The sequence below is a fragment of the Actinoallomurus spadix genome, assembly GCF_024055725.1.
Classification (GTDB): Bacteria; Actinomycetota; Actinomycetes; order Streptosporangiales; family Streptosporangiaceae; genus Actinoallomurus; species Actinoallomurus spadix.
The window spans coordinates 57,672-171,643 of sequence record NZ_JAMXMX010000013.1; the positions used below are offsets into that span (position 1 = coordinate 57,672).

At 71.2% G+C, this 113,972-nt stretch carries 109 protein-coding genes, 1 tRNA gene and 1 pseudogene (2 of these 111 cut by a window edge); 60 read left to right on the forward strand and 51 right to left on the reverse strand.

What is annotated here, in order from left to right:
* Positions 1-622, forward strand: the 3' end of a protein-coding gene (gene guaA / locus NE235_RS20565) for a glutamine-hydrolyzing GMP synthase (RefSeq protein ID WP_252805374.1). It extends 950 nt beyond the left edge of the window; only the last 622 of its 1,572 coding nucleotides appear in the window; the start codon falls outside the window, past its left edge; it ends in the stop codon at positions 620-622.
* Positions 623-664: 42 nt separating this feature from the next.
* On the opposite strand, the gene NE235_RS20570 is transcribed toward guaA, so the two are convergent.
* Positions 665-1,204, reverse strand: a complete 540-nt coding sequence (locus NE235_RS20570) for a carboxymuconolactone decarboxylase family protein (protein ID WP_252805377.1) — start codon at positions 1,202-1,204, stop codon at positions 665-667.
* Between the two features lie 107 nt (positions 1,205-1,311).
* Positions 1,312-1,866, reverse strand: a complete 555-nt coding sequence (locus NE235_RS20575) for a peroxiredoxin (RefSeq protein WP_252805379.1) — start codon at positions 1,864-1,866, stop codon at positions 1,312-1,314.
* A gap of 105 nt (positions 1,867-1,971) precedes the next feature.
* On the opposite strand from NE235_RS20575, the gene NE235_RS20580 reads away from it, so the two are divergent.
* Entirely contained in the window at positions 1,972-2,913 is a 942-nt protein-coding gene (locus tag NE235_RS20580; protein WP_308206125.1) for a LysR substrate-binding domain-containing protein, read from the forward strand.
* Between the two features lie 91 nt (positions 2,914-3,004).
* On the opposite strand, the gene NE235_RS20585 is transcribed toward NE235_RS20580, so the two are convergent.
* From NE235_RS20585 to NE235_RS20600, 4 genes are all read right to left on the reverse strand, one after another.
* The gene (locus NE235_RS20585; RefSeq protein ID WP_252805381.1) at positions 3,005-3,811 is read right to left on the reverse strand and encodes an SRPBCC family protein; all 807 of its coding nucleotides are present in this window, start codon (positions 3,809-3,811) and stop codon (positions 3,005-3,007) included.
* 156 nt (positions 3,812-3,967) lie between these two features.
* The gene (locus NE235_RS20590) at positions 3,968-4,813 is read right to left on the reverse strand and encodes an FAD binding domain-containing protein (protein WP_252805383.1); all 846 of its coding nucleotides are present in this window, start codon (positions 4,811-4,813) and stop codon (positions 3,968-3,970) included.
* The gene (locus NE235_RS20595) at positions 4,810-7,323 is read right to left on the reverse strand and encodes a xanthine dehydrogenase family protein molybdopterin-binding subunit (RefSeq protein ID WP_252805385.1); all 2,514 of its coding nucleotides are present in this window, start codon (positions 7,321-7,323) and stop codon (positions 4,810-4,812) included. Before NE235_RS20595 ends, NE235_RS20590 begins: the two co-directional genes overlap by 4 nt.
* A 64-nt stretch (positions 7,324-7,387) precedes the next feature.
* On the reverse strand, positions 7,388-7,882 hold the full coding sequence (locus tag NE235_RS20600; RefSeq protein ID WP_252805387.1) for a (2Fe-2S)-binding protein: 495 nt from the start codon (positions 7,880-7,882) through the stop codon (positions 7,388-7,390).
* Positions 7,883-8,452: 570 nt separating this feature from the next.
* Here NE235_RS20600 and NE235_RS20605 point away from each other — a divergent pair.
* On the forward strand, positions 8,453-9,895 hold the full coding sequence (locus tag NE235_RS20605; RefSeq protein ID WP_252805389.1) for a hypothetical protein: 1,443 nt from the start codon (positions 8,453-8,455) through the stop codon (positions 9,893-9,895).
* Here the strand turns inward: NE235_RS20605 and NE235_RS20610 are convergent.
* Complete coding sequence (locus NE235_RS20610; RefSeq protein ID WP_252805390.1) at positions 9,846-10,067, reverse strand: hypothetical protein; 222 nt, start codon at positions 10,065-10,067, stop codon at positions 9,846-9,848. The genes NE235_RS20605 and NE235_RS20610 overlap by 50 nt on opposite strands.
* Before the next feature lie 58 nt (positions 10,068-10,125).
* Here NE235_RS20610 and NE235_RS20615 point away from each other — a divergent pair, with 58 nt between their 5' ends.
* Complete coding sequence (locus NE235_RS20615) at positions 10,126-10,398, forward strand: Scr1 family TA system antitoxin-like transcriptional regulator (RefSeq protein WP_252805392.1); 273 nt, start codon at positions 10,126-10,128, stop codon at positions 10,396-10,398.
* The gene (locus NE235_RS20620; protein ID WP_252805394.1) at positions 10,386-10,478 is read left to right on the forward strand and encodes a DUF397 domain-containing protein; all 93 of its coding nucleotides are present in this window, start codon (positions 10,386-10,388) and stop codon (positions 10,476-10,478) included. Before NE235_RS20615 ends, NE235_RS20620 begins: the two co-directional genes overlap by 13 nt.
* 94 nt (positions 10,479-10,572) lie before the next feature.
* On the opposite strand, the gene NE235_RS20625 is transcribed toward NE235_RS20620, so the two are convergent.
* Entirely contained in the window at positions 10,573-11,358 is a 786-nt protein-coding gene (locus tag NE235_RS20625) for a thioesterase family protein (RefSeq protein ID WP_252805396.1), read from the reverse strand.
* 370 nt (positions 11,359-11,728) lie between these two features.
* Here NE235_RS20625 and NE235_RS20630 point away from each other — a divergent pair, with 370 nt between their 5' ends.
* The 4 genes from NE235_RS20630 to NE235_RS20645 all read left to right on the forward strand — a co-directional run bounded on the left by NE235_RS20630 (position 11,729) and on the right by NE235_RS20645 (position 15,414).
* Positions 11,729-12,367 carry a flavin reductase family protein gene (locus NE235_RS20630; protein ID WP_252805398.1) on the forward strand — a complete coding sequence of 213 codons (639 nt, stop codon included), beginning with the start codon at positions 11,729-11,731 and terminating at the stop codon, positions 12,365-12,367.
* A 488-nt stretch (positions 12,368-12,855) separates the two neighbouring features.
* Positions 12,856-13,044 (forward strand): hypothetical protein, encoded by a 189-nt coding sequence (locus NE235_RS20635; RefSeq protein ID WP_252805400.1) that lies wholly within the window; start codon positions 12,856-12,858, stop codon positions 13,042-13,044.
* Between the two features lie 248 nt (positions 13,045-13,292).
* Positions 13,293-13,694 (forward strand): cupin domain-containing protein, encoded by a 402-nt coding sequence (locus tag NE235_RS20640; protein ID WP_252805402.1) that lies wholly within the window; start codon positions 13,293-13,295, stop codon positions 13,692-13,694.
* A gap of 250 nt (positions 13,695-13,944) precedes the next feature.
* Positions 13,945-15,414, forward strand: a complete 1,470-nt coding sequence (locus NE235_RS20645; RefSeq protein ID WP_252805404.1) for a hypothetical protein — start codon at positions 13,945-13,947, stop codon at positions 15,412-15,414.
* Between the two features lie 81 nt (positions 15,415-15,495).
* Here the strand turns inward: NE235_RS20645 and NE235_RS20650 are convergent, their stop codons facing one another.
* From NE235_RS20650 to NE235_RS20670, 5 genes are all read right to left on the reverse strand, one after another.
* On the reverse strand, positions 15,496-17,868 hold the full coding sequence (locus NE235_RS20650; RefSeq protein ID WP_252805405.1) for an FtsX-like permease family protein: 2,373 nt from the start codon (positions 17,866-17,868) through the stop codon (positions 15,496-15,498).
* Positions 17,865-18,560 carry an ABC transporter ATP-binding protein gene (locus NE235_RS20655; RefSeq protein ID WP_252805687.1) on the reverse strand — a complete coding sequence of 232 codons (696 nt, stop codon included), beginning with the start codon at positions 18,558-18,560 and terminating at the stop codon, positions 17,865-17,867. Before NE235_RS20655 ends, NE235_RS20650 begins: the two co-directional genes overlap by 4 nt.
* Before the next feature lie 26 nt (positions 18,561-18,586).
* Positions 18,587-19,111, reverse strand: a complete 525-nt coding sequence (locus NE235_RS20660) for a PadR family transcriptional regulator (RefSeq protein ID WP_252805408.1) — start codon at positions 19,109-19,111, stop codon at positions 18,587-18,589.
* 104 nt (positions 19,112-19,215) lie between these two features.
* Positions 19,216-19,392, reverse strand: coding sequence for a hypothetical protein (locus tag NE235_RS20665; protein ID WP_252805410.1), 177 nt, complete (start codon positions 19,390-19,392; stop codon positions 19,216-19,218).
* A complete protein-coding gene (locus NE235_RS20670; protein WP_252805412.1) occupies positions 19,379-20,617 on the reverse strand; it encodes a PspC domain-containing protein in 1,239 nt (412 codons plus the stop codon). Before NE235_RS20670 ends, NE235_RS20665 begins: the two co-directional genes overlap by 14 nt.
* 129 nt (positions 20,618-20,746) lie before the next feature.
* Here NE235_RS20670 and NE235_RS20675 point away from each other — a divergent pair, with 129 nt between their 5' ends.
* Together NE235_RS20675 and NE235_RS20680 are read left to right on the forward strand one after the other, a co-directional pair.
* A complete protein-coding gene (locus NE235_RS20675; protein ID WP_252805414.1) occupies positions 20,747-21,913 on the forward strand; it encodes an ATP-binding protein in 1,167 nt (388 codons plus the stop codon).
* Positions 21,910-22,581 carry a LuxR C-terminal-related transcriptional regulator gene (locus tag NE235_RS20680; RefSeq protein WP_252805416.1) on the forward strand — a complete coding sequence of 224 codons (672 nt, stop codon included), beginning with the start codon at positions 21,910-21,912 and terminating at the stop codon, positions 22,579-22,581. Before NE235_RS20675 ends, NE235_RS20680 begins: the two co-directional genes overlap by 4 nt.
* Here NE235_RS20680 and NE235_RS20685 read toward each other — a convergent pair.
* A complete protein-coding gene (locus NE235_RS20685; RefSeq protein ID WP_252805418.1) occupies positions 22,578-23,072 on the reverse strand; it encodes a beta-class carbonic anhydrase in 495 nt (164 codons plus the stop codon). The two genes, NE235_RS20680 and NE235_RS20685, sit on opposite strands and share 4 nt — an antisense overlap.
* 155 nt (positions 23,073-23,227) lie before the next feature.
* Here NE235_RS20685 and NE235_RS20690 point away from each other — a divergent pair, with 155 nt between their 5' ends.
* Positions 23,228-23,512 carry a type II toxin-antitoxin system Phd/YefM family antitoxin gene (locus NE235_RS20690; RefSeq protein ID WP_252805420.1) on the forward strand — a complete coding sequence of 95 codons (285 nt, stop codon included), beginning with the start codon at positions 23,228-23,230 and terminating at the stop codon, positions 23,510-23,512.
* The gene (locus tag NE235_RS20695; RefSeq protein WP_252805422.1) at positions 23,509-23,901 is read left to right on the forward strand and encodes a type II toxin-antitoxin system VapC family toxin; all 393 of its coding nucleotides are present in this window, start codon (positions 23,509-23,511) and stop codon (positions 23,899-23,901) included. The genes NE235_RS20690 and NE235_RS20695 overlap by 4 nt, the downstream gene beginning before the upstream one ends.
* Positions 23,902-23,911: 10 nt before the next feature.
* Here the strand turns inward: NE235_RS20695 and NE235_RS20700 are convergent, their stop codons facing one another.
* Genes NE235_RS20700 through NE235_RS20710 form a run of 3 tightly spaced genes read right to left on the reverse strand, consistent with a single transcriptional unit; the run spans position 23,912 to position 26,056 of the window.
* Positions 23,912-24,361 carry a GNAT family N-acetyltransferase gene (locus NE235_RS20700; RefSeq protein WP_252805425.1) on the reverse strand — a complete coding sequence of 150 codons (450 nt, stop codon included), beginning with the start codon at positions 24,359-24,361 and terminating at the stop codon, positions 23,912-23,914.
* Positions 24,358-25,299 carry a nucleoside hydrolase gene (locus NE235_RS20705; protein ID WP_252805427.1) on the reverse strand — a complete coding sequence of 314 codons (942 nt, stop codon included), beginning with the start codon at positions 25,297-25,299 and terminating at the stop codon, positions 24,358-24,360. Before NE235_RS20705 ends, NE235_RS20700 begins: the two co-directional genes overlap by 4 nt.
* 37 nt (positions 25,300-25,336) lie before the next feature.
* Positions 25,337-26,056 (reverse strand): PIG-L deacetylase family protein, encoded by a 720-nt coding sequence (locus tag NE235_RS20710; protein WP_289848980.1) that lies wholly within the window; start codon positions 26,054-26,056, stop codon positions 25,337-25,339.
* 79 nt (positions 26,057-26,135) lie between these two features.
* On the opposite strand from NE235_RS20710, the gene dhaK reads away from it, so the two are divergent.
* The 8 genes from dhaK (at position 26,136) to NE235_RS20750 (ending at position 34,109) form a co-directional block, all read left to right on the forward strand.
* Complete coding sequence (dhaK, locus tag NE235_RS20715) at positions 26,136-27,131, forward strand: dihydroxyacetone kinase subunit DhaK (RefSeq protein WP_252805431.1); 996 nt, start codon at positions 26,136-26,138, stop codon at positions 27,129-27,131.
* Positions 27,131-27,739 (forward strand): dihydroxyacetone kinase subunit DhaL, encoded by a 609-nt coding sequence (dhaL, locus tag NE235_RS20720; RefSeq protein ID WP_252805434.1) that lies wholly within the window; start codon positions 27,131-27,133, stop codon positions 27,737-27,739. Before dhaK ends, dhaL begins: the two co-directional genes overlap by 1 nt.
* A 45-nt stretch (positions 27,740-27,784) precedes the next feature.
* Positions 27,785-28,408 carry a MerR family transcriptional regulator gene (locus NE235_RS20725; RefSeq protein ID WP_252805435.1) on the forward strand — a complete coding sequence of 208 codons (624 nt, stop codon included), beginning with the start codon at positions 27,785-27,787 and terminating at the stop codon, positions 28,406-28,408.
* Positions 28,409-28,454: 46 nt separating this feature from the next.
* Positions 28,455-29,117 (forward strand): MerR family transcriptional regulator, encoded by a 663-nt coding sequence (locus NE235_RS20730; protein ID WP_252805437.1) that lies wholly within the window; start codon positions 28,455-28,457, stop codon positions 29,115-29,117.
* Positions 29,002-29,421, forward strand: a complete 420-nt coding sequence (gene dhaM / locus NE235_RS20735) for a dihydroxyacetone kinase phosphoryl donor subunit DhaM (protein WP_252805439.1) — start codon at positions 29,002-29,004, stop codon at positions 29,419-29,421. The genes NE235_RS20730 and dhaM overlap by 116 nt, the downstream gene beginning before the upstream one ends.
* A gap of 161 nt (positions 29,422-29,582) precedes the next feature.
* The gene (locus tag NE235_RS20740) at positions 29,583-31,985 is read left to right on the forward strand and encodes a UvrD-helicase domain-containing protein (protein WP_252805441.1); all 2,403 of its coding nucleotides are present in this window, start codon (positions 29,583-29,585) and stop codon (positions 31,983-31,985) included.
* Positions 31,986-32,112: 127 nt separating this feature from the next.
* Positions 32,113-33,576, forward strand: a complete 1,464-nt coding sequence (locus NE235_RS20745; RefSeq protein ID WP_252805444.1) for a right-handed parallel beta-helix repeat-containing protein — start codon at positions 32,113-32,115, stop codon at positions 33,574-33,576.
* A 131-nt stretch (positions 33,577-33,707) separates the two neighbouring features.
* Positions 33,708-34,109 (forward strand): cobalamin B12-binding domain-containing protein, encoded by a 402-nt coding sequence (locus NE235_RS20750; RefSeq protein ID WP_252805446.1) that lies wholly within the window; start codon positions 33,708-33,710, stop codon positions 34,107-34,109.
* Positions 34,110-34,142: 33 nt separating this feature from the next.
* Here the strand turns inward: NE235_RS20750 and NE235_RS20755 are convergent, their stop codons facing one another.
* Positions 34,143-35,534: a glycoside hydrolase family 15 protein gene (locus NE235_RS20755; protein WP_252805448.1), complete on the reverse strand. Its 1,392-nt coding sequence runs from the start codon at positions 35,532-35,534 to the stop codon at positions 34,143-34,145.
* 241 nt (positions 35,535-35,775) lie between these two features.
* Between NE235_RS20755 and sucC the strand changes: the two genes are divergently transcribed.
* The 4 genes from sucC (at position 35,776) to NE235_RS20770 (ending at position 39,795) form a co-directional block, all read left to right on the forward strand.
* Positions 35,776-36,966: an ADP-forming succinate--CoA ligase subunit beta gene (gene sucC, locus NE235_RS20760; RefSeq protein WP_252805450.1), complete on the forward strand. Its 1,191-nt coding sequence runs from the start codon at positions 35,776-35,778 to the stop codon at positions 36,964-36,966.
* Position 36,967: 1 nt separating this feature from the next.
* On the forward strand, positions 36,968-37,852 hold the full coding sequence (gene sucD, locus NE235_RS20765) for a succinate--CoA ligase subunit alpha (protein ID WP_252785807.1): 885 nt from the start codon (positions 36,968-36,970) through the stop codon (positions 37,850-37,852).
* Between the two features lie 296 nt (positions 37,853-38,148).
* Positions 38,149-38,244 carry a DUF397 domain-containing protein gene (locus NE235_RS38715; protein ID WP_406567608.1) on the forward strand — a complete coding sequence of 32 codons (96 nt, stop codon included), beginning with the start codon at positions 38,149-38,151 and terminating at the stop codon, positions 38,242-38,244.
* A 171-nt stretch (positions 38,245-38,415) separates the two neighbouring features.
* Positions 38,416-39,795 carry a cell division protein PerM gene (locus NE235_RS20770; protein ID WP_252805452.1) on the forward strand — a complete coding sequence of 460 codons (1,380 nt, stop codon included), beginning with the start codon at positions 38,416-38,418 and terminating at the stop codon, positions 39,793-39,795.
* A 45-nt stretch (positions 39,796-39,840) separates the two neighbouring features.
* Here the strand turns inward: NE235_RS20770 and NE235_RS20775 are convergent, their stop codons facing one another.
* On the reverse strand, positions 39,841-40,308 hold the full coding sequence (locus tag NE235_RS20775) for a DUF4190 domain-containing protein (protein ID WP_252805454.1): 468 nt from the start codon (positions 40,306-40,308) through the stop codon (positions 39,841-39,843).
* Positions 40,309-40,393: 85 nt separating this feature from the next.
* Between NE235_RS20775 and purN the strand changes: the two genes are divergently transcribed.
* From purN to NE235_RS20795, 4 genes are read left to right on the forward strand one after another with little or no spacing between them, the layout of a single operon-like run.
* On the forward strand, positions 40,394-41,002 hold the full coding sequence (gene purN, locus NE235_RS20780) for a phosphoribosylglycinamide formyltransferase (RefSeq protein WP_252805456.1): 609 nt from the start codon (positions 40,394-40,396) through the stop codon (positions 41,000-41,002).
* Positions 40,999-42,549, forward strand: coding sequence for a bifunctional phosphoribosylaminoimidazolecarboxamide formyltransferase/IMP cyclohydrolase (gene purH, locus NE235_RS20785; protein WP_252805458.1), 1,551 nt, complete (start codon positions 40,999-41,001; stop codon positions 42,547-42,549). The genes purN and purH overlap by 4 nt, the downstream gene beginning before the upstream one ends.
* Before the next feature lie 56 nt (positions 42,550-42,605).
* Complete coding sequence (locus NE235_RS20790; protein ID WP_252805460.1) at positions 42,606-42,794, forward strand: hypothetical protein; 189 nt, start codon at positions 42,606-42,608, stop codon at positions 42,792-42,794.
* A gap of 52 nt (positions 42,795-42,846) precedes the next feature.
* The gene (locus tag NE235_RS20795; RefSeq protein WP_252805462.1) at positions 42,847-43,698 is read left to right on the forward strand and encodes a bifunctional methylenetetrahydrofolate dehydrogenase/methenyltetrahydrofolate cyclohydrolase; all 852 of its coding nucleotides are present in this window, start codon (positions 42,847-42,849) and stop codon (positions 43,696-43,698) included.
* A gap of 181 nt (positions 43,699-43,879) precedes the next feature.
* On the opposite strand, the gene NE235_RS20800 is transcribed toward NE235_RS20795, so the two are convergent.
* Entirely contained in the window at positions 43,880-44,596 is a 717-nt protein-coding gene (locus NE235_RS20800) for an FHA domain-containing protein (protein WP_252805464.1), read from the reverse strand.
* A 186-nt stretch (positions 44,597-44,782) separates the two neighbouring features.
* On the opposite strand from NE235_RS20800, the gene NE235_RS20805 reads away from it, so the two are divergent.
* From NE235_RS20805 to NE235_RS20820, 4 genes are all read left to right on the forward strand, one after another.
* Positions 44,783-45,181, forward strand: coding sequence for a DUF3017 domain-containing protein (locus NE235_RS20805; RefSeq protein ID WP_252805466.1), 399 nt, complete (start codon positions 44,783-44,785; stop codon positions 45,179-45,181).
* 335 nt (positions 45,182-45,516) lie between these two features.
* Complete coding sequence (locus NE235_RS20810) at positions 45,517-47,748, forward strand: NADP-dependent isocitrate dehydrogenase (protein ID WP_252805468.1); 2,232 nt, start codon at positions 45,517-45,519, stop codon at positions 47,746-47,748.
* 458 nt (positions 47,749-48,206) lie between these two features.
* The gene (locus NE235_RS20815; protein WP_252805470.1) at positions 48,207-49,196 is read left to right on the forward strand and encodes a malate dehydrogenase; all 990 of its coding nucleotides are present in this window, start codon (positions 48,207-48,209) and stop codon (positions 49,194-49,196) included.
* A gap of 250 nt (positions 49,197-49,446) precedes the next feature.
* Positions 49,447-49,824, forward strand: coding sequence for a hypothetical protein (locus NE235_RS20820; protein WP_252805472.1), 378 nt, complete (start codon positions 49,447-49,449; stop codon positions 49,822-49,824).
* A 129-nt stretch (positions 49,825-49,953) separates the two neighbouring features.
* Here the strand turns inward: NE235_RS20820 and NE235_RS20825 are convergent, their stop codons facing one another.
* The 3 genes from NE235_RS20825 to NE235_RS20835 are packed head-to-tail and all read right to left on the reverse strand — an operon-like array spanning position 49,954 to position 52,640.
* A complete protein-coding gene (locus tag NE235_RS20825) occupies positions 49,954-50,313 on the reverse strand; it encodes a hypothetical protein (RefSeq protein ID WP_252805474.1) in 360 nt (119 codons plus the stop codon).
* Positions 50,314-50,349: 36 nt separating this feature from the next.
* Positions 50,350-51,459, reverse strand: coding sequence for a galactokinase (gene galK, locus NE235_RS20830; RefSeq protein ID WP_252805689.1), 1,110 nt, complete (start codon positions 51,457-51,459; stop codon positions 50,350-50,352).
* Between the two features lie 11 nt (positions 51,460-51,470).
* Positions 51,471-52,640: an ROK family transcriptional regulator gene (locus tag NE235_RS20835; protein WP_252805476.1), complete on the reverse strand. Its 1,170-nt coding sequence runs from the start codon at positions 52,638-52,640 to the stop codon at positions 51,471-51,473.
* Between the two features lie 82 nt (positions 52,641-52,722).
* On the opposite strand from NE235_RS20835, the gene NE235_RS20840 reads away from it, so the two are divergent.
* Both NE235_RS20840 and NE235_RS20845 read left to right on the forward strand, forming a co-directional pair.
* Entirely contained in the window at positions 52,723-53,991 is a 1,269-nt protein-coding gene (locus tag NE235_RS20840; RefSeq protein WP_252805478.1) for a Gfo/Idh/MocA family protein, read from the forward strand.
* A gap of 35 nt (positions 53,992-54,026) precedes the next feature.
* A complete protein-coding gene (locus NE235_RS20845; RefSeq protein WP_252805480.1) occupies positions 54,027-55,289 on the forward strand; it encodes an ABC transporter substrate-binding protein in 1,263 nt (420 codons plus the stop codon).
* A 31-nt stretch (positions 55,290-55,320) separates the two neighbouring features.
* On the opposite strand, the gene galE is transcribed toward NE235_RS20845, so the two are convergent.
* Positions 55,321-56,268, reverse strand: a complete 948-nt coding sequence (galE, locus tag NE235_RS20850) for a UDP-glucose 4-epimerase GalE (protein WP_252805482.1) — start codon at positions 56,266-56,268, stop codon at positions 55,321-55,323.
* 97 nt (positions 56,269-56,365) lie between these two features.
* Between galE and NE235_RS20855 the strand changes: the two genes are divergently transcribed.
* The 4 genes from NE235_RS20855 to NE235_RS20870 are packed head-to-tail and all read left to right on the forward strand — an operon-like array spanning position 56,366 to position 60,243.
* A complete protein-coding gene (locus tag NE235_RS20855; RefSeq protein WP_252805484.1) occupies positions 56,366-57,670 on the forward strand; it encodes a hemolysin family protein in 1,305 nt (434 codons plus the stop codon).
* Positions 57,671-57,682: 12 nt separating this feature from the next.
* Entirely contained in the window at positions 57,683-58,711 is a 1,029-nt protein-coding gene (gene trpS, locus NE235_RS20860) for a tryptophan--tRNA ligase (RefSeq protein WP_252805486.1), read from the forward strand.
* Positions 58,704-59,246, forward strand: a complete 543-nt coding sequence (locus NE235_RS20865) for a 2'-5' RNA ligase family protein (RefSeq protein ID WP_252805488.1) — start codon at positions 58,704-58,706, stop codon at positions 59,244-59,246. The genes trpS and NE235_RS20865 overlap by 8 nt, the downstream gene beginning before the upstream one ends.
* 58 nt (positions 59,247-59,304) lie before the next feature.
* A complete protein-coding gene (locus tag NE235_RS20870) occupies positions 59,305-60,243 on the forward strand; it encodes a YihY/virulence factor BrkB family protein (protein ID WP_252805490.1) in 939 nt (312 codons plus the stop codon).
* Between the two features lie 7 nt (positions 60,244-60,250).
* Here NE235_RS20870 and NE235_RS20875 read toward each other — a convergent pair whose 3' ends face one another.
* Entirely contained in the window at positions 60,251-61,777 is a 1,527-nt protein-coding gene (locus tag NE235_RS20875; protein WP_252805492.1) for a D-alanyl-D-alanine carboxypeptidase family protein, read from the reverse strand.
* Between the two features lie 344 nt (positions 61,778-62,121).
* Here NE235_RS20875 and NE235_RS20880 point away from each other — a divergent pair, with 344 nt between their 5' ends.
* The 4 genes from NE235_RS20880 (at position 62,122) to NE235_RS20895 (ending at position 67,298) form a co-directional block, all read left to right on the forward strand.
* On the forward strand, positions 62,122-63,735 hold the full coding sequence (locus NE235_RS20880) for an acyl-CoA mutase large subunit family protein (protein ID WP_252805494.1): 1,614 nt from the start codon (positions 62,122-62,124) through the stop codon (positions 63,733-63,735).
* Between the two features lie 98 nt (positions 63,736-63,833).
* The gene (locus tag NE235_RS20885) at positions 63,834-64,604 is read left to right on the forward strand and encodes a maleylpyruvate isomerase family mycothiol-dependent enzyme (RefSeq protein WP_252805496.1); all 771 of its coding nucleotides are present in this window, start codon (positions 63,834-63,836) and stop codon (positions 64,602-64,604) included.
* A gap of 272 nt (positions 64,605-64,876) precedes the next feature.
* Positions 64,877-66,043 (forward strand): glutamate--cysteine ligase, encoded by a 1,167-nt coding sequence (locus tag NE235_RS20890; RefSeq protein WP_252805498.1) that lies wholly within the window; start codon positions 64,877-64,879, stop codon positions 66,041-66,043.
* Positions 66,030-67,298, forward strand: coding sequence for an amidohydrolase (locus NE235_RS20895; protein WP_406567610.1), 1,269 nt, complete (start codon positions 66,030-66,032; stop codon positions 67,296-67,298). Before NE235_RS20890 ends, NE235_RS20895 begins: the two co-directional genes overlap by 14 nt.
* 2 nt (positions 67,299-67,300) lie before the next feature.
* Here NE235_RS20895 and NE235_RS20900 read toward each other — a convergent pair whose 3' ends face one another.
* From NE235_RS20900 to NE235_RS20915, 4 genes are all read right to left on the reverse strand, one after another.
* Positions 67,301-68,002, reverse strand: coding sequence for a TauD/TfdA family dioxygenase (locus NE235_RS20900; protein WP_252805502.1), 702 nt, complete (start codon positions 68,000-68,002; stop codon positions 67,301-67,303).
* Positions 68,003-68,084: 82 nt separating this feature from the next.
* Positions 68,085-71,393 (reverse strand): NB-ARC domain-containing protein, encoded by a 3,309-nt coding sequence (locus tag NE235_RS20905; protein WP_252805504.1) that lies wholly within the window; start codon positions 71,391-71,393, stop codon positions 68,085-68,087.
* 92 nt (positions 71,394-71,485) lie between these two features.
* Positions 71,486-72,463 (reverse strand): threonine ammonia-lyase, encoded by a 978-nt coding sequence (locus NE235_RS20910; RefSeq protein WP_252805506.1) that lies wholly within the window; start codon positions 72,461-72,463, stop codon positions 71,486-71,488.
* Between the two features lie 39 nt (positions 72,464-72,502).
* Positions 72,503-72,886 (reverse strand): RidA family protein, encoded by a 384-nt coding sequence (locus NE235_RS20915; protein ID WP_252805508.1) that lies wholly within the window; start codon positions 72,884-72,886, stop codon positions 72,503-72,505.
* A gap of 721 nt (positions 72,887-73,607) precedes the next feature.
* Between NE235_RS20915 and NE235_RS20920 the strand changes: the two genes are divergently transcribed.
* From NE235_RS20920 to NE235_RS20945, 6 genes are all read left to right on the forward strand, one after another.
* Positions 73,608-74,654, forward strand: a complete 1,047-nt coding sequence (locus NE235_RS20920) for a BMP family lipoprotein (protein WP_252805510.1) — start codon at positions 73,608-73,610, stop codon at positions 74,652-74,654.
* Positions 74,655-74,726: 72 nt separating this feature from the next.
* The gene (locus tag NE235_RS20925; RefSeq protein WP_252805513.1) at positions 74,727-76,247 is read left to right on the forward strand and encodes an ABC transporter ATP-binding protein; all 1,521 of its coding nucleotides are present in this window, start codon (positions 74,727-74,729) and stop codon (positions 76,245-76,247) included.
* Positions 76,244-77,338 carry an ABC transporter permease gene (locus NE235_RS20930; RefSeq protein WP_252805515.1) on the forward strand — a complete coding sequence of 365 codons (1,095 nt, stop codon included), beginning with the start codon at positions 76,244-76,246 and terminating at the stop codon, positions 77,336-77,338. The genes NE235_RS20925 and NE235_RS20930 overlap by 4 nt, the downstream gene beginning before the upstream one ends.
* A gap of 52 nt (positions 77,339-77,390) precedes the next feature.
* Positions 77,391-78,650: an ABC transporter permease gene (locus NE235_RS20935; protein ID WP_252805517.1), complete on the forward strand. Its 1,260-nt coding sequence runs from the start codon at positions 77,391-77,393 to the stop codon at positions 78,648-78,650.
* Positions 78,650-79,048, forward strand: coding sequence for a cytidine deaminase (locus NE235_RS20940; protein ID WP_252805519.1), 399 nt, complete (start codon positions 78,650-78,652; stop codon positions 79,046-79,048). Before NE235_RS20935 ends, NE235_RS20940 begins: the two co-directional genes overlap by 1 nt.
* A complete protein-coding gene (locus tag NE235_RS20945) occupies positions 79,045-80,325 on the forward strand; it encodes a thymidine phosphorylase (protein ID WP_252805521.1) in 1,281 nt (426 codons plus the stop codon). The genes NE235_RS20940 and NE235_RS20945 overlap by 4 nt, the downstream gene beginning before the upstream one ends.
* Here NE235_RS20945 and NE235_RS20950 read toward each other — a convergent pair whose 3' ends face one another.
* Positions 80,326-80,616: a DUF4190 domain-containing protein gene (locus NE235_RS20950; protein WP_252805524.1), complete on the reverse strand. Its 291-nt coding sequence runs from the start codon at positions 80,614-80,616 to the stop codon at positions 80,326-80,328.
* 215 nt (positions 80,617-80,831) lie between these two features.
* Between NE235_RS20950 and NE235_RS20955 the strand changes: the two genes are divergently transcribed.
* On the forward strand, positions 80,832-81,917 hold the full coding sequence (locus NE235_RS20955) for an adenosine deaminase (protein WP_252805526.1): 1,086 nt from the start codon (positions 80,832-80,834) through the stop codon (positions 81,915-81,917).
* Entirely contained in the window at positions 81,899-82,531 is a 633-nt protein-coding gene (locus tag NE235_RS20960) for a PH domain-containing protein (protein WP_252805528.1), read from the forward strand. Before NE235_RS20955 ends, NE235_RS20960 begins: the two co-directional genes overlap by 19 nt.
* Positions 82,532-82,549: 18 nt before the next feature.
* Here NE235_RS20960 and NE235_RS20965 read toward each other — a convergent pair whose 3' ends face one another.
* Genes NE235_RS20965 through NE235_RS20975 form a run of 3 tightly spaced genes read right to left on the reverse strand, consistent with a single transcriptional unit; the run spans position 82,550 to position 85,972 of the window.
* Entirely contained in the window at positions 82,550-83,908 is a 1,359-nt protein-coding gene (locus NE235_RS20965; protein WP_252805530.1) for an FtsX-like permease family protein, read from the reverse strand.
* A gap of 2 nt (positions 83,909-83,910) precedes the next feature.
* Positions 83,911-84,696, reverse strand: a complete 786-nt coding sequence (locus tag NE235_RS20970; protein WP_252805532.1) for an ABC transporter ATP-binding protein — start codon at positions 84,694-84,696, stop codon at positions 83,911-83,913.
* A 46-nt stretch (positions 84,697-84,742) separates the two neighbouring features.
* Positions 84,743-85,972, reverse strand: a complete 1,230-nt coding sequence (locus NE235_RS20975; protein ID WP_252805534.1) for an MFS transporter — start codon at positions 85,970-85,972, stop codon at positions 84,743-84,745.
* Between the two features lie 84 nt (positions 85,973-86,056).
* Between NE235_RS20975 and NE235_RS20980 the strand changes: the two genes are divergently transcribed.
* Positions 86,057-86,506 (forward strand): winged helix-turn-helix transcriptional regulator, encoded by a 450-nt coding sequence (locus NE235_RS20980; RefSeq protein WP_252805536.1) that lies wholly within the window; start codon positions 86,057-86,059, stop codon positions 86,504-86,506.
* 112 nt (positions 86,507-86,618) lie between these two features.
* On the opposite strand, the gene NE235_RS20985 is transcribed toward NE235_RS20980, so the two are convergent.
* From NE235_RS20985 to NE235_RS21010, 6 genes are all read right to left on the reverse strand, one after another.
* Positions 86,619-86,691: transfer RNA gene (locus NE235_RS20985), tRNA-Gly, on the reverse strand.
* A gap of 30 nt (positions 86,692-86,721) precedes the next feature.
* The gene (locus tag NE235_RS20990) at positions 86,722-87,363 is read right to left on the reverse strand and encodes a response regulator transcription factor (protein WP_308206122.1); all 642 of its coding nucleotides are present in this window, start codon (positions 87,361-87,363) and stop codon (positions 86,722-86,724) included.
* Between the two features lie 48 nt (positions 87,364-87,411).
* Positions 87,412-88,671: a sensor histidine kinase gene (locus NE235_RS20995; RefSeq protein ID WP_252805538.1), complete on the reverse strand. Its 1,260-nt coding sequence runs from the start codon at positions 88,669-88,671 to the stop codon at positions 87,412-87,414.
* A 229-nt stretch (positions 88,672-88,900) separates the two neighbouring features.
* A complete protein-coding gene (locus NE235_RS21000) occupies positions 88,901-90,550 on the reverse strand; it encodes a phospho-sugar mutase (RefSeq protein ID WP_252805540.1) in 1,650 nt (549 codons plus the stop codon).
* Between the two features lie 19 nt (positions 90,551-90,569).
* Positions 90,570-91,370, reverse strand: coding sequence for a purine-nucleoside phosphorylase (locus NE235_RS21005; RefSeq protein WP_252805542.1), 801 nt, complete (start codon positions 91,368-91,370; stop codon positions 90,570-90,572).
* 33 nt (positions 91,371-91,403) lie between these two features.
* Entirely contained in the window at positions 91,404-91,856 is a 453-nt protein-coding gene (locus tag NE235_RS21010) for a gamma-glutamylcyclotransferase (protein WP_252805544.1), read from the reverse strand.
* Positions 91,857-91,926: 70 nt separating this feature from the next.
* Here NE235_RS21010 and NE235_RS21015 point away from each other — a divergent pair, with 70 nt between their 5' ends.
* The gene (locus NE235_RS21015; protein ID WP_252805546.1) at positions 91,927-93,312 is read left to right on the forward strand and encodes an NAD(P)H-quinone dehydrogenase; all 1,386 of its coding nucleotides are present in this window, start codon (positions 91,927-91,929) and stop codon (positions 93,310-93,312) included.
* A 7-nt stretch (positions 93,313-93,319) separates the two neighbouring features.
* Here NE235_RS21015 and NE235_RS21020 read toward each other — a convergent pair whose 3' ends face one another.
* The 6 genes from NE235_RS21020 to NE235_RS21045 all read right to left on the reverse strand — a co-directional run bounded on the left by NE235_RS21020 (position 93,320) and on the right by NE235_RS21045 (position 99,979).
* On the reverse strand, positions 93,320-94,078 hold the full coding sequence (locus NE235_RS21020) for a GntR family transcriptional regulator (protein ID WP_252805547.1): 759 nt from the start codon (positions 94,076-94,078) through the stop codon (positions 93,320-93,322).
* 35 nt (positions 94,079-94,113) lie between these two features.
* On the reverse strand, positions 94,114-94,917 hold the full coding sequence (gene trpA / locus NE235_RS21025) for a tryptophan synthase subunit alpha (protein WP_252805550.1): 804 nt from the start codon (positions 94,915-94,917) through the stop codon (positions 94,114-94,116).
* A complete protein-coding gene (gene trpB / locus NE235_RS21030) occupies positions 94,914-96,074 on the reverse strand; it encodes a tryptophan synthase subunit beta (RefSeq protein WP_252805693.1) in 1,161 nt (386 codons plus the stop codon). Before trpB ends, trpA begins: the two co-directional genes overlap by 4 nt.
* Positions 96,075-96,299: 225 nt before the next feature.
* Positions 96,300-96,641, reverse strand: coding sequence for a DUF5313 family protein (locus tag NE235_RS21035; protein ID WP_308206126.1), 342 nt, complete (start codon positions 96,639-96,641; stop codon positions 96,300-96,302).
* Positions 96,642-96,653: 12 nt separating this feature from the next.
* Entirely contained in the window at positions 96,654-97,994 is a 1,341-nt protein-coding gene (locus NE235_RS21040) for a hypothetical protein (RefSeq protein ID WP_252805555.1), read from the reverse strand.
* 218 nt (positions 97,995-98,212) lie between these two features.
* Complete coding sequence (locus tag NE235_RS21045) at positions 98,213-99,979, reverse strand: acetyl/propionyl/methylcrotonyl-CoA carboxylase subunit alpha (protein WP_252805695.1); 1,767 nt, start codon at positions 99,977-99,979, stop codon at positions 98,213-98,215.
* Positions 99,980-100,290: 311 nt separating this feature from the next.
* Between NE235_RS21045 and NE235_RS21050 the strand changes: the two genes are divergently transcribed.
* Complete coding sequence (locus tag NE235_RS21050) at positions 100,291-100,560, forward strand: WXG100 family type VII secretion target (RefSeq protein WP_252805557.1); 270 nt, start codon at positions 100,291-100,293, stop codon at positions 100,558-100,560.
* Positions 100,561-100,612: 52 nt separating this feature from the next.
* On the opposite strand, the gene NE235_RS21055 is transcribed toward NE235_RS21050, so the two are convergent.
* Positions 100,613-101,935, reverse strand: coding sequence for an APC family permease (locus tag NE235_RS21055; protein ID WP_308206123.1), 1,323 nt, complete (start codon positions 101,933-101,935; stop codon positions 100,613-100,615).
* A 54-nt stretch (positions 101,936-101,989) separates the two neighbouring features.
* Between NE235_RS21055 and NE235_RS21060 the strand changes: the two genes are divergently transcribed.
* Both NE235_RS21060 and NE235_RS21065 read left to right on the forward strand, forming a co-directional pair.
* On the forward strand, positions 101,990-102,769 hold the full coding sequence (locus NE235_RS21060; RefSeq protein ID WP_252805559.1) for an arsenate reductase/protein-tyrosine-phosphatase family protein: 780 nt from the start codon (positions 101,990-101,992) through the stop codon (positions 102,767-102,769).
* The gene (locus tag NE235_RS21065; protein WP_252805561.1) at positions 102,766-103,152 is read left to right on the forward strand and encodes a VOC family protein; all 387 of its coding nucleotides are present in this window, start codon (positions 102,766-102,768) and stop codon (positions 103,150-103,152) included. The genes NE235_RS21060 and NE235_RS21065 overlap by 4 nt, the downstream gene beginning before the upstream one ends.
* A gap of 43 nt (positions 103,153-103,195) precedes the next feature.
* Here NE235_RS21065 and NE235_RS21070 read toward each other — a convergent pair whose 3' ends face one another.
* Positions 103,196-103,897, reverse strand: coding sequence for a TetR/AcrR family transcriptional regulator (locus NE235_RS21070; protein ID WP_252805563.1), 702 nt, complete (start codon positions 103,895-103,897; stop codon positions 103,196-103,198).
* Positions 103,898-103,982: 85 nt separating this feature from the next.
* Here NE235_RS21070 and NE235_RS21075 point away from each other — a divergent pair, with 85 nt between their 5' ends.
* A complete protein-coding gene (locus tag NE235_RS21075; protein WP_252805565.1) occupies positions 103,983-104,861 on the forward strand; it encodes an aldo/keto reductase in 879 nt (292 codons plus the stop codon).
* Positions 104,862-104,912: 51 nt separating this feature from the next.
* Positions 104,913-105,484 (forward strand): annotated as a pseudogene (locus NE235_RS38720) (IS5 family transposase); the annotation flags it as partial.
* Between the two features lie 217 nt (positions 105,485-105,701).
* Here NE235_RS38720 and NE235_RS21080 read toward each other — a convergent pair.
* Positions 105,702-106,610, reverse strand: coding sequence for a phosphotransferase enzyme family protein (locus NE235_RS21080; RefSeq protein ID WP_252805568.1), 909 nt, complete (start codon positions 106,608-106,610; stop codon positions 105,702-105,704).
* Positions 106,611-107,138: 528 nt separating this feature from the next.
* Positions 107,139-107,429 (reverse strand): hypothetical protein, encoded by a 291-nt coding sequence (locus tag NE235_RS21085; RefSeq protein WP_252805570.1) that lies wholly within the window; start codon positions 107,427-107,429, stop codon positions 107,139-107,141.
* A 224-nt stretch (positions 107,430-107,653) separates the two neighbouring features.
* Between NE235_RS21085 and NE235_RS21090 the strand changes: the two genes are divergently transcribed.
* Both NE235_RS21090 and NE235_RS21095 read left to right on the forward strand, forming a co-directional pair.
* Complete coding sequence (locus tag NE235_RS21090; protein ID WP_252805573.1) at positions 107,654-108,574, forward strand: hypothetical protein; 921 nt, start codon at positions 107,654-107,656, stop codon at positions 108,572-108,574.
* A complete protein-coding gene (locus NE235_RS21095) occupies positions 108,571-109,278 on the forward strand; it encodes an HAD family hydrolase (protein ID WP_252805576.1) in 708 nt (235 codons plus the stop codon). The genes NE235_RS21090 and NE235_RS21095 overlap by 4 nt, the downstream gene beginning before the upstream one ends.
* Before the next feature lie 1,413 nt (positions 109,279-110,691).
* Here NE235_RS21095 and NE235_RS21100 read toward each other — a convergent pair.
* Both NE235_RS21100 and NE235_RS21105 read right to left on the reverse strand, forming a co-directional pair.
* The gene (locus NE235_RS21100; protein ID WP_252805577.1) at positions 110,692-111,765 is read right to left on the reverse strand and encodes a hypothetical protein; all 1,074 of its coding nucleotides are present in this window, start codon (positions 111,763-111,765) and stop codon (positions 110,692-110,694) included.
* 895 nt (positions 111,766-112,660) lie between these two features.
* A protein-coding gene (locus NE235_RS21105) for an FtsK/SpoIIIE domain-containing protein (protein ID WP_252805579.1) crosses the window boundary here: on the reverse strand, positions 112,661-113,972 show its 3' portion. 3,011 nt of this gene lie beyond the right edge of the window; the window shows 1,312 of its 4,323 coding nt (coding positions 3,012-4,323); the start codon falls outside the window, past its right edge — the gene reads right to left on this strand; the stop codon is at positions 112,661-112,663.

A 113,972-nucleotide genomic window follows, 5' to 3' on the forward strand; every position in this document is an offset into this window, starting at 1 on the left:
CCGCGAGATCGTCGAGGAGCACGGCGAGGCCGTCGAGTTCCTCGTTCAGGGCACGCTCTACCCGGACGTCGTCGAGTCCGGCGGCGGCACCGGCGCGGCCAACATCAAGTCCCACCACAATGTCGGCGGGCTGCCGGAGGACCTGCGGTTCTCGCTGGTCGAACCGCTGCGCACGCTGTTCAAGGACGAGGTGCGCCGGCTCGGTGAGGAGCTCGGCCTGCCGTCCGAGATCGTGTGGCGGCAGCCGTTCCCCGGCCCCGGCCTCGGCATCCGGATCATCGGCGCCGTGACGCGGGACCGCCTCGAGCTCCTCCGCGAGGCCGACGCGATCGCCCGTGAGGAGCTCACGCGCGCCGGTCTCGACCGCGACATCTGGCAGTTCCCGGTCGTGCTGCTCGCCGACGTCCGCTCGGTGGGGGTGCAGGGCGACGGCCGTACGTACGGCCACCCCATCGTGCTGCGCCCGGTGACCAGCGAGGACGCCATGACCGCCGACTGGGCGCGGCTGCCGTACGACCTGCTGCAGCGGATCTCCACGCGGATCACGAACGAGGTCGCGGAGGTCAACCGCGTGGTCGTCGACATCACCAGCAAGCCGCCGGGCACCATCGAGTGGGAGTGACGCCCGCCGATCGCCGGCCGCCTCCCGGCGGCCGGCGGCCGGTCACGCCGGGGTGAGCACGCCCTCGGCGTCGAGCGTGGCGGCGACCGCGTTCACGACGGCGGCGACGCGCAGGCCCTCCTGCACCAGCTCCCGCGAGAAGCCCTGCTCGCGCAGCGTCTTCTCGTGAGAGTCCAGGCAGCGGCCGCAGCCGTTGATCGCCGACACCGCGAGGCACCACAGCTCGAAGTCGGCCTTCTCGACGCCGGGGTTCCCGATCACGCTCATCCGCAGCTTCGCCGGCAGCGTCGCGTACGTCTCGTCCTCGATGAGGTGCGTCGAGCGGTAGTAGACGTTGTTCATCGCCATGATGGCCGCGGCGGCCTTGGCCGCCTGGAACGCCTCCGCGGACAGGTGGTCGGCGGCGTCCTCCGACAGCGCCTTGATCACCTGCGCGCTGCGGGTCGCCATCGCGCTCGCCAGCACGGCGCCCCACAGCTGCTGCTCCGACAGCTGCGACGTGGACGTCACCGAGCCGAGGTTCAGCTTGAGGTCCTTGGCGTACGCCGGCAGGGCGTTCTTCAGGGTGTCGACACCACTCATGTCATCCTCCAAAGCTCCGGAAGCGGGTTGACGGGGCTCGCCCCCGCGAGCCCCGTCATGACGACGGCCGGCCGCGGACTTCAGCGGCCGGCCGATCAGCCGGTCGATCAGACGCCCGCCATCAGCTTCTTGGCGTCGAGCGTGGACTCGCCCTTGTTCCAGTTGCAGGGGCAGAGCTCGTCGGACTGCAGGGCGTCGAGGACCCGCAGGACCTCCTTGACGTTGCGGCCGACCGAGCCCGCGGTCACCATTGTGAACTGGATCTCGTTGTTCGGGTCGACGATGAAGGTCGCGCGCTGGGCCACGCCCTCGTCGGTGAGCACGCCGAGCGCCTCGGACAGCTCCCGCTTGACGTCCGACATCATCGGGAACGGCAGCTCACGCAGGTCCGGGTGGTCCTTGCGCCAGGCGTAGTGCACGAACTCCGAGTCGATGGAGACGCCGAGCACCTGTGCGTCCCGGTCCGCGAACTCCTCGTTCAGCCGGCCGAACTCCGCGATCTCCGTCGGGCAGACGAAGGTGAAGTCCTTGGGCCAGAAGAACACGACGCGCCACTTGCCGTCGTAGGACTTGTGGTTGATCCGCTCGAACGCGTTGTCCGGGTCGAGCGAGACGCATGCGGTGAGGTCGTACTCCGGGAACTGGTCACCGACCGTGAGCACTCGTAGGCCTCCTTGCCAGACGGGTGTTGGATACGTTCCAGGGTGCCTTAGGTATCGTTGATCTGCGAAATCGGCCCCCCCGAAGGATTCCGATAGGAGATTACTATCAGCCGCCCGACCGTCGCCCAGCTTCGCGCGTTTCTCGCCCTGGCGGAGCACCTGCACTTCCGTGAGGCCGCGGCGGCGCTCCGGCTGAGCCAGCCCGCGCTGTCCGGCGCCATCGCGGCCCTGGAGGAGACGCTGAACGCCCGCCTGGTCGAGCGTACGACGCGGCGGGTGCTGCTCACCCCCGAGGGCGAGCGTGTCGCCCGCCGCGCCGAGCGGGTCCTGGCCGAGCTCGACGGCCTGATCGAGGAGGTCTCCGCGCCGCGCCGCCCGCTCAGCGGCCCGCTGAACCTCGGGGTGATCCCGACGGTCGCGCCGTACCTCCTGCCGGTCGTGCTGCCGCACCTGGCGCGCGAGTACCCCGACCTGCGGCTCGCCGTACGGGAGCAGCAGACGCGCGCCCTGGTGGAGACGTTGCGGGCCGGCCGGCTCGAGGTCGCGATCCTGGCGCTCCCGGCCGATGAGGGGCTCGCCGAGCTGCCGCTGTACGACGAGGACTTCGTCCTGCTGGCGCCCGAGGCGTACGGGCTCGGTGCCGGGCCGGTGGGCCGGGACGCCGTCCGCGATCTCGACGTGCTGCTGCTGAACGAGGGGCATTGCCTGCGGGACCAGGCGCTGGAGATCTGCCGGGAGGCCGGGGCGAAGCCCGGCGACGCGACGTACGCCACGAGCCTCGCCACGCTCGTGCAACTGGTGTCCGGCGGCCTCGGGGTGACGCTGGTGCCCGAGTCGGCGCTGCCGGTCGAGACCCGGCGCGGAGAGCGCCTGACGGTCACCCGCTTCGAAGATCCCGCTCCGTACCGCCGGATAGGGATCGTCTATCGGCGGACGAGCCCGCGCGCCGACGACTTCGCGTTGCTCGCTGCGGCGATCCAGACGGCCGTCCGCGCGCGCCGCTGGCGGGTCCGGTCGCCCACCGTGACCGTCCCCGGCGACCGTTAGACCACCGTTCCCCGCGGCGGCCATGCCGGCAGGACGAGGGGCGCAGGCCGGTCTCAGCGGCGTCGCCGCCTGAGATGCCGGACCGCCCGGGTCAGCGGCGTCGTCGCTTGAGGCGCCAGACCGCCCAGACCAGTGCCAGACCGGCGGCCACCGGGGCGGCTCGTTTGACGATGGACGGCCCCGCCACCTGGAGCAGGTCGATGGGCTCGGCCTCCCGCCGAGCCGGTGCCGCCTCCCGCCGGACCGGTGGCTCGGACGCGGCAGGGGAGGTGGCCCGGTCGGTGACGGCCTCCTCGGAGGTGGCCGGGCTCGCGGCCTCTTCCTCGATCCTGGCCTCGTCGGCGGGCGCGGTGCTGCCCGCCGCGGGTGTCTCCGCCGATCCGCTTTCGGGAGCGCCCGTCTCCTCGGTCCCCGTCGGCTCGGCGGTCCCCGTCGGCTCGGCGGCCTCCTCCGGCTCGGTGGCCAGTTCGGCGGCGAGGTTGTCGGCGAACCGGCCGATCAGGCGGCCGCCGACCTCGGCCAGGATGCCCCGGCCGAACTGCGCGGGCCGGCCGGTGACGTTCAGCCTGGTGTGCACGGTGACGCGTGTCCGGCCGCCGTCCTCGTGCAGCCGGGCCTGGACGGTGGCGGAGGCGGTGCCCGGTCCCCGCGCCTCCTTGCCGGATGCCTCGATCACCACGGTGCGGGACTCTTCGTCGCGGGAGGCGATGCGGGCGGTGCCCCGGTAGGTCACGGTCATCGCGCCGAGACGCACTTTCAGCCGGCCGGTGAACTCTTCGGCCTCGACCGCGTCCAGCGTCGCCCCGGGCATGCAGGGTGCGATCCGCTCGATGTCGAGCAGCACCTGCCACGCCTGGTCCACCGGCACCGGAACGGTGAACTCGTGATCGAGTTCCATGCGTCGCCTCCTCGTGTTCGGCGGTCTGCGCGTGACATTACGGCCGTGTCCGCCACATACGCCACCTAAAAGGTGCATGAGGTGGCGCCCGTCGCCCGCCCACCCCCGACGCGTCCCGGTGCGTACCCGAGGTGGGCTTGAGCGACACCGAGCGGGTCAGGCGCCCGCCGCCGCGGCGAGGGCGCGGGCCGTCAGCACCTGGGCCAGATGCCGCCGGTACTCCGCCGACCCGTGCAGGTCGCTCGGCGGGCTGGTGCCGTCCGGGGCGTCCTGCGCCGCCGCCTGGAACGCCTGCCGGGACGCCGGCCCGTCGGCGACGGCCGTCTCGACGGCGTACGCCCGGACCGGTGTGGGGCCCATGTTCGTCAGGCCGACGCGCGCCTCGGCGACCTCGCCGTTCGTGCGCCGGACGAGGCACGCGACCCCGACCACGGCCCACGCCTGCGCCGTACGGTGGAACTTCTCGTAGTGAAACCCCCAGCCGGTGTACGCCTTCGGCAGGCGTACGCCCAGGAGGATCTCGTCCGGCTCCAGCGCGGACGTCAGGTAGTCGGTGAAGAAGTCGCGGGCCGGGATCTCCCGCGCCGACGTCACGAACACGCCGTCCATCGCCAGTGCCACGGCCGGCAGGTCACCGGCCGGGTCGGCGTGCGCGAGCGAGCCGCCGATCGTGCCCCGGTGGCGGACGGCCGGGTCGGCGACGGTCGCGGTGGCCGCGGCGAGCAGCGGCGCGTGCGCCTGGATCAGGGGGTCGCGGATGACCTCGTAGTGGGTGGTCATCGCCCCGATGAGCAAGGAGTCCCCGTCGTCGCGCACGCCGCGCAGCTCGGGCAGGCCGGAGACGTCGACGAGGACCTCGGGGTAGGCCAGCCGGAGCCGCAGGAGCGGCAGCAGGCTCTGCCCACCCGCGATGACCTTGCCCTCCTCGTCGGCCTCGCGCAGGGCCGCGACCGCGTCGCTCAGCGAGGACGGCCGCACGTAGTCGAAGATCGCCGGGATCACGCCGCACCTCCCGCCGAGCCGAGGCCACTCCCCGCGCCGGGTCCGGGCGTACCTTCCGTGGAGCCGAGACCGCCGCCCGCGCCGGGTCCGGGCGCGCCGCCGGGCGGCGCCGAGCCGCGGCGGACGGCGGTCAGCGCGCGCCAGACCCGTTCGGGCGTGCACGGCATCGGAACGTCGTCGACCCCGTACGGGCGCAGCGCGTCGACGATCGCGTTCACGACCGCCGGCGTCGAGGCGATCGTGCCCGCCTCGCCGACGCCCTTGACGCCGAGCGGGTTGGTGGTCGCCGGGGTCTCCGTACGGTCGGTGGTGAAGGTGGGCAGGTCCGCCGCCGAGGGCACCAGGTAGTCGGCCATCGTGGTCGTCGTCAGGTTGCCGTCCTCGTCGTACACCGCCTCTTCGTACAGCGCCTGCGCGATGCCCTGCGCGAGGCCGCCGTGCACCTGGCCCTCGACGATCAGCGGGTTGACGACCTTCCCGACGTCGTCGACGGCGACGTACGAGCGGATCCGCACGAAGCCGGTCTCGGTGTCGACCTCGGCGGCGCACAGGTGCGTGCCGTGCGGGAAGGAGAAGTTCTCCGGGTCGTGGGTCGCCTCGGAGTCCAGGGACGGCTCGAACCCCTTGGGCAGGTCGTGCGCGGCGAACGCGGCGAGGGCCACCTCCTGGAGCGTACGGGCCTGGCCCGGCACGCCCTTCACCGCGAACGAGCCGCCGGAGAACTCGATGTCGCCCTCGTCGGCCTCCAGCAGGTGCGCGGCCATCCGGCGGGCCTTGTCGATCACCTTGTCGCAGGCGTTGAACAGCGCGACGCCGCCGACGGCGAGGGAGCGCGAGCCGTACGTGTCCATGCCCTTCGGCGAGATGCCGGTGTCGCCGTGCAGCACCCGGACGTCCTCGAACGGCACGCCCAGCCGGTCCGCGGCGATCTGCGCCCACGCGGTCTCGTGGCCCTGCCCGTGCGCGGACGAACCGGTGACGACCTCGACCTTGCCGGACGGCAGCACCCGTACGGAGGCGTGCTCCCAGCCGCCCGCGCCGTACGACAGGGAGCCCAGGACCCGCGACGGCGCCAGCCCGCACATCTCGGTGAACGTCGAGACGCCGATGCCGAGCTGTACGGGGTCGCCGCGGTCCCGCCGGTCGGCCTGCTCGGCGCGCAGCTTGTCGTACTCGAACAGCCGCAGGGCCTTCTCGGTCGCCGCCTCGTAGTTGCCGGAGTCGTACGTCAGCCCGGCGATCGTGTCGTAGGGGAACTCCTCGTGCCGGATCCAGTTGCGCCGGCGCACGTCGAGGGGGTCCAGGCCCAGCTCGTTCGCGAGTTCGTCCATCAGCCGCTCGATGGCGAAGGTCGCCTCCGGCCGTCCGGCGCCCCGGTACGCGTCGGTCGGTGTCTTGTTCGTGAACACGCCGGTGCAGGTGAAGGAGTAGGCGTCCATCTTGTAGATGCCGTTGAACATGAACGCGCCGAGCAGCGGGATGCCGGGCGTGACGAGCATGAGGTAGGCGCCCATGTCGGCGAGCAGGTCGACCTTCAGCCCGCGGATCCGGCCGTCGCGGTCGGCGGCGAGGGACAGCCGCTGGATCTGGTCGCGGCCGTGGTGCACGGCCATGTTGCCCTCGCTGCGCGACTCGGTCCATTTCACCGGGCGGCCGAGGCGGCGGGCCAGCAGCAGGCAGACGACCTCTTCGCCGTACACCTGCAGCTTCGAGCCGAACCCGCCGCCGACGTCGGGTGCGATCACCCGTAGCCGGTGCTCGGGGATGCCGGTGACCGTGGCGAGCATCAGCCGCAGGATGTGCGGGATCTGCGTGGCCGACCACAGGGTGTACTCGTCGCCGACGGCCGAGCAGACGACCGCGCGGGGCTCCATCGCGGTCGGGATCAGCCGCTGCTGGACGTACCGCCGCTCGATCACGACGGGCGCGTCCCGGAACGCCGCGTCCAGGTCGCCCGCCTCGAACACCCAGGTGTAGCTCTTGTTGGTGCCCTCGCCGGCGTGGACGAGGTCGGCGCCCTCCTCGATCGCGCGTTCCATGTCGACGACGGCGGGCAGCGCCTCGTAGTCGACGTCGACGGCCTCCAGCGCGTCCACCGCGGCGTACCGGTCCCGGGCCACGACGACCGCCACCGGTTCGCCGACGTAGCGCACCTCGTCGACGGCGACCGGCGGGTGGTCGGGCAGCACCATGTCCTCGGTGACCGGCCACGCGCACGGCAGGCTGCCCTGCTCGCCGGCGAGATCGGCGCCGGTGAGGACGGCGATCACCCCGGGCCGGGCGCGGGCGGCGTCCGCGTCGATCCGCGCGATCCGGGCGTGGCTGATCGGGCTGCGCAGGAACGCGACGTGCAGCATGCCGGGTAGCTGGATGTTGTCCGTCCAGTTGGTGCGCCCGGTGATCAGCCGGGCGTCCTCCGTACGCCTGCGGGCCCGGCCGACCTCCGCCGTCGCGTCCGGCGCGCTGGGGGTGACCTGCTCGGCGACGGCCTCGGGGGCGATCTCGCTCATGAGGCCTCCTCCGCCGGAGGAGTGACCGTGCGCGCCGTGTTCCCGGTTCGCTCGCTCCGCTCGCTCACCGGTGTGCCTCCTCGGCCTGGTCGCTCCGGCGCATGTCGTCCGCGGCCCGGCGGACGGCGCGGACGATGTTCTGGTAGCCGGTGCAGCGGCACAGGTTGCCCTCGAGCCCGGCGCGGATCTCCTCGTCGGAGGGGTCGGCGTTCTCCCGGCGCAGGTCGAGCGAAGCCATGATCATCCCTGGGGTGCAGTAGCCGCACTGGAGGGCGTGCTCCTCGTGGAAGGCGCGCTGCATCGGGTGCAGGGTCCGCCCGTCGCCGAGGCCCTCGATGGTGGTGATCTCGTGTCCGTCCGCCTGGACGGCGAGGACGGAGCAGCTCTTGACGCTGAGGCCGTCCATGAGGACGGTGCAGGCGCCGCAGTTCGACGTGTCGCAGCCGATCGGGGTGCCCACCTTGCCCAGCCGGTCGCGAAGATGGTGGGCGAGCAAGAGGCGCGGTTCGACGTCGTCGTCGTATCTCACGCCGTCGACCTCTACCGACACGCGCGGCATACGTTCCTCCCGGATGTGCGTACTCGGATACGGGCAGGCCGTGCCCGGGAGGCCGTACGGGCGTGCCGGAGCGGCGCCTCGCGGGAGCCGCGGCAACGGTCCTGCGGGCGTACCGAGACGGCACCCGGCCGCGTCCGCGAGGCTGCGGACGCCGGCCGCGCGCCGGCTCCCGGTGCACGGTGTGGTGCGCGGGCGTCAGCCCTGGTTGAACTGGTGGTGCGAGTTCACCTTGTGGCTGCGCCGGGCGCCTTCACGGTGCTTGCGCCGCATCTTGGCGGCGGCTCGTCTGGTGCGCTGGTTACGGCTTCGCGACATCGCTTGCTCCAGTGGCAGGAGGCGTTGCGTGTTGTCAACGTAAGCCCGGAATGCCGGGAAGGCCAGAGGTGAGACGAAACCTGGCGGTTGGTTGACCGACCCTCGGCCGTACGGCGGGAACGACGCGGGTGAGCCGGGCTCCCGTGCCGCGCGGGGTGCAAGATTGGCGCTGGCCAGGCTTTCGTCGCAACGTTCCCAGCGGAGTGCCCAAAGTGGTGGCATTGTGGTGGTCCGTCACGTTTGAACGGAGGGGCCGTGACGAGTCTCGAGGAGCGCGTCGCCGATGATCCCGGCCCGGTGGCGGTGGACGGGGAGGCTCCCGGACGCCTGAACCGCGGCCTGGCGTTCGCGGGCCGGCACCGCGTCCTCCTCGCCGTCCTCGCGCCGGCCGTCACGCTCCGCCTGGTCACGACGCTCGGCTACCGGGGCGCGATGTGGTTCCCCGACTCCTACGACTACGTCAGCGGGGCGCTGACCCTTACCCCGAACCTCATCCGGCCCAGCGGATACTCCCTGTTCCTCTGGCTGCTGTCACCGTTCCACAGCCTGACCCTCGTCGTGCTCGTCCAGCACGCCATGGGCGTCACCGTGGGAGTGCTGGTGTACGCGCTGCTGCGGCACCGGTTCGGGCTGCCTGGCTGGGCGGCGTCCGCCGCCGCGGTCCCCGCGCTGTTCGACGCCTTCGGGATTCAGCTCGAACACCTGATCATGTCCGACACGCCGTTCACCTTCCTGCTGACGCTCGCGGTGACCCTCGCGCTATGGGACCCGCGGCCGAGCACCCGGCGGATGGCCCTCGTCTGCCTCCTCGTGGGCCTCGCGGCGGTCACCCGCTCGGTGGGCCTCCCGATCCTCGTCCTCACCCTGGCCTGGCTGGCCGTACGCCGGGCCGGGCGCCGCGCCGTCGTCGCCGGGCTCGTCGCCGGGCTGCTGCCCGTCGTGCTGTACGCCGGGTGGTTCTCCTCCCGTACGCACCGGTTCGCGCTGACGTACAGCACGGGGATCTTCCTCTACAGCAGGACGATGCCGTTCGCCGACTGCCACAAGATCAAGCCGCCGGTCGACGAACTGCCGCTGTGCATCAGCACGCCGCCCGCCGAGCGGGGACGCTCCCAGTTCTACATCTGGGGCCGGATCTCGCCGTTCCACCGGCTCGGCGAGCACAAGTTCACCCCCGACGTCGAGGGCCGGGCGGGCGACTTCGCCCAGCGGGCGATCACCGCGCAGCCCGGTGACTACGCCGAGATCGTGACCTCCGACCTGCTGCGGACGTTCCGGTGGCACCACCCGCCGTTCCCGGACTCCGAGACGTACGACCACTACCTCTTCCGGGTTCACCCGCCACAGCCGCCGCCCACGGCGGCGGCGCGGATGCGCGCGTACGACCCGGGCCACCTCACCACCCACGTCGTCCGGCCGTACGCCTCGATCATGCGCACCTACCAGCGGTTCTTCTTCGTCCGTGGCGCGGTGTTCGGCCTGATCCTCCTGGCGGGCCTGGGCGCGCTGCTGCGCCGGCGCTGGGACGCGCTGCTGCCGTGGTCGGTGGCGGCGGTCGCCATCGTCGTGCCGCCGACCACCGCCGAGTTCGACTACCGCTACGTCATCCCCGCGCTCCCCGTCGCCTGCGTCGCCGCCGCCCTCGCCTTCACCCGCCCTGCCCCCCGTCCAGAACCGGCCCACCCGCGGGTCGACTAGGGTCCCGCCGGTCGTAGAGCTCCAGGCTCTTGCGCGCCGCCTCCGGATACCGCCGTACGAGCCGGTCGAGACGGATCAGCTCGGCGGCCTCGGACACCCCCGGCGCCCCGATCGCGTCGAGGGCCGCGTGGAGCGCGTCGATCGAGCGCATGAGCTCGTCCGGCGAGGTCATGGCCGTGGCGGGAGGGGCACGGAGACGACCTTCGTGATGAGCTCGACGAATGCGACTGGTGGAGCTCGCGCGGCACGATCACATCCTCGTCCAGGTGATCCCGTTCAGTGTCGGAGCGCACGCCGGATTCGCCGGTGGCCCGATCGTGCTCGCGACCGTCGACGGCAGGGAGATCGCCTACGTCGACAACGCGCTCCGCGGGGACGTGATAGAGAAAACGGAGGACGTGGCCGCGATCCGGCGGCTCTGGCAGATGCTGAGCGCCAAGGCGCTGCACGAACAGGCATCGATCGAGCTCATCACGAAGGCAGCGGAAGCATGGGAAACCTGAGCTGGCGCAAGTCGACCCGCAGCACGAACAACGGTGGCGACTGCGTCGAGGTCGCCGTCGTCGAAGAGAGCGGTAAGTGACGTGAACGGCGCCGGATAGGCGTCGTGTCCCCCCGGCGTCCCCCGCCCTTGCTCACCGGAGCCGAGGGCGGGGGATCTCTCATTTCCAGGGAGGTCAGCGCCGGCGGATCAGAAGGGGCTGACTGACGTCCCCGAGCCGGCCGCCCGGGTCGGAGACGGTGGCGTGGGTGGCGCCGAGGCCGTCGTCGGCCAGGTGCGTCCGGCAGTCCAGGTGCACCCATTCGCCCTCGGGATGGCGCAGCAGCGTGGTGGTCATCGTAGGCGGGATGGACAGCCACTCCTTGATGGGCAGCGTCGCCGAGAGCCCGTTGGCGGCGTCGGCGACGATCAGCGTGCGGTCCAGGCCCGTGATCTTCCGGCCCGCGATCAGCGGGATGCGCACACGGGTCCAGACCTCGGCGAAGCCGAGAGGTTCGCGGCCGCCGCGAATGAACCGCCATTCGATGGCCTGCCCATAACCCCAGTCGGGCATACCGAGCAGCGACTCCCACTCGTCCGGAGCCTGCGGGATCGGAGGCGGCGGGACCCGTTCGGTCTCCACAGGAGGAGTCGGACCCGTCGCGATGTGCCAGGCGCGGGCGGTCACCGCCGCCCGCCCGTCGACGACCAGGTGCGCCTCGGTCAGGCGGACCTGCCGGCCGGGCCGCAGCGGGGTGACCTCGACGCGGGCCGGGCGGCGGGGGATGGGGCCGAGGAAGTCCACCGAGACGCGCGCCAGGCGCATGCCGGGCCCGACGGTGGCGTCGATGACGTGGGCCAGCAGCGCGGTCGGGGGCCCGCCGTGCTGCGCGGCACTGTCCCAGGGACTCTCGGTGGCGCGCGTCGGCTCGTACACGTCGTCACCGGCCGGCAGGTAGAAGGCTTCGGGCTGATCACTCATGACCCAATATTCGGACAAGGCGCCCTTCGCGGCCGCACCTGGGCACTGTTCGAGGCCAGGGGCGCGCGGACGGAACGCGCAGCGCTCCCCTTCGCCGCCGTCAGTGACGCACCAGACCCGGCGAATCGGTCACCCTCCGGGCAACGTCGACGGCCACGTGCCCACCTCGACGGCGAAGTCCCCTGGACGCCGAGTCTCGCGGCCACGCCCATGCGGGTCCGGCCAGGCCGCGCGCGCTCCCGCCGATGGGGAGAGGACGCGGTAAGCCCGCTGCGTGTCGGAACCTGATGTCGGATTCCTGCCAGCGCTGACCGCCCGGAAGGGTGCAAGGTCGTCCAGGCGGTGATCGTGATGGCGTTAGGCGGGGAGCATGCACAAGGCGACCGAGGTGAAGGTGCTGTACTTCGGGACCCCGGTGGTCCTGATCGGCTCACGGAACGAGGACGGCTCGCCGAACCTCGCGCCGATGTCGTCCGCCTGGTGGCTCGGTGACTGCGCCATGCTGGGCCTCGGCAACAGCGGCCAGACCACGGCGAATCTCCGGCGTGAGCGCGAGTGCGTGCTGAACCTCGCCTCCTCGGCGATGGTCGACGCGGTCGACCGGCTGGCGATGCTCACCGGGAGGCCTGAGGTGCCGCCGCGCAAACGGGAGCAGGGATACCGCCATGAGCGGGACAAGTTCGGAACGGCCGGGCTCACCGAGCAGCCCGCCGACCTGGTGCGGGCGCCGCGCGTCGCGGAGTGCCCGATCCAGCTCGAGTGCGTGGTCGAGGCGATCCACCCGTTCGAAGGCCCGGAGGTGGCGGCGACGGCCTTCCAGGTGAGGGTCGTCCGCACCCACATCGAGGAAGAGCTGATCATTCCGGGAACGCACTACGTCGACCCGCTCCGCTGGGATCCGCTGATCATGAAGTTCTGCGAGTTCTTCGGCGGCGGCGAGAACATCCACCCCTCACGGCTCGCCGAGGGCTGGAAGATGCCCCACCGCCTCGAACACACGCCCGCCTGACGAATCTCCACCGGATCGCCAGCCACTTCCACGTCACCGGTGACGCGCCAGACCCGGCGAATCGGGCACCGACCGGGCAATATCGACGGCAACGTGACCACGATGGCGACGGAGTCGCACGGCTGCGGAGCACAATTTCGGTAATTCCCGGTGAGCATCGCCGAAAGGGCGTCGTGCCCGGCAGGAATCACTTGCCGCCGGCGATCACACGGGGGTCGGTTTCGTCGCCGCGGTGATCCGATGTCACTGCGACATCGTCCCCGGATCTTGGACGACGATCCCTTCCTGGTGGAACCCTACGGAACCCCGTAGGCCCCGCCCAGAGCGGTGGATGACCCGTCAGGGCGCGTTGGCCCTTGACCGAACTCTTGCCGGGCATGCGGCTCTGGTCGTCGACGCAAGTGTGCTGGTGAACGCGCACAGCGAGCGCGCACTGTACGGTGCGCGCTCGCTGTGCGCGCGTACCGTACGCGCGGCCGCGCCGGTCGATGACGTCGCCGGCGCACGTCCGCGAGGGCGAGGGCGTGCGCGCCGGGCGGGCACGCTGGCCATGGCCGGCCTTTCCCACCCGTACCTTTCATGTTCATCCGGCCCGCTGGAGCCCGCTGGTGTGCGACTTCCGGCACTACTTCGGCCTGGAGCGGCGGCTCGGCCGTACGTTCCGCGCGGAGTACTGACATCCGCCGGTGACGGGGGCCGGAACGCCCATCTCATCCCGGGCGCGACGGTCGGGGCGGTGCGGCGTTTGACGTGGCGTGCCGGTGACCTGCACACTTGGTGTCATGCCAGCGTGCCGGATCCCGACCGCCCCCGTGGCCTCTCGCCACGCGGTCGCCGCGCTGTGTCCTTCGTGTTGTTGTCGCTGACCCCGTTCCAGCCGACCGTCAGCCCGCGGCACGCCGCCGCGCCACCGAAGGACTTCCCGGTGAACCTTTCCGTCATCCCGGATCTGACCATGCAGGGCTCCGACAGCCCGTACGCCACCCGCCCGACCGTCACGGTCGGCCGCCTGGCCGGGCTCGTCCGTGAGCTCGCCGCCCGCCCCGGCGACTGGTGGCACCTCGCCCGCTTCGACGGCGTGCCCGTGCGGCTGCCCGGCGAGTCGGAGATCTTGCTGTACGGGTGGCCGCCCGGGCGCCGCGCCGCTCCCGCCGCCGACGTGCTCGCCGTGCTCGCCGGGGAGCTGTCCGAACGGACGATCACCGATCACGGGGTCGCGGAGCGCGCCGTACGGGCGAACCGGATCCGCGTGTACGGCGCCGGGCATCCGCGTGAACTGGTCAACCCCGGCCCCGCGTACGCGGTCAGCCTGCACGCGACCGTCTGATCCGGCGCGCGCGGTCGGGCCCCCGCGTGCCGTCCGTCCCGTACCGCCCGGTCGGCCCCAATGTGGCGTCCGGCTCCGTACGCCCGGTCGGCCCCGGTGTGCCGTCCGGCTCCGTACGCCCGGTCGGCCCCGGTGTGCCGTCCGCTCCGTACCGCGTGGCCGGCGCGCACGCGACCGGTAGGTGAGCGTTCGATGAACACCGCGTCTCACCTGCTGCAATCCCTATATTCCGGGCTTACGGTCATGTCACATGTCCCGCGTCTTTTCTTGGGTGATGCTGGGGGTGAGCATCGTCGCGATGGGCGCGGCGATGGTGCTCGGGACCTCGGCGGCCGTGCCGTACTTCGGACCGACCTGGCCGTTCCTGACCCTCGGTGGATCCCCGTCCTCGGCGACGGTCACGGCCCTGACGTGGACCGCGGCGCTGACCGCGGGCGCCGGGGTCCTGTCCGGGCTGTACGCCCTGCGCGGGGGCGCGTGGGTGAGCCCACGGCGGTTGCTGATCGCCGGTGCGGTCGTCGCCTGTGTCTACGCGCTGCTGCCGCCCGCCGGTTCCGTCGACATGATGAACTACGCGATCTACGGGCGGATCACCGACCTGGGCCGCGACCCGTACGTCACGACGCCGATGCGGCTGGCGCACACCGGTGACCCGGTCGGCCTGCTCATGCCGAGCGGCTGGCAGCGGGTCCCCACCGTGTACGGGCCGATCATGACGTTCATCCAGTGGCTGGCCGCGCACTTCGGCGGGAACTCGATGGCGCGGATCATCTTCCTGCTCAAGTGGGCCAACGCGGCCGCGTTCGTCGGCACCGGGGTGATCCTGCACCGGATGACCGGTCCCGACCCGGTGCGCCGGCTCCGGGCCTGCCTGCTCTGGACGGCGAACCCGCTGATCCTGTTCTGGATGGTCGGCAGCGGGCACGCCGACGTCTTCGCGGTGTTCTTTTTGGTGGCGGCCCTGTACGCGGCGCGGCGCTCGGCCTTCGCGGGCGGGCTGCTGGGCGGCGCGGCGGTCGCCGTCAAGGCGTCGTTCCTGTTCCCCGCGGCGGGCCTGGTGCTCGCCGCGTGGTTGTCGCCGGCGCGGTTCCGGCGCGCGGGGGCCTCCGCCGCGGGCCTGCTGCTGGTCGCCGGGGGCGGCTACCTGCTCGCCGGGCCGGCCGCGCTGCACTCGCTGAACGCCCGGCTCGGCCGGAAGAAGGACCGGTACCTGCCGGTTCCGGAGTACATCCTGACCCACCACGGCCTCTACGTGGTGTGGATGGCCGCGCTCGCGGTAGCGCTGACGGCGTTCCTGTGGTGGCGGGCCGGCCTGCCGTTCGCGCTGTGGCGGCCGGTGCCCGAGGAGAAGTGGCGCCCGCCGCTCGACGTGCTGCCCGTGGCGGTGCTCGCGTTCGGCACCACCCTGGTCTCGCCGCTGCAATACCCCTGGTACGACGCCATGCTGCTGCCGATCCTGGCGCTGCTGCCGTACCGCCTGGACTGGACGCTGATCGCCCGGGGGGTCATGCTCGGGCTGTGCACGCTCCCCGGCGTGCGCGTGAACGGATACCAGCACTTCTACGTGCGCTGGGCCAACCTCGTGTGGCTGGCCGTCTTCATCGTCGTCGTCTGGTGGGGGACCCGCCGCACCGCCGCCGGACCGCCCGCCGAGTCGCCGGGACCGACGTCACCGTCGTCGGTGGCGCCGCCGCCGTCGTCCTCACCGGCTCCGGCCTGACCGCGTCCCGGCGGGCGGTCCGGCGGCTCACTCGTCGCGCGGGCCCTCCGGGTCCACGAGGCGGCGGGCGGTACGGGCGGCTCACTCCGTGCGCAGGCCCTCGGGGCCCATCAGGCGGCGTACGGTCGGGAGGCTGAGCGCCGTGACCAGGAGCACCACGGCGGCCGCGGTGCCGCAGATGCCCGCGATGGCTCCCCACTGGACGGAGACCGCCTTTTCGGACATCTTGAGCAGCAGCGCGCCGAGACCGGCCCCGGCCGGGACGGCCAGCGACAGGCCCAGCAGCATCGGCAGGGCGGTCTGCCACAGCACCGACCGGTTCAGGACGGAACGCCGGGTGCCGAACGCGACCAGCATCGCCAGCAGGCGGCGCCGCTCCCTCATCTGCTCCAGGACGGTCACCAGCAGGACCGCTCCGATCACGAGGAGGGAGGCGATCGCGCCGATGAGCAGACCACGGCGGACCGCGCCGAACCGGTCGTCCTCCCGCGTGGCGGACGTCACCGTGACATCGGCCATCGGTTCGATGGCCGCCACGGTGTTGCGCATCCGCTCCATGGCGTCCCGGTCGGCCTCGTTCACCCGCACGAGCGTGGCGACGTGGGTCATCCGGAGGATCCGGGCGTCGATGGCGGAGGGGGTGGCGAAGACGCCGTCCTCGGTCTCGCCGAGGAGGTCGGTCCGCTGCCCGGCCGGGCGCGCGGACGTGGGGATCCGCCACGCCGGCCCACGGCCTCCCGCGGTGTCCTCGCCGGAGTCGACCCGGCCGGTCTCGCCCGGCCGTGGAGCGGTGGGCTCCTGCGGACCGGCGAGGAAGACGTCACCGTCGGCGCAGTGGTTCATCCGGATGAGTTCCCGGAGGGCGGGGCAGTCGGCGACGGTCAGCGTCGCCGAGCGCTCGTCCTTCCCCTTGCTCGGGAGTTTCAGGCCCGTCATGGCCTTGACGATCGTCCCGCGGACCCCGGGCGTGGAGCCCAGCCGTGCGCCGATGCCGGCGGCGCGCGTACCGTCGACGGTCCCGTGGAAGGTCACCTGAGCCTGCGCGCGCGAGGTGTCCTGGCCGGTCTGCTCGACGTAGTCGCCGCGCACGCCGGTGAACATCGTCTGCAGCGCGATCGCTCCCGCGGTCGCGACGACGATGCCGCTGACGGCCCGCACGGAGGCCCCGCCGTCCAGCTGCAGCCGGCGTACCGCGAGCTGCCAGGACAGCCCACCGCCGCGCCCGAGGCGGGCGACGACCGCCTCGACGATCCACGGCAGCAGGGCCGCGATGCCGATGAGCAGCAGCGTCACGCCCGCCGCGACCTGGTACTCGTTGAAGCCCTCCGCCCGGTTGACCCCGCCGAGCAGCGGATACAGCAGCCCGAGGCCGATGACGGGGACGATCGCGCGCCACCAGAGCCGGCGCCGGGACCGGGCGGCGTTGCGGACGACACCGAGCGGCTCGATCATCACCTTCCGCAGGGAGAAGAGGGCGACGAGTACGGACGAGACGGGAACGGCCGGCACCATCAGGAGCGTGGGCAGGAGCGCGGGCCGGACGTCGGCGGTGAAGAAGCCGACGCCGAGCACCGTGACCCGCTCGACGAACACCCGTACGACCAGGAACATGAGCGCGCCGGCCAGCAGCCCGGTCACCGACGCCAGCAGCGCCTCCGCCGCGGCGAAGCGCCGTGCCATGTGCTGGTCGACGCCCATCAGGCGCAGCGCGGCGAGCCTCCGGTCGCGGGATTCACCGCCGAAGCGCATGGCCGTGCCGATGAACACCGCGACCGGCAGCAGCAGGACCACGAAGGCGATCACGACGAGCAGCAGCAGGATCGGGCCGAGGCCCTCCCCGGGGGAGCGGTCGCCGAACGAGGTGACGCGCGCGACGGCGCCCGACCGCTCGGTGAGCCGGTCGCTGCCGGCGTAGAAGGCGTACTCCCGCGCGCCTCCGAGGCCGGCGTGGCCGATCGTGCCGACGACGCGGTAGCCGAGGCGCGGCCGCAGCAGCGCGCCCTCGCGTGAGGACAGCAGGTCCGCCAGCACCGGCGACACCACCATCTCGCCCGGCTTGGGGAAGGCGGTCAGGCCGGGCGGGAGCGGTGCCCGCGGCCCTTCGGGGCGGAGGACCCGGCCTCTGATCGACCTGCCGTGGAAGTCGGTGTCCTGCACGCCGATGAGGAGTGAGCGGTCCGAAGGCGCCGGCGCCTCGGCGGCCGGTGTGTTGTCGCGCGCCGAGGTCCGCTCGTGACGTTCCTGGAGCATCGTCGGCATCGAGGCGGCGACCAGGAGCATCATCACGCCGAGCCCGACGCCGACCGCGGTCATCGCGATCCTGGTCCACCCGGAGCGCCCGCCCGCCAACGCGAGCCGGAGACCGAGCGCGAGGTCGCCGGACCAGCGCGCGTACCAGGGGCGCGCCGCCGGTCGCGACGTCACGGACGGCGCGCCGGCGCGTGGACGGCTCACGCGGGCTCGCCTCCCCGCGTCCGGCCGTCGCGGACCACGATCTCGCGGTCCGAGTAGGCGGCGACCCGCGCGTCGTGCGTCACCAGCAGGACGGCGGTGCCCGTCCGCCGGGCGGACATGGTGAGCAGGTCCATCACCCTCTCCCCGTTCAGGGAGTCCAGTGCGCCCGTCGGCTCGTCCGCGAAGATGACGCTGGGGCCGGCCGCCAGCGCCCGGGCCACCGCGACCCGCTGGCCCTGGCCGCCGGAGACCTCCCCGGGCCGTTTGGCGGCGACGTCGGCCACCTCCAGCACCTCCAGCCATTCCGCGGCCTTGGCCTCGGCGGCGCGCTGCCGGGCGCCGCCGAGGCGCAGCGACAACGCGACGTTCTCCAGGCAGGACAGCTCCGGTACGAGCTGCCCGAACTGGAAGACGAACCCGAACTCCGTACGGCGGAGCGCGCTGCGCCTCGCGTCGGACATGGTCGTCAGGTCGTCGTTCCGGTAGAGAACGCGCCCCGAGTCCGGTCGTACGATGCCGGCCAGGCAGTGCATCAGCGTGGACTTCCCGGACCCGGACGGGCCCATGAGCGCCACCACCTCACCGGCCCGGATGTGCAGCGAGGCGCCGTCGAGGGCCCTGCTCGGGCCGAACGCCTTGTGCAGGTCGACGCCGTACAGCAGCGGCGGGGCGTCGGCCCGGCCGCCGGTCATCGGCGCCTCCGAGGAGATCGTGTGGCTCACCGGCGCACCTCCCGCGTGAGCTCGTCGAGTCGCGCGGCGGTCAGTTCCAGCCAGCGCAGGTCCGCTTCGAGGTGGAAGAGCGCGTGGTCGCAGATGAGCTTGTCGGCGAGGTCCCCCTGCTGCTTGCGGCGGGTCAGCTCGCGCATGAGGCGCAGGTGCTCCGCCCGCTGGGTGTCGAGGATCTCGGCGGCGGCGCGGCCGGTCAGCAGGGCCAGCACCACCTTCGTGTACAGGGTGCTCTGGAGGTACGGCTCGGGCTTCTCCGGCTGCGTGAGCCAGTGTTCGACGTCGGTGATCCCGGCGTCGGTGATGGTGTAGCACTTACGCTCCGGCCCGCCGCCCGGCTCGACGCTCTCCACCTCCACGAGCCCGTTCTTCAGCAGCCGGGCCAGAGTGGAGTACACCTGCCCGTAGTGCAGGGGGCGGTCCCGTCCGAATCGTTCGTCGTACGCGCGCTTGAGGTCGTAGCCGTACCTCGGGCCCGACTCTAGGAGGCCGAGCAGGGTCTGTGCGACTGACATGCTCGCGACTATACACTCCACATATACACAGTGTGTATAGCTGGAGCGTCGTCACGGCCCTCCTTTTCCGCTCGACGCGGCGGATCGTCAGACGCGGCGGATCGTCAGGGTTCGCGGCGCCGGGCGCGGAACAGCCCCCGGAGCACGAGCACGACCCCCAGCGCGACGGCGACGCCGGGGACCACCCAGGCGGGAGGGCGCCCGCCGAGGTAGCGCACGGCGACGCCGAGGAACACCACCCCCGCGACCAGCGACGACGGGTCGAACCTATGCCGGAACACGGGTGACCTCCATGTCCCCGACCTTGCCGCGCAGCCGCAGCGCGATGACCGGCGCCCCGTCCGCCGGGGGCGCCTCCGGGGCGAGCACGCGGTTCACCTTCGCCCGCGGGCCGCTGATGATCTGCCGGTCCACGGTGATGTCACCGAGGAACGACTGCGCGTCCAGCTCGACCCGCGCCGTGGCGGGCAGCCTGACCGTGAGCACGCCGAGCGTCACGGTCGCGGTGACGTTCAGCCGCTGCCCCGGGGTGAGCGGCACCGAGGTCAGGTCGACCGTGCCCTCACCGATGAGGACCCTGTGGGACTGTTCGGCGTTCGCCACGCCGGCGGGCCGCCAGGCCATGGCGTGCGTCCTTCGCGCGACGGCCGGATCGCCGGCGATCGAGCTCGATGCGAGTGCCAGAGACATGATCGCTCCAACGAAGATCAGCTTGCGGTCCCGGCCGAACCAGGAGCCGATGAGAAGACCGGCCGCGACCACGACGAGTGCGCCGGCGATGATGATCTGGAGGCGGCCGAGGTCCGGTCGCCGATCGCCGACGGCGTACAGCACGCCCGCCACCAGGACCGCGGTCACCAGAGTGCACGCCGTCAGGTAGGACCGACGCCGTCGTGGAACGACGGGTGCGGGTCTCGGCGGCGAGGGGGGAGGCGGATCCGTCTCGGACGGTCGAGTTCCGAGTGGCTCCGCGCGCGCCAGACGAGCAAGATCGATCATACCGTCGGGCGCCTGGTAGGGGAGGGGCGGGTCGGAGGAGGCCGGGGGAGTCCACACCGACAGCGGACGGCCCTTCACGGTCTCCGGCAGGCCACGCGCCGCCCCGACGAGGTCGACTCCGCGCGAGCGCGCGACCACCAGGGTGAGCGCGAAGACGATGAACGCCGCGAGCGCGTCCAGGGAGCCCCAGTCACCGGCGGCCGCGAACACCGCCGAGGCGCCCAGGGCCGCGCCGAGCAGCGTCAGCGCGCCGTCACCGTCGAACAGCCGGCGGCCCCACCGCTCGATCTTCGAAGGACCGCCGTCGGGCGCGCCCATCAGCAGGAACGCCCCGATGTACAGCAGGACGCCGACCCCGGTCGTGAGGACGAGGAGCGCGAAGCCCACGCGGAACACCACCGGGTCGATCCGCGTGTACCGGCCCAGGCCGGCGCACACGCCCGTGATGAGCCGGCCCTCCTGCGCCCGGGTGAGCCGCCGCAGGGGCGCCCCGCTGTCCTCCGTCATGAGGACATCGTCGCGAACGCCGCCCCCGACCACCATCCGGGACACCCCTGACCCGTCCCTGAGCATCTCGGGGTCGGCCCAGGGACAGCCCCGATGCGATCAGTGGCGGAGACGTGTGACGATCGGCATGTGCCCGAGAACCCCGCTGAGGCCGCAGACGTTCCACCGCGCCTCGAACGACGCGCCGACGGCAGGGTCGCCGCCGGCGTGTGCCGCGGCCTGGCCGACCACCTCGGGATCGACCTCGTCATCGTCCGGGTGGCGTTCGCCGTGATCGTCGGCGCCGGCGTGGGCGTCATCGCGTACGTCGCGCTGTGGCTGCTCGTCCCGCAGCGGGCGGACGTCCGGCCGCGGCGCGACTGGACCCAGCTGTTCGCGTACGGAGTGGTCGTGGGCGTGCTGGAGGCGTTCACGCTGGCCTCGGTCACCGAACGCGGGGCGCTGTGGCCCCTGGTGGCGGGCGGTGTCGGCGTCGGCATCATCTGGCAGCAGGCCGACCCCGAGCACCGGCGGCGCTGGGTCCGCAACACCCGTTCCCTGTGGATCCGCAGCGTCGTCGGCGCGGCCCTCGTCATCGCGGGGCTCGCCGCGTTCCTGCTGCAGAACATCCAGCACGTCGGGCAGGTCCTGCTGGGCTCGGCCATCGTCCTCGCCGGGGTCGCCGTCATCGTGGCGCCCTGGCTGCTGCGCATGTGGCACGACCTGGACGACGAGCGCCGGGAACGGATCCGATCACAAGAGAGGGCCGAAGTGGCCGCACACGTACACGACTCGGTGCTGCACACGCTCACGCTGATCCAGCGGAACGCGCACGACCCGAAGGAGGTCCAGCGGCTGGCGCGCGCCCAGGAACGGGACCTGCGCGCCTGGCTGTACCAGCCGAAGGCCGACGCCGAGCAGGCGCTCGCCCCGGCCGTCCGCAAGATCTCCGCGGAGGTGGAGGACCATCACGGTGTCCCCATCGAGGTCGTCTGCGTCGGCGACTGCCCGCTCGACGAGCGGCTCGGCGCGATGCTGCAGGCCGCCCGCGAGGCCATGGTCAACGCCGCGAAGTACGCCGGCGGGGCGAACGGCGAGACGCCCTCCGTCTCGGTCTACGCCGAGGTGGACGGCGACGAGGTCATGATCTTCGTACGGGATCGGGGCCGGGGATTCGACCTCGACGCCGTACCGGCGGACCGCATGGGCGTCCGGGAGTCCATCATCGGACGCATGGAGCGCAACGGCGGCCGGGCGGAGATCCGTACGGCCCCGGGTGAGGGAACCGAAGTGAGACTGGAGTTGAAGCGCTCGTGACGAGAGTGGTGCTGGTCGACGACCATCAGATGTTCCGCAGCGGCGTGAAGGCCGAGTTGGGCGACGCGGTGGAGATCGTCGGGGAGGCGGGCGACGTCGACGAGGCCGTCGAGGTGATCGCGGCGACGCGGCCCGACGTCGTGCTGCTCGACGTCCACCTGCCCGGCGGTGGCGGCGTCGAGGTGCTGCGCCGGGTGCTCGGCGGGGCGCGGACCGGCCCGGCCGAGGCGGCGGCGGCCGAGCGGGCGGCGCCGACGCGCTTCCTGGCCCTGTCGGTGTCCGACGCCGCCGAGGACGTCATCGGCGTGATCCGCGGCGGCGCCCGCGGCTACGTCACCAAGACGATCTCCGGCCCGGAGCTGACGAGCGCGATCGGCCGGGTCGCCGAGGGCGACGCGGTCTTCTCTCCGCGCCTGGCCGGGTTCGTGCTGGACGCGTTCGCCGCGACCGACGCGCCGTCCATCGACCCCGAGCTGGACCAGCTCACCCAGCGCGAGCGCGAGGTGCTGCGGCTGATCGCCCGCGGCTACGCCTACAAGGAGATCGCCAAGGAGCTGTTCATCTCGGTCAAGACCGTCGAGACGCACGTGTCGTCGGTGCTGCGCAAGCTGCAGCTGTCCAACCGGCACGAGCTGTCCCGCTGGGCCGCCGCCCGCCGCCTCGTCTAGAGGGTGACCTCGCGCAGCTCGCCGGACTTCACGTCGAAGACGAAGCCGCGCACGGAGTCCTTGTGCTGGACGAACGGGTTCGCCATGATCCGCGCGATCGACTGGCGCACGTCCTCGTCGACGTCGGTGAACGACTCGACCGCCCAGTCCGGCTTGAGACCGGTGTCGGCGTGCAGTTGCTCGCGGAACCCGTCGTCGGTGATGCCCTGCATGCCGCAGCCGGTGTGGTGGATCAGGACGACCTCGCGCGTGCCGAGCATCCGCTGGCTGATCGACACCGAGCGGATCACGTCCGGGGTGACGACGCCGCCGGCGTTCCGGATGATGTGCGCGTCGCCGATCTCCAGGCCCAGCAGGCCGAACGTGTCGAGGCGGGCGTCCATGCACGCCACGACCGTCAGGTGCCGCGTCGGCGCCGCCGACATGCCTTCGGCGTCGAAGCCCTCGCGGTAGCGCCGGGCGTTCTCCAGCAGTTCATCGGTGACGGACATGCGTGACGGCTCCCCTCTCCAAGTGGATCGCTACATTCCATCACGAAGCCGGTTTCCGGAATCCTCCACCCCTCGATACCGCCGGACGGCTCACGAACCCGATGTTGGGATGTAGGTACAATGAAGTCGATGTAGGTACACGAGGGGGCGGCGTCATGAGCACGGTCTCGGTGAGAGAGTTCTCGTACAACCCCAGTGCGATCTTCGCTCGTGTCGAACAGGGGGAGACGATCGAGGTCACCCGCCATGGGAACGTCATCGCCCTCCTCCTGCCGGGCAGCGGCACGCTGGGAAGATATTCCGCGCTGGTGGCGAGGGGCGTGCTGAGGCTGAAGTCCACGACCACCAACGACCTTGATCGGCTTCCCCACTACAGCGTTCCCGCGGACGTATCGCCGGTGGAACTGCTCCTGGCGGAGCGAGAGGAAGACGATCGTTGATCTACCTGGACGCTTCCGCGTTGATCACGCTGATCACCGGGCGCTCTCACGCTCAGTCCCTGCGGACCTTCCTGGCGGGCAGGCCTGGGATGCCCATGGGCACCAGCACCATCGGATTCGTGGAGACGGTCCGAACCCTCGATCGCGTCGGAGACTTCCCGAACATCATGGAGGAACTGACGCGGGACTTCGTCGAGATCCTGGTGACCGACGAGGTCCGGGACGCCGCAGCGCTGCTGCCCGTCGGGATCAGAACGCTCGATGCGATCCATGTCGCGAGCGCGCAGATCATCGGTGAGGCGCTGGAGACGCTGATCACCTACGACAAACGCATGCTGGACATCGCGTGCTCCGTCGGGTTGCCGACGGCGGCGCCCGGCCTCGAATGACGATCCGCGGTCAGCGGCGGATCATGGGGACGTGGGGGATGCCGTCCTCGACGTACTCCGGGCCGTCGGCGACGAAGCCGTACTTCCCGTAGAAGCCCGCGACCCGCGTCTGCGCGTCGAGCCGGACCGTACGGTCGCCGGCGACCCGCAGGGCGGCCTCCATGAGCCGCCCCGCCAGCCCGGCGCCGCGCGCGTGCGGTGCTGTCACGACCCGCCCGATCCGCGCGCCCTCCGGATCCTCCAGCACCCGCAGGTACGCCTCGGGAGCGCCCGAGTCGCCCGGCAGCCAGACGTGCCGGGTGCCGGGCTCGGTGTCGCGCCCGTCCAGCTCCGGGTACGGGCAGTCCTGCTCGACGACGAAGACGTCCACGCGGAGCCGCAGCAGCGCGTAGAGCGTGCCGGCGTCCAGCTCCGCGAACGACGCGACCCGCGGTTCGCCGGGGATCACGGATGCGTTCACAGCAGGGCCCTGAGCAGGCGTTCCTGGAAGGCGGCCACGTCGCTGCCGACGGCGACCTTCACGACCGGGCGGTCGCCCTCATCGGCGTACGAGCGGCGGTCCCACAGGGTCGTGCCGCGGGTCCGCTCGCCGCGCAGCTCCACGCGTACAGGGCGCTCGGCGTATTCACCGAGGGACGGGTCGACAGCCAGCATCGCGGCCAGCGCGTCGTGGATCACCGCGCCGCGGGTGCCGAGCGAGGCGGTGTAGGCGGTGGTGTAGAACTCCAGGATCCGCGCGGCGAACCGCGCGATCTCCGAGTCCGCCGCCGCAAGCCGGTCCAGCCAGGCCCCGTCCACCGCGGTCGGGTGGGTGGCGTCGAGGGGCACCAGTGTGACCGGCCAGCCCGCGCTGAACACGAGCTCGGCGGCCTCCGGGTCGTGCCAGATGTTGGCCTCGGCGTGGCTGGTGATGTTCCCCTGGTGGTCGAACGCCCCGCCCATGACCACCACCTCGCGGAACATCGTCGGCAGCGACGGCTCCAGTAGCAGCGCGATGGCGAGGTTGGTCAGGGGGCCGACGGCCAGCAGCGTCAGCTCGCCGGGCCGTTCTCGGCCCAGCCGGATGATCTGCTCCGGCGCGGTCGTCTCGATCGGGCGGCCCGCCGGCGCGGGGAGGTCCGTGTCGCCCAGGCCGTCCTTGCCGTGCCAGTCGGACGCGTACTCCACGGCCTGGGCCATGGGGCGGACGGCGCCCACGGCGACGGGCACGCCGGGCAGACCGGCCCGTTCGAGGACCCGGAGGGTGTTGAGCGCGCCGGCCTCGGGGGCGACGTTGCCGTGCACGGTGCCGACGGCGACCAGCTCCACCTCCCCGGCCTTCGCGAGGTGGGCCAGGTACAGGAGGGTGATCGCGTCGTCGATGCCGGTGTCGCAGTCGAGCAGGATCTTCGGTGCCACGTCGTCCGTTTCTCTTCGTCGATCGGGGGTGCGGGGGCTATTCGGCCGGGACGACCTGGAACACCTCGGCGAGGCGGCCCTCGGGCAGGCCGCCGCGGCGGGCGTTCGCGCCCATCCAGGTGCGCAGCATCTGCTCCAGGTCGTCCCGGTGTGAGACCTGGCTGACGTGCGCGCGCAGGGCCGCGAGCTTGCGGTCGAAGACGTCGGTGACGTCGACGTACTGGTTGAGGGAGGGCCCGCCGGTGATCCAGATCTCCCGGGCGGTCCAGGCCTCCAGGCCCTCGGCACGCAGCTCCGGGAAGGCGTACGGGTTGCGGGCGTCGGGGTAGACGGCGTCGAACGCCGCCGAGCCGACCGCCCGGTGGTCCGGGTGCCCGGCGTAGATGCGCTCGTAGTTGCGCTCGGGGCTGGGGATGACGACCCGGTCGGGGCGGACCTGCCGGATCACGCGGGCGATGTCGCGGCGCAGGTCGAGGGTCGGCTCGACGCGTCCGTCCGCGTAGCCGAGGAAGCGCAGGTCGGTGACGCCGACGCACTTGGCGGCCGCGGTCTGCTCGGCCCGGCGCAGCGGGCCCATCTCCTCGCGGGGGACGTCGTCGTCGAAGCCGCCGGCGTCGCCGTCGGTGACGAGGAGGTAGGAGACCTCGATGCCGGCGTCGACCCAGGCGGCGACCGTGCCGGCGCAGGAGAAGTCGATGTCGTCGGGGTGGGCCATCACTACGAGTGCGCGCTGAACGTCGTCGATCACGGTCGTCATCATAGGAAATGTGCTCCTTTAACCCTGCAATCAGCCATAACTCTGGCGCCAGAGGGGTCGGCAGGGGTATCCCGGACCCATGAAGAAACTGATCGGTGACGTCGACGACGTCGTCCTCGACACCCTGCGCGGCATGGCGGCCGCCCATCCGTCGCTGCGGGTGGATCTGGATCAGCGCATCATCGTCCGGGCCGACGCCCCCCGCACCGGCAAGGTCGGGCTGGTCTCCGGCGGCGGCTCCGGGCACGAGCCGCTGCACGGGGGCTTCGTCGGGTACGGCATGCTCGACGCCGCCTGTCCCGGCGAGGTGTTCACCTCGCCGGTGCCCGACCAGATCCTCGCCGCGACCACCGCGGCGTCCGGCGGGGCCGGGGTCGTCCACATCGTGAAGAACTACACCGGCGATGTCCTGAACTTCCAGATGGCCGCCGAACTGGCCGAGGACGAGGACATCGAGGTCGTGCCGGTCGTGATCGACGACGACGTGGCCGTTCAGGACAGCACGTACACCGCCGGGCGGCGGGGCACCGGCGCGACGCTCTTCGCCGAGAAGGCCGCCGGCGCGCTCGCCGAGGCCGGCGGATCGCTGCAGGACGTCGCCGCCGTCGCCCGCGAGGTCAACGAGCGGACCCGCTCCTTCGGGGTCGCGCTCACCGCCTGCACCGTCCCGGCCGCCGGACGGCCGACGTTCGAGCTGGGCGACGACGAGATCGAGCTCGGCATCGGCATCCACGGCGAGCCCGGCCGCGAGCGTACGAGGCTGCGCCCCGCCCCGGAGATCGTCGACGTGGCGCTGTCGGCGATCCACGAGGACATGTCCCTGTCCGGGTCCGAGGTCCTCGTCCTGGTGAACGGCATGGGCGGCACCCCGCTGATGGAGCTGTACGTCGCGTACGCCGCCGTCGCCGAGTGGCTCGGCGGGCACGGCGTCACGGTGGCGCGCTCGCTCGTCGGCAACTACGTCACGAGCCTGGAGATGGCGGGCGTGATGATCTCGGTCCTGCGCCTCACGCCGCGGCTCACCGAACTATGGGACGCCCCGGTGGAGACGCCCGGCCTGCGCTGGGGGCGCTGATGGACACCCGCCGCTGGATCGAGCGCTTCGCCGAACTGGTCGCGGCCGACGCCGACCGCCTGACCCGGCTCGACGCCGCGATCGGGGACGGCGACCACGGCGCCAACCTGAACCGCGGCCTGAAGGCGGCCGTCGAGGCCCTCGGACCGGACCTGCCGCCCGGGAAGGTGCTGATGACCGCCGGCCGGGCCCTCGTGTCCAAGACGGGCGGCGCGTCCGGCCCGCTGTACGGTGGCGCGCTGCGCCGGGCGGGCAAGGCCCTCGGCGACGCCGCCGACGTGGACGCCGCCGCGCTGGCCGCCGCCCTGCGCGCCGCGCTCGACGCCGTCCAGGAGCTGGGCAAGGCCGTCGAAGGGGACAAGACGATGGTCGACGCCCTCCTGCCGGCGGTCGCGGCCTACGAGACCGCGGCCGGTGACGGACCGGCCACCGCCGCGCGAGCCGCCCTGAACGCGGCGGAGACGGGCGCGGAGGCGACCGTGCCGCTGCAGGCGCGCAAGGGCCGCGCCAGCTACCTCGGGCCGCGCAGCGTCGGCCACCTGGACCCCGGGGCCGCCTCGACCGTCCTGCTGTTCCGCGCCCTCGCCGACGCCGCGGCCGAGGAATGACCGGAGCTTGCGCCTGACGTGACGTCAGGACCTACCGTCCCGGACATGACGCCAGACGCGGACACCGGCCGGACGCTGTCGGTGGGGGAGCTCGCCCGGATCACCGGGCTGACCGTACGGACCCTCCACCACTACGACCGGCTCGGCCTGCTGTCGCCCGCCCGGGACCGGGCCGGACGACGGTGGTACGGCCCGGCCGAGGTCCGCCGCCTGCACCGGATCCTCGCCCTGCGCGGGTTCGGGCTGTCCCTCGCCGAGATCGGGGACGTCCTGGACGGCGCGGGGACCGACCTGCGAGAGCTGCTGCACCGGCAGCTCGAGCAGACCGAGGAACGGATCGCGGCGGCCCAGCGGCTCCGCCGCACGCTCCTGGCCGTCATCGACGCGTCGGCCCGGAACGACGAGGGGGCCGGCCCGTCGGCCGATGAACTCGTCGAACTCATCGAGGTGATGATGACCATGGATCGTAAGCTCACGCGCGAGGAATTCGAGCAGATGAACCGGCGGCGGCAGGAGGCGATGGCCCGGCTGAGCCCGGAGGAGGCCGAGGAGCTGCAGCGGAGGCGCGCCGAGATGGCGTCCCGGCTCGGCCCCGAAGAGCTGGAGGAGATGAGCCGCCGCCGACGGCGTCTCCTCCCCGAGGGCCTCGACGCCGCCGATGAGGCGTGAGCGGGGGCTTGCGCCTGACGCGACGTCAGGATCTACCGTCCCGCACATGACGCCAGACGCGGATGCGAGCCGGACGCTGTCGGTGGGGGAGCTGGCCCGGGCGACCGGGCTGACGGTACGGGCCCTGCACCATTACGACCGGCTCGGTCTGCTGTCGCCCGCCCGGGACGGGGCCGGGCGGCGGTGTTACGGGCCGGCCGAGGTCCGCCGCCTGCATCGCATCCTCGCGCTGCGGGGGTTCGGGCTGTCCCTGGCCGAGATCCAGGAGGTCCTGGACGGCGCGGGGACCGACCTGCGGACGTTGCTGCGCCGGCAGCTGGAGCAGACCGAGGAGCGGATCGCGGCGGCGCAGCGGCTGCGCGGTGCGCTGCTGGCGGTCATCGGCGCGTCGGCCGGCGGCGAGGGGACCGGCGCGTCGGCCGGCGGCGAGGGGGCCGGCCCGTCGGTCGACGAACTCGCCGGCCTCGTGCCGGCCCGGCCGGCCCCCGGCTCCGCAGGGCCCCCCGGCTCCGGAGGGCCCGCCGGCTCCGCCGGTCGCGAGCATGACGCGGTCGGATGCATCAGATGCCCCGGAATGCGGCACCATCTGGTGCATGAGCACCGTGGGAATCGTCCTGATCTCGCACAGCCGTTCCCTCGCCGAGGGAGCCGCCGAACTCGCCGCGCAGATGGGTGTCGGGGAGGTCGCCGTACGGCCCGCCGGAGGTGACGGCGAGGGCGGTCTGGGGACGAGCATCGACCTGGTCGAGCAGGCCGTGCGGGAGGCCGACGGCGGGGCCGGAGTCGTACTGATCGCAGATCTCGGTTCCTCGGTCCTGACCGCCCGGACGTACCTGGAGGAGCTCGAGGACGCCCGCGCCGGCCGCCCCGGCGATCCCGAGACGAACGTCGTCCTGGCCGACGCGCCGTTCGTCGAGGGTGCCGTCGCGGCCGCCTCCGCCTCGGCCGGAGGCGCCGACGTGGCCGCCGTCGTACGGGCCGCGAACGAGGCGTACGGCTTCCGGAAGACCTGAGGAACGACCGGCGCGGGCCGCAGGGGGACCCAGGGAACGAGCGGCGAGGGCCTGCGGAAGGCCGGAGGGCGCGAGCGGGCCGGGCCGGGACGAGCGGTACGGGCCGCCGGAAGACCGGAGAGCGGCGCGCGATGTCGTGAACCTCCAATACTCTTCATTGAGTGTCGACGCTCGTAAGCCACCCTCTCCTCGACGGCCTCAATGACGCCCAGCGCGCGGCGGTCGCCCACCAGGGCGCTCCGCTGCTGATCGTCGCGGGTGCGGGCTCGGGCAAGACCCGCGTCCTCACCCACCGGATCGCCTACCTGCTCGCGGAGCGGGGCGCGCAGCCCGGCGAGATCCTCGCGATCACGTTCACGAACAAGGCTGCCGGCGAGATGAAGGAGCGCGTCGACGCGCTCGTGGGGCCGCGCTCGCGGGCGATGTGGGTGATGACGTTCCACTCCGCGTGCGTGCGCATCCTGCGCCGGGAGGCGAAGCGGCTCGGCTTCCCGTCGAGCTTCTCGATCTACGACCAGGCCGACTCGCAGCGGCTGATGGCGCTCGTCTGCCGGGAGCTCGACCTGGACGCCAAGCGTTACCCGCCGCGCAGCTTCTCCGCGCAGGTCTCCAACCTCAAGAACGAGCTGATCGACTACGAGACCTTCCGCGACCAGGCGTCGACGCACATGGAGAAGACCCTCGCGGAGGCCTACACGACCTACCAGGCGCGGCTGCGGCAGGCCGGCGCGATGGACTTCGACGACCTGATCATGACGACGGTCAACCTGCTGCAGGCGTTCCCCGACGTGGCCGAGCACTACCGGCGCCGGTTCCGGCACATCCTCGTCGACGAGTACCAGGACACCAACCACGCGCAGTACGTCCTGATCCGCGAGCTGGTCGGGCAGGCCGGCGACGACGCCGTCCCGCCCGCCGAACTGTGCGTGGTCGGTGACGCCGACCAGTCGATCTACGCCTTCCGCGGCGCGACGATCCGCAACATCCTGGAGTTCGAGCGCGACTACCCCGACGCGGCCGTCATCCTCCTGGAGCAGAACTACCGCTCCACCCAGACGATCCTGTCGGCGGCCAACGCGGTGATCGAGCGCAACGCCGACCGCAAGCCCAAGCGCCTGTGGTCCGACCAGGGCGAGGGGCCGAAGGTCAGCGGGTACGTCGCCGACAACGAGCACGACGAGGCGGCGTTCGTCGCCCAGGAGATCGACCGGCTCAGCGACGAGGAGGACGTCGCGCCCGGTGACGTGGCGGTCTTCTACCGCACCAACGCCCAGTCGCGGGTGTTCGAAGAGGTCTTCATCCGGGTGGGCCTGCCGTACAAGGTCGTCGGCGGCGTCCGGTTCTACGAGCGCAAGGAGATCCGCGACCTGCTGGCCTACCTCCGGGTGCTCGCCAACCCGGAGGACACCGTCAGCCTGCGCCGCATCCTCAACGTGCCCAAGCGGGGGATCGGCGACCGCGCCGAGGCGTGCGTGGAGGCCCTCGCCGGGCGCGAGCGCATCTCGTTCTGGCAGGCGCTGCGCCGCGCCGAGGAGGCGCCGGGCATCGCCACCCGCTCGCTGAAACAGATCAAGGACTTCGTCGCGCTGCTCGACGAGCTGGGGGAGATGGTCGAGACCGCGACGCCGGCCGAGCTGATCGAGGCGATCCTGACCCGGAGCGGTTACCTCGCGGAGCTGGAGGCGTCCCGCGACCCGCAGGACGAGACCCGCATCGAGAACCTCCGCGAGCTGGAGTCCGTGGCGGCCGAGTTCGAGGAGCGCCTCGCCGCCGGTGTGACCCCGCCCGCGGCCGGTGCGGTCGGCACGGTCGGCACGGGCGACGCGACCGGCACGGCCGATGCGGCCGGTACGACCGACGCGACCGGCCCCGACGACGCGGCCGGTGCGGCCGACGCGGAGGAGGCGCCGGCGCCCGCCGGCGCGGAGGGCCGGCTCGTGGAGTTCCTGGAGCAGGTGGCCCTGGTCGCCGACGCCGACCAGATCCCCGGCGGGGAGGCGGGCGTCGTTCCGCCGAGCGACCGGGGCCACGAAGGCGTCGTCACGCTGATGACCCTGCACACGGCGAAGGGCCTGGAGTTCCCGGTCGTGTTCCTCACCGGCATGGAGGACGGGGTCTTCCCGCACCTGCGCTCGCTCGGCGACGTCAAGCAGCTGGAGGAGGAGCGGCGGCTCGCCTATGTCGGCATCACCCGCGCCCGGCAGCGGCTCTACGTCTCCCGCGCGACGATGCGCAGCTCGTGGGGCGCCCCGTCGTACAACCCGCCGTCGCGGTTCCTCGGGGAGATCCCCGGCACGCTCGTCGAGTGGAAGGGCGGCGGCCAGGGCGCGCAGGCCACCCCGGCGATGGCGTCGCTGTCCCAGCGGCCGGGCGTGCGCTCGCCGGGCAACCGCGCGGTCCCCGCGCTGTCCCCCGGGGACCGGGTCGTCCACGACTCGTTCGGTCTCGGCACGGTCGTCTCGGTCGACGGGGCCGGGGAGAAGGCCGCCGCCACCGTCGACTTCGGCGGCGACTACGGCGTCAAGCGCTTCGTCCTCCGCTACGCCCCGATCGAGAAGCTGTAGCCTCCCGCGCGTACGTGGCGGAGCCGAAAATGGTTGCACGGCCGATATGGCCGGATGCGGGCGTCGACACGAGACGCGCGGACCGTCATGATGCACCTGGGAGCACCTGCGGCCCGTTGGGAGGAAAATGGGGCGGTTCGCGCGGCGTCTCCTCGTCGCGGTCGTGTCCGCGCTGAGCACGACCGTAATCACGTCATCGGCCTTCGCGTCGTCCGCCGCGGCCTCCCCGGGCCGTCCGGTGTCGCCGCCGGCCGGCGCCTACCACATCCCCGCCTATCGCCCGGCACCGGCGGCGCAGCGGCTGGTGGTCTGCGAGCGTGGCGGTCACTACACCGGCCTGGCGCAGCAACTCGCGGCCGAGTGCGCCTACCACGACGTCCAGGCGGCCGTCGATGCCGTCCGGCAGCGCGGCACCACCATCTACGTCCTCCCCGGCACCTACCGTGAGCGGCCGAGCCTCGCCGCCCCGTCCGGGCCCTGCCACGCGCTCGCCGGCAAGGCCACCCTGACGTACGAGCAGGAGCGCGCCTGCCCCCACCTGCGCAACCTGATCAGCGTCTCCGGCCTGGGCGACCTGCAGCTCGAGGGCGTCGGCGACGGGGTCGTCATCGAGGGTGACAAGCCGATCGGCGTCCGCGCCGACCGCGCCGACGGCTTCTACCTGCGCAACGTCACGGTCCGGGGTTTCAAGGAGGACGGCGTGGCCGTCGTCGAGACCGACGGGTTCGTCCTCGACCGCGTCACCGCGCGCGACGACGGCCGGGACGGGCTCGCGGCGTACGGCACCGACCACGGCGTGATCGCCGACTGCGAGGCGGCCGGCAACGGTGACGCGGGCATCGCCACGGCCTCCGCCTCCGACCGGCGCGGCGACCGGCTGTCCGTGGAGATCCGCGGCTGCCGCTCCCACGGGAACCTGGTCGGCTACTCCGGGACGGCCGGGGACTCGGTGTACGTCCACGACAACGAGTTCTCCGGGAACGCCACCGGCGCGGTGCTCGACAGCAGTGTGCAGGCGGTCGGCATGCCGCAGAACCACGCGATGTTCGTGGCGAACCGCGTGTTCGGTAACAACGCCGACCCCTACCGCGACTGCGGGACGCACTGCCCGGCGCGCGCCGTCCCCGTCGGCACCGGCATGCTCCTCGCGGGCGGTGACGAGAACACCTACGCGAGTAATTTCGTCTACGACAACTGGCGCTACGGCATCGCCCAGCACTGGATCCCGGCGAGCCGGCGCGGTGAGACCGACCCCGCCAAGCAGCGCGACACCTCACACGGCAACCGCTACGTCGGCAACCTGATGGGCGTCACGCCGTACGGCGCGGCGGCGCCGAACGGCGTCGACTTCTGGTGGGACGAGCAGGGCGACGGCAACTGCTGGCAGAACAACGCCTCCTCGTGGGGCCGGCCGCGCAGCGACCCGGCGGCGCTGCCCGACTGCGACCACCCGTCCTCCGGCGGCCCGTACGCCCGGCAGGGCAACCCCGCCAAGACCGCGGTCGTCACCGCCTGCGCCGCGTACGCCCCGGGCCGCCCGCGGCCCGCCGGCTGCACCTGGCTCACCGCCCCATCGAAGCCCGCGGCCTGACCGGCCTGGTCCGAGACGGCCCGGCCCGGGACGGTCCGGGTGGTCCGGGACGGTCCGGACCGCTCGGCGGCGTCCGCGCGTGCTACGACTAGGGTGCGAAGCAGCCCACGCATTCCCGGTAGGAGGCAGTAATGGCGGGTCCGATCCGCGTCGTCATCGCCAAGCCCGGTCTCGACGGTCATGATCGCGGCGCGAAGGTCGTCGCCCGCGCGCTGCGCGACGCCGGCATGGAGGTCATCTACACGGGGCTGCACCAGACCCCCGAGCAGATCGTCGATGCGGCGCTGCAGGAGGACGCCGCCGGCATCGGGCTGTCCATCCTGTCCGGCGCGCACATGACGCTCTGCGCCAAGGTCGTGGAGCTGCTGAAGGACCGCGACGCCCTCGACATCACGGTCTTCGTCGGCGGCATCATCCCGGACGCCGACATCCCCGAGCTCGAGAAGCTCGGCGTCGCGCGGATCTTCACGCCCGGGGCGACCACCCAGGAGATCGTCGAGTGGGTCCGCGCCAACGTCGGCGGCGAGGACTGAGTCCCGGCTCCGGGGGAGGCGGGGGAGCCGCGCTCAGCCCGGTGGTACGGGCAGCGGCGCGCGTTCGGCGCTGAGGGCCAGCACCACCAGGGCCGACGTCCAGCCGAGCGGGGCGACCCCGGCCTGACGGCCGTGGTCGTCGACCTTCTCCGGGAACGACCCGAGCGTCGAGCGGTGCGCGATGAGCCAGTCCAGCCAGTCGTGCTCCCCGAACCGGTCGCCGATCGCCGCCGCCTCCAGCGCGAACAGGCCCGTCTCCGGCGTCCACGCGGCGCCGGCGCCGTACCTCTCGCCGGGCACCGCGCCGCCGCCCGGCAGCCGCAGCCGGTCCCGGATCCGGGCGACGGCGGACAGCACGCCGGGCGTGGGCTCCGCGAACGGCGGCGCGAGGAAGGTGACCGAGGCGTCCACGGCACCGCCCGGGATCGGGGAGCGCGGATAGCCGTGAGGTCCGAAGCGCCGCTCGATGGCCGCCGCCAGCCGGTCGGCGGCGTGCTTCCAGCGCTGCGCCGCCCCGGTGTCCCCCCGGTCCGCGGCCAGCGCCGCGGCGGACCGCAGGCCGGCCAGCATGGGCGCGCAGACGCCGAGCGTCGGAACGCGCGGTGCCTGCTCCCGCGCCGGGCTGCGCTCCCAGTAGTCCGGTGACGGCGGTGGCAGGCCGTCGCCGCGCAGGGCGTTCGCGGACCGGTCGGCGGCCCTGCGGATCATCGGCCACAGCGTGTCGAGGTCGGCCGCCCGCGGGTCCTTCGCGCGCAGGAACCAGGCCGCCCACAGCACCCAGCCGAGGCTGTCGAGCTGCACCTCGCGGCCGTCGGCGACGGCGGTGCCGTCGGGGCGGTACCGCGCGGCCCACAGCCCCGTCGGCTCCTGGGCGCGGGCGAGGAAGTACAGCACCCGCTGCGCGTCGCCGCCGTGCCCGGTCGCGGCGAACGCCGCCACGGTGAACGCGGCGTCGCGCGGCCACACGTAGTCCCACGCGCCGTACCAGGACGCGGTCGAGGCGCCGTTCGGCAGGGTCAGCATGCGCAGGTCGAGCAGGGCGCGGCCGGCGGCCTCGCGCTGTTCGGCCGTGGCGCCGGGGATCGTGCCCGCGGCCAGCCACGCCTGGTCGGAGCGGATCGCGTCGGTCACCCGCGGGTCGTCGCGGCTCACGGTCACCGGCTCGGTCCCGCCGAACGGGATGAGCTGCGCCCGGCCGTCGGGGAGCAGCAGGACCGCGCTTCCCGGGGCGTACGACGCGCCGGCCGCCTGCTCCGGGGTGACGGGCACCCGCGCGAACGGCCAGCCGCCGTTGCCGAGCAGCCCGGGACTGCGCCACGGGGTGTCGCCGGACCGCGGCAGGGCGGCGGCACAGGTCGCGCTGAGCGACGCCACGAGGAGGAGCAGGGCGACGCGGCGAATGCTTCGTGCCGTCTTCCGTGTCACCGGCGCACCTCCCGTCCCGTTCCGTGCCCGACCTCGGGTCCCGCCGTCGATGACGTTCCAGTACATCAAATCGCGCAGGCCACTTTGACGACATCGGCTGCTTACCCGGCCGCCGTTCCCGCGACGCGCTCCGGTGCGGACCCACCGGCCCGCGCCGTGTGATGGAAGGACTAGGCTGCCTGGTCGGAGCGGACCGCTGGACGCGGTCGTTAGCTGTCGATCCCGTTAAGGACGGACCCCCGTGGACCTGTTCGAACATCAGGCGAAGGAGCTCTTCGCGGAGTACGGCGTCCCGGTCCCCACCGGCAAGATCGCCACCACGCCGGAGGAGGCCCGCGCGATCGCCGAGGAGTTCGCCGCGGCCGGCACCTCGCGCGTCGTCGTCAAGGCGCAGGTGAAGACCGGCGGCCGTGGCAAGGCCGGTGGCGTGAAGGTGGCCGACTCACCCGCGGACGCCGAGGAGAAGGCACGGCAGATCCTCGGCATGGACATCAAGGGCCACACGGTCCACAAGGTCCTCGTCGAAGAGGCCAGCGCCATCGCCCAGGAGTACTACTTCTCGTTCCTGCTCGACCGCGCCAACCGGACGTTCCTGTCCATCTGCTCGGTCGAGGGCGGCATGGAGATCGAGGAGGTCGCCGCGACCAAGCCGGACGCGGTGGCCAAGGTGCCGATCTCGGCCCTGACCGGCGTCGACCGGGCCAAGGCCCGCGAGATCGCGGCCGCCGGCCGGCTGCCGGCCGAGGCCCTGGACGGCGCGGCCGAGCTCATCGAGCGCCTGTGGGCCGTCTTCGTCGACGAGGACGCCCTTCTCGTCGAGGTCAACCCGCTGATCCTCACGGAGGACGGCCGGGTCGTCGCCCTCGACGGCAAGGTCACCCTCGACGACAACGCGACCTTCCGCCAGGCCGAGCACGAGGCCCTGGAGGACAAGGCCGCGGCCGACCCGCTCGAGGCCAAGGCCAAGGAGAAGGACCTCAACTACGTCAAGCTCGACGGCTCCGTCGGCATCATCGGCAACGGCGCGGGCCTGGTCATGTCGACGCTCGACGTCGTCGCGTACGCCGGTGAGGAGTTCGGCGGCCAGAAGCCGGCCAACTTCCTCGACATCGGCGGCGGCGCCTCGGCCGAGGTCATGGCCAACGGCATGGAGATCGTGCTGGGCGACCCCGACGTCAAGAGCGTCTTCATCAACGTGTTCGGCGGCATCACCTCCGGTGACGCCGTCGCCAACGGCATCGTCCAGGCCGTGAAGCTGCTGGGCGACCGCGGCGAGACCGTCGACCGGCCGATCGTGGTCCGGCTCGACGGTAACAACGCGGAGGAGGGCCGGCGCATCCTCAACGAGGCCGCGATCCCGGTCATTCAGCAGGTAGAGACGATGGACGAAGCGGCCCGCCGTGCCGCCGAGCTGGCCGCGCAGGGGGCATGAGATGGCGATCTGGCTGACCGAGAACAGCAAGGTCATCGTCCAGGGGATGACCGGCGGTGAGGGTTCCAAGCACACCGCCCGTATGCTGCGCGCCGGCACGAACGTCGTCGGCGGCGTCAACGCCCGCAAGGCCGGGCAGACCGTCACGCACGAGGGCCGGGACCTCCCGGTGTTCGGCACCGTCGCCGAGGCGATGGAGCAGACCGGCGCCGACGTGTCGGTGGTATTCGTGCCGCCGAAGTTCACCAAGGACGCCGTCGTCGAGGCCATCGACGCGGAGATCCCGCTGTGCGTCGTGATCACCGAGGGCATCCCGGTGCACGACAGCACCTGGTTCTGGAAGCACGCGGTCGAGAAGGGCGGCAAGACCCGCATCATCGGCCCGAACTGCCCCGGCATCGCCTCGCCGGGCAAGTCCAACGCCGGGATCATCCCGGCCGACATCACCAGCCCCGGCCGCATCGGCCTGGTCAGCAAGTCCGGCACGCTGACCTACCAGATGATGTACGAGCTGCGTGACATCGGCTTCTCCACCTGCGTCGGCATCGGCGGCGACCCGGTCATCGGCACCACGCACATCGACGCCCTCGAGGCGTTCCAGGCCGACCCCGAGACCGACGCGATCGTGATGATCGGTGAGATCGGCGGCGACGCCGAGGAGCGCGCCGCCGCGTACATCGAGCAGCACGTCACCAAGCCGGTCGTCGGCTACGTCGCGGGCTTCACCGCCCCCGAGGGCAAGACGATGGGCCACGCCGGCGCGATCGTCTCCGGCTCCTCCGGCACGGCGCAGGCCAAGAAGGAGGCCCTGGAGAAGGTCGGCGTCCGGGTCGGCAAGACCCCGAGCGAGACCGCCCGCCTCATGCGCGAGATCATGTCCGCCTGATTCCGCGGGGCAGCCGTCGAAGACGCCCGGCCGGGTTCGCCCGGCCGGGCGTCTTCGCGTTCGGGGGCGGGGAACGTTTCGCGCGTCCGGCGGCGTTCGAGCCGCCGGGTGAAGAGTCACCGAACCTCATCACGCAGCGAATAGAGGCTTTGACTGCCTTGTGACAACCGCGACGTCAGAGGGTACTCTGCGATCACTCCCGCCGACCGGGCCCGGTCGCACAGTGCCCGTCGACCCGTCTTCCGCGGGGAGCCGGCGGGATCCTTTATTGCCTCCTAGCACCTTCCGGAGGATCAGTGGCCACCTGGACGAAAAGCAGCTACTCCTCGAACGGGGGCGACTGCGTAGAAGTCGCTGTCGTCCTCGACCGAGGAGTCGAAACCACCCCATAGATCGCGATCCGCCGAAGCCCCGCCGGCCCTCTGGCGGGGCTTCTCGCATCCGCGCCCCGGGCCGGGCGGCGCCCGGTGATGCGGCGACACGCCGGGCGGATGCGCGGAATGGCCCGTTCGGCGCTGCCAGCATGGGGAGGCCCGCAGCGAGTGAGGAGTGGTGAGCGACCGATGACCACGACGGACCACGACGACGCGGAGCTAGAGAAGACCGGCCTGCCGCCCGTGGCCGAGACGGTGACGCGCCCGCTCGCCGTCTCCGGCATCGTGGCGGCGGTCTGGGCGGCGGGCATCGGGCTGACCGTCCTGACGACCATCACGCTGCTCGGCTGGATCGCCGCGCCGCGCGGCGCGCTCGGCACCGGCCTGCCCGGCGTCTTCCGCACGGCGGTCGGGTTCTGGCTGATGGCGCACCACGCCGGGTTCACGGTGCCCCGCGGCCGGGTCGGGCTGCTGCCGCTCGGGCTGATGGTCCTGCCGGGCGCGCTGCTGTTCCGCGCCGGCGGCTGGATCGCGCGGACCGGCCGGGTGCGGGGCCGGTACCGCATCGGGGTCACGCACGCCGCGTTCGCGCTGGCGATCCCGTACGCGGTGCTGTCCGGTCTGCTCGCGCTCGTGGCGAGCTCGTCGGCCATCCGGCCGTCGGCGTGGCAGGCGCTGCTGCTGTGCTTCCTGCTGGCCATGATCGCCGGCGGTCTCGGGGCGGCGCGGACCCTGGTCTCGACGACCAACCGCGCGCCCTGGGTCGCGATGCTGGGGCTGCTGCCCCGGCGGGCCCGTTCCGTGGCCGCCGGGGTCACCGGCGCGACGGCGGTCCTGCTCGGCTTCGGAGTCCTGATCTTCCTGACGTCGCTGCTGTTCCACCTGTCCGAGGCCAAGAACCTCTACGACGTGCTCAAACCGGGCGTGGTCGGCGGCGTCCTGCTGGTGCTGATCGGGCTGGTGTACCTGCCGAACGCCGCGCTCTGGGCCGTCGCGTACGCCGTGGGGCCGGGGTTCGCGGTCGGCGCGGGCACGAGCGTGTCACCGTCCGGGGTGTTCGTCGGCATGATCCCCGCCTTCCCGCCGTTCGCCGCGCTGCCGGAACCTGGCCCGGCGCCGGCCGTGTCGCTGTTCGCGCTGGCGGTGCCGTTCGTCGCCGGAGCCGTCGGCGGTGTCTTCACGATTCGGTACCAGCCGACCGAGGCGACCGAGGCGGCACCGCTGTGGGGGTTCGTGTCCGGCGTGGCGACCGGGGGTGTGATCGCCTTCCTCGCCGCGCTGTCCGGAGGCCCGCTCGGCGGCGGGCGCATGGCGGTGATGGGACCCTCCGCGTGGCAGACGGGGCTGCTGGCCGCGCTGGAGGTGGGGGTGTCGGCGGCGATCGCCGCCTGGATCGCGAACTGGCGGCTGGCGCGGCGTACGCCCCCATCCGGCCAGGCGCCCCTGGACGACGATCAGGACACCGAGGAACTCGAGTTCGAGGAACCGGACCCGGTGCTGGCCACCGTCGACGAGCCGCTGCCCGAGGGCGTCATCCCGCTCAGGAAACGCCCCGCGAGCGACCACTGAGCGGCCCGGGTCCCGCGAGCGACCACTGAGCGGCGCCCAGCCCGGTCAGGGCCAGGAGGGATCCTGCCGCAGGGAGCCCTTCGGCAGGTGGAAGCGGTGCTCGATCCGCGGCAGGTACTCATCCTGGCAGGTCTTCTTGTCGTCGATCGTGAGGGCCGACTCACGGCACGTGACGTAGCCGTTGAGGTCGTCCCACGCGATCGCGTACAGCGTGATCTGGGAGAGGGCCAGAACGAGGCTGATCACGGCCAGGACGATCCCGGCGACCGCGCCGGGCGCCGGGGCGAGGACCCGCCGCGCCCGCTTGCGGGAGCGCACACCCGTCACGAGCGCCGCGATGGACAGCACGAGGCCGGCCGGGAGGAACAGGACCGTCAGGACGAGTCCGGCGATACCGAGAAGCCGTGCCCGGGGGCCGCCGCGCTCGGGCGCGGTCGGCGGCAGGGGCGGACGGGGCGGGTCGGGGAGCTGCGTCTGCGGCCCGGCCTGATCGGGGCCTGGCGCGTCACTCAACTGGTCCTCCTGGTGTCGGCTGAGCCGAGCCGAGCGGCGGCCGATAGGCTGATACGGCCCGCCCACCAGTCATTCCTGGGGAGAAATGGTGTCCGCCCGGCTCGTCGTCCTCGTCTCCGGTGCGGGGACCAACCTACAAGCGCTGCTCGACGCGTGTGTCGATCCAGCTTATGGCGCGCGGGTCAGTGCCGTGGGCGCCGACCGCGACGACATCGAGGGGCTGCGCCGCGCCGAGCGCGCCGGAGTGCCGACCTTCGTCGTCCGCGTGACGGACCATCCCAACCGGGACGCGTGGGACGCGGCGCTGACCGACGCGGTCGCCGCGTACACCCCGGACCTGGTCGTGTCGGCCGGCTTCATGAAGATTCTCGGCAAACGGTTCCTCGACCGCTTCGGCGGCCGGGTGATCAACACCCATCCGGCGCTGCTCCCCGCCTTCCCGGGCACCCATGGGCCGCGCGAGGCGCTGGAGTACGGCGTCAAGGTGACCGGCTGCACGGCGCACTTCGTGGACGCCGGCGTCGACACCGGGCCGATCATCGCCCAGGAGACCGTGCCGGTCCTGGACGACGATGACGAAGACTCGCTGCACGAGCGGATCAAGGCGGTCGAACGCCCGCTGCTCGTGGGCACCGTGGGCCGTCTGGTCCGCGAGGGATGGACCATCGAGAACAGGAGAGTGAGGATCGGGTGACCCGTATCGCGATCAAGCGGGCGCTGATCAGCGTCTACGACAAGACCGGACTCGAAGGGCTCGCCAGGGGCCTGCACGAGGCCGGTGTAGAGATCGTCTCCACCGGGTCGACGGCCGCGCGCATCGCCGAGGCGGGCGTCCCGGTCATGAAGGTCGAGAAGCTCACCGGCTTCCCCGAGTGCCTCGACGGCCGGGTCAAGACCCTGCACCCGAAGGTGCACGCGGGGCTTCTGGCCGACCGCCGGAACCCGGACCACGTCCAGCAGCTGGAGGACCTGCACGTCGAGCCGTTCGACCTGCTGATCTCCAACCTGTACCCCTTCCGGGAGACCGTCGCCTCCGGCGCCGCCCCTGACGAGATCGTCGAGCAGATCGACATCGGCGGCCCGGCGATGGTGCGCGCCGCCGCCAAGAACCACCAGACCGTGGCCGTCGTCGTCGACCCGGCGGCGTACGACCAGGTCCTCGACGCCGTGCGCCGCGGCGGTTTCGAGCTGGCGGAGCGCAAGCGGCTCGCGGCCCAGGCCTACGCTCACACCGCGTCGTACGACGTCGCGGTGGCGTCGTGGTTCGCGAGCGCGTACGCGCCGGACGGCGACACCCGCTGGCCGGACGTCATCGGCGCGGTCCGCACCCGCCAGAGTGTCCTGCGCTACGGGGAGAACCCCCACCAGGAGGCGGCGCTCTACACGGACGGCGAGGGCGGCCTGGCCGGGGCGGAGCAGCTGCACGGCAAGGAGATGTCCTACAACAACTACGTCGACGCCGACGCGGCCCGCCGCGCCGCGTACGACTTCACCGAGCCGTGTGTCGCGATCATCAAGCACGCCAACCCGTGCGGCATCGCGATCGGCGCCGACATCGCCGAGGCGCACCGCAAGGCGCACGCCTGCGACCCGGTGTCGGCGTACGGCGGCGTGATCGCCACCAATAGGCCGGTATCGGCCGAAATGGCGCGCCAGCTCGCCGACATCTTCACCGAGGTGATCGTCGCTCCCGGCTTCGAGGACGAGGCCCTGGAGCTCCTCACGGGCAAGAAGAAGAACCTCCGGCTGCTCGTCTGCCCGGAGGGCCCGGCCGCCCAGGTGGACACCCGGCAGATCGACGGCGGCCTGCTCCTCCAGACGCGGGACCGGATCGACGCCTCCGGCGACGACCCGGCGAACTGGCAGCTCAAGACCGGTGAGCCGGTCGACGAGGCCACCCTCCGCGACCTGGCGTTCGCCTGGCGCGCCTGCCGCTCGGTCAAGTCGAACGCCATCCTGCTCGCCGCCGACGGCGCCACCGTCGGGGTCGGCATGGGCCAGGTCAACCGGGTCGACTCCGCCCGCCTCGCGGTGTCCCGGGCGGGGGACCGCACCACCGGATCGGTGGGTGCCTCGGACGCCTTCTTCCCCTTCCCCGACGGCCTTCAGGTGCTCGCGGACTCCGGAGTGCGGGCTATTGTCGAACCCGGCGGTTCGATTCATGACGACGAGGTGATCGAAGCGGCCGCCAAGGCCGGCGTGACCCTCTACTTCACCGGGGTCCGCCACTTCTTCCACTGACCCCATCGGGTCGCCGGGGCCCTCCGCCCCGGCGACCACACCCCCAGGGAGACCCCGTGGCGAACGGAATCCTCGAGTTCGGCGTGGCAGCGGTCATCCGCAGCGCGGCGCTCACCGACCAGGTCCGCCCCCTGATCGGCCTCATCGCAGCCGTGCTGGCCGCCGTTCTCGCGGGGTCCGCGAGCTGGCACCTGACGGACCGCCTCGTCGCGTGGCGTCAGCGGGCCGACCAGGACGAGCTGTAATCCTCCTCGGGTCGATCGAGCCTCTTCCTTCCCCGCCTGAGAGAATCAAACGGTGACCGCACGAATTCTCGACGGCAAGGCGACCGCGGCGGCGATCCGCGCGGAACTGAAGCAGCGCGTCGACGCGCTGCGCGAGCAGGGCATCGTTCCCGGGCTGGGCACCGTGCTCGTGGGCGACGACCCGGGAAGCCAGGCGTACGTCGCGGGCAAGCACCGCGACTGCGCCGAGGTGGGGATCGCCAGCATCCGGCGCGACCTGCCGGCCACCGCCACCCAGGCGGAGGTCGAGGCCGCCGTGGACGAGCTCAACGCCGACCCCGCCTGCACCGGCTACATCGTCCAGCTGCCGCTGCCCAAGGGCCTGGACGAGCAGCGGGTCCTCGAACGCATCGATCCGACGAAGGACGCCGACGGCCTGCACCCGGTCAACCTCGGGCGCCTGGTGCTGATGCAGCCCGGCGCGCTGCCGTGCACGCCGCGCGGCATCGTCGAACTGCTGCGCCGCCATGACGTGCCGATCCGGGGCGCCGATGTCACCGTCATCGGCCGCGGCATCACCGTGGGCCGGGCGCTCGGCCTGCTGCTCACGCGCCGCTCCGAGAACGCCACCGTCACCACCTGCCACACCGGCACCAAGGACCTCGCGGCGCACACCCGCGGGGCCGACATCGTCGTCGTCGCCGCCGGCGTCCCCGGCCTGCTCACCGCGGACATGGTCAAGCCCGGCGCGGCCGTGCTCGACGTCGGCATCACGCGCACCGACGAGGGCCTCGTCGGCGACGTCCACCCTGGCGTCCGCGACGTCGCCGGCTGGATCGCGCCCATGCCCGGCGGCGTGGGCCCCATGACCCGCGCCATGCTCCTCGCGAACGTCGTCGAGGCCGCGGAGAAGGCCTCGGCCTGAGCCACTGAGCCACTGAGCCACGGACCGGCCGTCCGGCGCCCGCTCCGAAAGGGCCGGCGCCGGCCGGCGGTCTCCCCGCGGAGCGCAGGCCGGCGGCCTTCCGCACGGGAACGCCCCGGCCTCGGTCCGACCGGCCGGGCGTCGTGTCGCCGGGTGCGCCGGGCGCGCCCGGCGCGGGAGGTCAGCTCGCGCGGCGTCCCGGGGCGGTCGGCTGGCCGGGTGTCATCGGCTGGCGCGGCTGCGGCGGCGTGCCCGGCCGGGCGCCGTCGGGGCGGCGCGCCTGCTCCGGCGCGCGGCCGCCCTGGGGCGGCACGTGCACGGGCGGCAGCGGGCGGACCAGCCCGAGCGCGATCACCTCGTTGGCCAGCCGGGTGCGCCGGTTGGCGCCCTCCGGGATGCGGAACTTCTGGTACAGCCGGAGCAGGTGCTGCTTGACCGCCGCCTCGGTCACCACCAGGTCGGTGGCGATCTCCCGGGCCGTCGCGGGGGCGACGAACGCCTCGTCGGACAGGGCGGGACGGCACAGCGACGTCAGCACGTCGATCTCGCGGCGGGTGAGCTCCGGGGCGACGGCGCGGCGCAGTTCGACGTCCGGGTCGACGTCCTCGCGCGGGATGCCGCCCATCCGGCAGCGCGCGGCGCCGAAGCTGACCACGTCACCGTCCTCGAGCACGCGCCGGGCGATCGGGCGGCCGTTCACCCGCGTGCCGTTGCGTGACAGGCCGAGATCCACGACATAGACGTACGGGCCGCGGCGGACCAGTTCGGCGTGCAACCGGGACACGCTGGGATCGTCGAGTCGTATGTCCACGCCCCGGCCTCGTCCGATCGTCGTGACCTCGGAGCGCAGTGGTAGTACCGTGCCGGTTTCTTCGATCCGTATGTACGGGCCCTCCACAGCGGTCCCTCCAGTAGTTAGCGACCCCTGTCTGCCTGGTTACCCGGACCGGCGATGGTCACACCCGCCTACCGGCGGGTAAGGCCGAGTACACCGGAGATTACGGGACATTCGACCCGCCGGGAAGGGCCCCTGTTCGCGCCGGAGGCGGGCGCACCACCCGCGGGCGCTGCCAAGATAGGGGGTATGTCGGAGCAGTACGGGTCACCGGACACCCAGGACACGTCTCTGGGGGACGTTCCCGCCGCGGCGCAACCCGTGCCCGGCCCGAAGACGCCGCCGTCCCCGCGGCGCACGGAGCGCGCGCCGGCCCGCCCGGCGGTGCCACGATGGCTCGGCCAGTTGCCGTACACCTTCGTCCTCTGCGGCGTCGCCGCCGGCCTGGCCGTGGTCGCGACCAACCACTTCCGGCGGGGCGGCATGCTCATCGCCGCCGCCGTGTTCATCGGCGCGCTCGCCCGCCTGGTGCTGCCGGAGAGCCAGACCGGCATGCTCGCCGTACGCCGCCGGTGGATGGACGTCGGTCTCATGACGGTCGCGGCGGTCGGTGTCACGCTCGTCGCGTTCGTGGCGAAGGGGCAGTGACCCGCAAGCCCCACCTCTGCGCTCGCCTCCCGGATGCGCAGTGGGATGATGCAAGCTGCAGGTAACGAGCCCGTAGCCTTACTGGAAAGTGCGCCCCCAGGTCACTCATGCCGATCGGAACGTCCACCCCACCGCGGTCACCACACCTCACCAGGTGTCTCCCCGGACCGGAGTGGATCGCGTGCCGGCCGCGCACCTGGGGCTCCGCGGAACCCGTCTGGTCGACAAGGAACGTGAGGGATCGACTGAGACCTGCCGAGGGCGGCCGACCCCGCCCATCTGTCTCGAGATGAGAGTTGCTGACGAATGTTGTTGAGCGTGAAGCGGAGCACCCGGTGACTGATTCGACCATCATCTACACGCACACGGACGAGGCGCCCGCCCTGGCGACGTATTCGTTCCTGCCTGTGATCCAGGCATACGCCTCGACCGCCGGCGTCACCGTGGAGACCCGTGACATCTCCCTGGCCGGGCGCATCATCGCCGCCTTCCCGGAGTACCTCACGGAGGACCAGCGCATCCCGGACGCGCTCGCTGAGCTCGGCGAGCTGGTCGACACCCCCGGTGCGAACGTCATCAAGCTGCCGAACATCTCGGCCTCGATCCCGCAGCTGAAGGCCGCGATCGCCGAGCTGCGGGAGCAGGGCTACGCGCTGCCGGACTACCCCGACGACCCGAAGACCGACGAGCAGCGCGAGGTCCGGGCGCGGTACGACCGGATCAAGGGCAGCGCGGTGAACCCGGTGCTGCGGCAGGGCAACTCCGACCGCCGGGCACCCGCGTCGGTCAAGAACTACGCCAAGACCCATCCGCACCGCATGGGCGCCTGGACGCCGGAGTCGAAGACCAACGTCGTGCACATGACGGCCGACGACTTCTGCTCCACCGAGAAGTCCGTGGTGATCGCCGAGGCGGGCTCGCTGCGGATCGAACTCGCGGGCGACGACGGCTCCACCACCGTCCTGCGCGAGTCGGTACCCGTCCTGGCGGGCGAGGTCGTCGACGCGTCCGTCATGCGCGTCGCCGCGCTGCGGGAGTTCCTCACCGCGCAGGTCGCGCGGGCCAAGGCCGAGGGTGTGCTGTTCTCCGTGCACCTGAAGGCCACGATGATGAAGGTCTCCGACCCGATCATCTTCGGCCACGTGGTGCGCGCCTTCTTCCCGAACACGTTCGCCAAGTATGGTGAGACCCTCGCGAAGGCCGGTCTGACGCCGAACGACGGCCTCGGCGGGATCCTCCGGGGCCTGGAGTCACTCCCCGAGGGCGCGGAGATCAAGGCGTCCTTCGAGGCCGAGATCGCCGCCGGCCCGGAGCTCGCGATGGTCGACTCCGACCGCGGCATCACCAACCTGCACGTCCCCAGCGACGTCATCGTCGACGCCTCGATGCCGGCGATGATCCGCACTTCCGGTCACATGTGGGGCCCGGACGGCCAGGAGCACGACACGCTCGCCGTCATCCCGGACAGCAGCTACGCCGGCGTGTACCAGGTCGTCATCGACGACTGCCGGGCGAACGGCGCCTTCGACCCCGCCACGATGGGCTCCGTCCCGAACGTCGGCCTGATGGCGCAGCAGGCCGAGGAGTACGGCAGCCACGACAAGACCTTCGAGATCCCGACCACCGGTACGGTCCGGGTCCTCGACGAGGCCGGCGAGGTCGTCCTCGAGCAGACGGTGGGCGCCGGCGACATCTTCCGCATGTGCCAGACCAAGGACGCCGCGATCCGGGACTGGGTCAAGCTCGCCGTCAGCCGCGCCCGCGCGACCGGTGACCCGGCCGTGTTCTGGCTCGACCGGGACCGCGCCCACGACGCCTCCCTGATCGCCAAGGTCGAGCAGTACCTGCCCGAGCACGACACCACGGGCCTGCAGATCGAGATCAAGTCCCCGGTCGAGGCGACGGCCTTCTCCCTGGAGCGGATCCGCCGCGGCGAGAACACCATCTCCGTCACCGGCAACGTGCTGCGGGACTACCTGACCGACCTGTTCCCGATCCTGGAGCTGGGCACCAGCGCCAAGATGCTGTCGGTCGTGCCGCTGATCAACGGCGGCGGCCTGTTCGAGACGGGCGCCGGCGGCTCGGCGCCCAAGCACGTCCAGCAGCTGGTCAAGGAGAACTACCTGCGCTGGGACAGCCTGGGAGAGTTCCTCGCCCTCGCGGTGAGCTTCGAGCAGCTCGCGCAGACGACGGGCAACGCCCGCGCCCAGGTCCTCGCCGACACCCTCGACCGCGCCACGGAGACCTTCCTCAACGAGGACAAGTCCCCGACCCGCCGCCTGGGCGGCATTGACAACCGCGGCAGCCACTTCTACCTGGCGCTGTACTGGGCGCGGGAGCTGGCCGGGCAGACCGACGACGCCGACCTGGCCAAGGCATTCGGCCCGCTCGCCGAGACGCTGACCGCACAGGAGAGCAAGATCGTCGAGGAGCTGCTCGCGGTCCAGGGCTCCCCGGCCGACATCGGCGGCTACTACAACCCCGACCCGGCCAAGGCCACCGCCGTCATGCGCCCGTCGGAGACGTTCAACCAGGCCCTCGCGACGGTCACCGCGCCGTCCGCGTGACGCTCACACCGGCATCGCGTGACCTGACAAAGGCCTGATCTCCCACTCCGCGAGAGCCGCCCGCCGTGCCCGGTGGGCGGCCCTCGCCGTTTCTGACCATGGTGCGCCGGGCGGACAGTGATCTCTTCATTACGCTCGGTGTGGGGTGGCTCTGTCTCGACTGCTGTGGCGAGCCCAGAAAAGGGTCTGCCCCGGGCGCGCACCTTGCGGTGGAAGCGGATCCGGGGCGTACGTCACTGAGTGTAGGTCATCGGAACGATGCCTCGGAGGCGGGCTCGAGGACATGGTCGCGAAGCACAGTCGGGTGCCGGGGCTACTGGCGCGGGGACCGCGATAGGCGGTGCGGGGGCCGGATCGGGCGCGCGGTAGCCTGACGGCTGGAATATCTCGACGACGAGAGACCCGATCGGAGCTTCGCTCGCCGCTCGATAAGGGCCTCGTATCAGCAGGAGACCACGATGACTCGCACTCCCGTGAACGTGACCGTCACCGGCGCGGCCGGCCAGATCGGCTACGCGCTGCTCTTCCGCATCGCCTCGGGGCAGCTGCTCGGCCCGGACGTACCCGTGCACCTGCGCCTGCTGGAGATCCCGCAGGCCGTCAAGGCCGCCGAGGGCACCGCGATGGAGCTCGACGACGCCGCCTTCCCGCTGCTCGCGGGCATCGACGTCACGGACGACCTGAAGAAGGCCTTCGACGGGACGAACGTCGCGCTGCTGGTCGGCGCCCGACCGCGCACGAAGGGCATGGAGCGCGGTGACCTCCTCGAGGCCAACGGCGGCATCTTCAAGCCGCAGGGCGAGGCGATCAACGCCGGCGCCGCCGACGACGTGCGGGTGCTCGTGGTCGGGAACCCGGCGAACACCAACGCGCTGATCGCCAAGTCGCACGCCCCCGACGTCCCGGCCGACCGCTTCACCGCGATGACCCGCCTCGACCACAACCGCGCGATCGCGCAGCTGTCCAAGAAGGTCGAGACGCCGGTCGCGGACATCAAGAAGATCGCCATCTGGGGCAACCACTCCGCGACGCAGTACCCCGACATCTTCCACGCCGAGGTCGCCGGCCGGAACGCCGCCGAGGTCGTGAACGACGAGGGCTGGCTGCGCGACACCTTCATCCCGACGGTCGCCAAGCGCGGCGCCGCCATCATCGAGGCCCGCGGCGCGTCCTCGGCGGCCTCGGCGGCCAGCGCGGCCATCGACCACGTCCACACCTGGGTGAACGGCACCGCCGAGGGTGATTGGACCTCCATGGCGGTCGTCTCCGACGGGTCGTACGGCGTTCCGGAGGGCCTGATCTCGTCGTTCCCGGTGGTGTGCAAGGACGGCAAGTGGGAGATCGTTCAGGGCCTGGAGATCAACGACTTCTCGCGCGAGCGCATCGACGCCTCGGTGCGCGAGCTGGAGGAGGAGCGCGACGCCGTCCGCAACCTCGGCCTGATCTGATCTCACGTCACCACTTCCCTGTGTGATCGAGTTGACGCGGAGGGTGACCTCTGTGACTCTTACTCCCGGAGTCACCGCTTCAAGCGCCATCACCGTGTCGGCCAGCGATGGTCGTGTCCCCGCGTCGAGGCCGTCTGGGTGGGCGTGCAGACGGACGTGAGGAGCTTGAAGAAGACTCACCGCAGCCAGCGGTCGCCCTTCTTCGGTTCAACTCAACCCCCACCGAGGAGGCGGTAACACCATGGGCATCATGGAGACCACGCAGGACCGGGTCAGCGTGCTGGAGAGCCGCATGAACGATCACGACGCCGGTCACGTCCGGATCGAGCAGCGGCTCGACCGGCTGACCGCCGACATGGCAGAGGTCAAGAGCGACGTCGCCGTCCTCAAGACCGATGTCGCCGTCCTCAAGACGGATGTCGCCGTCCTCAAGACGGATGTCGCCGTCCTCAAGACGGATGTCGCCGAGCTCAAGACGGACATGGCTCAGGTCAAGGCCAACACCGCGGACCTCGGCGAGATCCGGGCGCGGGTCGCGGTCATCCCTGAGCTGATGGCCGGGCAGGTCGAGCTGCGGGAGATGGTCGCGAAGCTGCTCGCGCGTGCCGAGGCCGACCACCGCTCCTGACGCGGTTCCCGAGCGAGGGTGAAGGCCGCCGGGTCCCTGAGGGGACCCGGCGGCCTTTCGCGTCCGTGCCTCAGCGCGCCCTGCCGTGCGTTCGGGGAGCCCCGGTCACGGTTCGGCGGGCGGGCCGGTTCAGGCCGTGCGGCGGGCGCGCCAGGTCAGGTAGGCGGCGGTGAGCAGCGGGCCCGCGATGGCGACGATGAGGAGCGGGACGCCCAGCCAGCCGGACAGGGCGGCGCCCGTGCACTGGCCGCCGTGCCGGTGCCCGCTCGCGTCGTCCACGTAGACGCACTCCCGGGTGGGGGCGAACGCGACGAGGCTCGCCGCCACGGCCAGCCCGCCGGGCCAGACCAGCAGGCCGGCCAGCTTGTCGCGCATCGACCAGCGGGAGGAGGCGAGGAGCAGCACCGCTCCGATCAGCCAGCCGACCACCGGGAGCAGCACCCCTCCGACGAGGAGCAGGAACACCGTTATCGCCTCATACCGCCGCATGCCACCAAGGATGGCGGTACGGGCGGTCGCGGGGGGTCAGGACACGCGGTGTGCGCCGGCCGAGGGAACGGCGTCGGTGAAGCGCGGCGCCTCCCAGCCGCGGTCGGCGTACGCCACGGTGACCGCCGCGCGCACCCCCTCCGCGCGGTCCGCCGGGACGAGCGCGATCACCGAGCCGCCGAAGCCCCCGCCGACCATCCGCGCCCCGCGCGCGCCCGCGCGTACGGCCTCCTCGACCGCCACGTCGGCCTCCGGCCAGGAGACCTCGAACTGGTCGCGCAGGGACAGGTGTGAGGCGGTCAGCAGCGCGCCGACCTCGGCGACGGCACCGGCCCGCAGCAGGCCCACGGCCGCCTGGACCCGGTGGTCGTCGGTGACGACGTGCTGGGTACGGCGGCGCAGGACGGGGTCGTCGAGGGCGCGCAGCGCCGCGGCCAGGTCCTCGACGTCGCGCAGCGCGGGGACGCCGAGCAGCCGCGCGGCCTCCTCGCACGCGGCGCGGCGGGCGGCGTACCCGCCGTCGACCAGCTCGTGCTGCGCGCGCGTGTCGATGACCAGGAGGGACAGGCCGGTGAGGTCGAGCGGGACCTGCGCGGACAGCCCGCTGCGGCAGTCGAGCAGCAGCGCGTGACCCTCGGTGCACAGCAGCGAGGCGGACTGGTCCATGATGCCGCACGGCATTCCGACGAAGTCGTTCTCGGCGCGCTGGGCGATGCGGGCCAGCTCGGGCCGTGGCACCTCGATCCCGTACAGGTCGCACAGGGCCAGCGCGACGGCGCACTCGAGTGCCGCCGACGATGACAGGCCGGCTCCCTGCGGCAGGTCGGAGTCGATGAGGATGGACGCCCCGCCGACGTCGTACCCGGCCTTGCGGAGCGCCCAGGCCACGCCGGCGGCGTACGCGGCCCAGCCGGTGACCCGGCCCGGCTCCGGGTCGGTGACGCGCAGGGCGTCCGGCGACTGCAGGGAACGGAGTTCGAGGACGCCGTCGTCGCGGCGGGCCGCCGTGACCGTCACGCCCTGGGCCAGGGCGAACGGCAGGACGAAGCCGTCGTTGTAGTCGGTGTGCTCGCCGATGAGGTTGACGCGGCCCGGGGCGCGCCAAGAACCTTCCGGATCACGCCCGTAACAGTCGCGGAAATCCATGTTCACCGTGCCTATCGTGTGGGCAGCGATCCTATCGGCAGCCCGTCGGGGAAAAGGCCCGCGGTCGCCCGTTCGAGGGCGATGTGGACGGCTCCGGTGGCGACCGCCTCGTCGCCGAGCGTGGACACCCTGACCTCGGGCGGCGGCGGGCACAGCGCGGCGAGCCGATCGCGCAGCCCCTCGGCGATCAGATCGCCCGCGCGCGACAGGCCGCCGCCCACGACGACGGCGGCGGGATCGACGGCGAGGAGCAGGGCGGCGGTGCCGGTGGCGAGGTCGTCGGTGAAGCCGGCGACGGCGGCGGAGGCCCGTGCGTCGCCGGACCGGGCGGCCGCGAAGACGGCGGCGAGGTCGCCGCTGCCGGGGCAGGCGGCCAGCAGGCGGTCGGGCGCGCCCTCCCAGCGCAGGACGGGCAGGAGGCCGAGCTCTCCGGCGCCGCCCCGGTGCCCGCGGTGAAGCCGGCCGCCGATGATGACGCCCGCCGCGACACGGTTGCCGGCGAGGACGCAGACGGCGTCGCGTACGTCCCGGGCCGCCCCGCGCCAGTGCTCGGCGATGGTGGCGAGGTTGGCGTCGTTCTCCACGATCACCGGCAGGCCGGTCCCGTCGACCGGGGGAACGGCGCCGGCCGGGTCGGCGGGGGCGGTCGTCAGCGCGCCCGCGAGGTCCAGGCCGCTCCAGCCGGGCAGCACGGTGCACAGGGTGACGACGCCGTCCTGGACGACGCCGGGGGTGCCGACGCCGATCGCGCGCAGGCGGCCCGGGGGGATCCCGCTCTCGTCGAGGCAGCCGGCCAGGGTCTCCCGGGCGGCCGTGAGGCGCTCGGCGCGGCCGGATCCGGGCTCGACCGTGGTGCGGCGGACCCGCCGGACCTCGCCCTCCAGGTCGGCGAGGACCACCAGGACCTTGTGGACGCCGATGTCGATCCCGGCGACGAAACCGCCGTCGGCGGCGAAGCGGAAGCGCCGGGCGGGCCGCCCCGTGCTGCCGGGCTCCGGCGGCAGTTCGCGGACGATCCGGTCGCGCACGAAGGCCTCGACGACGTCCTCGACCGTCGGCCGGGACAGTCCGGTCTCGGCGCTGATCTCGGTGAGCGTACGGGGCCCCTGGGTGTAGAGGGCCGTGAGCACGTCCGCGGAGTTCAGCCGCCGCAACCGGGACGGGTCGCCGCCTCGTCTCACCTTGACCCCCTTGACATCCGTGCCCGTGCATCCGATCCTACCGTTATTAAATAACCTTTCGTTAATAACCCCGGGAGAGTGCATGCCGGTCACCCTGGCCCTGGTCGGAGCGGGCATGCGCGGCTCGGACTACGGCCGCCGCGCGGTCCGTGACGGCCGCGCCCGCGTCGTGGCGGTGGCCGACCCCGTCGCCGAGCGCCGCGAGCGGGCCACCGCCGAGCACGGGCTCGGGCCGGACCAGGTCTTCACCGACTGGCGGGAACTGGCGGCGCTGCCCCGGCAGGCCGACGGCGTCATCGTTGCGACCCGGGACGGCGAGCACCTCGAACCCGCCGTCGCCTTTGCTGAACGCGGCTACCACCTGCTCCTGGAGAAGCCGATGGCGCCCACCGAGGCGGGGTCGGCGGCGATCGCGGCGGCCGCCGAGCGTGCCGGGGTGATGCTGGCGGTGTGTCACGTCATGCGGTACTCGGCCTACACGCGGGCGCTGAAGGCGCTGATCGACGCGGGCCGGATCGGCGCCGTCGTCAGCGTGCAGCACCTGGAGCCGATCGGCTGGTGGCACTTCGCCCACTCGTACGTGCGCGGCAACTGGCGGCGCGAGGACGAGTCCTCCCCGATGCTGCTGGCCAAGTGCTGCCACGACATCGACTGGCTGGCCCACGTCATCGGCCGGCCCGCCGCGCGGGTGTCCTCGTTCGGCGCGCTCACCCACTTCCGGCCCGAGAACCGCCCCGAGGGGGCCGCCGACCGGTGCCTCGACTGCGCGGTCGAGCCGTCCTGCCCGTACTCCGCGCCGCGCACGTACCTCGGCTTCGTCGGCGACCCCGACCGCGCGCACTGGCCGCTGAGCGCCCTGACCTTCGACACCTCGCCCGAGGGAGTGCGCGCCGCCCTGCGCGACGGGCCGTACGGCAGGTGCGTCTACACCTGCGACAACGACGTCGTGGACCAACAGGTCGTCACGATCGAGTACGAGGGCGGGGTGACGGCGTCCTTCACCGCGACCGCCTTCACCCCGATGGGGTTCCGCAAGACCCGGATCTTCGGCTCGCACGGCTTCATCGAGGGCGACGGCGTACGTCTCACGGTCGAGGACTTCGTGACCGGCGGCCGGGAGGTCGTCGAGACCGACGACGGGGAGGAGGTCTCGCTGGCCGGCGACCACGGCGGGGCGGACCAGGCCCTCGCCGACGCGTTCGTCGCCGCGCTGGCCGCCGGCGACCCGTCGCTGCTCCTCTCCGACGCCCGTACGTCCCTGGCGAGCCACCGGCTCGTGTGGGCCGCCGAGCGCGCCCGGCGCACCGGCACCGTCGTCTCCCTCACCGACGGCGCGACCCCCGCCCCCTGACACCCCCAGCACCCGATCCGACCCGCGGAGTTCCCATGAAGCACCGTTTCCCGCGCCGGAGCGTTCTCGGCGCCGTCCTGGCCCTCGGCCTGTGCGCCTGCGGATCCTCCGCGGGCTCCGACGACTCGGCCGGCGGCGGACCGATCACCTGGGCGAGTTTCAAGGAGCCGACCGGCACGCTCCGCAAGGTCGTCGACGACTGGAACTCCTCGCATCCGGACAAGAAGGTCACCCTGGTCGACCTGCCCGAGGCCGCCGACGCCCAGCGCCAGCAACTTGTGCAGAACGCCCAGATCAAGTCGACCGCGTTCGACGTCGTCACGCTGGACGCCGTCTGGACCGCCGAGTTCGCCGCCAACCGGTGGGTCGAGCCGATGAGCGGCCTGGACACCGGCGGGTTCCTCGCTCCGTCGCTCCGGACCGGCCAGTACCGCGGGAAGCTGTACGCCGCGCCGTGGCTCACCGGCGCCGGGCTGCTGTACTACCGGACCGACCTGCTGAAGAAGGCCGGCATCGCCCGGCCGCCGAAGACGTGGCAGGAGCTCACCGACGACTGCGCCAAGGTGCGCGAGTCGGCCGACATCGGGTGCTACGCCGGTCAGTACGACAAGTACGAGGGCCTCACCGTCAACGTCACCGAGGCGATCGGCAGCGCGGGCGGGCACGTCCTGGACGCCTCCGGACGGCCCGCCCTGAACACCCCGGAGGCCCTCGCCGGCCTGCGGTTCCTGACGGACGGTCTCAAGAACGGCCTGATCCCCGAGGCCGCCCTGACGTACCAGGAGGAGAACGGCCGGCGGGCGTTCGAAGCCGGCGACCTGCTGTTCCACCGCAACTGGGCCTACGTCTACTCCCTCGCCGGCAAGACCGACGGCTCCAGCAAGGTCGCGGGCAGGTTCGCGGTCGCGCCGCTGCCCGGGCGCACCGGCCCGGGCACCTCGACCCTCGGCGGGAACAACGTCGCGATCTCCGCCTTCTCCAAGCACAAGAGGACGGCCCTGGAGTTCGTGCGGTACGTCACCGGCGCCGAGGCCGAGAAGACCTTCGGGCTCGGCAGCGCCTACCCGATGTCCCGCGTCGCGCTCTACTCCGACCCCGCGATGGTCAAGGCGCAGCCGTACCTGCCGACACTGGCCGTCTCCATCCAGAACGCCGCGCCGCGGCCGGAGGCCGTCCACTACGGCGACGTCACGAGCGCGATCCAGGAGGCCGCCTATTCGGCCCTGCGCGGGCGGCAGAGCCCCGAGCAGGCCCTGTCCGGCCTCCAGGCCAAGCTCGGCCCGCTCACCACGGGCTGAGGTCGCTCCGGCCGGGAACCGGCGTCCCGGGCTACCGCCGCGCGAAGGCCCAGGCGTCCGTGACCATCGTCCGCAGGTCGCGTTCGGGCTTCCAGCCGAGCCGCTCGGAGATCTTCGCCGAGGAGGCGATCAGCACGGCGGGGTCCCCGGCCCGCCGGGGGCTCTCCACCTCCGGGATCTCGTGCCCGGTGACCTCGCGGCACACGTCGATCACCTCGCGGACCGAGTAGCCCGAGCCGCTGCCGAGGTTGAAGATCTCGTGTGTGCCCGGCGCGCAGGCGCCGAGGGCCAGCAGGTGCGCCTCGGCCAGGTCGACGACGTGGATGTAGTCGCGGACGCAGGTGCCGTCCGGCGTGGGGTAGTCGGTGCCGAAGACGCCGACGGACTCGCGCTCGCCGAGCGGAACCTTCAGCACGTTGGGAATGATGTGCGTCTCGACCGTGTGGCGCTCGCCGTGGCGCCCGTACGCGCCCGCGACGTTGAAGTAGCGCAGGCTGACCCCGCCGAGGCCGTACATCCGGGCGTACTCGGCGAGCGTCGTGTCGATCGCCAGCTTCGAGGCGCCGTACGGGTTGGTCGGGCGGGTCGGGTCGGTCTCCAGGATCGGCGTCCGCTCGGGTTCACCGTAGGTCGCGGCGGTGGAGGAGAACACGATGCGCGGCGTCCCGTGGGTGCGCATCGCGTCGAGCAGGGCCAGCGACTCACCGAGGTTCTTGTCCCAGTAGAGGCCCGGCTTCTCCACCGACTCGCCCACGAGGGACTTGGCGGCGAAGTGCAGCACGCCGTCGAACCCGGCGGCCAGCGTCTCGTGGGCCGTCTCCCGGAGCGTGCCCCGGACCAGCCGCGCGCCGTCCGGCACCGCGTCGGCGTGCCCGGTGGACAGGTCGTCCAGCACGACGACCTCGTGCCCCGCCTCCAGCAGCCGGGCCGTGACGACGCTGCCGATGTAGCCGGCGCCCCCAGTGACGAGAAGTTTCATCGGACCTCCAACAGGCATGAACGGGTACGCTTTCAGCTCTAGTCTTCCGAACAACCCACCTGGACATGGACGACCCACATAGTCTTAGGCGTTTCTCATGAGAGAAACGCTGGTGAGCGCCGCGATCGTCCTCGCGCTCATTCTTGTCGAGGCCCTCTTCGTGGCCTCCGAGATCGCTCTGGTGTCGCTGCGCGACAGTCAGGTCCGCCGCATGGGTGAGACCGGGCGGCGCGGTCAGGCGGTGGCGAGGCTCGTCAGCGACCCCAACCGCTTCCTCGCCGTGGTGCAGATCGGTGTCACGCTGACCGCGCTGCTGTCCTCCGCCTACGGCGCGATCACACTGTCCGAGACCGCCAAGAAGGCCCTGGTCCGCGAAGGCATGTCGGACGGGCTGGCCGGGTTCATCGGCGTCGTCGGCGTCACCCTGATCATCTCGTACGTCACGCTGGTGGTCGGCGAGCTCGCGCCCAAGCGGCTCGGCCTGCAGCGGGCCGAGGGCACCGCGATGATGGTGGCGCCGTTCCTCGACCGGATGGCGAAGGTCTCGCGGCCGGTCATCTGGCTGCTGTCCAGGTCGACGAACCTGGCGGTGCGCCTGCTCGGCGGCGATCCGGAGACCTCCCGCGAGGCGATCACCGCGGAGGAGATCCGCGCGCTGGTGGCCGGCACGACCGAGATCGACCCGGACGAGCGGAACCTCATCGAGGAGGTCTTCGACGCCGGGGAGCGGCAGTTGCGCGAGGTGCTGGTGCCGCGCACGGAGGTGGAGTTCCTCGACGCGTCGACGCCGCTGGCCAAGGCCGCGCGCACGACCACCGGCAGCCCGCACTCGCGCTACCCGGTCTACCGCGACTCCCACGACGACGTCATCGGGTTCGTGCACGTCCGTGACCTGCTGGATCCGCAGCTCGCGGGCCGGTCCACGCCGGTCGGTGAGCTGGTCCGGCCGGTGCTGTACCTCCCGGCCAGCAAGCGGGTCCTGGCCGCGCTGTCGGAGATGCGGCGCGAGGGGCATCACCTGGCGATCGTCGTCGACGAGTATGGCGGGACGGCGGGGATCGTGACCCTCGAGGACCTGGTCGAGGAGCTCGTGGGGGAGATCCGCGACGAGTACGACGTCGAGGACGCCCACGCCCGCCGGCTGCACGGCGGGGCGCTCGAGGTCGACGGACTGCTCAACCTCGACGCGTTCGCCGACGAGACCGGCCTGGAGCTGCCCGAGGGGCCGTACGAGACCGTGGCGGGTTATCTGATGGCCGTTCTCGGGCACCTGCCCCAGGTGGGGGAGAGCGCCGAGGTGAACGCGTACCGCCTCACCGTCAGCGAGGTGGACGGCCGGCGCGTGTCGCGGGTCCGCCTCACCCCGCCGCCGACCCCACCGGACGACGCCGACGAAGCCTGAGAGAATCCAGCTATGCCCATCGAGCCCAGCCCGTCCGCACCGCGCCCGCGGGTCCTGTCCGGCATCCAGCCGACCGCCGACTCGTTCCACCTCGGCAACTATCTCGGCGCGCTCCGTCAGTGGGTCGCCCTGCAGGACACCCATGACGCGTTCTACTTCATCGCCGACCTGCACGCGATCACGGTGGAGCAGGACCCGGAGGCGCTGCGGCGGCGCACGCGGGTGGCGGCCGCGCAGCTGTTCGCGATCGGGCTGGACCCGGAGCGCAGCACGCTCTTCGTGCAGAGCCAGGTGCCCGAGCACGCGGAGCTGCAGTGGGTGCTGTCCTGCATCACCGGGTTCGGTGAGGCCGGCCGGATGACGCAGTTCAAGGACAAGTCGGCCAAGCAGGGCACCTCGGGCACCTCGGTGGGCCTGTTCACCTACCCGGTCCTGCAGGCCGCCGACATCCTGCTCTACCAGCCGGACCAGGTGCCGGTCGGAGAGGATCAGCGGCAGCATCTGGAGCTGACCCGCACGCTCGCGCAGCGGTTCAACCACCGGTTCGGCGAGACCTTCGTCACCCCCGAGGCGTACATCCTGAAGGCCGCCGCGAAGATCACCGACCTGCAGGAGCCGACGGCGAAGATGAGCAAGTCCTCGTCGTCCCCGCAGGGCATCGTCGACCTGCTCGACGAGCCGGGCCCGCTGCGCAAGAAGATCATGCGGGCGGTCACCGACACCGGCACGGAGGTCAAGGCCGACGAGGAGAACAAGCCGGGCGTCACCAACCTCCTCCGGATCCACTCCGCGCTGTCCGGCACCTCCATCGAGGACCTCGAGCGCCACTTCGAGGGCCAGGGGTACGGCGCGCTCAAGAAGGAGCTCGCCCAGATCCTCCTGGACACGTTCGAGCCGATCCGGGAGCGCACCGGCAAGCTGCTGGCCGACGAGGCGCAGCTGGACCGGATGCTCGCCGTCGGCGCCGATCGCGCCCGTGAGGTGGCCCGCGAGACGATGGAGACGGTTCGCGGCCGGGTGGGGTTCCTGGGCCGTGCCTGACGCCGAGGAGCGAACGATCGGGGTGGCCGTCGCCGTCCCCGATCCGTACGGTCCCGAGCTGCAGAGCCGCCGCGCCTCGTTCGGCGATCCGCTCGCCGCGGCGATCCCGGCCCACATCACGCTCGTCCCGCCGACGCGGGTGCCGGTCCTGATGCTCGACGACATCGACCGGCACCTGCGCGGCGTGGCGCTGGACGAACGCCCGTTCCGCATCCACCTGCGGGGGACCGGGACGTTCCGGCCGGTCTCGCCGGTGGTGTTCGTCGCGCTCGCCGAGGGCATCGGCGACTGCGAGCGCCTCGAGTACAAGGTCCGCCGCGGTCCGCTCGCCGCGCCGCGGCTCTTCCCGTACCACCCGCACGTGACCGTCGCCCACCATCTCCCGGACGAGGTCCTCGACCAGGCGTTCAAGGAGCTCGCGGCGTACGAGGCGGAGTTCCCGGTGGACGGCCTGTCGCTGTACGAGCACGGGGTGGACGGCGTGTGGCGGCCCCGTTGGCACTTCCCGTTCGGCGGCCGCGCATACCGTTCATGATTGCTCACTCCGGGTGAATCTTCTCGCCGGGCCGGGGTAGTGCCCCACCATGGCGCCGGTGATCAGCGGGGTGCAGCGGGGGGTCTCCTCCGCCGAGGAGCATTTCAAGGCGTTCCTGCGCGGGCTGCGGGCCCGATGGAGATGGTTCGACCACCTCGGCCGCGCCTACGACCGCTATCAGCGGTACCGCGGCGACCGGATGGCCGCCGCCCTGACCTTCTACGGCTTCCTGTCCTTCTTCCCGCTGGTCGCCCTGGCGTTCGCCGTGATGGGGTACGCCGTGGCGGTCAGCCCCGGCGCCCGCGACTACGTCACCAAGGCGATCTTCCAGCTCCTGCCCGGCCTCGCCGACAAGCTCCCGGTCCAGCAGATCGCCGACGCCAAGGCCGGGGCCGGGGTGTTCGCGCTGCTCGGCCTGTCCTGGAGCGGCCTGGGCTGGGTCGGCGTCTGGCGCGAGTCCCTGCGCACCATGTGGAAGGGTGACCCGGACTACGACGCCAACCTCGTGATCAAGAAGCTCTCGGACCTGGCCGTCCTGGTCGTCCTGGGGATGACTCTGCTCGCGTCCGTCGCGCTGTCCAGCCTGGCCACCTCGGCCACCCACACCGTCCTCCAGCGGACCGGCCTGGTCGACGTCCCGGGTGCCGGCACCGCCCTGCGGCTGGTGGCGATCGGCGTCGCCATCGCGGCGAACGTCCTGATCTTCCTGGTGCTCTTCGCCCGCCTCTCGGGCACCCGCGCGCCCTGGCGGCGGCTGCTGCGGGGCTGCCTGTTCGGCGCGGTGGGCTTCGAGGCGCTGAAGCTGCTCGGCACGTACCTCATCGGGCACGTGATGCGCAATCCGCTGTACGCGTCGTTCGCCGTGATCGTCGGGCTGCTCATCTGGATCAACGCGGTGTCGCGGTTCATCCTGTTCGCCGCGGCCTGGACGGCCACGCGCCGGGTGGTGCTGAACGTGGACGAGGAACCACCGACCCAGACGGAGAAGAAGTCCTGAGCCGAACTCAGTCGGTCAGCGGTTCGTCCGCTCCTCGCTCATCCTCGGTCTGGCGGCCGGTGCGGCGGGCGTCCTCCTCACCGGCACCGTCACCGGTGTCGTGCCCGGCACCGTCACCACCGTCGCGCCCGGCGTCCTCGCCGTTCCGGCCACGTCGTACCGGGTTCGGCGCGGTCTCCCGGGCGGACGGGGCCGCCGCGCCGAAGGACAGCGGGGCGCCCGCGACCTTGACGTCCCCCGGGTGCCGCAGCTTGAAGGACGGCTCGGTGTCCCCGGATCCGTCCGGCCCGTCCGGGGTCTCCGAGGTGGCGCCGGACGGCGGTCGTTCCGGGCCGAAGGCGTGGACGTGACCATCGACGGCCGATGGCGCGGCCACCGCCCCGGCGAGCGTCGCGCGCCGCCGTCGGCGCAGGCCGATGAACAGTCCGGTGACGATCGCCAGCACGGCCAGGCCGCCCCCGCCCGCCACGCCCAGTTTCGTCCAGTCGGGGCCGTCCGCCGGAGAGAGGCGGACCGTGGTGGGTCGCCTCGTCCCCGCCGGCGCCGGGGGCCTCTTCGGCTGCGGCGGCGGGATCGGGTCGACGAGCGTCCCGACCGCGCCTGCCTTCGCGCGCTCGGCGAATCCCCAGTCGAGCAGGGCGCGGGCGTCGTCCCAGAAGTCGGACTGGGCGTGCATCAGCGAGATGATGATCGTGTGGCCGTTGCGGGTGGCCGCGCCGACGAAGCTGCCGAGCGCGTGGCTGGTCCAGCCGTTCTTCCCGCCGATCATTCCCTTGTAGGGCCTGCCGACCAGCAGGTGGTCGTGCGTGCCGATCTCGTAGCCGCCGGTCTTCTTGCCCTTCTCGCGCTCCTTCTTGTCCGGCGGGGCCGGCCACTGGTACAGCGTCGCGCCGACGTACTTGCGGAAGTCGGGCAGCTTCAGGCCCTGCTTCATGATCAGCGCCAGGTCGTAGGCGGAGCTGTGCTGCTGGGCGAGCGTGAGAGGCGGGTCGTCGTCGAGGCCGTTGGGCGTACGGGCGACCGTGTCCAGGGCCTGGATGCGGTGGGCCTCGGCGTTCATCTGGTCGATGGACGGCTTGAGCCCGCCGTTCGCCTCGCACAGGGCGATGGCGGCGTCGTTGCCCGACTGCATCAGCAGGCCGTGGAACAGGTCGCGCACCGTGTAGTTCCACTTGGTGTCCATGCCGACCGCCGACCCGGACGCGTTCACCGCGTTCTGCGACGGCTTCATCTTCTTGGCCGGGTCCAGGCGCGGGATGAGCGTGATCGCCGTGAGCGTCTTCAGCGTGCTGGCCGGCCGGTACTCGCCGTGCGGGTTCTTCGCCGCGAGGATCCGCCCGGTCTCCAGGTCGGCGACGACGTACGAGGACGCCTGGATGTGCGGCGGTTCGGACACCCCGGACGAGTGGTCCCAGATGTAGCCGTGTTTGCTGAGCTCGGGCCCGCCGACGACCGCGTCGGCCCGTGCCGGCACGGCGTACAGCGCCGGCGCGACGGCACCGGAAAGAGTGATGAAGGCGATCAACGTTCGCATGGCGGTCCAACTGGAGACAGAGGTACGTGAGCGACACAGCGGGTGTACCCCCAATAATGAGGCGTGACGAGGCCCAATCGGTGTCTTGAGCCGTCTTGCCGCATTTGAAAGTTTCGAGTGGCTCATACTGGCCAAGAATTGGGCCGGTCATCCCGCCCGATCTACCGCGTTCCCTGCCACTTCCCAGGACCGGCCAGGGTGTGAACCAGGCCACCTTGTGGCCGCTCGATATCGGGGAGACGATCGGTCGTACGATCGCACCAGAGGGTGGGTGGGACTCGCAGGCCGCGCCGCCGAGATCGTCTTCGCACGCCGGTGGCCTCGATGGGAAGGTGATGGACGGTATGCGTTCGGAGTCGGGGCTGCCGATCGAACCCGTCTACGGGCCCGGCGCGCTCGAGGGGTTCGACGCCGCCGAGCGGTTGGGCGAGCCGGGCGCGTTCCCGTTCACGCGCGGGGTCTACCCCACGATGTACACGCAGCGCCCGTGGACGATGCGGCAGTACGCCGGGTTCGGCACCGCCGCCGAGTCCAACCGCCGCTACCACCAGCTGATCGAGGCCGGCACCGCGGGCCTGTCGGTGGCGTTCGACCTGCCCACCCAGATGGGGTACGACTCCGACGCGGAGATGGCCCGCGGTGAGGTCGGCAAGGTCGGCGTCGCGATCGACTCGATCGAGGACATGCGGGTGCTGTTCGACGGCATCCCGCTGGGCGAGGTCTCGACGTCGATGACGATCAACGCGCCGGCGGCCGTGCTCCTGCTGCTCTACCAGCTCGTCGCCGAGGAACAGGGCGTCCCGGCCGGCCGCCTGACCGGGACGATCCAGAACGACATCCTCAAGGAGTACATCGCGCGGGGCACCTACATCTTCCCGCCGAAGCCCAGCCTGCGGCTCGTCGCCGACACGTTCCAGTACTGCAGGACCGAGATCCCCAAGTGGAACACGATCTCGATCTCCGGCTACCACATGGCCGAGGCCGGGGCCACGCCCGTACAGGAGATCGCGTTCACCCTCGCCAACGCCAAGGAGTACGTCCGGGCGGCCGTCGAGTCGGGGCTGGACGTCGACGCGTTCGCCCCGCGCCTGTCGTTCTTCTTCGTCGCCCGCACCACGCTGCTGGAGGAGGTCGCGAAGTTCCGCGCGGCCCGGCGGATCTGGGCGCACATCATGCGCGACGAGTTCGGCGCGAAGAACCCCAAGTCCCAGATGCTGCGGTTCCACACCCAGACCGCGGGCGTCCAGCTCACCGCCCAGCAGCCCGAGGTCAACCTCGTCCGCGTCGCGATCCAGGCGCTCGGCGCGGTCATGGGCGGCACGCAGTCGCTGCACACCAACTCCTACGACGAGGCGATCGCGCTGCCCACCGAGAAGGCCGCGCGTCTCGCGCTGCGCACCCAGCAGGTGATCGCGCACGAGTCCGACCTGACCCGCACGGTGGACCCGTTCGCCGGGTCGTACGCCGTCGAGTCGATGACCGACGAGATCGAGGAGGCCGCCCGCGCCCTCATCGACCAGGTCGAGGAGATGGGCGGCGCGGTCAGCGCCATCGAGAAGGGTTTCCAGAAGGCCGAGATCGAGCGGTCGGCCTACCGTACGGCGCTGGAGATCGACGGCGGCGACCGGGTCGTGGTCGGCGTCAACCGGTTCCGTACCGAGGACGAGGAGCCGTACGAGCCCCTGCGCGTCGACCCGGCCATCGGCGAGGCCCAGGCCGAGCGCCTCGCGCGGCTGCGCGCCGAGCGCGACAACGACGAGGTCCGCCGGCGCCTCGACGACCTGCGTCACCTCGCGGAGAAGGAGGGCGCGCAGGCGTCCGCCGGTGACGTCTCGGCGGGTGACGGCAACCTGCTGTACCCGCTGAAGGAGGCGCTGCGGGCCCGCGCCACGGTCGGCGAGGTCTGCGACGCGCTCCGGGACGTCTGGGGCGTCTACGTCCCCGCCGACGCCTACTGAGCCGGAGGCGACCAGCAGACACTGGCCGGAGGCGACTCGAGCACTGAGCCGGAGGCGACCAGAAGGCGCTTCCACCCCCGGGAGCGAGGAGGCAGGCGATGAGTGGCGAGTGGCGGGCGAACATCGACGCGCTGGAACAGACGGCCCGTTCGATGAGCGCGCTGGGCGAGGAACTGGACACGGCCGACTGGGCTCGGCCGACCGAGTGTCCCGGCTGGTCGGTCCAGGACCAGTACGCGCATATCCTGGGGATCGAGCGCTGGCTGCTCGGCGAGGCCTCGGACGGCGAGCCGCGGACGGTGGCCAACACCGCCCTCGACGTGGAGGCCTTCCGCTCCTGGCCGCCGGAGAAGGTCCTCGACGAGCTGCGCGGAGTGATGGAGCGGCGGATCGCCTCGCTGCGGTCCGGCGCCGTCGACCTGGCCGAGGTCATCACGACGCCCTTCGGCCGGGACATGCCGTACGGCGATTTCATGGCGCATCGGGCGTTCGACGTGTGGATGCACGAGCAGGACGTACGCCGCGCGACGGGGCGTCCGGGCAATCTCGACGGCCCCGCCGCCGAGGTGAGCGCGCGGATCCTCGGCGGCCTGCTGCCGCTCGTCGTCGGCAGGCGGGCACGGCCCGAGCCGGGCCAGTCGGTGGTGATCGAGACGCCGGTGCGCCGCTGGTGCGTCGAGGTGGGCGCCGACCGCCGTGGCCGCTTCGCGGAGGAGCCGCCGGAGCCGACCGTACGGCTCCGCATGGACTGGGAGACGTTCTTCCGGCTCGGCGGTGGGCGGGTGGACCCGTCCGGCGCCGACGTACAGGTCACCGGAGACGGTGAGCTGGCCGGCCGGGTGCTCGCGGGCATGGCCGTAACGCCCTGAACGGACGTCCGAGCCGGTGACCGGTGATCACACTGGTCATTAGTGAGGATCGCGCATAGCCGAATCGGATGGCGCCGGTCGCCCGGCGGGTGCTCCAGAAGAGTCAACCGTGCATCGTGGGGCAAAGACCTCCCGAGACGGCACGCGGTCGGCGGCATGATGGGCATCGGATCGGGGCGGTTTCGGTGCTCACCCTCGGCACCCGACGTGCTGGCCGAATTCAGCCACGCGGGCGACATTAACCTGCAAGGATTGAGGGACGGAGGTTGGCCGTGGCCATCACGTTCAACGCCTCACGGGGTGCCACGCTCGGCATCGAGTGGGAACTTCAGCTCGTCGACGACCAGACGCGGCGCCTCCGCCAGGACGCCGGACAGGTGCTGGGGGCGCTGCCCGGGCTCAGCGAGGCCGAGCGCAACCCCAAGATCCGCCACGAACTCATGGAGTCGACCGTGGAGATCGTCACAGACGTGTGCCACACGGTCTCCGAGGCGCGCGCCGATCTGGCCGCCACCATCGCCGAGCTCCGTTCCGTCGCCGAGCCGCGAGGCATCGGGCTGGCCTGCACCGGCACTCATCCGATCAGCGACTGGCGCGACGCGGAGATGGCGCCCATCCAGCGCTACGCCGAGCTCGTCGAGCACTACCAGTGGCTCGCCCGGCGCATCCAGACGTACGGCGTGCACGTCCACGTCGGCATCCGCTCCGTGGACAAGGCCATTCCGATCGTCAACGCCCTGTCCGCCTATCTGCCGCACTTCCTCGCGCTGACCGCGTCGAGCCCCTACTGGTGCGGCCACGACACGGGGCTGGCCTCCAGCCGGGCGATCGTGTTCGGGGCGCTGCCCACCGCCGGCCCGCCGCATCGGCTCGCGGACTGGGCGGAGTTCGAGGCGTACATGGACACGCTGCTGCGCGCCCAGGCGATTCAGAGCATCAAAGAGGTCTGGTGGGACATCCGGCCGCACCCGGATTTCGGAACCATCGAAATTCGGATGTTCGATGGCATTCCGACCCTTCGTGAGGTCGGAATGGCCGCGGCACTCTGTCAATCACTCGTCGAACTCTTCGATCACCAGCTTGATCGCGGCTACACTTTGCCCAGCCCAGCCGCTTGGGTCGTACGCGACAACAAATGGCGCGCGACCCGCTACGGCCTGGACGCCATCGTGATCACCGACGATCAGGGCACCACCGCTCCACTCCGCGACGAGCTTTACGAACTGGTCCGGGAGCTGGAGCCGATAGCGGACCGGCTCGGCTGCGCCGAAGATCTGAAAGTGCTCTCCGACGTCCTCGACCAGGGCGCTTCGTATGAGCGGCAGCGCGCCATCGTCGCCGATGGCGGCAGCCTCGAGGACGTCGTCACCGCGGCTCTCACGGAATGCCGGGAGGACCGGTTCGTCAATTCACGGGAGGTTGAACATGCGGGGGATTGAACTCCCCGGTAAGGAGCCGGTGGGAGAAGGGCTCAGGCCGGCGCTCGACGCCTTTCTCGCGGAGAACGAGAAAGCTCTGATCGCTTTCCGCCGGGACCTTCACATGCACCCGGAGCTGGGCTTCGCCGAGCATCGCACGACGGCGCGTCTCATGGACGGGCTGACCGCGGTCGGGCTGCGGCCGGTGCGGCTGCCCAAGGGCACCGGCATCATCTGCGAGGTCGGCGCGGGCCCCGGGCCGGTGGTGGCGCTGCGCGCCGACATCGACGCGCTTCCCCTGGCGGATGAGAAGGACGTCGCCTACCGCTCGACGGTGCCGGGTGTCGCCCACGCGTGCGGCCACGACGTGCACACGACGGTGCTGCTGGGAGTGGCCGGGTTCTTCGCACGGCAGGCGGCGGCCGGGCTCCTGCCCGGCCGGGTGCGCCTGATCTTCCAGCCGGCCGAGGAGACGCCCGGGGGCGCCCTCGACGTCCTGGCGGCCGGTGGGATCACCGGCGTCGACCGCATCTTCGCGCTCCACTGCGATCCGCGCGTGGAGGTCGGCCAGGTCGGTCTCCGGGTCGGCCCGATCACCGCGGCGTGCGACAAGGTCAACGTCCACGTGGCCGGACCGGGCGGCCACACCGCCCGCCCCCACCTCACCGCCGACCTGGTGTACGCCCTGGCGAAGATCGTCACGGAGCTGCCGGCCGCCCTGTCGCGGCGCGTCGACCCGCGGTCCAGCCTCAGTCTGGTGTGGGGGCGCGTGTCGGCCGGATCGGTGGCCAACGCGATTCCGGACGACGGTATCGCCCAGGGCACGGTGCGCTGCTTCGACGAGGAGGCATGGCACTCGGCGCCCGAGCTCATGAAGACGCTCCTGAACTCGGTCGCCAGCGCGTACGACGTCAAGGCCGAACTGGAGTACGTCCGTGGCGTCCCCCCGACCGTGAACGAGAAGAGCAGCGTCGAGCTGCTCGGTGAGGCCGCGGCGCTGGTGCTCGGCGAGGACGCGGTGGTCCCCACGCCGCAGAGTCTCGCCGGCGAGGACTTCGCCTGGTATCTCGAATCGATCCCTGGAGCGCTCGCCCGTCTCGGCGTGGCCCCGCCCGCGATGGTCGGCGCCTACGACCTGCACCGCGGCACCTTCGACGTGGACGAGCGCTGCATCGCCAGCGGAATCCGGATGATGTCCGCGGTCACGATGCTCGCGCTCCGCGCCGGACCCCGGCAGCTCGATCCGGGGGTGATCGACGACGTCGCCATCGCCTGATCTCAGGCGTCCCGCGCCCGGATGAGGACACGGCGAAGGTGCCGCCGGCGGTCGGTGAACCCGTTCCGTGAGTGCATCATGCGCCAGTTGTCCCAAACCAGCATCGCGTTGCGTTGGATCTTGATCGCGACGTGGTTGGCCTGAAAGAACTTCAGCCCCGCCGTGACGTAATGACGCGCGAGATCGCTCCCGTTCTCGGCCTGCAGGTCCAGAGTGCTGAACCGCATGACCAGCGTGCCCGAATGGTGGCTCAGGATCCGGTGCCGGGAGTGCTGGTCCACTCCTTCTCTCGCCAAGAGTGTGCGTGCCGAGCGCCAATTCTGTTCCTCGGTCAAGAGGCGATGGCGCTCTTCGGGAGTCAATTCGTCGAGGAAGGAATAGCCGTCCGCGAGGGTGGTCTCGCCGCCGGGGCCCTCGCCTTCGGTGACGCACCACAGGGCGACATAGCGCGGTGGCAGGTCCGGGAATTCGTACCATTCCGTGTGCGGGGGCAGGGCGGCGGTGCTGTAGGCGCCCGTGTCGGCGTCCGTATCGGGCCGAACGTCGCGGACGAGCTCGCCGCCGTACTGCGGCATCGGCGGCCCGAGTCGGCGTAACCAGGAAAGGTGGTCGAAGCCTTCGGGAATGGCGGCGACGTAGGAGAATCCGCGGCTTGACAAATCGGCCATGACCTGCCTGGCGTCGAGGTCTCCGTCTTCGCGCATTTTGTCAACCCCTTCGTCCGGCGCAGTATAACCCAGCGTCAGTGCCTCCAGCGTGGCCGGCCCGGCGGGCGCCGCGAACGGTCTAAGACCTGACCGGTGGGGTGAAGGTGAACTGATAGATGCCGCCGACGACTCCGAGGCACAGCGTTCTGCCGCTCGCGAACCAGCACACGTCGTTGGGTCGTCCATTCGTGCGCATCGCCGCGGCCGCACACCAGGTCCTCGCCTCCCAGATTCGCAGGGTGATGTCGGCGCCGGTGGTGGCGAGCCAGGCGCCGTCGGGGGAGAAGGCGCAGGCGGTGACCGTGTCGGTATGGCCGTCCAGGATGACGTGTTCGGTCCAGGTGGCGGTGTTCCAGACGCGGATGGTGTGGTCGGCGCCGGTGGTGGCGAGCCAGGCGCCGTCGGGGGAGAAGGCGCAGGCGGTGACCGTGTCGGTATGGCCGTCCAGGATGACGTGTTCGGTCCAGGTGGCGGTGTTCCAGACGCGGATCGTACGGTCCGCGCCGGTGGTGGCGAGCAGCCGCCCATCCGGGCTGACGGCGCAACCGGTCACGTCGCCGGTGTGACCCCTCAACCGGCGCTCTTCCGTCCACGTGGCGGTGGCCCACACGCGAATCTCGCGGTCGGCGCCGCACGTGGCGAACCATGACCCGTCGGGGGCGATGACGCAGTCCAGGATCGCCTCCGTGTGCCCCAGCAGCGTGGCGTACTCCGCGGGCGGGGCATCGGCACCCCATACGGCCACGAGGTGGTCGTTGCCGACCGCGATCAGCCACGTCGAGTCCGGTGCGATGGCGCAGCTGGTGACCGACCGGTTCTGCTTGTGCGCCGCACCCCGTCGATGTTCGGTGGACATGTCCCAGATCCGGACGTTGTGATCGGCACTGCCGGTGGCGAGCCACTCCCCGGAGGGAGCGAACGCGCAGACCATCACGGCGTCGGTATGGCCGCGCATCAGGGCCTCCTCACTCCAGCCGCTCGCGTTCCAGATGCGAACGGTGCGATCGAAGGAGACGGAGGCGAGCCGTCTGCCGTCCGGCGAGAAGGCGCAGCGCCCGATGATCTCGGTGTGGCCGGTCAGGGTGGCGTGCACCGTCCATGAGGCGGTGTCCCAGATCTTGACGGCGCGGTCGGCGCCGACGGTGGCGAGCCATTCGCCGGTCGGTGAGAAGTCGCATCCGGTGACGACGTCGGTGTGCCCGAGCAGGATCGCGTGCTCCTCCTCCGCGGCGATGTCCCAGACGCGGACGGTCTGATCGGTGCCGGTGGTGGCGAGCCACCTGCCGTCGGGAGAGAACGCGCAGTCCCTGATCATGTCGGCGTGCCCGCGGATGACGGTGCGTTCCTTCCACGTGCTCGTATCCCAGACGCGGATGCTGCTGTCCGCGCCGACGGTGGCGAGCGAGCCGCCGTCGGGGGAGAAGTCGCATCCGGTGACGACGTCGGTGTGCCCCCGCATCGTGGCGTGTTCGACCCAGAGGGTGGTGTCCCACACGCGGATGGCGTGGTCGGCGCCGACGGTGACGAGCCAGGCGCCGTCGGGGGAGAACGCGCAGATCGCCATCGGATCGTGCCGGTCGTCGAGGACGGCATGCGCGGTCCAGGTGGTGGTGTTCCAGATGCAGACGGTCGCGTCGGTGCCGGCGGTGGCGAGCAACGTGCCGTCCGGGGACACCGCGCAGCCGGTCACCGTGCCCTCGTGAACAGGGAACACCCGTACGAGCGCGGGGTCCACCGGAGGGATGGGCCAGCGGTTGGTGAGCCTGGCGACGTTCGAGGACAGTGTCGCCTCAAAGGCGTCCACCAGCTCGCGGAGCTCCGGGATCTCGTACAGCCGGCTGACGAGAAGGTCGGCATGTGAGTGCGGCGGATCGATGGGGCCCAGGAGATGGCTCTTGCGGGCCAGGGCGCGACGCAGGATGCCGATCGTCATGTCGTCGACCCGGACCAGATCGGACTCGTACGAGGCCAGGCCGAATATGCGGATCCGCTCCTCTCCCCACCGCAGGTCCGACACCAGCTCCTTCAGGGCCTCATGCCGTCCGGCCTCGGCGAGGTGGTAGGTCAGCTGGCGCCACAGGTAGATCTCGGTCGGCGGCAGCAGCCACCAGCGGTCGTCGTTTCCCGGGAGCAGCGTGCGGGCCGCGTCGAGGAACGCGGCGTTCACCGCGGTCATGCGCGTGCCCAGCTGGTGGCGGAGATGGTCGCGGATGACGTCGTGGAGCTGGAGGGAGGACGAGCCGCGACGGTAGGCCTTCACGAGGGACAGATCCGCCAGCTCCTCGCATAGCCGGCGGGTCTCCGTCAGCGTCAGCCCCCAGAGCAGGCTGAGCATGGAGAGCGGGATGTCGGTGTCCTCGGCGAAGATCCCCAGGCGGTAGTACCGGTCGCGGTCCACCTCGGACAGCGGCTGCAGGCTCAGCGACACCGTGAGTCCGACGGCGTGGTCGCGTCTCGACTGGAAGCGGAGGTCGAGGTAGGCCGGTCCCTCGACCGTGAGCTGGTCCGCGACCAGCCGTGCCGCCTCTTCGGCGGTGACGCCGTCCCTGATGTGCCGGTGGATGACCGCGTTGACCATGGCCATGAGCAGGGGCCAGTGCCCGGTGAGGTTCAGCAGTTCGGCCACCATCTTGGCCGGCAGGCTGGGCAGTTCCCGGCAGATGAGGGCGCGGGACTCGTCGCCTTCCATCTCGTCGACGTGGACGGCCTTGGCCGTGTCGGGGAGGACCGCGGGGGTTCGGGTCGTGACGAGTAATGTCGTTCTCGCGCCGAACAGGAATGGTTGCAGCTGGTCGGCCGACCAGACGTCGTCCAGCACCAGGAGGGTCGGCGGACGGTCGGAGAGAAGGCGGCCGAGGTGGCGTCCTGCCTGTTCCGCGCCGGCGAATTGCGGTCGTTCGCCGGTCAGCTGGGCGGCCAGGTCGTTCGCGATGGTGGCCAGATCCGAACCGCGGCGGTCGACGCCGATCGTGGCCCAGAGAAGCCCGCCGGGGTATCTGGCGCGCACCTCGTCGCGCGAACACACCTGGACGGTGAGGGTGGTCTTCCCGAAGCCGCCGGCGCCGTAGACCGCGGTCACCCCGATGACGGACGGCCCTTCGCCCGTCAGCAGGTCCGACAGTTCTCCGGCCAGTGCCGGTCTGTCGATGGGTTCTTCGATGCGCGGCAGCATCCACGGGGGGGACTTCTTTTTCTGCCCCGGCGTGGCGTCGTCTCCTCGCCGGTACTCGAGAGCGGTCCATACGAGGCCGGCGAGCACGATCGCCCCGAGGATCCACCAGCGCCACTGGCCGGGATTGAAATCTCCGGTCGCCATATTGATCAATGCGCTGACGATGATCCCGATTCCGATCACCGCGGCTGAGCGCACTGCAGGGCGTTTGGTCATACGCCGTATTATGCCGAGCCGATAGTGCGGATTGTCGGCTTAGGGAGCGTATATTAAGTTGTAACGTGATGGCGACCGCCTGTGGTGATCGATCAATCGGCCCCTTGGCTCTCGGAAGGGGCGACCAGGACGTTGGTGAAGAATCCGAAATCGACGTTTCCGCCGGAGAGTACGGCCACGGTACGGCCGGCCGGTAGACGATCTTTATTGAAGAGATAGGCCGCCACGGTGACGGCGCCGCTCGGCTCGACGATGAGATGAGCGGACCGCGCGAGGTGGGCGACCGCGTCGGTGATCTCCTCCTCGGAAACGGTCACGAGGTCGTCGAGGTGCGTCCGGAGATGGGCGAAGGTCAGGTCGGAGAGGTTCGTGCGCAGCCCGTCGGCGACGGTGCGGCCGGTTCTGGTCATCGGCCAGGTGCAGAGCCGCCCGCTGCGCAGGCTCTCCGCCGCGTCGGCGGCGAGTTCCGGCTCGACGCCGATCACCGAGGCCGACGGCCGGAGCGACTTGACCGCGGTGGCGACACCGGAGGCGAGTGCGCCGCCGCCGACCGGGACCAGGACCACGTCCACCTCGGGGAGGTCCTCGACGATCTCAAGGCCGACGGTGCCCTGTCCGCCGATGACGTCCGGGTGATCGAACGGCGGGATCAGCGCGAGTCCCTCCGTCTCGGCCAGCCGGGTGGCGACGTCCTTGCGTTCCGCGGGCGGGACCAGCACGATCTCCGCGCCGAGGGACCGGGTCGCCGTCACCTTGACCTGCCGGGCGTCCTCCGGCATGACCACCGTGCAGGGAACGCCGAGGGCACGGGCGGCGTAGGCGAGTGCTTGCGCGTGATTACCCGATGAGTACGTGATGACTCCCCGGTCGCGGAGACTCGGCGGGCACCGGCGGATCGCGTTGTACGCGCCGCGGATCTTGAAGGACCCGGTCGTCTGGAGATTCTCCGGCTTGAGCGAGAGAGAGCCGTGACCTGCCGCCCAGGGGCAGGGCAGTAACGGGGTGTGAACGACGAGGTCCGTTATCGAGGTGGCCGCGGTCCGGATGTCGTCGATCGAGACGAGTTCCACAAACCCCTCCGTCGGGTCGGTGCCCTGGTGCGGGCTGAGTCAGCTGAGTGCCATGGCGATCGCGTCCACCGCTATCCGCCGTCCTCCGGCGAGTCTGACGACGGCGGCCGTGCGCGCGGGCGGATCGATCGGGAACGCCTCGGCGTAGACCTTGTTGATGATCGGAAGGTCTGCCGTGTCGACATAAAGGATCGTCATCTTGACGACACGGCAAAGGTCCGAGTCGGCGGCCCGCAATGCGCGGGTCACGTTGGTGAATGCCTGCCGGCACTCCGCCTCGAACTCGCCGGGCGGCACTTGGTCGGTCACGGGGTCGACGCCGGCCTGGGCCGACACGAACACCAGGGGCCCCGCTTTGACGGCGGGGGAATAAGGCCCCAGTGCGGGAGGGAATTCGGGTCCGTCAAGGGCTTCTGGGGTCATGGTGCCTCTCCGCGTCCATCAAGTCGGACCTGGGAACCGTGCACACGCTAGCGCATTGAGTGGCGTCACCGACGCCCAATGGCAAGAGGGGATTGTTTCAGGGCGGTTTCTCGGATATGTGTGGTTGTGGCGGTCGGCGGCCCGGCTTTGATCATCTGATTTCATTACCGCGGCGCTGCGGCCCGTCTTGCGACAATGTACGTCCGTGCCCGCGGAGCGTCATCCACCGTCCACTGCGCAAATCTCTTTTCCGTGCGCCCGAAATCAGGATGATCGGCGGGACCTGTTCCACGGCGCACGCCAGGGCGTGGACGCGCCGATCCGGGGCACCTCGATCCGGACTTCCGCCGATCATCGAAGGCGTCCGGGCCCCGTGTACCCATCGCACCGGCCGTCGTCGCGGGACCGCGCCGGCGGCATCACCGTGCGCGCCCTCCGGAGAGGCCGCGGAGCCCGTTCGCGCCACGGGTTCCGGGTCGCCGCGGCGGCGGCCGTCCCCCGCTCCCGCCCGTGGGAGGACCGCCTCGGCGGCGCTGGGGTGTCGTAGGCCACTGCCCGGCCGGCGCACCACGGCCTGACCTGTGTCGATGCGCTTTCGCCTTGATAACGGACGCGTTGCGACACGCTGGTTCTGGTTCGTTCCGCTCCTGGCTCCGACTATGGTCCGAGAGATTCGTGCCAAGAAGCACATTTCGGGCGGGGTCTAATTGGAGGAGCTACCTTGCGCCGTGCAGTGAAGATGACCGCCGTCGCGGCGAGCGCGGTGCTTGCACTCAGCGCCGCGGGCTGTGGCGGCAAGAAGGCCAGCACCGGCGGCGGTGGCGGCGGCGACAGCAAGAAGATCGTCAAGGTCGGTCTCGCGTACGACGTGGGCGGCCGTGGCGACAAGTCGTTCAACGACGCCGCGTACGCCGGCCTGCAGAAGGTCCAGAGCGAGCTGAAGCTCGACATCAAGGACATTGAGGCCAAAGAGGGCGAGAGCGACAACGACAAGATCCAGCGGCTGCAGCTGCTGGCCCAGTCGGGCTACAACCCGGTGATCGCGGTCGGCTTCGCGTACGCCGGGGCGCTGGGCAAGGTCGCGCCGAAGTTCCCGACCACCAAGTTCGCCATCATCGACGACAACACGGTCCAGCAGCCGAACGTCGCGGACCTGCTCTTCGCCGAGAACGAAGGCTCCTACCTCGTCGGCGCCGCGGCGGCCAAGAAGTCCAAGACCGGCCACATCGGCTTCATCGGCGGCGTGGCGACCCCGCTGATCAAGAAGTTCGAGGTCGGCTATACCGCGGGCGCCAAGAAGGTCAACCCGAACATCAAGGTCGACGCCAAGTACATCTCCCAGCCGCCGGACTTCGGTGGCTTCAAGGACCCGGCCAAGGGCAAGACGATCGCCCAGGGCATGTACGACCAGGGCGCCGACGTGATCTACGCGGCGGCGGGCCTGTCCGGCACCGGCTCGCTGCAGGCGGCCGCCGGGGCCAAGAAGTGGTTCATCGGCGTCGACTCCGACCAGTACCAGACCGCGGCCGCGGACGAGAAGCCGTACGTCCTGACCTCGATGCTCAAGCGCATCGACACGGCGGTGTTCAACTTCGTCAAGGGTGTCGGCGAGAACCAGTTCCAGAAGGGCGACCAGCGGTTCACCCTCAAGAACGACGGTGTCGACTACTCCAAGTCGAACCCGACGGCGCTGGGCGACCTGCCGTCGACCATCGACGACCTGAAGCAGCAGATCGTCTCCGGAAAGATCACACCGCCCGAGAAGTGACGGCGGTAAGGGCTCGGGCCCGGGTGGACGGCTTCGGCCTCCCTCCCGGGCCCACTGGCGCGGGAGCAGGTCATGTCCACGACTGAGCCGGCGGTCGAGCTGCACGGCATCACCAAGCGCTTCCCCGGCGTCGTGGCCAACCACGACATCGACATCACGGTCGCGGCGGGCACCGTCCACGCGATCGTCGGGGAGAACGGCGCGGGCAAGTCGACCCTGATGAAGATCCTCTACGGCATGCAACGGCCGGACGAGGGCACGATCAAGGTCAATGGCGAGGTCGCCGACCTCCATTCGCCGTCCGACGCCATCGCGCGCGGCATCGGCATGGTGCATCAGCACTTCATGCTCGCCGACAACCTGACCGTCCTGGAGAACGTCGTCCTCGGCGCGGAGAGGCTCCACGGCATCGGCGGCGGCGCGCGGCGCCGCATCCGGGAGATCTCCGACCAGTACGGCCTCGGCGTCGAGCCGGACCGGCTGGTCGAGGACCTCGGCGTCGGCGCCCGCCAGCGCGTCGAGATCCTCAAGGTCCTCTACCGCGGAGCGCGGATCCTCATCCTCGACGAGCCCACCGCGGTGCTCGTACCGCAGGAGGTCGACGAGCTCTTCGCCAACCTCGAGGACCTCAAGCGCGAGGGCCTCACGGTCATCTTCATCTCGCACAAGCTCGACGAGGTCCTCAAGGTCGCCGACGCGATCACCGTGATCCGCCGGGGCACGACCGTGGCCTCCGCCGATCCCAAGGAGGTCTCCGCGCGGCAGCTCGCCGAGCTCATGGTCGGCAGCGAACTGCCGGTCCCGGAGCTGCGCGAGTCGACGGTCACCGACGTTCCCGTGCTGACCATGGAGAACGTCACCGTCCGCGACGCCACCGGCCGCGCCGTCGTGGACGGCGTGTCCCTCACCATCCACGAGGGCGAGATCCTCGGCATCGCCGGGGTCGAGGGCAACGGCCAGGCCGAGCTCGTCGAGGCGATCATGGGCATGCTGCCCGCCGAGTCCGGCGTGATCCGGCTCGGCGGCGAGGACCTGTCCGGCCGGTCGACGCGGCGCCGCCGGGAGATGGGCGTCGGGTTCATCCCCGAGGACCGGCACCGGCACGGCCTGCTGCTGGAGTCCCCGCTGTGGGAGAACCGCGTCCTCGGCCACCAGACCCGGTCTCCGAACGTCAAGGGCATCCTCATCGACCGCGCCGGCGCCCGCCGGGACACCGAGCGGATCGTCGAGGAGTACGACGTGCGGACCCCCGGCATCGACGTCAGCGCGGACTCCCTGTCCGGCGGCAACCAGCAGAAGCTGATCGTCGGCCGGGAGATGTCCGGTAACCCGAAGCTGCTGATCGCCGCGCACCCGACCCGCGGGGTCGACGTCGGCGCCCAGGCGGCGATCTGGGACCATCTGCGACGGGCGCGGGCCGAGGGGCTGGCGGTGCTGCTCATCTCCGCCGACCTCGACGAGCTGATCGGCATGTCGGACACCCTGAGGGTGATCCTGCGCGGCCGGCTCGTCGGGGAGGCCGACCCCGCGACCATCACTCCGGACGAACTCGGCTCCCTCATGACCGGCGCCGCAGAGGGGAGCGTGGCGTGATCGCCAACCTGCTCGCGAAGTCGTACGCGCGGACCGCCGTCGCGGCGCTCGTCGCGCTCGTCTTCGCGATCGTCGTGACCTCGATCGTGCTGTCGGTGAGCGGGTTCAACCCGCCGTCGACGTTCCAGGCGATGTTCGATTTCGGCAAGGAGCCCGACAGCGTCGTCAACACCGTGAACCGCGCGGCGGCGTACTACCTGTCCGCGCTCGCGGTCGCGATCGGGTTCCGGATGAACCTGTTCAACATCGGTGTCGACGGGCAGTACCGTCTCGCCGCCATGCTCGCCGCCGCGGCGGGCGGCGCGTGGGCGCTGCCGCCCGGGCTGCGCCAGGTCGTGATCATCCTCGTCGCGGTCGTCGTCGGCGGTGCCTGGGCGGGCATCGCGGCGATCCTCAAGGTGACGCGCGGCGTCAGCGAGGTCATCTCCACCATCATGCTGAACTTCATCGGCACCGGGGTGATCGCGTTCCTGCTCAGCCCGAACCGCCTCGCCGCGAAGGTCGCCGGCAGCAACAACATCGGCACCAAGCCCATCGGCTCCTCCGGCCGCGTGCCCGGGATCTCCTACCCGGGCAGCGACCTGAAGATCTACGGTCTGGTCCTGCTCGCGGTGCTGGCCGGCCTCGGATTCTGGTTCGTCATCAACCGGACGCGGTTCGGCTTCGACCTGCGGGCCACCGGCCTGTCGCAGAGCGCGGCGGTCGCGAGCGGCGTGGACGCCAAGCGCATGGTCGTCATCGCGATGGTCCTGTCCGGCGCGGTCGCCGGCCTCGTCGGCATGCCGCAGCTGCTCGGCGGGTCGTACTCCTACTCGCTGGACTTCCCGACCGGCATCGGCTTCACCGGTATCGGCATCGCGCTGCTCGGCCGGAACAACCCGGTCGGCATCGCCTTCGCGTCGCTGCTCTGGGCGTTCCTGGACCAGTCGTCGCAGATCCTCGAGTTCAACGACATCCCGAAGGAGATCGTCGCCATCACGCAGGCGGCGGTGCTGCTGTCGGTGGTCGTCGTGTACGAGATCGTCAACCGGGTGGGCCGGCGCATGGACCAGCGGCGCGTCGCCGCGGAACTCGGAGAGGCGGCGGCGTGAGGAACCTCGATCGTTCGGCGTACGGCTCGGAGCAGGCAGGCAGGGAGGGCGCATGATCGACCAGGAGGTCCGTACGCCGGCGCCCCGGACCGGGGGTGTCCGGGCGTTCCGCGGCCGACGGGCGCTGACCATCGGGCTGGGCGCCTTCGCCGCCCTCATCCTGCTGCGGCTCATCACCGGCGAGAGCGACATCACCTCGAGCGGGACCATGAGCGCGATGCTCGGGCTCGCCGTGCCCATCGGGATGGCCGCGATGGGCGGCCTGTGGTCCGAACGCTCCGGCGTCGTCAACATCGGCCTCGAGGGCATGATGGTGTTCGGCACGTGGGGTGCCGCCTTCGGGGCCTACTTCGGCCACAGCCCGTGGCTGGGGCTTCTCGCCGGGATCATCGCCGGGGCGCTCGGCGGCCTGCTGCACGCGGTCGCCACCGTCTCGTTCGGCGTCGACCACATCGTCTCGGGCGTCGCGATCAACATCCTGGCGCCGGGCGTCGCGCGCTACCTGTCGGACCTGTTCTTCACCCACGAGAGCGGCGGCGGCGCGACCCAGTCGCCGCAGCTTCCGCACTTCCCGACGTGGAGCGTCCCCGGCGTCGGCGGTCCGCTCGGCGACCTCGAGAAGCACCACTGGATCCTGATCTCCGACCTCGCCGGGCTGATCCGCGGGCTGCTGACGAACCTGTCCCCGGTCACCCTCACCGCCGCCGCCCTCATCCCGATCTCCTTCTACCTGCTGTGGCGTACGGCGTTCGGCCTGCGGCTGCGGTCCTGCGGGGAGAACCCCCTCGCCGCCGAGTCGCTGGGCGTGAAGGTCTACACGATGAAGTACGCCGCGGTGGTGATCTCGGGGGCGTTCGCCGGGGTCGGGGGTACGTTCCTGGCCATGGTGGCGTCCTCGAACTACCAGGAGGGCCAGGTCAACGGGCGCGGCTTCATCGGCCTCGCCGCGATGATCTTCGGTAACTGGCGTCCGGGCGGCGTCGCCGCGGGCGCTGGCCTGTTCGGGTACGCCGACGCGCTGCAGCTGCGCGGTGGCGCGAGCGCGGTCCACGCCATGTTGCTCCTGCTCGGCGCCGGCCTGCTGGCCCTCGCGGTCTGGCACGCGTACCGGCGCCGGATGGTCACGGCGGTGGTCTCGGCCGTCGTGGCGGTCGGGCTCCTCGCCTGGTTCTTCCTGACCGACGAGCTGCCCAAGGAGATCGTCACCTACAGTCCGCACATCACGACGCTGCTCGTGCTGGCGTTCGCGGCGCAGCGCCTGCGCATGCCGGCGGCCGACGGGCTGACCTACCGACGCGGAGGAGGACACTGATGGCCGACATCGACTGGGACGCGCTCCGGGAGGCCGCCCGCGCGGTGATGGCGAAGGCGTACGCCCCCTACTCCGGCTTCCCGGTGGGTGCCGCCGGGCTGACCGACGGCGGGCGGATCGTCGCCGGCTGCAACGTCGAGAACGCCTCGTACGGCGTCGGCCTGTGCGCCGAGTGCGGGCTGGTCTCGACGCTGCACGGTACGGGCGGCGGGCGGCTGGTCGCCGTCGCCGTCGTGGACCGGCACGGCGCCCCGCTGATGCCCTGCGGGCGCTGCCGTCAGCTGCTGTGGGAGCATGGCGGCCCTGACATGCTGCTGGAGACCGTCAGCGGCATCCGGCCGATGCGCGAGGTGCTGCCCGACGCCTTCGGCCCCGACGACCTGGAGAGCCGAGCGTGAGTTTCGACGCCGTCGACGTCATCCGTACGAAGCGGGACCGCAGGGAGCTGTCCGACGCGCAGATCGACTGGACGATCGGCGCCTACACCGAGGGCGTCATCGCCGAGGAGCAGATGTCCGCCCTCGCCATGGCGATCCTGCTCAACGGCATGACCCGGCGCGAGGTCGCCCGCTGGACCGACGCGATGCTCCGCTCCGGCGAGCGGATGGACTGGTCCGGGCTGAGCCGTCCCACGACGGACAAGCACTCCACCGGCGGGGTCGGCGACAAGATCACCCTGCCGCTGGCGCCGACCGTGGCCGCCTGCGGCGCGGCCGTGCCGCAGCTGTCCGGCCGCGGCCTCGGCCACACCGGCGGCACCCTCGACAAGCTGGAGTCGATCCCCGGCTGGCGCGCGTCGCTGTCCAACGAGGAGATGCTGGCCGTCCTGGACCGGACGGGCGCCGTGGTGTGCGCGGCCGGCTCCGGCCTCGCACCCGCCGACCGCAAGCTGTACGCCCTGCGTGACGTCACCGGCACCGTCGAGTCGATCCCGCTGATCGCCAGCTCGATCATGTCGAAGAAGATCGCGGAGGGCACCGGCGCGCTGGTGCTGGACGTCAAGGCCGGTTCCGGGGCGTTCATGAAGAGCGTGGTGCACGCCCGTGAACTGGCCCGCACGATGGTCGACATCGGCACCGACCACGGCGTGCGGACCGTCGCGCTGCTGACCGCGATGGACACCCCGCTCGGCCGTACGGTCGGCAACGCCCTGGAGGTCGACGAGTCGGTCGAGGTCCTGGCCGGCGGCGGCCCCGAGGACGTCGTCGAGCTGACCGTCGCCCTGGCCCGCGAGATGCTGGCCGCGGCGGGTCTGACGGACGCCAAGGACCCGGCCGACGCGCTCCGCGACGGCTCCGCCATGGACGTCTGGCGGACCATGATCTCCGCGCAGGGGGGCGACCCGGACGCCCCGCTCCCGGTCGCCAAGGAGACCCACGAGGTCCTCGCGGCGGAGTCCGGCGTGCTGTCCCGCCTCGACGCCTACGGCGTCGGCGTCGCGGCCTGGCGTCTCGGCGCCGGCCGGGCGCGCAAGGAGGACCCGGTGGCCCACGCCGCGGGCATCGTCCTGCACGCCAAGCCTGGCGACCTCGTCCGCGCGGGACAGCCGCTGATGACGTTGCACGCCGACGACCCGGAGCGGTTCGAGCGCGCGCTGGCCGCCCTGGACGGCGCGGTGGAGATCGGCGAGCGGGAGGACGCCCGCCGCCCCCTCATCCTGGAGCGGATCGCCTGATCAGGCGTTGCCGGAGGACGCGGCGGCGGCGATGAGGACCACGACGATGATCACGACCGCGATGGCGATGATCGCGGTGCCGATCGCGCCGAGGACCACGCCCGCCGTCGCCTGACCGTCGCCGCCGAGGTACCCGCCGCTCTCGCGGATCCGCCGCTTGGCCGACAGGCCCATGAACAGGGCGATCGGTGCCAGCAGCCCGCACAGCACGAGCCCGAGGATGCCGAGGACCATCGAGGTCGTCGCTCCGCTGTCGTCCTGCGCGGGCGGCGGTGCCGGGTACTGGTACATGAACCGCACCCTAGAGGACCGCGGCCGGTAGCGGTACGGCCGAGCGGCCAGATCCGGCATCCCCCGCGCCGGCGGCCCGGCGCCGCAGTACGGGGCGGCGTCTCTGATCGAAAACCCGGAATCCGGCTCGCCGGCAGAGCGAATACGAGCGGCATCCGGTAGGCGCGGGGGCCGGGCGGCGATGTGAATCGCGGACGGCCGGTAATGTGCGTGACGTGACCAACCGTCCTGTGCTCGACGACATCCGGCGGGCCCCCAAGGTGCTCCTCCACGATCACCTCGACGGCGGGCTGCGGCCGGAGACCATCGTGGATCTCGCCCGCCAGACCGGCTACGACGCGCTGCCCACCACCGACCCGGTGCGGCTGCGCACCTGGTTCGCCGAGGCGTCCGACTCCGGATCGCTGGAGCGCTACCTGGAGACGTTCGACCACACGGTCGGCGTCATGCAGACCGCCGAGGCGCTCACCCGCGTCGCGTACGAGTGCGCCGAGGACCTGGCCAAGGACGGCGTCGTCTACGCGGAGGTCCGCTACGCGCCCGAACAGCACACCCGCAAGGGCCTGACCCTGAACGAGGTCGTCGAGGCGGTGCTGCGGGGATTCGCGGAGGGCGGCCGCGACCACGGCATCCGGGTCGGCACGCTGCTCACCGCGATGCGCCACCAGGCCCGCAGCATGGAGATCGCCGAGCTGGCCGTCCGCTACCGCGACGAGGGCGTCGTCGGCTTCGACATCGCCGGCGCCGAGGCCGGCTACCCGCCCACCCGGCACCTCGACGCGTTCGAGTACCTCCAGCGGGAGAACGCCCACTTCACCATCCACGCGGGCGAGGCGTTCGGCCTGCCGTCGATCTGGCAGGCGATCCAGTGGTGCGGCGCCGACCGGCTCGGCCACGGCGTGCGCATCATCGACGACATCGCCGAGCGCGAGGGCGAGAGCCCCCGGCTCGGGCGCCTCGCCGCGTACGTACGGGACAAGCGCACTCCGCTGGAGATGTGCCCCAGCTCCAACGTCCAGACCGGCGCCGCCAAGTCCATCGCCGAGCACCCCATCGGCCTGCTCCGCCGCCTGTACTTCCGGGTCACCGTCAACACCGACAACCGGCTGATGAGCGGCACGACGCTGTCGGAGGAGTTCGCCAAGCTCGTCGAGGCGTTCGGCTACGACTGGGACGACCTGCAGTGGTTCACGGTCAACGCCATGAAGTCCGCGTTCCTCGGCTTCGACGAGCGCCTCGAGCTGATCAACGGCGTCATCAAACCGGGGTTCGCGCAGCTGAAGTGGCGATCGCACCCGTGACCGCCGCCGTGTTCCCCAAGACCCCGCCCGGCGCGAAGGTGTTCCGGTCGAGCGCCGCCCGCTTCTTCGGCTGGGCCTGGATGGTCTTCGCCGCGGCCAACCTCGCCGACATCATCTGGCGTGGCCACGACGCCGCCTCGGTGGTCGCCGCGACGGTCATGCTGCTCGGCTGCGGCGTCGCGTACGTCGGGGCGCTCCGGCCCCGGATCGTCGCCGACGAGGAGGGTGTCCGGCTGCACAACCTGCTCCGTGACGTCGAGGTTCCCTGGCGCGGCGTGGAGCGCCTGGAGGGCGGCGACGCCGTGTACGTCCACGCGGGCGGCCGCCGGTTCCGCGCCTTCGTGCTGCAGATCTCCCCGCGCAACCGGGCGCGGTTCGAGGCGAAGGCCCGCCGCCAGGAGCGGAAGCTGCCCGACCACGTCGCCGACCACGTCCAGGGACGCACCCACACCGACTACGCGGTCGAACAGCTTCGGGAGATGGCCGGGCAGCGTTCCCGGGGCGCGAAGGACGGCGCGACCGAGCCCACCGTGACCTGGGCCTGGCCCGCCGTCGTCGCGGTGGCCGCCCCGGCCGCCGCCTTCGTGATCGCTCTTCTCATCGCGCTGCTCTGACACGGTCACGCGAGCGGCTCAGCGGGTCACCGCCTCCACCGCGGGAACCCGGATCGTGCGCAGGGCGGCGCCGACACCCGTTCCGAGGGTGAGGACCGCCGCGGCGGCGACGACCGCCAGGTAGGTGCCCGCGCCGATGTCCGGCAGCGCGTGTCCCGTCCGGGCGATGCTGTAGGGCACGATCGTGAAGAGCCCGGCGACCGCCCCGGAGACGACCCCGAGCAGCGTCAGGATGACGCCTTCCACGATCACCGTCCGCAGGACCTGACCCGGTGTCACCCCGACGAGCCGTTGCCGGGCGGACTCGCTCTGGCGGTACGTCATCGCCGCGACCAGGGTGTTGATCAGCATGATCGCCGAGAACACCACCAGCATTCCGATGACCGTGAAGTTCAACGTCTCGATGGTCTTCTCGTCGGCCGTCGCGACCGCCCCGGACGCGGCGGTGGCCGCGTTCTCGATCGACTGCATGTACAGGGTGCCGGTGGCGATGCCGGTGAACAGGATGATCGGCATCAGCGTTCCCGCGAGACGGCCGGCGCGCCGCCGCACGTACTGCACCGTCAGGTAGGCGGGGACGCCGCCCATCCGTTCCAGCGGGCGGGCGAGGGCGGCCGTCACCCGGCCGATCAGGACCGGGCCCGCCAGCGCCAGGCCGATGGAGACCCAGATGGAGGTCTGCCCGGCCGTCTGCATCGCGTCGGAGCCCTTGCCGCGCATCGCGGTCGCGGTCGTGACGGCCAGGCTCGCGCCCAGCACGAGGAAGAACACCGCGGCGGCCTTCCGCTTGCGGCTCATCCGGGCGTCACCCGTGGCGGCGTTCCGGAGCGACTCGGCCGCGCGGGTCCGCACGGTGCCCCGTACGGCGATGACCGCCGCGGTGATCGCGGCCGTGAACGTCACGCCCAGCCCGATCCCCAGCGCGTACGGCCCGAAGGCGAAGTGAATGCCGCCGTCGACCCGCTTGCTCGAGACCAGCAGCGACAGCAGACCCCGGCCGGCCAGGGCCGCCGGCAGGATCGCCGCCAGCCCGGCGGCCAGCGCCACGACGGCGGTCTCAACGACGATCATCCGGCCGATCTGCATCGGCGTGGCGCCCACCTGCTTCAGCAACGCCATCTCGTCACCGCGCTGCCGCACCACCAGGGTCAGCGTGGACGTGACCGAGAACACCACCATGATGAGTCCCCAGCCGCCGACGACCGTGGCCATGGTGACGAGCGAGGTCCTGCTGGTGGAGGGCACTCCGTCACCCATGGCGGTGTCCAGCAGCGAGGCGAAGGCCATCACCATCGCCGCCCCGAACACCATCGAGACGAACGTCGCCAGGAACCCACCGGCACGATGCCGCAACGAGCGAAGAGCCAACCCGAACATGATCAGACCTCCGTCTCGTCGCGCCGCGCGGTCCGGTCGCCCAGGTGGGTCATCCGCTCCGCCACGGCCTCGGCCGTCGGCCGGTCGAGTTCTCCGGCGAGGCGGCCGTCGGCCAGGAACACGACCGAGTCCGCGTACGAGGCGGCGACCGGGTCGTGGGTCACCATCACCACGGTCTGGCCGTGCTCGTGCACCGCCCGCATGAGGAGGCCGAGCACCTCCCGCGCGCTGCGCGTGTCGAGCGCGCCGGTCGGCTCGTCCGCGAAGATCACCGAGGGATTCGTCACGAGGGCCCGCGCGATGGCGACCCGCTGCTGCTGGCCACCGGACAACTCCGCCGGCAGGTGCCGCAGCCGGTCGCCGAGCCCCATTCTCGTCAGGACGTCACGGGCGTACCGGCGGTCCGCCTTCCGGCCGGCCAGCCGCAGCGGAAGCGTCGCGTTCTGCAGCACGTCGAGGGTGGGGAGCAGGTTGAACTGCTGGAAGATGAACCCGATCCGGCGCCTGCGGAACTTCGTCAACTCGGTCTCGGAGCCGCCGCTCATCTCGGCGCCGTCGACGAACACCTTCCCACCCGTCGGCCGGTCGAGCCCCGCCGCGCACTGCAGCAGCGTGCTCTTACCGGAACCGGACGGCCCCATGACCGCCGTGAACGTCCCCTTCCGCAGGCTGAGTGAGACACCGTCCAGCGCGGTGACCTGTGTCCCGTCCGTACCGTAGACCTTCCGTACCGAGACGAGCCGCAGCGCCTCGGAGCCGCTCGTGGGGAGCGTGACCTGTCCGTTCATGATTTCGCCCTTCCATGGCGCCGTTGCGCGCCCTACGAGGACGAAACTAGGGAAGGCCGGAGGACTTCTCGATGGGCCTGACACACCGGCGGTGGTGTACCTGGCACCACCTAGGGTCCCGACGGCCGGCCGCCGGGATCGAGTCGAGCGCCCAGACGGCGAGTGCGCACAGCGCGAAGGCCGCGCCGAGGACGGTGGGGCCGATCCAGCCGGTTCCGCCGAACAGGGCCGTGGTCGCGGCCGCTCCCAGGGCGGAACCGAGGGAGTAGAAGACCATGTAGGCGCCGATGGTGGTGCTGGTGCGGTCTGGGTAGGCGCTGGTGAGGGTGTGCTGGTTGCTCACGTGCACGGCCTGCACGGCGAAGTCGAGCAGGATCACACCGAGGATCAGCAACGGCAGCGACCATGGGAGCTGTCCGATCGCGGCCCAGGAGGCGAGCAGGAGTGCGAGCGCGATGCCGGTGACCCGGCGCGCGTGCCCGGCATCGCCCCAGCGTCCGGATCGGGCGGCGCCGAGAGCCCCGGCGAGCCCGGCGACGCCGAAGAGCCCGATCTGTGCTTCGCTGAGGTGCCATGGAGCACCGGCCAGCGGCAGGGCCATGCCGCTCCACAGGGTGCCGAACGAGGCGAACAGGAAGAACGCGATCAGCCCGCGGCCGAGGAACATCGGCTGGACGAACAGCCCGCCGAAGGACCGGAGGACCTGCCCGTAGCGTGCCGTGTCCGGGCGGACCTCCGCGGGCAGCAGGGTGAGGGCGAGCGGTGCGAGGACGGCGGCGAGGACCGCCAGGGTCAGGTAGACGCTCCGCCATCCCCACAGGCCGGCGAGGATCCCCGCGATGACACGTGCGCCGAGGATGCCGATCACGACGCCCGAGGTCACGACGCCGAGGTTGCGCCCGCGCTCGGCGGACGGGGAGACCGATGCCGTGTACGCGACGGTGGTCTGCACCACGACCGCGAACACGCCCGCGGCGGCCAGTCCGGAGAAGGCCACCCAGGCGACCGGGGCGGCCGCGGTGATCGCCATGCCCGCGGCCACCAGGGCGAGATGCGCGGCGATCAGACGCCTGCGGTCGAGCACGTCGCCCAACGGCACCAGCAGCACCAGCCCCGCCAGGTAGCCGAGCTGACCGGTGGCCACGAACCAGCCGAGTGAGTCGGCCGGGACACCCAGGTCGCGCCCCATCGGGCCCAGCACCGGCTGCCCGGCGTAGACGCTCGCCACCGCCACCCCGCACACGGCCGCCGGCAGCAGCCTCGTTCTCCAGTGCACGGACACACCTCCCTTTGGTTGCAATTTGCAACTCTTGGGAGGCTAGGCGAGAATGGTTCCAGAACGCAACTCTTTGGAGGGGTGATGGACGCCGGCGGACAGCGCCCCGCGTGGACCGATCCGAGCTGCCCGGTCGCCCGCACGGTCGATCTGGTCGGCGACCGGTGGAGCCTGCTCATCGTCCGCGACGCGATGGACGGCGCCCGGTCGTTCACCGACTTCCAGCAACGCACCGGCATCGCCCGCAACATCCTCACGGACCGGCTTCGCAGGCTCGCCGCCCACGGCCTGCTCACCCAGGTCGACGCCCCGTCGGGCAGACGCAGGCTGTACGCGCTCACCGAGGCGGGCAAAGACCTCTTCCCGGTGATCGTCACGCTGCGGCAGTGGGGCGAACGTCATGCCTTCGAGGCGGGCGAGACGCACTCGGTCCTGGTCGACGGCGATGGCGCCCGCGTGCCCGACCTCCTGCCCGTGGCGGCGAACGGATCGCCGCTGACGAGCGACACGACCTCGGTGCGCCGGCACACCTGATCCCCGGCGCGCCGCTCCCCGACCCCGCCGAAGGCCCACCGCCCTGTAACGCGAACGACCCCGGACTTAAGAAGAGTCCGGGGTCGTGCCGATGTCCTGAGACATCATCGAGAGCGGACGACGGGATTCGAACCCGCGACCCTCACCTTGGCAAGGTGATGCTCTACCAACTGAGCCACGTCCGCGTGACTCCACAAGAATACCGGATCTCGGGGCTAGACGAGACCGGCGTCGTGGGCGAGCAGGGCGACCTGGACCCGGTTGTTGAGCTCGAGCTTGGCGAGCAGCCGGGACACGTGGGCCTTCACCGTGGCGACGCTCATGTACAGCTCGGAGCCGATCTCGGCGTTCGACTTGCCCTGGCCGATGGCGATGACGACCTCGCGCTCACGGTCGCTGAGGCGCGCGAGGCGTTCCTGCGCCGGATTCGGGCGGGTGTGGGCCACATGGGCGATCAGGCGGCGGGTGACGCTGGGGGACAGGATCGGCTCGCCCGCGGCGACGCGCCGGATCGCGTCGATGATGTCGCCGGGCGGGGTGTCCTTGAGGAGGAACCCGGCGGCCCCGGCCCGCAGGGCCCGCAGCACGTGCTCGTCGGCGTCGAACGTGGTCAGGATGATGACCTCGGGGGGTCCCTGCCGGGCGCGGAGGGCCTCGGTCGCGGCGAGGCCGTCCATGCGGGGCATCCGGATGTCCATGAGGACGACGTCCGGCGCGTGCTCGGCGACGAGCGGGGCGACCTCGGCGCCGTCGCCCGCCTCCGCGACGATCCGCAGGTCGTCGGCTCCGGCCAGCATCATCGACAGGCCCGCACGGACCAATGCGTCATCGTCGACGATCAGCACGCGAATGGTCACGTGGGACACACTAACGGCGCGCACCGGCCGGCGGCGGGTTCCGCTCGATCACGGCCGCACGCCGGCTGCCCCGGCCGGGGTGGTCTCGCCGGGCCAGGGCAGCCACGCGCGGACGCGGAACTCCCCGTCCGGAGTCGGGCCGTGTTCGAGGCGCCCGCCGGACAGCAGGGCGCGCTCGGCGAGCCCGATCAGCCCGGTGCCCGAGCCGGGGATGCCCGACGCGGTGGCGACGAGCGGGTTGCGCACCTCGATGGTGAGGTCGGTGCCCGCCGTTCCGCCGACGACGACGGTCACGGTGGCGTCGGGGGCGTGCTTGCGGGCGTTCGTCAGGGCCTCCTGCACGGTGCGGTAGGCGCTGCGCCCGAGCGCGGTGGGGATGGCGTCGCCGTCGTGCAGCCGGTTCTCGTAGACCACGGTCATCCCCGCCCGCCGCGACTCGTCGATGAGCGTGGGCAGGTCACCGAGGTTCGGCTGGGGGCGTTCGGGCGTCTCCTCGGCCGTGTCCTCGCGGAGCACGCCGATCACCTCGCGCAGGTCCTGAAGCGCCTGGTGCGCGCTGGCCCGGATCACGCCCGCCGCCTTGGCGATCTCGGTGGGGGGAGCGTCGGGGCGGAACTCCAGCGCTCCCGCGTGCACGCTGAGCAGGGAGATGCGGTGGGCGAGCACGTCGTGCATCTCCCGGGCGATGCGGGCGCGTTCCTGGTGCCGGGCCTGCGTGACGCGGAGCTGCTGCTCGGCCTCCGCCCGCAGCGCCCGCTCCCGGAGGGACAGGATGAGCTGCCGCCGGGCACGGACGAACAGCCCCCACGCCACGACCGCCGCGACGACCACGGCGCCCCACAGGAGCCCCGCCCAGTACGCCTGCGTGGGATCGGGGAAGACGGCGGTGTAGAGGGCGTTGACGACGAGGTGCACCAGGGCGACCAGTGCCACCGTACGGAAGGGCCGGTGCACGGCCACCGTGAACAGCGCGATGCAGGCCGCTCCCGCGACGCTCACGGACAGGACGCTCACCGTGCCCAGGGCGATCCCGAGCTCCACGGGACGGCGCCGGCGCCACCACAGCGCGAGGCAGCCGAGCGCGCCGATCAGAACGTCGGGCAGTCGCGGCGGATGATGGGGGGCCGGCGAGCCTTGGGACGTCACGAACAGCATGAGGCCGCCGAAGGACATCGCCAGGATGAAGCAGGCGATGTCGACCGCCCAGTCGCGGGCCGACCGGGGGACCCGGTCCGTCGGGTCGGGGGCCGCGAGCAGGGCGGGGAGGAGGGACGGGTGGTCGGGTCGGGAGACCGCCATACCGCTCATGACCGTCAACGGTAGATCCTCGCGCGACGAGGCGACATCGGCCGAAAGTCGACGCCGCCGTGACCTCGGTCGCACCTCATCGGTCGCCGCCGTGACCTCGCTCGTACGTCACCGGTCACCGCCGCCGTGACCTCGCTCGTACGTCACCGGTCACCGCCGCCGTGACCTCGCTCGTACGTCACCGGTCACCGCCGCCGTGGCCTCGGTCGTACCTCACCGGGCGAGACGCTCAGAGGCCGAGGACTCCGGCGAGATCGTTGCGGAGGACCGTCAGCGCGGTGTCGGCCCTCATCCGGGCGCCGGCGACCGAACCGGTGACCGGCTCGACGACCTCGAGGTAGCACTTGAGCTTGGGTTCGGTCCCCGACGGGCGGACGACGACGCGGCCGCCCTCCGACAGGCGGAAGCGCAGGCCGTTCGTCGGCGGGAGACCGCCGAGCCCGGCGGACAGGTCGTCCACGCCCGTGACCGTGCGGCCGCCGAGCCGGTCCGGCGGCGTCGCGCGCAGCCGGTCCATCGCGTCCGTGATCAGCGACAGGTCGGCCACCCGTACGGACAGCTGCGCGGTGGCGTGCAGGCCGTACCGGCGCGCCTGGTCGTCGAGGAGGTCCAGGAGGGTACGGCCCTCGGCCTTGGCCTCGGCGGCCAGCGCGGCGACGGCCAGCGCCGCGCCGATGCCGTCCTTGTCGCGTACGGGGACGCCGTCGTCACCGCCGACGCAGTAGCCGAGGGCCTCCTCGTAGCCGTACACGAGCCGGTCGCGGTCGGTGCCCGCCTTCATGATCCACTTGAAGCCGGTCAGCGACTCGGCGTACCGGACGCCGTGCGCCGCCGCGATCTTCCCGAGCAGCGAGGACGACACGATGGTGGTGACGACGAGCCGGTCGGGCCCGCTCGTGTGCCGCAGGACGTGCTCGGCGAGCAGTGCGCCGACCTCGTCGCCGGTCAGCATCCGCCCGCCCACGGCCACGGCGCAGCGGTCGGCGTCCGGGTCGTTGGCGATCACCAGGTCGTGGTCCTTGCCCAGGTCGAGGGCCAGGTCCATCGCGCCGGGCTCCTCCGGGTTGGGGAACGCGACGGTCGGGAAGTCCGGGTCGGGCCGGGACTGCTCGGCGACGACGTCCGGCACCGCGAACCCGCTCCACGCGAACGCGCGGGCCAGCACCTCCCCGCCGACCCCGTGCAGCGGCGTGTAGGCGGCCGAGACGCCCCGCGCGGTGCCGAGCGGCAACCGCGACAGCGCGTGCAGGTAGGCGTCCACGATGCCGTCGTCGAGGAGGTTCCAGTCCGTACCGCGCGGCAGTTCGTCGATCCGCCCGACGGCGTCGATCGCCTGGGAGATCTCCGCGTCCAGCGGCGGGATGATCTGCGCGCCGTCGCCCCAGTAGACCTTGTAGCCGTTGTCCCGCGGCGGGTTGTGGCTCGCGGTGACCATGACGCCGGCGTCGGCGCCGAGGAAGCGGACGGCGTACGCGAGGACGGGTGTCGGCAGTGGCCGCGGCATCAGGTGGACGGTGACGCCGGCTCCGGCGAGCACGGCGGCGGAGTCCTCGGCGAACACGTCGGACTTGTGCCGGGCGTCGTACCCGATCACGACGGAGGCGCCGTTGCCGGGCCGCTCGAACCGCTCGGCCGCGTCCTCGGAGGTCAGCACGGTGGCGAGGCCGGCGGCGGCCCGCATGACCGTCACGCGGTTCATGCGGTTCGGGCCGGCCCCGAGCTCGCCGCGCAGGCCGGCCGTGCCGAACTCCAGTTTCGCCCCGAACCGCTCGGCCAGCGCCGCCTCGTCGCCCAGCAGGGCCCGCAGCTCCTCGCGGGTCTCGGGGTCGGGGTCCTGGGCCAGCCACTCCTCGGCCTGCGGCCGGTATACGTCGCTCACGTGTCCGTCCCTTCCCGGCTCAGAGGGCCCGCAGGGCCTTGCCGAGCAGCGCGCCCATCCGCTCGGCGGCGGCCCGTCCGGCGGCCAGCACCTCCTGGTGGTCCAGTGGCTCGCCGGTCAGGCCGGCGGCGATGTTCGTCACCAGGGAGATGCCCAGGACGTCCGCGCCGCCCTCACGGGCCGCGATCGTCTCCAGGACGGTGGACATGCCGACCAGGTCCGCGCCCATCATGCGCAGCATCCGGATCTCCGCCGGCGTCTCGTACGACGGGCCGGGCAGCGCGGCGTAGACGCCCTCGGCGAGGCTCGGGTCGATGTCCTTGACGAGGGACCGCAGGGCGGGGGAGTACGCCTCGGTCATGTCGACGAACGTCGGGCCGGAGATCGGGTTGTGGCCGGTGAGGTTGAGGTGGTCGCTGATCAGTACGGGGTCGCCGACCTTCTGCCACTCCGGGCGGGTGCCGCCCGCGGCGTTGGTGAGCACGATCGTCCGGACCCCGGCCGCCAGCGCGGTGCGGATGCCGTGCACGACCGGCCGCACGCCCCGCCCCTCGTACAGGTGGGTGCGGCCGAGGAAGATCAGGGCCCGCCGGTTCCCGACCTCGACGACGCGGACGGTGCCCGCGTGGCCCGGCACCCCCGGCTCGGCGAATCCGGGCAGCTCCGTCACGGGGATCTCGTCCGCGGCCGCGCCGAGCGCGTTCGCCGCCGGCACCCAGCCGGACCCCATCACGAGGGCGACGTCGAAGGAGTCGGCGGTCAGGCGTCGCTTCAGCGCGTCGGCCGCCGATCGGGCCAGTTCGTAGGCGTCATTGCTCACAAGCGGACAGACTACCCACGGCGTACGCGCTGATCAGTCGCCGAGTGACTTGCACGGGCGGGTGCGCAGATCCTTGACGTAGTCGTCCGGCGCCCCGGCCTTCTCGGCCGCGTCGGCGAGGATGCCGAGGTACCGCGCCGACGGCAGGCCGCCCTCGTAGGCGTCGAGGACGTAGAGCCAGGCGAGGACGTCGCCGTCGAGGGTGGCGATCCGCACCCGGATCTTGCGGTAGACGCCGAGGGCCGCCCCCTCCCACTCGTCCAGCGCCTGCTCGTCGAGCTCGGGAACGTCGTAGAGCACGACGAAGACGTGCTCGTCGGCGTCCTCGACCACGGTGGCGAGGGCGCCTTCGAAGCCGACGTTCTCACCGCCGAAGGTCAGCCGCCAGCCCTTGAGCCAGCCGGTCGTGCGCAGGGGTGAGTGCGGAGCGCGCTCCGCCATCTGCGCGGGATCCATGTTGGAGGCGTACGCCGCGTACAAGGCCACGGTCGCCCAGCGTACGGCCTTAGTGGGCGCGGCGGCGTGTCAACCCCGGGAGTGCGGGAGAATGACCGATATGACACGCGTAGCCATCCTCGGAGGCGGCCCCGGCGGCTACGAATCCGCCCTGGTCGCGGCACAACTGGGCGCGGACGTCACGCTCGTGGAGCGCGACGGGCCCGGCGGGGCCTGTGTTCTCACCGATTGCGTGCCCTCCAAGACGCTCATCGCGACCTCGACGCGCATGGCGGTGCTGTCGGAGTCGGTGTCCCTCGGCGTGCGGTTCTCCGGCGGTTCGGACGGCGAGGTCGGCGGGCCGGAGGTCGACCTGCCGCTGGTGAACAAGCGGGTGAAGGAGCTGGCCTGGGCCCAGTCCGCCGACATCGAGAGCCGGGTCGCGGACGAGGGCGTGCGCATCATCCGTGGTGCGGGCCGGCTCGTCGACCCGCAGATCGTGGCCGTCGGCGACGAGCGGATCCACGCCGACGTCGTCCTGATCGCCACCGGCGCGACCCCGCGGGTCCTGCCCGGCGCCGAGCCCGACGGCGAGCGCATCCTGAACTGGCGCCAGCTCTACGACCTGCCGGAGCTGCCCGAGGACCTCATCGTCGTCGGCTCGGGCGTCACCGGCGCCGAGTTCGCCGGCGCGTACCTCGCGCTCGGCTCCCGCGTCACGCTCGTCTCCTCCCGCGACCACGTCCTGCCCAACGAGGACGAGGACGCCGCGCGCGTCCTGGAAGAGGTCTTCCAGCGCCGCGGCATGAACCTCCTCGCCCGCTCCCGCGCCGCCGGGGTCAAGCGCACCGCCGACGGCGTCGAGGTGACGCTCACCGACGGCCGTACGGTCACCGGCTCGCACTGCCTCATGACGGTCGGCATGGAGCCCAACACCCGTGGCATGGGTCTGGAGGAGGCCGGCGTACGCCTGGACGAGCGCGGATTCGTGCAGGTCGACAAGGTGTCCCGGACGTCCGCGCCGCACGTGTACGCCGCCGGGGACTGCACCGGCATCCTGATGCTCGCCTCGGTCGCCGCCATGCAGGGCCGGATCGCGATGTGGCACGCCCTCGGCGAGGCCGTGCAGCCGCTCAAGCTCGGCTGGGTCGCGGCGAACATCTTCACCGACCCGGAGGTCGCCACGGTCGGGGTGTCCCAGGCGCAGATCGACTCGGGCGAGGTCCCGGCCCGGATCGTGAAGCTGCCCCTCTCGACCAACCCGCGCGCGAAGATGCAGGGCTTCCTGGACGGCTTCGTGAAGATCTTCTGCCGGCCGGCCACCGGCATCGTGCTCGGCGGCGTGATCGTCGCGCCCCGGGCGAGCGAGCTGATCCTGGGCCTGTCGATCGCGGTGCAGCAGCACCTGACCGTCGACCAGGTCGCCCACACCTTCGCGGTGTACCCGTCCGTGTCCGGCAGCATCACCGAGGCCGCCCGCCGCCTCATGCAGGAGTCGGCCTACTGACGGAGGATCACGGGCCCGCGGCGCCCCACGTCAGGGACAGACCGGACGCGGCGCGGTCGGTGCTGATCTCCATCATGCTGCCGAGGATGGTGGCGTGGTCGTCGACGATCGCGGCGCCGTCCAGCGTGTACGTGATCCGCTCGCTCGTGAACACCGGGCTGCCCGCCGGCTCCTTCAGATGCTCGGCGAGGGCGGCGTCCAGCAGTCCGGGGCGGATCGTCTCGGCGGCGCGGGCCACGGCCACCCCGGCGTCCGCGAGGGCCCCGTACAGCGAGACGCCGGTGAAGTCCCGGTCCCGTACCGCCTCGGCGTGCGGCTGCCGGACCCAGGACACCTGGTGGATCGCGGGACGCCCCGCGAACTCGCGAAGCCGCTCCAGCCGCAGCGCCGTCTCGCCGGGCCGGGCGCGCAGCCGCGCGGCGACGCCGGCCGGGACCTCGCGCACCGACCGCGCGAGCACCACCGTGCGCACCTCGTGACCCTGCTCGCGCAGGTCGTCGGCGAGACTCCGCAGCGACCCGAGCTGGTACGCCAGGTGCGGCGGCGCGACGTACGTGCCGCGCCCGTGCCGCTGCACGATCAGCCCCTCGTCGCTGAGCCGCCGCAGCGCCTGCCGGAGCGTCATCAGCGTCACGCCGTACGAGGCGCTGAGCTCCCGCTGCGGCGGGAGCGCCTCGCCCGGCGCGTAGTGACCCGCGCGGATCTTCGCGGCGAGATCGGCGGCGATGGTGCGGTACCTCGCCTCGTGGCCGGGGTCCCGGGCCATCGGCCTCCCTCTCCTCCGCGCGGCTCGCCCCGCGCTCAGGTCCTCTCGTCGAGTGCTCGGCGAATCTTAGCCAGGAAGGCCCCGACGTCGTCCGGTCCGGCCCCGTCCAGCACCTGCCGCATCAGCGCCGCGCCGATGACGACGCCGTCCGCGCCGCGCGCGGCGGCCACCGCCTGCTCGGCGGTCGAGACGCCGAACCCGAGGAGCACGGGACGGTCGGTGCCGCGCCGGATCCGCTCGGCCGTCGTCGTCGCCGACGCGGCCAGCGCGGCCCGTTCGCCGGTCGTGCCCATCAGCGAGACGGCGTAGACGAACCCGCGGCTGCGCGCGGCGATCTCCGCCAGCCGTGGTTCCGGGGTCGCCGGGGAGGCGAGCAGCGCCAGGTCGACGCCCGCGGCGGCCGCGACGCCGGCCAGCTCACCGGCCTCGTCCACCGGCAGGTCCGCGACGATCAGCCCGCTGACCCCGGCCGCCCGCAGCGCCGCGCAGAACGCCTCCGGCCCGTCCCGCAGGACCAGGTTGTAGTACGTGCTGGCGACCAGCGGCACCGCCGGCTCGCCCAGCGCGGCCAGGTCGGCGAGGATCCCGCGCACCGACGTGCCGCGCGCCAGCGCCGCGTGCGACGCCTCCTGGATGGTGACGCCGTCGAGGGTCGGATCGCTGAACGGCAGCCCGACCTCGATCGCGTCGGCCCCCGCCTCCGCGAACGCCCGCAGGTACGCGGTCCAGTCCGGGGTGATCCCGCCGGTGACGTACGGCATCAGCAGCGTACGGCCCTCGTCGCGGCGGGCGCGCAGGCGCCGCTCCAGCGACCCCGGTGTCATCGTCACGCCGGTCATGCCATGGCCTCCATCAGCGTCGAGGTGTCCTTGTCGCCCCGCCCTGACAGCGTCAGCATCACGGTCGCGCCGGACGGCAGTTCCCCGTCGCCCGCCGCGCGGATCACCCACGCGACCGCGTGCGCGGACTCCAGCGCGGGCACGATCCCCTCGGTCCGGGCCAGGCGCACCGCCGCGCCGACGACCTCCTTGTCGGTGACCGTGACGTACCGCGCCCGGCCCAGGTCCCGCAGGTGGGCGTGCTCGGGGCCGACGCCCGGATAGTCCAGGCCGGCCGCGATCGAGTGGGCCTCGGTGATCTGCCCGTCGTCGTCCTGCAGGAAGAGCGAGCGGACGCCGTGCAGCACCCCGGCCCGGCCCCGGGTCGCCCCGGCGCCGCCCTCGGCCTCGACGCCGACGAGCCGCGCGGGACCGTCGGCGAACCCGGCGAACGTGCCCGCGGCGTTCGACCCGCCTCCGACACAGGCCACGACGTAGTCCGGCGCGCCGGAGGGCAGCGCGGCCGCGCACTGGCCGCGCGCCTCCTCACCGATCACCCGCTGGAACTCCCGGACCATCCACGGGTACGGGTGCGGCCCGACGACGGAGCCCATGCAGTAGTGGGAGTCCTCCAGCGCGCCCACCCAGTGGCGCATCGCCTCGCTCGTGGCGTCCTTGAGCGTCCGGCTGCCCGTCGTGACCGGGACCACCTCGGCGCCGAGCAGGCGCATCCGGAAGACGTTCAGCGCCTGGCGTTCGATGTCGCGCTCGCCCATGAAGACGGTGGCCCGCAGGCCCAGCAGCGCGGCGGCGGTCGCGGTCGCCACCCCGTGCTGCCCGGCGCCCGTCTCCGCGATCAGCCGGGTCCGGCCCATCCGGACGGCCAGCAGCGCCTGCCCCATCACGTTGTTGATCTTGTGGGAGCCCGTGTGGGCCAGGTCCTCGCGCTTGAGCAGGATCTCGACGCCCAGCTCGGCGGACAGGCGCCGCGCCCGCGTCAGCGGCGTCGGCCGGCCGACGTACTCGGCCAGCAGCGCCGCGAGCTCGGCGCGGAAGGCCGGGTCCGCCCACGCCGCCCGGAAGGCGTCCTCCACCTCGCCGCACGCCGCCACCAGCGACTCCGGCGCGTACCGGCCCCCGTGCCCGCCGAACCTGCCCCGCGCCCCGGGATCGCCCATCACGGTGGTGCGGGGAACCGCCTCCCGCACCGGCCGCGACCGTACGTCCGTCACCATGCCGCCTCCCAGAGATCTAGAACTCTTCGACTGAGTTCTAGAACTCTAACCCGGAACTCGGGCATGCGAAAGGCCTGGCCGGAAATCGGCCAGGCCTTGGGGAAAAGTTGTCCACAGGTTGTGGACGGTCACTGTGGACGAGTCCTGTGGATTACGCGGACCACGGGGTCAGTGTGGGGGATGACCGCGCTGTGGATCGTCGGGTACGGGCAGGCCGTGCTGGCGCAGCCGCGCCTGCCGGATGTCCGCGAAGTTGATCGCGACGACGAACGTGCTGCTCAGCAACGCCAGCGCCACGACGGCCACCCGGATTCCCCACTCCGCCGGCAGCAGCGCGAGCCCCACGCAGACCGGGGTCATGAGAGCGAGGTGGCGGACCATCATGCGGCCACGCCACCCCGCGTCGGTCAGATCGTGCCGCACCCAGCCGAGGTTCTCCGGAGGAAGCCGGAACCCCATGGCGTAGCGGGCCCGCCGCAGCGGGCCCGGGTCACCGGGCAGCCGGGTCAGCGCGAACCTCCGTCACCAGTCGCCGCCGCCACCGAAGTCGCCGCCACCGTCGAAGCCGCCGAAGTCGCCGCCGCCGATGTCGAAGCCACCACCGTCACCGCCGCCGTCTCCGCCGCCGAAGCCCCAGCCGCCGTCGTTGTCGTTGCCGGCCTCGTACCCGGCCATGTAACCGGCGTCGTAGCCGCCGTGGCCGCCGAAGCCCCCGCTGAACATCGAGCCCAGCGCGGTGCCGATCAACAGGCCGCCCAGCATGTCGCCGCCGCCGAAACCGGAGTAGTAGCCCCCGGCGTACGGCGCGTACATCGGCCCGGCGTCCCAGTACGGCCGCCGCTGACCGCCGATCGAGACCAGGCGGGCGTCCGGGTCCACGCCCGACAGCACCCGCTGCGCGTCGGCCGCGCAGGCCGGAACCGACCGGGGCTGGCCGCCCGCGGGCGCCCACATGACGTCCTGCACCGACGGGCCGTGCTGCGGGTTGAAGAAGCAGGGGGCACGTCGCTCGGGCACCGGCCGGCCGTCCAGGCGGGCCCGCACCGCCGTCATGTAATAGCGGCCGTCCGCCAGCGCCTCGGTGACTTGGCTCATGTCCTGCGGACGGCGCGCCTCGTCGACCGCGGCCTTCGCCCGGTCGTAGGAGTCCATGGCGCGCTGGTAGTCGTCCCGCGCGGCCGGGTCGAGGTTCGGGTCCATCACGTTGAGGTTCAGCCCGGTGATGTCCTCACCCAGCCGGGTGACGTCCTCGTAGACGTTCTCCTTGAGCTCGGCCAGCTGCCTGGCCTCCCGCTCCTTCCGCCGCTTACGGGCGAAGAAGATCAGGCCCACGACGCCCAGGACGATGAGGATCAGGACGCCCAGCACCACGAACCCGGCCGTCGCCGAGCCCGACTTCTTGTCGGAGATCGCCTTGTCGAAGCGCTTGTTCAGGTTGAGGACCAGGTCCTTGAGGTTGGACGAGTCACCCCGCGCCTGGGTCACCAGCGTCCGGACCTTGCTGCTGCCCAGGCCATCGTGCGTGCCCGCGAGGATCCGCCGGCCGGAGCCGTCGAGCAGGATGAGCGTGCCCTTGCGCCCCAGAGCGCTGTCGAGCTGCCGCAGGCCCGAGGAACTGACGCGATCCTGCTTCACCACGGCGATCCGGATGGTCGACTCGTCGTCCTTCAGCGCGTTGACCACGGATTGCTTGTCGGAACCGGACATCGTCGCACCCGCGTCCGAGGACAGGTAGAACCGCTGGCTCTTCAACCCCTGGACGACGTTCTGGAACGGATCGGCGTTCGCCGGGACGGCGAACGCGAACAGCAGTGCGACGACGGCGGCCACGGCGGCGGGAATCGTCGAACGGCGAATCTTCATGGCGCCTTCAAGTGATCAGTGTGGTTGCTTTGACTAGCTTCGACGAACCAGCGGTCGGGATGGTTCCGTGCACACGCCGGTGCCGCCGCGCGACACCCCGTGCACCAGGACGTCCCAGAGCCGAGCGTAACCGATGGCGAGCATCACGTTACGCCCCGCTCGGACGTGCTCTTCCGGGTGGCCCCCGGGTGCCCGGCGCGCCGGTCCGGGCCGCCGGCTCAGGCGTCCTTGATCTCGCAGATCACGGCGCCGTTCGAGACCGTCTGGCCGACCTGCGCGGCCAGGCCCGTCACCGTGCCCGCCTTGTGCGCCGTCAGCGGCTGCTCCATCTTCATCGCCTCGAGCACCACGATCGTGGCCCCGGCCTCCACCGCCGTGCCGTCCTCGACGAGGATCTTGACGATGGTGCCCTGCATCGGGCTGACCAGCGCGTCCCCGCTGGCGGCGGCCCCGCCGGCCTTCTTGCCGCCCTTGCGCCGGGCCGGCGCCGCCGCGCGGCCCGTGGCGACCGGGCCGGGATCGCCCGCCGAGGCGCCCAGGCCCGCGGGGAGCACCACCTCGAGGCGCTTGCCGCCGACCTCGACGGTCACCCTCTCCCGCTCCGCCGGCTCGGCCGCCTCGACCGCCGCGTCGTACGGCGCGATCGTGTTGTCGAACTCGGTCTCGATCCAGCGCGTGTGCACCCGGAACGGCTCGTCGGTGAACGCCGGGTCCTCGATCACCGTCCGGTGGAACGGGATGACCGTCGGCATGCCCTCGATCTCGAACTCCGCGAGCGCCCGCCGCGCCCGCTGCAGCGCCTCCGTGCGGTTCGCGCCGGTGACGATCAGCTTCGCGATCATCGAGTCGTACATCTGCGGGACGGTCATGCCCTCGCCGAACCCGCTGTCCAGGCGCACGCCCGGACCGGTCGGCGCGCTCCACCGGGTGATCGTCCCCGGCGCGGGCAGGAAGTTGCGGCCCGCGTCCTCCGCGTTGATGCGGAACTCGATCGAGTGCCCGCGCAGGGCCGGGTCGTCGTACCCCAGCTCCTCGCCCTCCGCGACGCGGAACTGCTCCCTTACGAGGTCGACGCCGGCGACCTCCTCGGTCACCGGGTGCTCGACCTGGAGGCGGGTGTTCACCTCGAGGAACGAGATCGTGCCGTCCTGGCCGACGAGGAACTCGCACGTGCCCGCGCCGACGTACCCGGCCTCGCGCAGGATCGCCTTGGAGCTGGAGTACAGGGTCGCCAGCTGCTCCTCGCTCAGGAACGGTGCCGGGGCCTCCTCCACGAGCTTCTGGTGCCGCCGCTGCAGCGAGCAGTCACGCGTGGAGACGACCACGACGTTCCCGTGCCGGTCGGCGAGGCACTGGGTCTCCACGTGACGGGGCTTGTCGAGGTACCGCTCGACGAAGCACTCCCCGCGCCCGAACGAGGCGACCGCCTCCCGGACCGCCGACTCGTACAGCTCGGGGATCTCCTCCATCGTCCGCGCGACCTTCAGCCCGCGGCCGCCACCACCGAACGCCGCCTTGATCGCGATGGGCAGCCCGTGCTCCCGCGCGAACGCCACCACCTCGTCGGCGTCCTCGACCGGGTCCTTGGTGCCCGCCACCAGCGGGGCGCCGACCTTCTGCGCGATGTGCCGCGCCTGCACCTTGTCGCCCAGCGCCATGATCGCGCTCGGCGGCGGGCCGATCCAGGTCAGCCCGGCGTTCGTCACCGCCTCGGCGAACTGGGCGTTCTCGGACAGGAAGCCGTAGCCCGGGTGCACGGCGTCGGCGCCGCTCTCCTTGGCGATCCGCAGCAGCTTGTCCATGTCGAGGTAGCTCTCGGCCGCGGTCGACCCGCCCAGCGCGTACGCCTCATCCGCGACCCGCGCGTGCAGCCCGTCCAGGTCGGGCTCCGAGTAGACGGCGACACTGCCGATTCCCGCGTCCCGGCACGCCCGCGCGATACGGACGGCGATCTCACCCCGGTTGGCGATCAGGACCTTGCGCACGTACGACTCCTCGCTCTTGCCGATCAGAGAGAGTTTAGGCAACCCCGCTCCGCGCGCGCTCAAGGGCCGCCCGGTTATGGCGATCTCCAGAGTAACCAATCACTTGCTCGGCTGCCGCCGTCGCCCGTCGCCACCCTGGCGCTCCCGCCCCGTCCGCCGCCTACCGGCGGGCGCCGAAACGCGTCGGCATCTTCCTGCTTTGCCCATTTTGTGAGAGTGGATGGCCGCAAACGGACAAGGAGAGGGGTTCCGCCGGCCTCCTGCCGATGCTTGATTGCACAGACGGGCTGACAGCGAACGGAGAGAATCCGATGGGTGGCATCTACGGTGGCGATCCCGACGCCATGAAGAGGCTCGCCGGCCTCTTCCAGAAGCACGGCCAGGAACTCGACCAGATCATCCGGGACCTCAACGCGAACACCCAGAGCAGCCAGAGCATCTGGCAGGGTCCCGGGGCCAACCGGTTCCGCGAGGCGTGGGCCCAGGCGAAGCCGTCCTTCGACAAGATGGTCGTCGCCTTCCAGGAGGCCCACCGGGACATCAACAGCCGCGCCGAGGGTTTCCGCAACGTCGGCAAATAGCCCCGCTGTCATGCATGCCAGCCCCTAGGGGGCCCGGTCGCGCCGCACCTTCCTATTCGGATGCGGTGGCCGGTGCCCGGCGTCTCAGGACCAGCCATCGGCCGGTCAGGCCGACGGTGAACATGACGACGCCGGCGAGGACGGACCGCAAGGGCAGGGCGGCGACCAGGGTCAGGCAGCCGGCGGTGCCGAGCACGTTGAGCCAGCGTGGCCATCGGCGATCGGGCGCAGGCTGGGTGAAGGCCGCGGCGTTGGCGATGGCGTAGTAGACCAGAACACCGAAAGAGGAGAAGCCGATCACGCCGCGCAGATCGGCGATGGCCACCAGGGCGCTCACCACGACGGCGAGGGCGATCTCGGCGTGGCGTGGTACCCGGTACCGCGGATGGACGGCGGCGAGCAGGCCAGGCAGGTCACGGTGCCGGGCCATGGCCAGGCCGGTGCGGCCGATCCCGGCCATCAACGCCAGCAGCGCGCCGAGCGCCGCCAGCGCACCACCGACTCGCACCACCGGGGCCAACGCCCCGGCCCCCGCCGTCTCGACGGCAGTGGTCAGTGGCGCGGGCGCCGCGGCGAGCCGATGCGGCCCGGCGGCCAGCAACACCGCGACCCCGACCACGAGGTAGACGGCCACGGCGATGAACAGCGCGATCGGAATCGCGCGGGGAATGGTGCGCGCCGGGTCCCGGACTTCTTCCCCCATGGTGGCGAGGCGGGCGTAGCCGGCGAAGGCGAAGAACAGCAGGCCCGCGGACTGAAGGACGCCGTAGACGCCGCCGGCTTGCCAGTCGCCGAGGTCGCCCGTGCCGATGTGCCCGCCCACCGCGATACCCACGACGACGACGGCCAGGGCGGTCAGGCTGGTGGCGACGAGCACCCGGGTGAGCCGGGCGGTCCTGGTCACGCCTCGGTAGTTGAGCGCGGCCAGGCCCAGCACGCCCGCGATGGCGACGACCCGTTGTACCCACCAGGGGCCGGGGACCGCGTAGGAGGCGAAGGTGAGCGCCATGGCGGCGCATGAGGCGGTCTTGCCGACGACGAATCCCCATCCGGCGGTGAACCCCCACCAGTGGCCGAGGCGCTCGCGGCCGTAGATGTAGGTGCCTCCGGAGACCGGATACACCGCCGCCAGTTGCGCGGAGGCGACCGCGTTGCAGTACGCGATCACCGAGGCGATCACCAGCCCGATCAGCAGTCCCGTGCCGGCGGCCCGCGCCGCGGGGCCGAACGCGGCGAACACGCCCGCGCCGATCATCGACCCGAGTCCGATCACGACCGCGTCACCGGTGCCCAACCTGCGCGCGAGGTGGTCCCCGCCACCGGAACCCGGCCCGGCCGATCCGGATACGTCCCGGGGCTGAGGTCGCGATGTCACCGGCCACCTCCTCGACACTATTCCATCAAACTCGTTTGATGTATCGTCCGGGGCATGGCGTCGTCGAGTCAAGCCACCCCGGCGTTCGTACGCCTGGCCGCCCACCCGCTGCGCTGGCGGCTGTTGACCGAGCTCGCCACCGGTGACCTGCGGGTCCGCGAGCTCACGGCGCTGGTCGCAGCGCCGCAGAACCTGGTCTCCTACCACCTGCGGGTACTCCGCGACGGCGGTCTGGTCACCGCCACACGCAGCAGCTTCGACGGTCGCGACAGTTACTACCGGCTGGACCTGGCCCGCTGCGCGCAGGCCCTGGCCGGTACCGGGGCCGCCCTGCATCCGGCACTGCGTTGCGTCCCCACACCCCCGGTGTCTCCGGCCGGCCGGCGGCGCCGGTCCCGGCCGGCGGTGTTGTTCCTGTGCACGGGCAACAGCGCGCGCTCACCGATCGCCGAGGCCCTGCTGCGCCATCACCTCGCCGACGACCTGTTCGTGACCAGCGCCGGCAGCCGACCCAGATCGGAGACGCACCCCCAGGCGGTTCAGGTGCTGCGCGAGCGGTACGGCATCGACATCGCCGGCCGGCGGCCGCGCCATTTGGACACCCTGCGCGGTCACCGGTTCGATTACGTGATCACCTTGTGCGACAAGGTCCGTGAGGTCTGCCCCGAATTCGGCGACCACACGCGACGGATCCACTGGAGTGTCCCCGACCCGGCCGCGACCGGCCGCACCGAGCACGGCCATGACTCGTTCGCCCGCGCGGCCGCGGACATCGACACACGCATCCGCTACCTGCTGCCCGTCCTCGCACAGACCCCGGAGGCTCGCCCATGACGGCACCCGACCACTACGCCGCCGTCCGCTACCTCGTCGATGACGTTCAGACGGCCGTCGACTTCTACACCACCCACCTTGGCTTCACCGCGGGCAGCAGTGCCGCTCCCGCTTTCGCCGACGTGGTCCGCGGGCCGCTGCGGCTGCTGCTGTCCGGGCCCGCCAGCTCAGGCGCCCGTTCCACCCCCGCCGACGCCGATGTCGCAGGCCGTAACCGCATCCACTTGATCGTCGACGACCTGGACGCCGAGATCTCCCGGCTGCGCGCAGCGGGCCTGCCGTTCCGCAGCGAGGTGGTGGCGGGCCCCGGCGGGCGCCAGATCCTGCTCGCCGATCCCGCGGGCAACCTGATCGAACTGTTCGAACCCGCCCGTCGGCATTAGGCCGTGTCTGACAAATGGCCTTCGAGGGCCCGGCTTGTCCTAGCTAGCGGGCGAGATGCTGGAGCCAGTCGTGCAGGAGTGCGGTCTCGACGGGGCGGAGCGGGACGGTAGCTGGATCCGCCCCGCTGAGGGCGGCATCGAGCGCGAGGGCGCGAGCGGCGAGGGTCGGGTCTGGGGCTGGACTCGTGTCGGTGGTCAGGGCGTCTACGAGTGCTTCCCGCATGCGTGGTGAGACCTCTGGGTCGCGGTCGCTCTCGGGGATGCCGATCAGGGAGAGCGTGACGCCGGTCACCGCTGCCAGGGTGAGGTGGGCGGCAAGGACAGGCGGTACCCGTAGGCGGCCGTCGGAGGCGGCGCGGGTGAGGAATGTCATGAGGAGTTCCTGAGCCTCCCGCGCGGCGGGTGGGCGGCGGCCAGGGCGGTCGGTGCCGTACATCAGCAGGTAGAAGGCGGGGTGCTTCAGGCCGAAGTCGACGTGCATGTCCCATCCGCGGCGCATGTCGTCGACCGGGTCGCCGCTCGGCGTCAGAGTGTGCTTCTGGGCCAAGTACAGGTCGAAGGCGTGGATGGCCAGCGCCGAAAGGAGCCCGTCCTTGTCACCGAAGAGCTGGTACAAGGAGGCGGCCCGGATGCCGGCCGCCGCTGCGACGGCGCGGGTGGAGAGCGCCTGGGCGCCCTCCCGTTCCAGGAGTTCGGCTGCCACTTCCAGGATCTGTCGGCGACTGCGGGTCTTCGCATCATCCACGTTGCAATGCTACGCCATAAGGAGTAACACTGATTCAGGCGGTGGTACGGAAAATAGCGTTACAGCGATACGGCGGGAGAGGTTGATGAATCGTGTGGGATACGGCGCCATGCAGCTCGCGGGCCCTAAGGTCTGGGGATTCCCGGACGACCCGGAGGCGGCGCGGCGGGTGCTGCGCCTGGCCGTGGAACTGGGCGTGACCTTCTTCGACACCGCCAACGCCTACGGGCCGCGCACGGTGAACCAGCTGATCGGGCAGGCGCTGGGACCGATCCCCGAGGGCGTGATCGTGGGCAACAAGGTCGGCGCAGAGCGCGGCCCGGACAAGTCCTGGATCGTCGACGGCCGCCCCGAGACGGTCCGGCGGCAGGTCCACGAGGCCCTTACCGATATGGGAACGGACGCGAGCGAGCTGACCTACCTCCGACTCGTCGGCGACACCCCCGGCGCGCACCAAGACGTACCGCTGGAGGAGTCGCTCGGCGCACTCGTCGAGCTGCGAGACCAGGGACTGATCCGCCGCATCGGCCTGTCCGGCGCGTCCCCGCAGATGCTGGCCCGTGCCCAGCAGATGACCCCCATCGTGGCGGTGCAGAACCGTTTCAACCTGCTTGACCGCAGCGGCGTCCAGGTCCTCGCCGACTGCGAGACCCAGGGCATCCTCTTCATCCCCTACTTCCCGCTTGCCGCTGGGCGGCTGAGCGACCACCAGGAGCTGACCGGCCCGGCAGAGCGCCTGGGCGCCACATCGGCCCAGATTGCACTGGCCTGGCTGCTGCGCCGTTCGCCCTCCATGGTCGTCATCCCCGGCACGAGCAGTACCGACCACCTCCGGTCCAACATCGCAGCTTCCGAGGTTGCCGAACAGTTGACCGACACCGAGGTCGCGCGCCTGACCGGATTCGTCGACGAGTCGCAAGCGGCCCTCGGCCAGCCCACGCCTCCCGCTCAGAGCCACCGCTGAACAAGGGTCCCGGGGATGTCGCTATCGGCCCTCGGTGGACTCCACGATCAACGAGCACATCAGCACGCCGCCGGCGCCCGTAAAAGGGGAAGCCGACGGGGACGAACTGGCGGATTCGGAACGCTCGGCGACGTGGCAGGCCCTCGGCCGGTCCCGGGGCGGTCTGACGACCAAAGTCCACCTGGCCGTCGACGGCCGCGGCCTCCCACTCGCCCTGGTCCTCACACCGGGCAACGTCCACGACGCCACCATGGTCGAAGCGGTGATGGATGCGGTCCGCATCCCGCGCGTGGGCAAGGGCCGGCCCCGTACCCGCCCGGACAGAGTCCTGGGCGACAAGGCGTACTCGTCCCGGGCCATTCGGGCGTGGTGCAGGCGTCACGGCATCGCCGCCACCATCCCGGAACGTCGAGACCAGCAGGCCAATCGGCTCCGCCGGGGCTCCAAGGGAGGCCGTCCGCCCGTCTTCGACGCACAGGCACCGCAACGTCGTGGAGAGAGGCTTCAACCGGCTCAAACAGTTCCGCGCCGTCGCAACCCGCTTCGACAAACTCGCCACCCGCTACCGGGCCGGACTCGAACTCGCCTCACTCATCCTGTGGCTCCGCCAACCAGCATCGTGATCATTGTCAGACACGGCTTAGTTCCCCCGCACGGCCGCGGCCGCTCGGATCGGGAACGCCTGGCCGAGGCGGACGTACAGGCCGTGGCCCTCGACGATCTCCTCGAAGCGGTACGCCTCGTCCGGCCTTCCAGGACGGCGAGCACGCCCGGCTCACCGCGCTGCCACGCATGCCGGGGCCTACGAGTCCCGGCCGCGCGTGACAGTACCTCCCTGGGTCAGAACGTGACCCAGCGCTGATCATCGCCGGTCCGGATGGATCGCAGCCGTCGTCGCAGCTCCCGCAACGACTCTTCATCGGCATGCGCGTTGCGTAGTAGGGCGGTCAGAGTGCTCAGTTCACGGATGTCCTTGAGCACTGAATAGCCGGACCACGTGGTGATGTCATGACCGTACGCCGCGATGAAGGCGTCACGGTCAGCTTCCGGCAGGCCGAAGCGGACCGCGGCCAATGTCGGAACCAGATCCATCTCGCGGGGACCCCAGCTGACCGAATCCCAGTCACTCAAGACGACGCGTGCGCCATCGCGAAGGACGTTACCGCGCCACGCATCTCCGTGGATCATCCCGGGTGGCAACGAGAAGTCGAGGCACTCGTAGTCTGCGATCAGCCGGCGGCACCGGTCCAGCAGCCAGCTCCGCTCGGATTCGGTTATGGCGCAGCTGAGTTCAGCAGCGCGGCGCACAGAACGCAGCGGCTGGTATCGGCGCAGAGGAAGCTCGGGCAGGGGAAGGCTGTGCAACTGCCGGAGAAGGCGTCCCAGATCGGCGGCTGTCGGAGGTTCACCTTCTTGGGGCAGATAATTCCAGAAGGTCACGACGCAATCGTGAGCTTGGAGCGGCTCGTCGATGAGCGGCGTCACCGTGGGGAAGTCGTACGTGGCAGCAAGCCACTTGGTCACAGATAGCGCTCTTGCTGCCGTGTCGATCGTGCGAGGAGAAGTAGCCCGCGCGACCCGTGCTACGGCGCCCGCTTCGGGCAGGTGGTAGACGGCACTCGCGAACAGGCGGATCAGGCGGGCGCCGAGTGTGCTCACCTGCGCCGCGGCGCACGCGGCTCGAAGGGCGTCGGTGCTTCTGGCCTCGAAGTTTCCGTCCTCAGGTGGGGTGAGAGGTCGGGCATGCATATCAGCCTCCAAGGTCGCTGGCAGAGTCCGGACGGCTGTGGACGTGCGTGAGCCTGACGCGTAATGAAGAGGCCGTCGGTTCGATTCCGACAGGCAGCTCGTCCATGAAGAGGGCGTCTCCCCAGGAGACGCCCTCTTCATCCTCCCGCGCGTACGCGACAGCTGGCAGCGCGGTTGCACCACCAGTTGCAGTCGGCCGGTGGCACCATGATCACTGGTGTCTGCTGCGCTCTAAAGGCAGCGCACGCCAGGGATCACGAGCGGTCACCGGCCAGGGTCGGGGAAGTGGCTGACCGGACGTTCCGGTGCGGGGGTGCAGGGGCGCCCAGCGTCCAGTGCGCGCCTTGGCGTGGGTGGGGCCATGGCCAGGACTGTGCGTGGATGATCGCGCCGGTCAGTTGTTCGGGATCTGCCGCTTCGACGAGCCGCCAGCCGGCAGGGGGCGGTATAAGGGCCCACCAGGAGCGCGTGCGGTGGCCGTACCATAGGATCAGTCCGGGGAACCGTCGCCGTAGCGTCGCGGTCGGGTCACCTGCCACGGGGCCCGCGCCTGACGTCGCGCGTCTTGAGGTATTCCGTGATACGTGTCGCCGCGCCCGCAGGGTCGTCGATCTCGTGGTGCTCGTAGTCGTCGCGACGCCAGACGAACGATTCGCCTGAGGTATCGATTTCGACCCATACCTTTGGGTCAGTCAGTTCGTGTCGCACCGACAACGCCGGACGTGCGTCGCTCAAAGCGACACGGACCCCACAGGCGGCCAGTTCTCGGCAGAGTGCGACCAGCGCGTTGAGCTTTTGCTTTTGGTCTGGTTCGTGCACCTTGACCCCTCTTTGTGGACGTCGACCCGGCGCCATAAGTGGTGTTCATGCCGCCGGTTCAGCTCTCTGCGAGCCTTGCGGAGGGGGTGTTGCAGCGCGGTGCCGCGCCTACTTCATCTCGGCCTTCTTGATATCGATTCGCCTCATCTCTGTCTCCTCCGGTGTTACATTCGCTGGGACGGGAGGCGGATATGACTACTTCGTCGGTGCGACTGAGGACTCTCTTGTGGGAACGTCATTGGCAGACCCATCGGACTTTCAATGCCGAATATGACAAAGCAGCCCGGAAAGTCGATCCGTCACTTGTCGGCACAGGGCCGAGCCGTGCCCAGCTGCATCGCTGGACGGCTGGCCAGGTCAAAGGGCTGCCCTACTCCGATCACTGCCGGGTGCTGGAGAAGATGTTCCCCGGATGGACCGCGGAACAGCTATTCGAGCGGCTCGACGGGGACCAGGACGCGGACACGCACGAATGCAGACGAGAGGCCTCCAACCCGGTTCCGCCAACCGCCGGCCTTCCAATCGCTACGGCGGTAGCCACGCCACCGATCAACATCCGGCCCTACGTCGAGGCAGCCTTCGATTGTGAACACGTCGCGATCGACTTCTTCGGCCTGTCCGGCGAGACGCTGCACGGCGTCATTCAAGAACCACTCGACAAGATCCGCACCGGCCAGCTCAAACCGCGGAGCCTCGCACTGCGCATCCTCGTGCCCGATGTGTCCAAGCCGATGGCCGTACCGTGCCGCAGTGAGGACCTGGGCGATGACCCGGAGTTCCGCGAGCGCACGAGTCGGATCATGCTGCGCCACGGGCAAGCCATCCTGGACTCGGTCGAGGAACTGGCCGACCTAGGCATCCTCGACAGCGCCAAGGCCGAGATCCGCGTTCACGACTGTCCGCCGCTGTTCAAACTCTGCATCGTGAACAACGAAGAGGTCTTCTTCGGTTTCTACCCGATCAGGCAACATGTCGTGCAGATCCAGGGCACACCGCATCACATGTTCGACCTGATGGGGAAGGAAGCAAGCTTGTTCCGACACACCGTCCATGACGGCTCAGCCGTCGGGGCACAGTACGTCGCCCAGGCCCGCCAGTGGTTCAACACCGTCTGGGAGACGATCAGCCGCGAGTTCACCGGATGACCCCGCCCCGTACTGCCCTGGCCGAGGTCCTGGCCCGCAGCCGGTATCTGCTGTTCGACTTCGACGGCCCCATCTGCGGCATCTTCTCCGGACTGCCCGCCCCCACCATCGCTGCCCACCTACGCGACCTGGTCACGGCAGAAGGCGTCAAGATCACGGGTGTCGCCGCAACCTCCGGTGATCCGTTCGACGTGTTGCGTTACGCCGCGACCATCAGCCCCGACCTCACCCAGACCGTCGCGGACGGGCTGCGTGCCGTGGAGCTCCGCGCCGTCGAGGTAGCCGACGCCACCCCACACGCCCGACAGGTCATCGAAGCGGCCCATAATGACGGACGCGCCATCGCCGCCGTCAGCAACAATTCCCGGCAAGCAGTCGCGCGCTACCTCACGACCGCCGGCCTCGCACCACTGTTCACTGCCATCATCGGCCGCACCGAACCAGACCCCCGGCTGCTCAAACCCGACCCCCACCTGATCGGGCAGGCCGTCAAGGAGCTGAGTGCGGCGCCCGCCGACTGTGTCCTGATCGGCGACTCCCTCAGCGACATCGAGGCAGCACACAACGCCGGAACGCCCAGCATCGGCTACGCCAACAAGCCCGGCAAACTCGAACGCTTCACCACCGTCGGAGCCGACGCCGTTATCACAGACATGGCCGAACTCATCCCGCACCTCACCAGGCGGCAGCCCGCTACCGACTGACGGGAAATAGCAAGACACCGCCGCGAGCACCAGACAAGACAGCAGCGCCCCAGGGGGCGAAACGGCTAGACCTGTGTCAGGTCTTGGGACCTGTGTGACAGATCCGGCTCCGGAGGTGGGTGACACTCCGGCGTGATGATCTGTCGTTCTTGTTCTGGCCTGACGCTACCGGGTCTGAGGCTGAGTGGTCAGCCAGCCCACGGGTGTGGGCCTTGCTCCAATACGGCGAGGGGTGCTGGCTCGTGGGTTGGCCACAGGTCGAGCCGATAGAGGAAATGATCGCCGTACTCGGAGTCGTTGCGCCCCAACCGATGCGGAACGCCGCTAAAAACCGTAGGCCAGCCCACCGGAAGGTCGCCCGTTCTCCCCGCTGCGTGAGCCTCCCAGCCGTGCCCGCCGTATCAACGCCAGGCCGCGACGCGGTCGGCAGAGCCGAAGCCTTGACGCACCGGGCACGGCCGGAAGACATCGCAGCTACGCGGAGAACAGGGGAGGAAGAGGAGCGACCGCGAAGGCCGTAACGATCGCAGTGGATGGTTGCGCAGCCCACGGAGTCGGGGCGATCGCTGCGGCCCCCGCTTCCGTTCCTCGGGCCGTGACCGGCCCTGCGGTACGGGTCGGGGTTGCCCTCGAATAACCGGGGAGCGGCGGATAGCAACCGACGCCTGCGGCAGGCACACGCCCGGCACCCTCTACCTCGGGACAGGCACCGCGAACAGGGCTGTTGTCACTCCTAAAACGTGGAAGGTCGGCGGTTCGACCCTGCCTCTGCCCGCCACCATACTTGATCTGCGGGCAGACCTCGGAGCGAACTCGCCTGGGTTTTTCTGGCGGCCACGGCACGATAAGCCAGCCGGGGAGATGCAGCACCGAGGCACAGGAGATAGCTCTCACGGCGTTCTAGTTCAGCTTGATGCTGTCGACGTCCGAGGACTTCCGCTTGCTCACTTTCTGGATTTTCCCTTCGTGCTATCTAATGCTGCAGTATATATTTATGGGCTTTCGATCCACTATCGGGACTGATATGCGCTGAGGCGGTCCACACTGAATCTCTCCATTGTCTCCAGCGTTCGCGCTAATGATGTATTTCCCGTCGGGAAGCTTGAATTTGAAATGACCGGAGGTGATGCTCTCGCGTTTAATTATCTGCTGCCTTGAATCGGTGACAATTACTTTTGCTTTCTTTGGCGGGTGATGTCGGTCCGGCCACGGCCCGCCGGACAGTCGAATTGTTCCAACGACATCGCGTTCACTGCTTGGCGAAGCAGAGGCGCAACTTGTCGCGCCAAGCGAAAGTAGGACAAATGAAGATAGTATTCGGGTTCTGATGAAGGTCATGCCTGCTCTCCGAGCGCGAGCCAGCAGGGTAGCGTGATGCGCGCCACCCTGCTGATTGTGAGTGATGTGTTTGCTCTATCTTATCGTCTGCACAGCCCCATAGATGGATAGATTGATGGGGTGTGAGCTTATGCCCCAATCGAGAAGGTCACCGCTTGAAGTTTCGATCGTCATCGTCAGGAACTTCCCGTGGGGAAGCTTGTTGCCGGCAGGGACTCTTGCTTGGTAGCCGATGAAGTTACCGGAGGTTTGAACGACGGTCACAGGTACCTGCTTTTGGATCGCTCGCTTGCCAATCAGCTGGACCTTCGGCTCTGACGTTTCTGTAGTCTCGATTTTTCCTGGTGATGGCTCTCCGTTGCTCTTAGCGAGGCTGCGCAGTGTCGTATTGATACTGCCGGGTGTGGCAGGCCGGGCCTCCGAGGGCGTGTTATGCTCCGGCGCCTTCGCCAGGTCGTAGCATGTGTCGGCGCTGTTTACTGCAAGGCGCGTATATGGGGTGATCCAGCCGACAGCAAAGCCTCCCCGAGTGAAAGGCTTTGGATGGTAGCTTGCGGAATTCCATCCGTTGTGAACGCTGCCTTTTGTGTCAGTGTAGGTTAGGTTGCGTATGTCTGCTTCGGCGCGAGCGTGAGGGTCCGTGGACTCCATCCCGACATCCGCATTGATTGCCGACACTCCGGGCACGGTAGCGGTTCCCATGTTGACTCCGTCTTCGCGGACTCTCCACTTTCTATCCGAATCCAAGTCCAACGAAAATGACCTTGAAAAATTCTCTCCAGTAACCCCAATGCTGTGCTCGTGATAGTCGCCGTCATAGCCTTCTGCCCAGAAGTGATGTACAGCCGTCCCCCATGGCTTTCCGACGGTGTCGCCTGCTTCGACCCATCTAGCGCCGTCGGTATCGAGGCCAACCCACATCTCGCTGGTCAGCATAAAGACGGATGTGTCGGTGACTGCAAAGCACTGGTAATCCGGGTTCACGAAGCCTTCCACGCCATTGATCGCTTTAACTTCCCAATGCATGATTGCGCGACAGTGAGCCTGCCAGGTGCAGATGTCGTCGGCGTGTGCTGATCGGGGACCTGTTAGGAATCCTGCCATGCCCAGGGTGACCGCAGATGCTAGGGCAGCGAAACGCTTGGTCATCGAAAAACTCCTCACTTAACGCCAATGCCTTCGTTGGGAAGCTACTAGTTGTCAATTAGTTAGTCAAGGCGCTCATGTGTAGTTCTTGGGGTTTAGCTCTTTAGAATGGCCATTAGTGGCCAGATGGTGTTTACCTAGGTTTCGGTAGGGGCTTAATCGATCCGCTAGCGAAGCGGGCTTGCAGGCAAGTGATGCGAGTTGTGCTTCAAATTTTTACCGCCGGATTCATTGCTCGCGCCTCGGCTTGCAGGGCTGACATGCCTTAGTGCGGCAGTCCTCCACCGAGCCCGTTAGATGGTGGTCGCGCTGCCAGAAGCAGGTGGGCAGCGCAAACCTGTGTCATGTCCTCTGCTCCTGCCCCAATGACCCGGGCCACTCCGCGGTTCCTCCCTCCATCTCCCCGAAAGCTGGCTGGAGGCAGAGCTAGGGCGTCCTGGCACCCACCCGCTCAGCTAACCAAGCCAAAACATTGCACACTCACTGCGGGCGTGTATCGCCTATCGGTGGCATCGTCGAAAGCGGCGGGCCGAGAGCCATGCCGCGGGATATACGCGGGATGATCTACGAGCGAGACGGTCATGACACGATGCAAGGCCAGGTCACAGCGGAGGGAAGCCGTGAACGCCGACCCTCTGTAAATCCGCCTGCGCTCGGTGTGGTGTCTCCTGCTGTACAGCACAGAAGTACAGCAACACCGCCGTACAACACCAGGCGGGCCCGCACGGCATCGCACGTCCGAGAAGGGCGAGCCAGCGGTGACCGTGATCCTGCCGGTAGTTCGCAAAGGATCGTATAGGTGGTCGGTGTTTGTCCCTCGCGAACCTGACAGAGGGCAGACGCTTCGCTGGCACGCCGCTTCGCTCGGATTATGTGGGTGATGAGTGTTTTGGGTGCCTTACCGGTAGTGGCTCGATCGTTGGTTGGTGGGTGGGCAGACGGCTGCCTGGATCGGGTACGCCTGGCCGAGGTGGACGAACAGGCCGCGGCCGGTGGGGCCGTCCAGGGAGATCTGGCGGGGGAGGCGGAGGTTGAAGACGTCGCCGTCGTCCGGGGAGCTCACGGCGAGGAGGACGCCGGTGCGGGAGCGTCTCGTCTCGGCGATGTAACCGCTGTAGCCGCGGGCCAGGTCCTGGGTCGTGCCGGCGATGACGAGGGCCTGCTCGGCGTCGCGGGCCGCGCGGAGCGCGCGGAGCAGCACGTCGTCGAAGGAGCTGGCGTCGAGCAGCTCGGCGTCGTCGACCACCACGACGTACCGGTCGTGGCCCTCGACGATCTCGTCGAAGCGGTACGCCTCGTCCAGGCCCTCCAGGACGGCGAGGACGCCCGGCTCGCCGCGCAGGTCGCGGAGCGGGGAGCGGCGCGGGCAGACCAGGACGACCGGCACGGTGCCCTCGCCGATCCGCGGGTCGAGCAGCGATCGCACCATCGTCATCAGGACGGTCGAGCGGCCGGAGCGGGGCGGGCCGGCGACGGTGAAGCCGGGGCCGTCGGCGAGGAGGTCGGCGCCGATCGGGGCGAGTTCGTCGCCGCCCGCGCCGACGAGCGCCCACAGCGGCGACGGGGCGGTGAAGTCCGGGTCGAGGGACAGGGCCTCGGCGTAGGTGACGTGGACCGGGAGCTCGTCGACGTGGAGAGGGCGCTGGGCGCGGGCCGGCCGGTCGTACGTGCGCTCGGCCTCGCGCGCGAGGCGTTGCAGGGCGGCGACCTGGGCGGTGCCGGCGGCGACCTCGGTGAGCAGGGCGATCTGGGACTCGCGCAGGGCGCCGTCCGGGCCGACCGCCTCCAGGACGCGACCCGGTGGCAGGTCGGAGGGGAGGTGGCGTTCGTCGAGGCCGGCGTAGGCGTAGTCGTTCGGGTCGGCCATGCGGAGGACGAGGCGGCCGTCGAAGACAGTGGAGATCTGGCCGGTGAGGCCGGAACGGTCGCCGGTGAAGACGGCGCGCAGGCCGACGGCGGCGCCCTCGCGGAGGAGGCGCAGGAGGGAGTCGACGAGGCGGCCGTAGTCGTAGTTCTCGAACGCGGCGACGTAGCCCTCCCAGCGGTCCAGCAGGAGGAGCATCCAAGGGAGGCGGTCGGCGGGCGCGGCGGCGGTGCGCTGTTCGGCGAGGGAGGAGAAGCCGGTGGCGGCGAGGATCTGCTGGCGGCGGCCGACCTCGGCGTGGAGGCGGGCGAGGAGGCGTTCGAGGCGTTCGGTCTGGTCGCGGCCG

Bases quoted from the DNA above. Each gene is read 5' to 3' on its own strand.
- NE235_RS20570 (WP_252805377.1), bottom strand. From the start codon at position 1,204: ATGAGTGGTGTCGACACCCTGAAGAACGCCCTGCCGGCGTACGCCAAG.
- NE235_RS20585 (WP_252805381.1), bottom strand. From the start codon at position 3,811: ATGGAACTCGATCACGAGTTCACCGTTCCGGTGCCGGTGGACCAGGCG.
- NE235_RS20595 (WP_252805385.1), bottom strand. From the start codon at position 7,323: ATGAGCGAGATCGCCCCCGAGGCCGTCGCCGAGCAGGTCACCCCCAGC.
- NE235_RS20600 (WP_252805387.1), bottom strand. From the start codon at position 7,882: ATGCCGCGCGTGTCGGTAGAGGTCGACGGCGTGAGATACGACGACGAC.
- NE235_RS20610 (WP_252805390.1), bottom strand. From the start codon at position 10,067: ATGACCTCGCCGGACGAGCTCATGCGCTCGATCGACGCGCTCCACGCG.
- NE235_RS20620 (WP_252805394.1), top strand. From the start codon at position 10,386: ATGGGAAACCTGAGCTGGCGCAAGTCGACCCGCAGCACGAACAACGGT.
- NE235_RS20625 (WP_252805396.1), bottom strand. From the start codon at position 11,358: ATGAGTGATCAGCCCGAAGCCTTCTACCTGCCGGCCGGTGACGACGTG.
- NE235_RS20630 (WP_252805398.1), top strand. From the start codon at position 11,729: ATGCACAAGGCGACCGAGGTGAAGGTGCTGTACTTCGGGACCCCGGTG.
- NE235_RS20635 (WP_252805400.1), top strand. From the start codon at position 12,856: ATGACGTCGCCGGCGCACGTCCGCGAGGGCGAGGGCGTGCGCGCCGGG.
- NE235_RS20645 (WP_252805404.1), top strand. From the start codon at position 13,945: ATGTCCCGCGTCTTTTCTTGGGTGATGCTGGGGGTGAGCATCGTCGCG.
- NE235_RS20655 (WP_252805687.1), bottom strand. From the start codon at position 18,560: ATGACCGGCGGCCGGGCCGACGCCCCGCCGCTGCTGTACGGCGTCGAC.
- NE235_RS20660 (WP_252805408.1), bottom strand. From the start codon at position 19,111: ATGTCAGTCGCACAGACCCTGCTCGGCCTCCTAGAGTCGGGCCCGAGG.
- NE235_RS20670 (WP_252805412.1), bottom strand. From the start codon at position 20,617: ATGACGGAGGACAGCGGGGCGCCCCTGCGGCGGCTCACCCGGGCGCAG.
- NE235_RS20685 (WP_252805418.1), bottom strand. From the start codon at position 23,072: ATGTCCGTCACCGATGAACTGCTGGAGAACGCCCGGCGCTACCGCGAG.
- NE235_RS20690 (WP_252805420.1), top strand. From the start codon at position 23,228: ATGAGCACGGTCTCGGTGAGAGAGTTCTCGTACAACCCCAGTGCGATC.
- NE235_RS20710 (WP_289848980.1), bottom strand. From the start codon at position 26,056: ATGACGACCGTGATCGACGACGTTCAGCGCGCACTCGTAGTGATGGCC.
- dhaK (WP_252805431.1), top strand. From the start codon at position 26,136: ATGAAGAAACTGATCGGTGACGTCGACGACGTCGTCCTCGACACCCTG.
- dhaL (WP_252805434.1), top strand. From the start codon at position 27,131: ATGGACACCCGCCGCTGGATCGAGCGCTTCGCCGAACTGGTCGCGGCC.
- NE235_RS20725 (WP_252805435.1), top strand. From the start codon at position 27,785: ATGACGCCAGACGCGGACACCGGCCGGACGCTGTCGGTGGGGGAGCTC.
- NE235_RS20730 (WP_252805437.1), top strand. From the start codon at position 28,455: ATGACGCCAGACGCGGATGCGAGCCGGACGCTGTCGGTGGGGGAGCTG.
- dhaM (WP_252805439.1), top strand. From the start codon at position 29,002: ATGAGCACCGTGGGAATCGTCCTGATCTCGCACAGCCGTTCCCTCGCC.
- NE235_RS20745 (WP_252805444.1), top strand. From the start codon at position 32,113: ATGGGGCGGTTCGCGCGGCGTCTCCTCGTCGCGGTCGTGTCCGCGCTG.
- NE235_RS20750 (WP_252805446.1), top strand. From the start codon at position 33,708: ATGGCGGGTCCGATCCGCGTCGTCATCGCCAAGCCCGGTCTCGACGGT.
- sucD (WP_252785807.1), top strand. From the start codon at position 36,968: ATGGCGATCTGGCTGACCGAGAACAGCAAGGTCATCGTCCAGGGGATG.
- NE235_RS20770 (WP_252805452.1), top strand. From the start codon at position 38,416: ATGACCACGACGGACCACGACGACGCGGAGCTAGAGAAGACCGGCCTG.
- purN (WP_252805456.1), top strand. From the start codon at position 40,394: ATGGTGTCCGCCCGGCTCGTCGTCCTCGTCTCCGGTGCGGGGACCAAC.
- NE235_RS20805 (WP_252805466.1), top strand. From the start codon at position 44,783: ATGTCGGAGCAGTACGGGTCACCGGACACCCAGGACACGTCTCTGGGG.
- NE235_RS20815 (WP_252805470.1), top strand. From the start codon at position 48,207: ATGACTCGCACTCCCGTGAACGTGACCGTCACCGGCGCGGCCGGCCAG.
- NE235_RS20820 (WP_252805472.1), top strand. From the start codon at position 49,447: ATGGAGACCACGCAGGACCGGGTCAGCGTGCTGGAGAGCCGCATGAAC.
- NE235_RS20825 (WP_252805474.1), bottom strand. From the start codon at position 50,313: ATGCGGCGGTATGAGGCGATAACGGTGTTCCTGCTCCTCGTCGGAGGG.
- galK (WP_252805689.1), bottom strand. From the start codon at position 51,459: ATGGATTTCCGCGACTGTTACGGGCGTGATCCGGAAGGTTCTTGGCGC.
- NE235_RS20840 (WP_252805478.1), top strand. From the start codon at position 52,723: ATGCCGGTCACCCTGGCCCTGGTCGGAGCGGGCATGCGCGGCTCGGAC.
- NE235_RS20845 (WP_252805480.1), top strand. From the start codon at position 54,027: ATGAAGCACCGTTTCCCGCGCCGGAGCGTTCTCGGCGCCGTCCTGGCC.
- galE (WP_252805482.1), bottom strand. From the start codon at position 56,268: ATGAAACTTCTCGTCACTGGGGGCGCCGGCTACATCGGCAGCGTCGTC.
- NE235_RS20855 (WP_252805484.1), top strand. From the start codon at position 56,366: ATGAGAGAAACGCTGGTGAGCGCCGCGATCGTCCTCGCGCTCATTCTT.
- trpS (WP_252805486.1), top strand. From the start codon at position 57,683: ATGCCCATCGAGCCCAGCCCGTCCGCACCGCGCCCGCGGGTCCTGTCC.
- NE235_RS20875 (WP_252805492.1), bottom strand. From the start codon at position 61,777: ATGCGAACGTTGATCGCCTTCATCACTCTTTCCGGTGCCGTCGCGCCG.
- NE235_RS20880 (WP_252805494.1), top strand. From the start codon at position 62,122: ATGCGTTCGGAGTCGGGGCTGCCGATCGAACCCGTCTACGGGCCCGGC.
- NE235_RS20885 (WP_252805496.1), top strand. From the start codon at position 63,834: ATGAGTGGCGAGTGGCGGGCGAACATCGACGCGCTGGAACAGACGGCC.
- NE235_RS20895 (WP_406567610.1), top strand. From the start codon at position 66,030: ATGCGGGGGATTGAACTCCCCGGTAAGGAGCCGGTGGGAGAAGGGCTC.
- NE235_RS20900 (WP_252805502.1), bottom strand. From the start codon at position 68,002: ATGCGCGAAGACGGAGACCTCGACGCCAGGCAGGTCATGGCCGATTTG.
- NE235_RS20905 (WP_252805504.1), bottom strand. From the start codon at position 71,393: ATGACCAAACGCCCTGCAGTGCGCTCAGCCGCGGTGATCGGAATCGGG.
- NE235_RS20915 (WP_252805508.1), bottom strand. From the start codon at position 72,886: ATGACCCCAGAAGCCCTTGACGGACCCGAATTCCCTCCCGCACTGGGG.
- NE235_RS20925 (WP_252805513.1), top strand. From the start codon at position 74,727: ATGTCCACGACTGAGCCGGCGGTCGAGCTGCACGGCATCACCAAGCGC.
- NE235_RS20935 (WP_252805517.1), top strand. From the start codon at position 77,391: ATGATCGACCAGGAGGTCCGTACGCCGGCGCCCCGGACCGGGGGTGTC.
- NE235_RS20940 (WP_252805519.1), top strand. From the start codon at position 78,650: ATGGCCGACATCGACTGGGACGCGCTCCGGGAGGCCGCCCGCGCGGTG.
- NE235_RS20950 (WP_252805524.1), bottom strand. From the start codon at position 80,616: ATGTACCAGTACCCGGCACCGCCGCCCGCGCAGGACGACAGCGGAGCG.
- NE235_RS20965 (WP_252805530.1), bottom strand. From the start codon at position 83,908: ATGTTCGGGTTGGCTCTTCGCTCGTTGCGGCATCGTGCCGGTGGGTTC.
- NE235_RS20970 (WP_252805532.1), bottom strand. From the start codon at position 84,696: ATGAACGGACAGGTCACGCTCCCCACGAGCGGCTCCGAGGCGCTGCGG.
- NE235_RS20980 (WP_252805536.1), top strand. From the start codon at position 86,057: ATGGACGCCGGCGGACAGCGCCCCGCGTGGACCGATCCGAGCTGCCCG.
- NE235_RS20995 (WP_252805538.1), bottom strand. From the start codon at position 88,671: ATGAGCGGTATGGCGGTCTCCCGACCCGACCACCCGTCCCTCCTCCCC.
- NE235_RS21015 (WP_252805546.1), top strand. From the start codon at position 91,927: ATGACACGCGTAGCCATCCTCGGAGGCGGCCCCGGCGGCTACGAATCC.
- NE235_RS21020 (WP_252805547.1), bottom strand. From the start codon at position 94,078: ATGGCCCGGGACCCCGGCCACGAGGCGAGGTACCGCACCATCGCCGCC.
- trpA (WP_252805550.1), bottom strand. From the start codon at position 94,917: ATGACCGGCGTGACGATGACACCGGGGTCGCTGGAGCGGCGCCTGCGC.
- trpB (WP_252805693.1), bottom strand. From the start codon at position 96,074: ATGGGCGATCCCGGGGCGCGGGGCAGGTTCGGCGGGCACGGGGGCCGG.
- NE235_RS21040 (WP_252805555.1), bottom strand. From the start codon at position 97,994: ATGAAGATTCGCCGTTCGACGATTCCCGCCGCCGTGGCCGCCGTCGTC.
- NE235_RS21050 (WP_252805557.1), top strand. From the start codon at position 100,291: ATGGGTGGCATCTACGGTGGCGATCCCGACGCCATGAAGAGGCTCGCC.
- NE235_RS21060 (WP_252805559.1), top strand. From the start codon at position 101,990: ATGGCGTCGTCGAGTCAAGCCACCCCGGCGTTCGTACGCCTGGCCGCC.
- NE235_RS21065 (WP_252805561.1), top strand. From the start codon at position 102,766: ATGACGGCACCCGACCACTACGCCGCCGTCCGCTACCTCGTCGATGAC.
- NE235_RS21075 (WP_252805565.1), top strand. From the start codon at position 103,983: ATGAATCGTGTGGGATACGGCGCCATGCAGCTCGCGGGCCCTAAGGTC.
- NE235_RS21080 (WP_252805568.1), bottom strand. From the start codon at position 106,610: ATGCATGCCCGACCTCTCACCCCACCTGAGGACGGAAACTTCGAGGCC.
- NE235_RS21095 (WP_252805576.1), top strand. From the start codon at position 108,571: ATGACCCCGCCCCGTACTGCCCTGGCCGAGGTCCTGGCCCGCAGCCGG.
- NE235_RS21100 (WP_252805577.1), bottom strand. From the start codon at position 111,765: ATGACCAAGCGTTTCGCTGCCCTAGCATCTGCGGTCACCCTGGGCATG.